The organism is Paenibacillus sp. BT-177 (assembly GCF_025846815.2).
GTDB lineage: Bacteria > Bacillota > Bacilli > Paenibacillales > Paenibacillaceae > Paenibacillus > Paenibacillus polymyxa_C.
Genome location: NZ_JAOYTP010000007.1, coordinates 1 through 115,343, shown reverse-complemented (window position 1 = coordinate 115,343; position 115,343 = coordinate 1). Strand labels below are relative to the sequence as shown.

The 115,343-nt window shown below is 45.8% G+C and carries 93 protein-coding genes and 1 rRNA gene; 60 read left to right on the top strand and 34 right to left on the bottom strand.

What is annotated here, in order from left to right; genetic code table 11:
- Window positions 1-138: 138 nt before the first annotated feature.
- Window positions 139-2,232 carry a family 16 glycoside hydrolase gene (locus OIU26_RS19650; RefSeq protein ID WP_436449175.1) on the top strand — a complete coding sequence of 698 codons (2,094 nt, stop codon included), beginning with the start codon at window positions 139-141 and terminating at the stop codon, window positions 2,230-2,232.
- A 93-nt stretch (window positions 2,233-2,325) separates the two neighbouring features.
- Here the strand turns inward: OIU26_RS19650 and OIU26_RS19645 are convergent, their stop codons facing one another.
- The 9 genes from OIU26_RS19645 to OIU26_RS19605 form a co-directional block, all read right to left on the bottom strand.
- Window positions 2,326-2,670 carry a hypothetical protein gene (locus OIU26_RS19645; RefSeq protein WP_016820169.1) on the bottom strand — a complete coding sequence of 115 codons (345 nt, stop codon included), beginning with the start codon at window positions 2,668-2,670 and terminating at the stop codon, window positions 2,326-2,328.
- A gap of 147 nt (window positions 2,671-2,817) precedes the next feature.
- Window positions 2,818-5,781, bottom strand: coding sequence for a DEAD/DEAH box helicase (locus OIU26_RS19640; protein ID WP_264217750.1), 2,964 nt, complete (start codon window positions 5,779-5,781; stop codon window positions 2,818-2,820).
- Window positions 5,778-7,433, bottom strand: coding sequence for an SWIM zinc finger family protein (locus OIU26_RS19635; RefSeq protein WP_165083287.1), 1,656 nt, complete (start codon window positions 7,431-7,433; stop codon window positions 5,778-5,780). The genes OIU26_RS19640 and OIU26_RS19635 overlap by 4 nt, the downstream gene beginning before the upstream one ends.
- A gap of 190 nt (window positions 7,434-7,623) precedes the next feature.
- Window positions 7,624-8,724 carry a spore germination protein gene (locus tag OIU26_RS19630; RefSeq protein WP_264217749.1) on the bottom strand — a complete coding sequence of 367 codons (1,101 nt, stop codon included), beginning with the start codon at window positions 8,722-8,724 and terminating at the stop codon, window positions 7,624-7,626.
- A 17-nt stretch (window positions 8,725-8,741) separates the two neighbouring features.
- On the bottom strand, window positions 8,742-9,896 hold the full coding sequence (locus OIU26_RS19625) for a Ger(x)C family spore germination protein (protein WP_264217748.1): 1,155 nt from the start codon (window positions 9,894-9,896) through the stop codon (window positions 8,742-8,744).
- A 4-nt stretch (window positions 9,897-9,900) separates the two neighbouring features.
- A complete protein-coding gene (locus OIU26_RS19620; RefSeq protein WP_264217747.1) occupies window positions 9,901-11,379 on the bottom strand; it encodes a spore germination protein in 1,479 nt (492 codons plus the stop codon).
- Between the two features lie 162 nt (window positions 11,380-11,541).
- A complete protein-coding gene (gene pgmB / locus OIU26_RS19615; protein ID WP_264217746.1) occupies window positions 11,542-12,207 on the bottom strand; it encodes a beta-phosphoglucomutase in 666 nt (221 codons plus the stop codon).
- Window positions 12,208-12,231: 24 nt separating this feature from the next.
- Window positions 12,232-14,514 (bottom strand): glycoside hydrolase family 65 protein, encoded by a 2,283-nt coding sequence (locus tag OIU26_RS19610; RefSeq protein ID WP_264217745.1) that lies wholly within the window; start codon window positions 14,512-14,514, stop codon window positions 12,232-12,234.
- 155 nt (window positions 14,515-14,669) lie between these two features.
- Window positions 14,670-15,677 (bottom strand): LacI family DNA-binding transcriptional regulator, encoded by a 1,008-nt coding sequence (locus tag OIU26_RS19605; RefSeq protein ID WP_264217744.1) that lies wholly within the window; start codon window positions 15,675-15,677, stop codon window positions 14,670-14,672.
- Between the two features lie 244 nt (window positions 15,678-15,921).
- On the opposite strand from OIU26_RS19605, the gene OIU26_RS19600 reads away from it, so the two are divergent.
- Together OIU26_RS19600 and OIU26_RS19595 are read left to right on the top strand one after the other, a co-directional pair.
- Window positions 15,922-17,586 carry a PTS transporter subunit IIBC gene (locus OIU26_RS19600; protein WP_165083273.1) on the top strand — a complete coding sequence of 555 codons (1,665 nt, stop codon included), beginning with the start codon at window positions 15,922-15,924 and terminating at the stop codon, window positions 17,584-17,586.
- A 5-nt stretch (window positions 17,587-17,591) separates the two neighbouring features.
- On the top strand, window positions 17,592-18,413 hold the full coding sequence (locus OIU26_RS19595) for an endonuclease/exonuclease/phosphatase family protein (RefSeq protein ID WP_165083271.1): 822 nt from the start codon (window positions 17,592-17,594) through the stop codon (window positions 18,411-18,413).
- A 25-nt stretch (window positions 18,414-18,438) separates the two neighbouring features.
- Here the strand turns inward: OIU26_RS19595 and OIU26_RS19590 are convergent, their stop codons facing one another.
- Together OIU26_RS19590 and OIU26_RS19585 are read right to left on the bottom strand one after the other, a co-directional pair.
- On the bottom strand, window positions 18,439-19,638 hold the full coding sequence (locus OIU26_RS19590) for an MFS transporter (RefSeq protein WP_264217743.1): 1,200 nt from the start codon (window positions 19,636-19,638) through the stop codon (window positions 18,439-18,441).
- A gap of 190 nt (window positions 19,639-19,828) precedes the next feature.
- Complete coding sequence (locus tag OIU26_RS19585) at window positions 19,829-20,326, bottom strand: DinB family protein (protein WP_264217742.1); 498 nt, start codon at window positions 20,324-20,326, stop codon at window positions 19,829-19,831.
- A 309-nt stretch (window positions 20,327-20,635) separates the two neighbouring features.
- Here OIU26_RS19585 and OIU26_RS19580 point away from each other — a divergent pair, with 309 nt between their 5' ends.
- On the top strand, window positions 20,636-22,135 hold the full coding sequence (locus OIU26_RS19580) for a monooxygenase (protein WP_264217741.1): 1,500 nt from the start codon (window positions 20,636-20,638) through the stop codon (window positions 22,133-22,135).
- Between the two features lie 97 nt (window positions 22,136-22,232).
- On the top strand, window positions 22,233-22,715 hold the full coding sequence (locus tag OIU26_RS19575; RefSeq protein ID WP_264217740.1) for a MarR family transcriptional regulator: 483 nt from the start codon (window positions 22,233-22,235) through the stop codon (window positions 22,713-22,715).
- 100 nt (window positions 22,716-22,815) lie between these two features.
- On the opposite strand, the gene OIU26_RS19570 is transcribed toward OIU26_RS19575, so the two are convergent.
- Window positions 22,816-23,745, bottom strand: a complete 930-nt coding sequence (locus OIU26_RS19570) for a response regulator (RefSeq protein WP_264217739.1) — start codon at window positions 23,743-23,745, stop codon at window positions 22,816-22,818.
- A gap of 5 nt (window positions 23,746-23,750) precedes the next feature.
- Window positions 23,751-25,055, bottom strand: a complete 1,305-nt coding sequence (locus tag OIU26_RS19565; RefSeq protein ID WP_165083261.1) for a sensor histidine kinase — start codon at window positions 25,053-25,055, stop codon at window positions 23,751-23,753.
- Window positions 25,056-25,266: 211 nt separating this feature from the next.
- Here OIU26_RS19565 and OIU26_RS19560 point away from each other — a divergent pair, with 211 nt between their 5' ends.
- The 9 genes from OIU26_RS19560 to OIU26_RS19520 all read left to right on the top strand — a co-directional run bounded on the left by OIU26_RS19560 (window position 25,267) and on the right by OIU26_RS19520 (window position 34,716).
- On the top strand, window positions 25,267-26,520 hold the full coding sequence (locus OIU26_RS19560; protein ID WP_040102351.1) for a cation:dicarboxylate symporter family transporter: 1,254 nt from the start codon (window positions 25,267-25,269) through the stop codon (window positions 26,518-26,520).
- Between the two features lie 258 nt (window positions 26,521-26,778).
- Window positions 26,779-28,290 carry a methyl-accepting chemotaxis protein gene (locus OIU26_RS19555; RefSeq protein WP_436449174.1) on the top strand — a complete coding sequence of 504 codons (1,512 nt, stop codon included), beginning with the start codon at window positions 26,779-26,781 and terminating at the stop codon, window positions 28,288-28,290.
- A gap of 137 nt (window positions 28,291-28,427) precedes the next feature.
- Window positions 28,428-28,790, top strand: a complete 363-nt coding sequence (locus OIU26_RS19550) for a DUF1304 domain-containing protein (RefSeq protein WP_264217793.1) — start codon at window positions 28,428-28,430, stop codon at window positions 28,788-28,790.
- Between the two features lie 192 nt (window positions 28,791-28,982).
- Window positions 28,983-29,432 carry a hypothetical protein gene (locus OIU26_RS19545; RefSeq protein WP_264217738.1) on the top strand — a complete coding sequence of 150 codons (450 nt, stop codon included), beginning with the start codon at window positions 28,983-28,985 and terminating at the stop codon, window positions 29,430-29,432.
- A gap of 274 nt (window positions 29,433-29,706) precedes the next feature.
- The gene (locus OIU26_RS19540; RefSeq protein WP_264217737.1) at window positions 29,707-30,735 is read left to right on the top strand and encodes an iron ABC transporter permease; all 1,029 of its coding nucleotides are present in this window, start codon (window positions 29,707-29,709) and stop codon (window positions 30,733-30,735) included.
- Window positions 30,736-30,860: 125 nt separating this feature from the next.
- The gene (locus tag OIU26_RS19535) at window positions 30,861-31,418 is read left to right on the top strand and encodes a GNAT family N-acetyltransferase (protein ID WP_014599394.1); all 558 of its coding nucleotides are present in this window, start codon (window positions 30,861-30,863) and stop codon (window positions 31,416-31,418) included.
- A gap of 268 nt (window positions 31,419-31,686) precedes the next feature.
- Window positions 31,687-32,985, top strand: coding sequence for an ABC transporter substrate-binding protein (locus OIU26_RS19530; protein WP_436449173.1), 1,299 nt, complete (start codon window positions 31,687-31,689; stop codon window positions 32,983-32,985).
- A gap of 38 nt (window positions 32,986-33,023) precedes the next feature.
- Window positions 33,024-33,896 (top strand): carbohydrate ABC transporter permease, encoded by an 873-nt coding sequence (locus OIU26_RS19525; RefSeq protein WP_165083249.1) that lies wholly within the window; start codon window positions 33,024-33,026, stop codon window positions 33,894-33,896.
- Complete coding sequence (locus OIU26_RS19520) at window positions 33,886-34,716, top strand: carbohydrate ABC transporter permease (protein WP_264217735.1); 831 nt, start codon at window positions 33,886-33,888, stop codon at window positions 34,714-34,716. Before OIU26_RS19525 ends, OIU26_RS19520 begins: the two co-directional genes overlap by 11 nt.
- Before the next feature lie 10 nt (window positions 34,717-34,726).
- Here OIU26_RS19520 and OIU26_RS19515 read toward each other — a convergent pair whose 3' ends face one another.
- Window positions 34,727-35,563 carry a helix-turn-helix transcriptional regulator gene (locus OIU26_RS19515; protein WP_013368955.1) on the bottom strand — a complete coding sequence of 279 codons (837 nt, stop codon included), beginning with the start codon at window positions 35,561-35,563 and terminating at the stop codon, window positions 34,727-34,729.
- A gap of 137 nt (window positions 35,564-35,700) precedes the next feature.
- Between OIU26_RS19515 and OIU26_RS19510 the strand changes: the two genes are divergently transcribed.
- Window positions 35,701-36,987, top strand: a complete 1,287-nt coding sequence (locus OIU26_RS19510) for a Gfo/Idh/MocA family protein (RefSeq protein ID WP_264217734.1) — start codon at window positions 35,701-35,703, stop codon at window positions 36,985-36,987.
- Window positions 36,988-37,106: 119 nt separating this feature from the next.
- Here the strand turns inward: OIU26_RS19510 and OIU26_RS19505 are convergent, their stop codons facing one another.
- Window positions 37,107-37,943, bottom strand: a complete 837-nt coding sequence (locus OIU26_RS19505; protein WP_013368957.1) for a carbonic anhydrase — start codon at window positions 37,941-37,943, stop codon at window positions 37,107-37,109.
- Between the two features lie 241 nt (window positions 37,944-38,184).
- On the opposite strand from OIU26_RS19505, the gene adhP reads away from it, so the two are divergent.
- On the top strand, window positions 38,185-39,201 hold the full coding sequence (gene adhP, locus OIU26_RS19500; protein ID WP_013368958.1) for an alcohol dehydrogenase AdhP: 1,017 nt from the start codon (window positions 38,185-38,187) through the stop codon (window positions 39,199-39,201).
- Between the two features lie 80 nt (window positions 39,202-39,281).
- Here adhP and OIU26_RS19495 read toward each other — a convergent pair whose 3' ends face one another.
- Window positions 39,282-39,647, bottom strand: coding sequence for a winged helix-turn-helix transcriptional regulator (locus OIU26_RS19495; RefSeq protein ID WP_013368959.1), 366 nt, complete (start codon window positions 39,645-39,647; stop codon window positions 39,282-39,284).
- A 140-nt stretch (window positions 39,648-39,787) separates the two neighbouring features.
- Between OIU26_RS19495 and OIU26_RS19490 the strand changes: the two genes are divergently transcribed.
- The 5 genes from OIU26_RS19490 (at window position 39,788) to OIU26_RS19470 (ending at window position 46,189) form a co-directional block, all read left to right on the top strand.
- Complete coding sequence (locus OIU26_RS19490; protein ID WP_264217733.1) at window positions 39,788-40,984, top strand: MFS transporter; 1,197 nt, start codon at window positions 39,788-39,790, stop codon at window positions 40,982-40,984.
- Window positions 40,985-41,015: 31 nt separating this feature from the next.
- A complete protein-coding gene (locus tag OIU26_RS19485; protein WP_264217732.1) occupies window positions 41,016-41,858 on the top strand; it encodes an aldo/keto reductase in 843 nt (280 codons plus the stop codon).
- Window positions 41,859-42,023: 165 nt separating this feature from the next.
- Window positions 42,024-43,046 carry a LacI family DNA-binding transcriptional regulator gene (locus tag OIU26_RS19480; RefSeq protein WP_064962725.1) on the top strand — a complete coding sequence of 341 codons (1,023 nt, stop codon included), beginning with the start codon at window positions 42,024-42,026 and terminating at the stop codon, window positions 43,044-43,046.
- 181 nt (window positions 43,047-43,227) lie between these two features.
- Complete coding sequence (locus OIU26_RS19475; RefSeq protein WP_264217731.1) at window positions 43,228-44,703, top strand: sucrose-6-phosphate hydrolase; 1,476 nt, start codon at window positions 43,228-43,230, stop codon at window positions 44,701-44,703.
- Window positions 44,704-44,770: 67 nt separating this feature from the next.
- The gene (locus OIU26_RS19470) at window positions 44,771-46,189 is read left to right on the top strand and encodes a sucrose-specific PTS transporter subunit IIBC (protein ID WP_013368965.1); all 1,419 of its coding nucleotides are present in this window, start codon (window positions 44,771-44,773) and stop codon (window positions 46,187-46,189) included.
- A 127-nt stretch (window positions 46,190-46,316) separates the two neighbouring features.
- On the opposite strand, the gene OIU26_RS19465 is transcribed toward OIU26_RS19470, so the two are convergent.
- Window positions 46,317-47,105, bottom strand: coding sequence for an AraC family transcriptional regulator (locus OIU26_RS19465; RefSeq protein WP_264217730.1), 789 nt, complete (start codon window positions 47,103-47,105; stop codon window positions 46,317-46,319).
- Window positions 47,106-47,283: 178 nt separating this feature from the next.
- On the opposite strand from OIU26_RS19465, the gene pyk reads away from it, so the two are divergent.
- Window positions 47,284-48,699, top strand: a complete 1,416-nt coding sequence (gene pyk / locus OIU26_RS19460; protein WP_016820210.1) for a pyruvate kinase — start codon at window positions 47,284-47,286, stop codon at window positions 48,697-48,699.
- 76 nt (window positions 48,700-48,775) lie between these two features.
- Here the strand turns inward: pyk and OIU26_RS19455 are convergent, their stop codons facing one another.
- Both OIU26_RS19455 and OIU26_RS19450 read right to left on the bottom strand, forming a co-directional pair.
- A complete protein-coding gene (locus tag OIU26_RS19455; RefSeq protein WP_025674361.1) occupies window positions 48,776-49,174 on the bottom strand; it encodes a hypothetical protein in 399 nt (132 codons plus the stop codon).
- A 291-nt stretch (window positions 49,175-49,465) separates the two neighbouring features.
- Window positions 49,466-49,807, bottom strand: a complete 342-nt coding sequence (locus OIU26_RS19450; protein WP_264217729.1) for a DUF805 domain-containing protein — start codon at window positions 49,805-49,807, stop codon at window positions 49,466-49,468.
- A gap of 430 nt (window positions 49,808-50,237) precedes the next feature.
- Here OIU26_RS19450 and OIU26_RS19445 point away from each other — a divergent pair, with 430 nt between their 5' ends.
- The 3 genes from OIU26_RS19445 (at window position 50,238) to OIU26_RS19435 (ending at window position 53,605) form a co-directional block, all read left to right on the top strand.
- A complete protein-coding gene (locus tag OIU26_RS19445) occupies window positions 50,238-52,673 on the top strand; it encodes a LamG-like jellyroll fold domain-containing protein (RefSeq protein WP_264217728.1) in 2,436 nt (811 codons plus the stop codon).
- Between the two features lie 384 nt (window positions 52,674-53,057).
- Entirely contained in the window at window positions 53,058-53,258 is a 201-nt protein-coding gene (locus OIU26_RS19440) for a cold-shock protein (protein ID WP_007428290.1), read from the top strand.
- Window positions 53,259-53,389: 131 nt separating this feature from the next.
- Window positions 53,390-53,605, top strand: coding sequence for a cold-shock protein (locus OIU26_RS19435; protein ID WP_013308357.1), 216 nt, complete (start codon window positions 53,390-53,392; stop codon window positions 53,603-53,605).
- 82 nt (window positions 53,606-53,687) lie between these two features.
- On the opposite strand, the gene OIU26_RS19430 is transcribed toward OIU26_RS19435, so the two are convergent.
- On the bottom strand, window positions 53,688-54,512 hold the full coding sequence (locus OIU26_RS19430) for an alpha/beta fold hydrolase (protein WP_058711935.1): 825 nt from the start codon (window positions 54,510-54,512) through the stop codon (window positions 53,688-53,690).
- 186 nt (window positions 54,513-54,698) lie between these two features.
- Here OIU26_RS19430 and OIU26_RS19425 point away from each other — a divergent pair, with 186 nt between their 5' ends.
- Window positions 54,699-55,031 carry a hypothetical protein gene (locus OIU26_RS19425; RefSeq protein WP_025674377.1) on the top strand — a complete coding sequence of 111 codons (333 nt, stop codon included), beginning with the start codon at window positions 54,699-54,701 and terminating at the stop codon, window positions 55,029-55,031.
- 50 nt (window positions 55,032-55,081) lie between these two features.
- Here OIU26_RS19425 and OIU26_RS19420 read toward each other — a convergent pair whose 3' ends face one another.
- Both OIU26_RS19420 and OIU26_RS19415 read right to left on the bottom strand, forming a co-directional pair.
- Window positions 55,082-55,627: a GNAT family N-acetyltransferase gene (locus OIU26_RS19420; RefSeq protein WP_025674379.1), complete on the bottom strand. Its 546-nt coding sequence runs from the start codon at window positions 55,625-55,627 to the stop codon at window positions 55,082-55,084.
- Between the two features lie 261 nt (window positions 55,628-55,888).
- Window positions 55,889-56,464, bottom strand: a complete 576-nt coding sequence (locus tag OIU26_RS19415) for a hypothetical protein (protein WP_264217727.1) — start codon at window positions 56,462-56,464, stop codon at window positions 55,889-55,891.
- Between the two features lie 218 nt (window positions 56,465-56,682).
- Here OIU26_RS19415 and OIU26_RS19410 point away from each other — a divergent pair, with 218 nt between their 5' ends.
- From OIU26_RS19410 to OIU26_RS19385, 6 genes are all read left to right on the top strand, one after another.
- Window positions 56,683-57,096 (top strand): GntR family transcriptional regulator, encoded by a 414-nt coding sequence (locus OIU26_RS19410; protein ID WP_013368976.1) that lies wholly within the window; start codon window positions 56,683-56,685, stop codon window positions 57,094-57,096.
- Window positions 57,093-57,806, top strand: a complete 714-nt coding sequence (locus OIU26_RS19405) for an ABC transporter ATP-binding protein (protein ID WP_264217726.1) — start codon at window positions 57,093-57,095, stop codon at window positions 57,804-57,806. The genes OIU26_RS19410 and OIU26_RS19405 overlap by 4 nt, the downstream gene beginning before the upstream one ends.
- Window positions 57,803-58,570 carry an ABC-2 transporter permease gene (locus tag OIU26_RS19400; protein ID WP_264217725.1) on the top strand — a complete coding sequence of 256 codons (768 nt, stop codon included), beginning with the start codon at window positions 57,803-57,805 and terminating at the stop codon, window positions 58,568-58,570. The genes OIU26_RS19405 and OIU26_RS19400 overlap by 4 nt, the downstream gene beginning before the upstream one ends.
- A gap of 39 nt (window positions 58,571-58,609) precedes the next feature.
- The gene (locus OIU26_RS19395) at window positions 58,610-59,095 is read left to right on the top strand and encodes a CcdC protein domain-containing protein (protein ID WP_025674386.1); all 486 of its coding nucleotides are present in this window, start codon (window positions 58,610-58,612) and stop codon (window positions 59,093-59,095) included.
- Window positions 59,096-59,449: 354 nt separating this feature from the next.
- The gene (locus OIU26_RS19390) at window positions 59,450-60,667 is read left to right on the top strand and encodes a stalk domain-containing protein (RefSeq protein WP_264217724.1); all 1,218 of its coding nucleotides are present in this window, start codon (window positions 59,450-59,452) and stop codon (window positions 60,665-60,667) included.
- A gap of 89 nt (window positions 60,668-60,756) precedes the next feature.
- Window positions 60,757-61,434 (top strand): hypothetical protein, encoded by a 678-nt coding sequence (locus OIU26_RS19385; protein WP_264217723.1) that lies wholly within the window; start codon window positions 60,757-60,759, stop codon window positions 61,432-61,434.
- Window positions 61,435-61,528: 94 nt separating this feature from the next.
- Here OIU26_RS19385 and OIU26_RS19380 read toward each other — a convergent pair whose 3' ends face one another.
- From OIU26_RS19380 to OIU26_RS19370, 3 genes are all read right to left on the bottom strand, one after another.
- Window positions 61,529-62,533: a LacI family DNA-binding transcriptional regulator gene (locus OIU26_RS19380; RefSeq protein ID WP_264217722.1), complete on the bottom strand. Its 1,005-nt coding sequence runs from the start codon at window positions 62,531-62,533 to the stop codon at window positions 61,529-61,531.
- A gap of 165 nt (window positions 62,534-62,698) precedes the next feature.
- The gene (locus OIU26_RS19375) at window positions 62,699-66,139 is read right to left on the bottom strand and encodes a GH36-type glycosyl hydrolase domain-containing protein (protein WP_264217721.1); all 3,441 of its coding nucleotides are present in this window, start codon (window positions 66,137-66,139) and stop codon (window positions 62,699-62,701) included.
- Window positions 66,140-66,152: 13 nt separating this feature from the next.
- Complete coding sequence (locus tag OIU26_RS19370) at window positions 66,153-68,327, bottom strand: glycoside hydrolase family 3 N-terminal domain-containing protein (protein WP_264217792.1); 2,175 nt, start codon at window positions 68,325-68,327, stop codon at window positions 66,153-66,155.
- Between the two features lie 572 nt (window positions 68,328-68,899).
- Between OIU26_RS19370 and OIU26_RS19365 the strand changes: the two genes are divergently transcribed.
- From OIU26_RS19365 to OIU26_RS19305, 13 genes are all read left to right on the top strand, one after another.
- Window positions 68,900-70,153: a sugar ABC transporter substrate-binding protein gene (locus OIU26_RS19365; RefSeq protein ID WP_045244962.1), complete on the top strand. Its 1,254-nt coding sequence runs from the start codon at window positions 68,900-68,902 to the stop codon at window positions 70,151-70,153.
- 36 nt (window positions 70,154-70,189) lie between these two features.
- Window positions 70,190-71,074 carry a carbohydrate ABC transporter permease gene (locus OIU26_RS19360; protein ID WP_025363776.1) on the top strand — a complete coding sequence of 295 codons (885 nt, stop codon included), beginning with the start codon at window positions 70,190-70,192 and terminating at the stop codon, window positions 71,072-71,074.
- Window positions 71,075-71,092: 18 nt separating this feature from the next.
- On the top strand, window positions 71,093-71,947 hold the full coding sequence (locus OIU26_RS19355; protein ID WP_013368987.1) for a carbohydrate ABC transporter permease: 855 nt from the start codon (window positions 71,093-71,095) through the stop codon (window positions 71,945-71,947).
- A gap of 713 nt (window positions 71,948-72,660) precedes the next feature.
- Window positions 72,661-74,082, top strand: a complete 1,422-nt coding sequence (gene papB, locus OIU26_RS19350) for a PapB family radical SAM/SPASM ranthipeptide maturase (RefSeq protein WP_025674409.1) — start codon at window positions 72,661-72,663, stop codon at window positions 74,080-74,082.
- Complete coding sequence (locus tag OIU26_RS19345; protein ID WP_264217720.1) at window positions 74,072-74,950, top strand: ABC transporter ATP-binding protein; 879 nt, start codon at window positions 74,072-74,074, stop codon at window positions 74,948-74,950. Before papB ends, OIU26_RS19345 begins: the two co-directional genes overlap by 11 nt.
- A 4-nt stretch (window positions 74,951-74,954) precedes the next feature.
- Window positions 74,955-75,644 (top strand): ABC transporter permease, encoded by a 690-nt coding sequence (locus tag OIU26_RS19340; protein ID WP_264217719.1) that lies wholly within the window; start codon window positions 74,955-74,957, stop codon window positions 75,642-75,644.
- The gene (locus OIU26_RS19335; protein ID WP_264217718.1) at window positions 75,641-76,786 is read left to right on the top strand and encodes a hypothetical protein; all 1,146 of its coding nucleotides are present in this window, start codon (window positions 75,641-75,643) and stop codon (window positions 76,784-76,786) included. The genes OIU26_RS19340 and OIU26_RS19335 overlap by 4 nt, the downstream gene beginning before the upstream one ends.
- A gap of 63 nt (window positions 76,787-76,849) precedes the next feature.
- Window positions 76,850-78,697, top strand: coding sequence for an ABC transporter ATP-binding protein (locus OIU26_RS19330; RefSeq protein WP_058831186.1), 1,848 nt, complete (start codon window positions 76,850-76,852; stop codon window positions 78,695-78,697).
- Window positions 78,698-79,434: 737 nt separating this feature from the next.
- Window positions 79,435-79,815, top strand: a complete 381-nt coding sequence (locus OIU26_RS19325; protein ID WP_264217717.1) for a hypothetical protein — start codon at window positions 79,435-79,437, stop codon at window positions 79,813-79,815.
- A gap of 331 nt (window positions 79,816-80,146) precedes the next feature.
- Window positions 80,147-81,661 carry an alpha-N-arabinofuranosidase gene (locus OIU26_RS19320; RefSeq protein ID WP_413987356.1) on the top strand — a complete coding sequence of 505 codons (1,515 nt, stop codon included), beginning with the start codon at window positions 80,147-80,149 and terminating at the stop codon, window positions 81,659-81,661.
- A gap of 424 nt (window positions 81,662-82,085) precedes the next feature.
- The gene (locus OIU26_RS19315) at window positions 82,086-83,981 is read left to right on the top strand and encodes an HSP90 family protein (RefSeq protein WP_264217716.1); all 1,896 of its coding nucleotides are present in this window, start codon (window positions 82,086-82,088) and stop codon (window positions 83,979-83,981) included.
- A gap of 24 nt (window positions 83,982-84,005) precedes the next feature.
- Entirely contained in the window at window positions 84,006-85,067 is a 1,062-nt protein-coding gene (locus OIU26_RS19310) for a hypothetical protein (protein ID WP_264217715.1), read from the top strand.
- 90 nt (window positions 85,068-85,157) lie between these two features.
- Window positions 85,158-85,904 carry a glycerophosphodiester phosphodiesterase gene (locus tag OIU26_RS19305; protein ID WP_264217714.1) on the top strand — a complete coding sequence of 249 codons (747 nt, stop codon included), beginning with the start codon at window positions 85,158-85,160 and terminating at the stop codon, window positions 85,902-85,904.
- A 163-nt stretch (window positions 85,905-86,067) separates the two neighbouring features.
- Here OIU26_RS19305 and OIU26_RS19300 read toward each other — a convergent pair whose 3' ends face one another.
- The 5 genes from OIU26_RS19300 to OIU26_RS19280 form a co-directional block, all read right to left on the bottom strand.
- A complete protein-coding gene (locus OIU26_RS19300; RefSeq protein ID WP_264217713.1) occupies window positions 86,068-86,895 on the bottom strand; it encodes a class I SAM-dependent methyltransferase in 828 nt (275 codons plus the stop codon).
- A gap of 142 nt (window positions 86,896-87,037) precedes the next feature.
- Complete coding sequence (gene galU, locus OIU26_RS19295; RefSeq protein ID WP_040102337.1) at window positions 87,038-87,919, bottom strand: UTP--glucose-1-phosphate uridylyltransferase GalU; 882 nt, start codon at window positions 87,917-87,919, stop codon at window positions 87,038-87,040.
- Window positions 87,916-88,338, bottom strand: coding sequence for a GtrA family protein (locus OIU26_RS19290; RefSeq protein WP_025674426.1), 423 nt, complete (start codon window positions 88,336-88,338; stop codon window positions 87,916-87,918). Before OIU26_RS19290 ends, galU begins: the two co-directional genes overlap by 4 nt.
- Window positions 88,339-88,341: 3 nt before the next feature.
- Window positions 88,342-89,433 carry a glycosyltransferase family 2 protein gene (locus OIU26_RS19285; RefSeq protein WP_264217712.1) on the bottom strand — a complete coding sequence of 364 codons (1,092 nt, stop codon included), beginning with the start codon at window positions 89,431-89,433 and terminating at the stop codon, window positions 88,342-88,344.
- A gap of 17 nt (window positions 89,434-89,450) precedes the next feature.
- Window positions 89,451-91,799, bottom strand: coding sequence for an ArnT family glycosyltransferase (locus OIU26_RS19280; protein ID WP_264217711.1), 2,349 nt, complete (start codon window positions 91,797-91,799; stop codon window positions 89,451-89,453).
- Window positions 91,800-92,040: 241 nt separating this feature from the next.
- Between OIU26_RS19280 and OIU26_RS19275 the strand changes: the two genes are divergently transcribed.
- Together OIU26_RS19275 and OIU26_RS19270 are read left to right on the top strand one after the other, a co-directional pair.
- Window positions 92,041-92,727, top strand: a complete 687-nt coding sequence (locus OIU26_RS19275) for a response regulator transcription factor (RefSeq protein WP_264217710.1) — start codon at window positions 92,041-92,043, stop codon at window positions 92,725-92,727.
- On the top strand, window positions 92,724-94,220 hold the full coding sequence (locus OIU26_RS19270) for a sensor histidine kinase (RefSeq protein WP_264217709.1): 1,497 nt from the start codon (window positions 92,724-92,726) through the stop codon (window positions 94,218-94,220). Before OIU26_RS19275 ends, OIU26_RS19270 begins: the two co-directional genes overlap by 4 nt.
- Window positions 94,221-94,303: 83 nt before the next feature.
- Here the strand turns inward: OIU26_RS19270 and OIU26_RS19265 are convergent, their stop codons facing one another.
- Window positions 94,304-98,593 carry a S8 family serine peptidase gene (locus OIU26_RS19265; RefSeq protein ID WP_264217708.1) on the bottom strand — a complete coding sequence of 1,430 codons (4,290 nt, stop codon included), beginning with the start codon at window positions 98,591-98,593 and terminating at the stop codon, window positions 94,304-94,306.
- 362 nt (window positions 98,594-98,955) lie between these two features.
- Between OIU26_RS19265 and OIU26_RS19260 the strand changes: the two genes are divergently transcribed.
- On the top strand, window positions 98,956-99,891 hold the full coding sequence (locus OIU26_RS19260; RefSeq protein WP_013369007.1) for a manganese-dependent inorganic pyrophosphatase: 936 nt from the start codon (window positions 98,956-98,958) through the stop codon (window positions 99,889-99,891).
- 59 nt (window positions 99,892-99,950) lie between these two features.
- On the opposite strand, the gene OIU26_RS19255 is transcribed toward OIU26_RS19260, so the two are convergent.
- The 3 genes from OIU26_RS19255 to OIU26_RS19245 all read right to left on the bottom strand — a co-directional run bounded on the left by OIU26_RS19255 (window position 99,951) and on the right by OIU26_RS19245 (window position 102,483).
- Window positions 99,951-100,874: an alpha/beta hydrolase gene (locus OIU26_RS19255; RefSeq protein ID WP_436449177.1), complete on the bottom strand. Its 924-nt coding sequence runs from the start codon at window positions 100,872-100,874 to the stop codon at window positions 99,951-99,953.
- Complete coding sequence (locus tag OIU26_RS19250; protein WP_064961837.1) at window positions 100,871-101,410, bottom strand: MarR family winged helix-turn-helix transcriptional regulator; 540 nt, start codon at window positions 101,408-101,410, stop codon at window positions 100,871-100,873. Before OIU26_RS19250 ends, OIU26_RS19255 begins: the two co-directional genes overlap by 4 nt.
- A 110-nt stretch (window positions 101,411-101,520) precedes the next feature.
- On the bottom strand, window positions 101,521-102,483 hold the full coding sequence (locus tag OIU26_RS19245) for an ATP-dependent DNA ligase (protein ID WP_264217706.1): 963 nt from the start codon (window positions 102,481-102,483) through the stop codon (window positions 101,521-101,523).
- A gap of 193 nt (window positions 102,484-102,676) precedes the next feature.
- Between OIU26_RS19245 and OIU26_RS19240 the strand changes: the two genes are divergently transcribed.
- From OIU26_RS19240 to OIU26_RS19185, 12 genes are all read left to right on the top strand, one after another.
- On the top strand, window positions 102,677-102,952 hold the full coding sequence (locus tag OIU26_RS19240) for a GNAT family N-acetyltransferase (RefSeq protein WP_013369011.1): 276 nt from the start codon (window positions 102,677-102,679) through the stop codon (window positions 102,950-102,952).
- Window positions 102,953-103,238: 286 nt separating this feature from the next.
- Window positions 103,239-103,805, top strand: coding sequence for a DUF420 domain-containing protein (locus OIU26_RS19235; RefSeq protein ID WP_013369012.1), 567 nt, complete (start codon window positions 103,239-103,241; stop codon window positions 103,803-103,805).
- 184 nt (window positions 103,806-103,989) lie between these two features.
- A complete protein-coding gene (locus tag OIU26_RS19230) occupies window positions 103,990-105,264 on the top strand; it encodes an ABC transporter substrate-binding protein (protein WP_264217705.1) in 1,275 nt (424 codons plus the stop codon).
- A 64-nt stretch (window positions 105,265-105,328) separates the two neighbouring features.
- Window positions 105,329-106,210: a carbohydrate ABC transporter permease gene (locus tag OIU26_RS19225; RefSeq protein WP_013369014.1), complete on the top strand. Its 882-nt coding sequence runs from the start codon at window positions 105,329-105,331 to the stop codon at window positions 106,208-106,210.
- Window positions 106,210-107,100, top strand: coding sequence for a carbohydrate ABC transporter permease (locus tag OIU26_RS19220; RefSeq protein WP_264217704.1), 891 nt, complete (start codon window positions 106,210-106,212; stop codon window positions 107,098-107,100). The genes OIU26_RS19225 and OIU26_RS19220 overlap by 1 nt, the downstream gene beginning before the upstream one ends.
- Before the next feature lie 48 nt (window positions 107,101-107,148).
- Window positions 107,149-108,975, top strand: coding sequence for a beta-N-acetylhexosaminidase family protein (locus tag OIU26_RS19215; protein WP_264217703.1), 1,827 nt, complete (start codon window positions 107,149-107,151; stop codon window positions 108,973-108,975).
- Window positions 108,976-109,069: 94 nt separating this feature from the next.
- Entirely contained in the window at window positions 109,070-110,611 is a 1,542-nt protein-coding gene (locus OIU26_RS19210) for a DUF4127 family protein (protein ID WP_264217702.1), read from the top strand.
- Between the two features lie 5 nt (window positions 110,612-110,616).
- The gene (locus OIU26_RS19205; RefSeq protein WP_264217701.1) at window positions 110,617-111,336 is read left to right on the top strand and encodes an N-acetylmannosamine-6-phosphate 2-epimerase; all 720 of its coding nucleotides are present in this window, start codon (window positions 110,617-110,619) and stop codon (window positions 111,334-111,336) included.
- Window positions 111,314-112,153 carry a MurR/RpiR family transcriptional regulator gene (locus tag OIU26_RS19200; RefSeq protein WP_013369019.1) on the top strand — a complete coding sequence of 280 codons (840 nt, stop codon included), beginning with the start codon at window positions 111,314-111,316 and terminating at the stop codon, window positions 112,151-112,153. The genes OIU26_RS19205 and OIU26_RS19200 overlap by 23 nt, the downstream gene beginning before the upstream one ends.
- Window positions 112,154-112,269: 116 nt before the next feature.
- Entirely contained in the window at window positions 112,270-113,211 is a 942-nt protein-coding gene (locus OIU26_RS19195) for an ROK family protein (RefSeq protein WP_255305283.1), read from the top strand.
- Between the two features lie 22 nt (window positions 113,212-113,233).
- Window positions 113,234-114,844 (top strand): FAD-dependent oxidoreductase, encoded by a 1,611-nt coding sequence (locus OIU26_RS19190; protein WP_264217700.1) that lies wholly within the window; start codon window positions 113,234-113,236, stop codon window positions 114,842-114,844.
- A gap of 387 nt (window positions 114,845-115,231) precedes the next feature.
- Window positions 115,232-115,343 (top strand): 16S ribosomal RNA (locus tag OIU26_RS19185); the annotation flags it as partial.

The window sequence follows — 115,343 nt, the reverse complement described above, 5'->3', positions numbered from 1 at the left end:
TATTTATTTAAGTGCCTATAATTATTGGAGTATAGCGATTAGGGCCCTCATTGGTGTGTGGATATGATTCCATCCATCAGTACGTTATATACCGTTTGCTTTAGTATTCATGAATCTAATTGAGAAGGGAATTGTGATATGAAATCGAGTTTGTTAAAAAAATGTGCAAGTGTAATGTTAAGCAGTACGTTGGCACTGTCTTTATCACTACCGCTTTTAGGCCATGTACAGGCTGATGAGAATGTACAGGTAAGTGATGATTTTGAACAAGGAGAAGCTCAAGGATGGTCTGCAGGTTCAGGGAACTGGTCTGTGGTCAAGGACGGGAATGGTTCTACATACCAACAATCTAGTCGAAGCGAAAGCCATTCCGTTAAAGGCAATACCTCATGGACGAATTATAGTGTGCAAGCAGATGTATATGTAAATGATTTTAATGGCTCTAATCGAGTATATGTGGCAGGTAGATACACGGATTCAGATAACTTCTATGCAGCATCATTGTACAATAAGAAAGGCGGAGCCCTTGAGATTCGTAAAAAGGTTAATGGCTCTATGAAGACATTGGCTACCAATAAAAAATACAAACTAGACACCAATACATGGTACAGAGTGAAGCTGGAGCTATCCGGTTCGGAAATCAAAATGTATGTTAATGATCAGCTGGAGTTGTCCGCCACAGACACTAGTCTCACTGCTGGAGCTATGGGTCTGGTAACGTCTAAAGCAGTTGCCCAGTTCGACAATGTGATTGTATCGGGTGCTTCTTCAGAAGGGAATGCAAGTACACCACCTGTGAAGCCGACACCGGGTACAGAACAACCAACTCCAGGGATGGACCCCGGTGTAACCTCCAAAAATAATTATAATTTGACTGGCTTTTCGTATGGTAATACAGGTGGTGGGAACATTACCGATACGGATGCTAATTACAAAAAGGTGTACAATGCTGTAGATCTCAACGAAGCACTGAAAAAAGGCAGCAAAGTTAAAGTGATTGAAATTATGAACGATCTGGACCTTGGCTGGAATGAAATCCCTAGCGCTGCGAAGGCAATGCCATTTAGCGCCAACAATCCTGTACAAACACATCCTGTTCTGAAAAAGACAGGGGTGAGCAAAGTCTATATCGAGAATATGAATGGAGTTACGATTTTCTCGGCCAATGGTGCGAAAATCAAGCATGCCGGTTTTGTCATCAAACGAAGCTCTAATTTGATTTTCCGTAACCTTGAATTTGATGAACTGTGGGAATGGGATGAAGCAACCAAAGGAAACTATGACAAGAATGACTGGGATTATATTACCATCGAAGGTGCAAGCTCTAAGGTATGGATCGACCATTGTACATTTAACAAAGCCTATGATGGCCTGGTAGATGTGAAAAAGGGCAGTAACGGAGTTACGATTTCCTGGTCCTTGTTCAAAGGAGATGACCGCAGCTCCAACAGCTGGGTAACCCAACAAGTCAATGCCATGGAAGCAGATAAGTCCTCCTATCCTATGTACGCTTATTTGAGAAGCAGTGCAGTGGGCATGAGTAAAGAAGATATCATTGTTATTGCAGCAGGACAAAAGAAAGCGCATCTGGTGGGTGCCACGGAAATGGCAGGCGACAATGCGGATTTGGAAGTGACGCTGCACCATAATTACTATCTGGATATTCAAGACCGTATGCCACGTTTGCGCGGTGGTAATGCTCATGCATATAACATCGTTATGGATGATGCTGGATTGGCCAGAGCTAAAAAAAGAATTACGTCCGACATGGCCAAAGCGATCGCTGCCAAAGGGTACCATTTTGACGTCGTGGGTAATGGTGCGATTTCAACAGAAAACGGGGCAGTGTTGCTAGAAAAATCGTATTTAATAGATGTGTTTTCTCCAGTGCGTAATAATCAAAAAGACCCTAACAAAGCGGATTATACAGGTAAAATCAAAGCCGAGGATGTTATCTTTTCGGACAACGGTGCCGTGTTCAGAGGAGGCAGTGACGCTGCGAATAGCCCGGTAGCTCCTTATCCAGCGAAGGCAAAGAGCTTCTCTTGGAATGGGTTCACAACGTTGCCATACAGCTATACAGCCGAAGACCCTGCCAACCTGGTTGCTCAATTGCAGGCCAAGGATGGAGCGGGCGCAGGCAAGCTGAACTGGTCGAGTGAGAACTGGCTCAAAACGGTGTACAATACAGCCGCTACGAAAGACGTACAAGTAGAAGAAGATTCTGAGTAGGTAGGTAGTTTGAAAAAAGCAGTCAGGACAGATACGCTCTGTTCCTGACTGCTCTTTTTGTTAACTACAGTCTAGGCTGCGTTCGGTACGAACTTAACCAATAACGACAAATGAGGATACGCCAGCAGGTACGGATCTAACGCGGAATAATACTCCATCATCTCTAAAAGTACGCAGAATATAAGGCTGGTTCGTAGGTGTGCGGACTCTGTTGAATCGGGCAGTACCAAAGCGGTCGAAGCCTGCAGCTTGAACAAAAGTTCCATCTAAACGCCGGAGTGTTGCAAAAAATCCAGACGTGTTAAAAGGTACACCATCATTGTTAGCCCAGATAACTGTAAATCTACGAAGGGTTTGTGTTGGACTCACATTGCGATATCTCGTAACAGGAACCTTTCTGCCCGTAGATTTCAGCGTTTGTGGAGGACGAATGGCCACTTCAAATCAACTCCTTTGTTGTGATGAGATATTAAATGCACACAAAGGAGCTTTGGACCGTGCTATAAACTACGGCTTCCTAAAAATAGGCATGTAGTGAACTCAAACTGGTACTCCATATACATTATAGTTCAATTTGGGACATCATTATGCCCACTCACGCCGTAGTGTAAAGAGGTCTTTTAACGCGTCTGTAGACAGCTCAGTAATCCAGCCTTCGGTACTGGTTATGATTTGGTCGCTAAGCTGCTGCTTGCTCTCCAGCATTTCATCAATGCGTTCCTCGAGCGTGCCCAGCGAGATAAATTTGTGCACCTGTACATCCTTCGTTTGTCCCATCCGATAGGCTCGGTCTGTGGCTTGATTTTCAACAGCCGGATTCCACCAGCGATCAAAGTGAAAGACATGATTGGCAGCTGTCAGGTTGAGACCCACCCCCCCGGCTTTGAGCGATAAAATAAACACAGACGGCTGCTCGTCAGGAGAGAGCGTATGCGATTGGAATTGGTCAATCATTCGGTCACGCGCAGTTTTGGACGTGCTACCGTTCAGATAGAGCACAGGCTCTTGGAGCTCCTGAGCGAGTACCTGCTGGAGCATCTGACCCATACCAATATACTGCGTAAAAATAAGGCAGCGCTCGCCCTCTTCCCGTAGCTCCTTGACCATAGCCAGGATGCGCTCCAGTTTGGATGAACGGCTAATGATCGCCTCAAGATCGGGCTGACTATAACCAGAAGCTGCTGCATCCAGAAGCGCCTCCTTGGTTAAAAGAGCAGGGTGGTCACAAAGCTGCTTCAACTGGGTCAGAGCTGACAAAATAGCTCCTTTGCGCTCGATCCCCTCCAGCTTCTGCATCCGTTCCATCAGTTCTTTAACAATCTGATCATAGAGCGCACCCTGCTCGGAGGTAAGGTGAATGTATGTTTTCATCTCGTTCTTGTCAGGCAAATCAAGTTGTATCGCAGGGTCCTTCTTTTTGCGCCGCAGCATGAAGGGCTGAACCAGCTTCTGCAAATCCATCGTGCGTTGCTCATTATGTTCTTTCTCAATAGCATTCATAAAGCGATTGCTAAAGGCGCGTGAGCTGCCCAGATAACCTGGATTGATAAAATCATAAATGGACCATAGCTCGGACAGCCGATTTTCAATAGGTGTTCCTGTCAACGCGATACGATGACGTGCAGGGAAGCTGCGCACAGCTGTGGATTGCTTGGTTTGCGCATTTTTAATGTTTTGCGCTTCATCCAGACAGATCGAATCCCAAGTCATGCTTTGCAGCAGCTCTTGATCCAGAGTTGCTGTAGCGAAGGAGGTCAGGATGACATCGGCCTGCTCGACTTTTTCGCGGAACAAGTCTCCCTGCTCCCGCTTGCCTCCATAGTGCAGCATGACTCTTAATGAAGGAGCGAAGCGGCTGAGCTCCTTCTGCCAGTTGCCCAGCACCGAAGTCGGGCAAATCAGCAACGAACTGGAGCGTACACCCGTCTCAGCGGCAATTTCCTGTAGGTGCAGTAAATAAGTAATAAATTGCACCGTTTTGCCGAGCCCCATATCATCGGCCAGACAGGCGCCCAATCCAAAGCGCCGTAAAAAGGCCAGCCATGCGTATCCGTCCCGCTGATATGTCCGCAGCTCGGCTTGCAGTCCATCCGGCACGTCCAGAGCGGGCCATTCCGATTGCCGTCCGAGCTGGCTGATCAGCTTCAGCAGATGGGCGTTCAGCTCTACTTCCAGTCGGAAGCGTGCCGGGTCCTCCGGCTGCTCGCCCGAGGCATCGCCTTCAGGCTCGTCGGTGTTGCCAAGCATATGCAGCTGCAGAATGTCCTGAAAGGACAATCCCTGAGCGCTGTCGATTCCGTCCATGGCGCGGCGGATTTGCGCCAGCAGCGCAGGGTCGAGCGCGATCCATTGCCCGCGGAAGCGCACCAAGCGCTCGTTGCGAGCCACGAGCTCGGCGAATTCCGACTCGCTCAGATCGGCATCGCCGATGGCCACACGCCAATCGAACTGGACAATCGAGTCCAGTCCGAACAGCGAGCTGCCCTTCGAGCGCTCTCCCGCTCCCTCGCCGGGGCGAACCTTGGCCCGCAGCTTTGGCTTCTTGCGGGTGGCTGCCTCCCACCAAGCTGGCAGCAGCACCTGCCAACCACTTTCCAGCAGACGTTGGCTGTCGGTCGTCAGGAATTGCCACGCTGCTTCGTCGGAGAGCGGGCGACTCAGTATGTCATCGCGGCTTCCGGCACGCTGCCCTGCGGGCAAAATAGCGGTCAAGCGTTCCAGCCATCCGCCTGAGCGCTCACGCACATGCACCGTCCACGCATCGGGCCATGAGCCGGATGCATATCCATCATCGGCGAGCTGTACAGGCACCAGCAAGGCCGGGTCCTGCTTGTCCTGCAACACAAGCTTGAGCTTCCAAGATGGCTCGTCGTCCTCCAGCTCTGGCTCCAGTAGTTGCAGAAGCGGGCGAAATGGCGCGGTATCTGCCTTCCATCCAATGGCGATCAGCCAGGCTTGGGCATCCAGGCCTGCCGCGACCTGGCGTTGGGGAGCGAAGAGAATCGGATATTCTCTTCGCAAATCAGCGGCTTCCGCTTCAGTGCCGTACCAGCGCTGAAATACAGCGGCCGAGAACGCCGCTACCAGCCCTTCGCGCTCGTTCTCATCCAGGTTGTCCAGCAAAGCAAGCTCTGCTGGTTGGATGTTTTCCAATGCTTCTGCATCCCACTTCCATTGCAGCTTCCCTGCCTGGAACGACGTGAAGTTGGGCACATAGGCTTTTGTTTCAATACAGTGAGCCAATAGAGGGATCAGCCGAAGCCACGGGGCATTGGCCTCGTCCCAGATCCATTCGATATGCTGTAGAAGCTCCTGCTCTGCCAGAAAAGGAATTACTTGCTCCGAGGGCAACACGATAATATCTGTGTCTTGAACATGCTGAATCTCCAGCTCGGTGCCATAAAATGAAGCCTCATGCCAAGCAAACAAACGCTGCTTCAACATTTGACCGGAAATGCTATAGTTCATGGAGGAATCGCCATAGATCAGCGCGTCCCCATAGGTAGTTAATTGAATATGCACCGTAATCGTTTCGGTATATTGGCTCATGATAACAATTTCCCTTTCCGCAATTCCTCCTGCAGCGCCCGCAGGCGGCTGTGACGGCTGGTAAAGGTCGTGAAGAACAGCTCCCAGCGTGTTTCTTGCTTCATTTTCTTGTACAGCTTGAACAATCGCTTTAACAGCTTAACCGCTGCTTTATAGCTAGATCTGTTTTTTTCCAGCACATAACGTTCTACCGCTTGATGGTAAAAGGGCAGCAACAACTCAGGCGCGTTCTTTTCAATAGGTTGCAGCACGCTCACCCGAAAACTTAAAGGTTCACTGCGTATGCTTAGCTGATAGTCGATCCATTGCCGCCATTTTTCATGAGCAAGTAGAGCCTCTTCATACATTCCACCCGCAAATGGAAGCATACCCTTCAGCGTGTCCCACATGTCCTCCTCTGCTTCTGGAAGGTGCTGCAAAACCAGCTCCCAATCATGCATATAATCCTGTAAATGATCATCCCGATGACTGTGAAGGAGGGGGCCGATATGTCGCAGTCCGTTTTTGAGACGTACCCAATCTTCGGCCTGTCGCAACGCATGTAGGAACAACAGCAATTGGCTGGAGGAGATTTTTAGTGGAAAAGCCCGTTCAGCCTCCTGTAGTAGTTCCCAGGCTTTATGATCCTGCGCTTGGTAAACATACATCCAGCTCTGAGCCAGCATCCACGGAAGCCGTGCCAACCTTGCACCATGCTCCTCCTCAGCTGCATGTAAATGCTGCAATTCCTCCGTATATATGTTGGAGTCCTGCCTTGCAGGATGCACCCAGTACAGCCAAAACTGATAATACGCGTCTGAAAAATAGGTACCGTTCCGCGACTCTGTCAGCATTTTTCGGCGCAAATAAGCTAAAGTTTCTGCCATACGAGCTTCATGCATCGGTTCATCAGTCAGCTCCAGTGGACGCTCAAAATCACGCTCGATCGCCTCTTTCAGCTCATCTGCGGCGATTTGGGTGTAGTAACCCATATAGGTATGAGTGGGATAACCCGTCATGGGGGCCTGAGGTACCAGCTTTTCCAGCACACGCAGATGAGCATGCAGTCCATATAGCTGCTGCATGCCAGGTGAGAGCGGCGGCTTCACAGCGTAGATCGAAGATAAAGCACTTTGGACATATTGAGAATTTTGTGTGTGCACATGGTTAAGGGCGATACACTGATCAAACAGATCATGCCATTCGGAAACGGGCATGTCCGGTATGTTGCTTGCTGTTTTACTGAGAGCATCTCGTGTTGTTTCCTTGTGCTCCAGCGAAAGGTTCGACCGGAAAGTAGGTGGGGTACGGGTGTCTGCTTTTGCAGCCAGCCGAGTGAATCCCGCCGAATGAGCGTTCACTAATGCATGGACGGAACGTTCCTGTTCATTCGCGTAGTTCAGCAATACGGCGATCATATGCTTGCAGTTGGTGCGAACAGGACATGTACATCTGCTGGCAGCAAAAGCACTCAAGTGGAGATCCACTTCGTAGAGCTCATTCCCATCCACGACAGCCGCAATATGGTCAGCATCAGGCATTGCGAATTCTTTTACCTTTCCCTGCTTAAAGTACTGAAAACCTCGTTTGATTGTCACATCATTAAAATGGTCAGCCACGTTTTGAATGAGCTGCTGCCACTGTATATCATCCATAAGATAGGTTGGTTTCATATGCAATAGTCTCCTAAGAGAGAATAGTTGATCTGGAAGTAGCTTAACTCTTCCATTATATCAGTTCACGAATGTAATTGAGTGGAGGGAGCAGTTGGAAAATTTCGAGGAATAAACGCTGGTTAAAAAGTAAAACCCCTTACGCTATAGCATAAGGGGGGAGTCATTGGCAAGAGCGAGGAGATACCCTTTACTGTTTTCCATCCGTTTTTTCTGTTCGATGGAAGACCATAGAGATGACAAGAAGCACCGAAGGTACTGCTGCACATACAACAATTCCAACATAACCTATTATTTTATCGAAGTTGCCTATTTCAATAAAATTTTGGGGATACATGCTCAGGCCAAATAACATAAATAACGGGAGATAACAGATATACTTGTTCCACTTCTGGGTGAGCTGGCTGATTCCAGTAACAATATAGAAATAATAATTTGAGGCGGTCATGAAGATTTTGATCGTCCACAAAATGATAAATAATATTTCAAATCGTTCCAGGAACGCACCGGGGAATTCAATTTGCTGTGCAAAAGAAACGACGGGCCACTGCAATCGGGAAACTTCTTCTACTGACATACAGCCAATGACCATCGTTACCATTAAAATATACAAACCCATTGCAATCGAGTAGCCAATCCACCCGGCCTTCCATGCTTTTTGTGGGTGGGTCATCACATTAGTTAATATAAGGATGGATTCAAAACCCATTGTAGAGAAAGGTATAACTTTAAGTGATTCAAAGATCGGACGCCAACCTTTATGGAAAACAGGGCGCAAATTATCAAGATTAAAATGGTTGATATTAAGAATGATCAACAATAAAAAAACAATAAAGGTTAAAGGAAAAAAAAGCTCGATCAATCGCACCATTGCATGGAGACCGCCCCAGGTCAAATACCCAATAAGCAGAAGAAACGGCAAGAGAATCATGCTTATCGGGGTTCTCTCCAGTGCAAGACCTTTGAGGAATTCCGCCATCATTCTACATACAAGAGAGCAGATCATCGTGCAAAATACAATAAATGCGATATTGATCAGAAAGCCGATGAATTTACCTGCAATCACAGGATTGAACTCATAGAACGTCTTCCCTGGAAATCTATGGCACAATTTAACGTGGATAAAAATGACGACGATCCCAAGCAGAGTTGCCAGCAAAAGTCCCTGCCACACGTCGGGTGTTTGCGTCTTCTCCGCAATGGTTCTTGGTAAACTGACAATACCCACAGCATACACGGTCGAAGTGACGGTAAATAAGGCTTGCAGGGTAGATATTTTTTCCTGTTTCATGGAAGGTATGTTAGACATTATTCACCCTCTCCTTTTGTATAAGCGCCAGTTCGCTCTATCTGTACCTTAGCCTTAACATTGATCGGTATTTCACTGAATGTATCTTGCCAATTTTCCTTTACCCGATCCCAGTAAGCGGGATATTTCACTTTTACTTTTGTGCCAAAACCGACCACATCTGCTCTCATTTCTTTCTGGAGTGTGTTTAGCGATTGGGATACGGTCTGTTTGATTTCATCCTGTGCCTCTTGTTTAGCAGTTTGAATGAATGATTCCTTCAGGAAGTCTTCAGAACTAACCGTGCTTTCGTTTAGTTTAATATCTGATTTAATTCGAACTGTGAATGAGAGGTCCTGCCCGTTGAGGTGGGGAATAAGTTTTGTGTGGACATCCTCAACTTCAAACACCACGGATTGATTTGACTTTGAGCTCTCAATTCTAATAATTGAGCCCTTCGTTTTTCCCAGCATCCAGTTGATTCCGATGACATCCTCTTCGTCCAGCCAATAAGCAAATTTCTTCGTTTTGCCGCTGACCAGAGCTGCGCCTGAGAAGTGGTTGCCTCCATTGGTTTCTAGACATTGAATGAGGAAGTCAGCTCCTTGTGAGATATGCGTAGAAATTTCTCCTAAGGTTATTCTATAAGGTATTTTTGAGTTTAAATTGCTGTTTTTAGCCATTGCTTCAAGGTCAATAGAAGGTATCTCTTGATGTTTACCGATCTTATTGAGCGCTTCTTTTGCATTGCCTTTTATGATCATAACAAGTGATTTTCGACTTGGTTTATAGGAGCGAGTAAACGTATCTAACAACTGGTCGATTCTTCTTTTTTGTATAGCTTGATCACTAATCAAAATCAGGCGAATAAAACTATATAAAGGAGCACGAGATACCTGCTTAGCCTGTTCCCTGGAAGCAGACTGGATGGAATCTTTATTGAAGGTTGTTACGTTGCGATACATATTTTTTCTGGATTTCTGCGCGATTAAGTGCTGGTAGGTAAGTTCCAGCATATTCTGCTGATCCGTATCAATGGCGACGCCTTGAATAATACTCAAGTTATCGATCTCTCTGCTATCCCAACAACCGGTGAGTAGAGTACACGCGATCCATGCGGCAAAGCATTTTTGTACCCATAGGGTGCGACGAAACAGAAGGCCGTAAGAAATCATAGTTTTACTTCCTTTTCCTGTTAGAGTGTGTTTCGTCCTGTGTCTTTAGCATCATAGGACGTTTTCTGAGATATTTATAAGGAACCCGAACCAAGGTGTCTTGTTGATCTCTTAGCCGAACAGGGGCTAGGGGTGACATGTAAGGAACTCCAAAGCTTTTGATTTGGACCATGTGTACGCCTAAACAAATAAAGGCTAAAATTACTCCATAAAGCCCAAAAACCCCTGCGATCATCATAATGGGAAAACGAAGAAGCCGAATTCCGATACTGCCGCTGTACTGCGGGCTTGCAAAGGACGCAATGGCAGTAAGACCAACAACAATAATCAGAAAAGCACTTACAACCGCCGCCTCGACAGCTGCTTGTCCAATAACAAGACCGCCTACAATACCGATGACCTGTCCTATCCCTTTGGGTAGCCGCAGACTGGCCTCGCGCAATATTTCCAATGCCAATTCCATAATTAAAGCCTCCACAAAAACGGGAAAAGGGATTCCCTCCCTTGAGGCAACGATAGATATGACCAGCTCAGGCGGGATTAATCCAGGATGGAAAGAAATCAGTGCAACGTACAACGAAGGCAGGAATGTTGCAATGAACAAAGCCATTAAACGAAGCATGCGGAAAAATGTCCCTAAGGGGAAACGCTCATAATAATCTTCTGGCGATTGAGCCAGCATCCAGAAGGTCATGGGAGCAATTAGGACAAAAGGGGTGCCATCTAGCATAATGACAACCCTCCCTGACATTAAGGCCGTTATAGCTTTATCCGAGCGTTCAGAGGCTTGAATCTGGGGAAACGGAGACCATGGATGTTCCTCGATCCATTGCTCAATAACCCCGGTATCGGAAGCATCATCCACATCAATCGTTTCGACTCTTCGCTTAACTTCTTGAACTAGCTCCGGATTTGCGATATCCGATATGTACAAGATTGCTAATTTACGGGAAGATCTCCTTCCTATGGTTATTTTGTCTATTCTGAAACTAATATCTTTGATGTGCCTTCTAACCATTGCCAGGTTGCTTTCCAAATCCTCAATAAAACCTTCCCTTGGTCCTCTAACCAAAGTTTCGGTGCTGGGTTCCTCAACACTTCGCGAAGGAAATTTGCCTGTAGAAGCAAAAAAAACATCATCAGTCCCTTCGATCAGCAGACAAGTATTGCCCGATAACACTTTGCTTACACACGTTTCAAGGTCTGTCCCTTCTTTCATATCGATCGTAAATGCTGTCTGCTGTATCAACTCCTCCTTTATTTTGTCAGGATTAACTGGGGAGTGGTTTTCACGGATTCCAGTTAAAATGAGCGGCTTGACGATTTGTTCGTTAATCATACTTGTATCCGCAATACCGGAGAGATAGATCATAATGACATGAATTCCCGTTTGGCCTACATTCATTTTTTTGAAGACGACATCAGGAAGATGACCCAGAGTCTTTTCAAGATAATCTAATTTTGCCTCGAGTGGTCTTGCCAATGACGTTTCCCCCTTCAAAAAACTTAAGCATGATATGCATGTAATATGTGTAAAATAGTGATAAATATTCATGAATCCTTTTTCGGCAAAAGCAAAAACGAACACCTAATGGTGTTCGTCTTTAGTCATACATAACGCTATATGAACTTAATCAGAATGGGATCATTTTTTGAACTCGTAAAAATGTTCCTCCAGCATGCTCAAGGAAAGCTCGGCTGTAGTGGCTACCACGATATCCGCACCTTGCATTTGCGAAGGTGTTCCTACACCGACCGCGAACATCCCGGCACCCTTGATCGCCTGTATGCCAGCCTGTGCGTCTTCTATGCCGATACAGTCGGCAGGCTGAACGCCTAGATTCGCAGCTCCGGCGAGGAAAATTTCCGGGTCAGGCTTTCCATGCGGAATGGCAGTAACATCCACCACACTGTCAAAATAGTGCGCTAGCTCCAGCCGATCCAGTATAAACGCTGCATTTTTGCTCGCAGAGGCCAGCGCGATGCCAACTCGGGCTTCACGCAGCTCCTTCAAAAGCGCTTGAATGCCCGGAAGAACGTCTGAGGGAGTCAAGGCTGAGATGAGCCGCTGATACTCGGTGTTTTTTTGTATAGCCAGTTCTTGCTTGCCTTCTTCTGATAACGTATCGGACAGGTTACCGCGTGCCAGTATTTTGTCGAGCGATTCCGTACGGCTGATTCCTTTTAACTGTTCATTAAATTCCCGATCAAAAGGGATGCTGAGCGCTGCCGCCAGGCTACCCCATGCCTGAAAATGATATTCGGCGGTATCTGTAATGACTCCGTCCAGATCAAAAATAACTGCTTTCATTTGCTTTCCCCCTGTCTGGTCCATTTATGAAGCACTGCTCGCCATTAACGACTGCCCACTGGTAATATGCGTTGGCTGTCCATACAGCTCCAGCGTGAGCGGTTCTCCGTCCAGCAGGGTAATGACTACTTCACCCTCCTGTACGAGAATACTTAGCAAGCGGCCGCGATAGTTGATTTTAAACGTATATTTGTTCCAGTCCTTTGGCAGAAAAGGGGAGAAGCTTAATGTTTCATTATAGGTTCTCATCCCGGCAAATCCCTGTACAATCGCCAGCCAGCTTCCTGTCATGGAGGTGATATGAAGTCCGTCTTCGGTATCGTTATTATAGTTATCCAGATCCAGACGGGCCGTCCGTTTATACATTTCGACTGCCTTATCCTCCATTTTGAGTTCAGCAGCCAGCACGGCATGAATCGAAGGAGACAGACTGGATTCATGAACGGTCATTGGCTCGTAAAAGGCAAAATTGCGCGCTTTTTCCTCCAGCGTGAACTGGTCTCCAAAGAAATAGAGCCCTTGCAGTACATCCGCTTGCTTAATGAAGCAGGAACGCAAGATTTTATCCCAAGACCATTTCTGATTAAGTGGCAGATTGCTAGGATGCAAAGTGGATACAGGCTGCAAATCCTTATCCATAAAGGTATCGTGCTGTACGAAGACGCCCCGCTCTTCATCATAAGGATAGTACATGTTGTTAATGATATCTTGCCAATGTGCACGCTCATCAGCTGTTACGGCCAGGCGCTGCGATTTCTCAGTCGAAATTTGAGGCAAGACTGACAAAGTATATTTTAGAACCCATGCAGCCAGTGTATTGGTATACCAGTTGTTATTAACGTTATTTTCGTATTCGTTTGGCCCGGTAACCCCGTGGATCATATACTGCTGACGGCTCTTGGAGAAATGAACTCGATCGGCCCAGAAACGGCTAATTTCGACCAGTACATCGATCCCGTAGTCATGCAGATAGGTCAAGTCCCCCGTATAATTGGTGTAATTGTAAATGGCATAGGCAATTGCACCGTTACGATGGATTTCTTCGAAGGTAATTTCCCATTCGTTATGGCATTCCACGCCTGTAAAAGTGACCATAGGATACAATGCCCCGCGAAGCCCTTGCTGGGTTGCGTTATGCTTGGCACCCTCCAGATGTTGATGACGGTACAGCAGCAGATTTCGCGTTACCTCCGGATCGGCAAGCGCCAGATACATAGGTACGGCATATGCCTCTGTATCCCAATAGGTGGCACCGCCATATTTTTCACCCGTAAAGCCCTTCGGTCCGATATTCAGACGGGCATCTTCACCGTAGTACGTAGAGAACAGCTGGAAAATGTTAAAACGTATTCCCTGTTGGGCCTCCGTATCCCCTTCAATTTCAACATCTGCCTTGTCCCAGCGTCTGGCCCAAGCGTCGATATGCTCTTGCTTAAGAGAGGTGTAGCCTTTGTTCACAGCTTCTACAGCGATGCGTTCACCTTGCGGAATCAATGCATCCTTTTCCATATCGCGTGAAGTGGTGACGGCTACAATTTTTTGCAGTTGGATACGGTCACCTGGCGAGACGTTGTATTGATAGTGGCGTGCAGCATACAAAAAGCCCTCTTCCGTCGTCTGCTCATCTTGTCCCTCGGTTACAATACCCATGGTAGCGTTTACGGTAAAGCGCGGAATACCGAAGGGATTATCTATCGTCGTTGTGGACAGGCTGATGAATTGCTCTTGAACCTCACGGGCTTCTTCCAGCCAAAATACCTCGTCATAGTTTGTGTCCTCATTTTTCGTATTGCCATCCAAATAAGGAACAAGCTCAATGCTTAAAGGCTGATCGCTTATATTTTCGACCTGATAATCAATCAGGCATAATTCACGTGTAGTAATGCTCAGAAAACGCTCTGTAGTGATACGAACCTGGTCGTTCACAGTACAAGCGCGCCGCAGGATTCCCTGCTTCATGTCCAGTTCCTGCACAAAATCGCTGATCTGTGCCGTAAATAAGTCCACTTCCTCTTGGTTTACAATCAGACGGATGCCGATGAAATTCATGGCATTGATGACCTTGCCGAAATATTCAGGATAGCCGTTCTTCCACCAGCCTACCTTTGTTTTGTCAGGGAACCATATACCGGAGATATACGTTCCTTGATGATGATCACCTGAATAAGTTTCTTCAAAATTGCCGCGCATGCCCATATAACCGTTGCCTATGGACGTTAAGCTTTCCTGTAATCGCATGTGTGTGCTATGTAGAGTGTGTGTTGTCAGCTTCCAACTATCTACGTCAAATAATCGGTTGTAAACCATGATTGCGTACCCCTCTCGGAAAATGAGATCGTTGTTTTAACGGAACCAATATATGAGCGAGTTCAGTATATAGTGCAACCGTTTGCCCTGTCAACGCAAAAAAAACTGATTTTATGAATATCCACAAAATCAGTTCTTGTTCATTTCTTAGAGATTCATAGTGTCTGGCTTGATTTGCGCTCTACAATTCGGTGGGGAACAATGATGTGCTTGGTCAATTCTTTCGGGTCTTCAATTTTTTCGATCAGACTTTTGGCAGCCTGATAACCAAGGCTGAAGATATCAATATCCACGGAAGTAAGTGGGGGATTCATCAGCTCAGCCAGCATCAAGTTATTGAAGCTCACCATGGACAGCTGCTCTGGCATGGATACGCCTAACTGAGCAAGCATTTTCTGTACGGCCATGGCTACAAGGTCGTCGCTAACGATCATCGCAGTAGGAGGCGGGGTAGCCTGCAATAACGTGCGCATGTCCTCTAGATTAAAGGGCTCCCTGACCACGTATTCCTTCGGTAGAGGCAAGCCGGCTTCTCGTAGTGCGTCTTGGTAGCCTCGGAGTCTTTCAAGATTTACGATGTGTTCCTGATCACCGCCAACATAAGCAATGCGCTCATGGTTCAGCCCCGTCAAATAAGTGACCACATCTTTGGCAGCCTGGTAGTTATCGTTGTCTACATGGGTAGTTTCACTGACAAACTGCTGAGGCTTGCCGATGACGGTATAGGGAATTTTCTCTTTATGAAGATACTCCACGATGCTATCCTTTTGCTTGGAGTACAGGACAATGTAGCCGTCAACGCGTCCGGTCCGGGTCATTAGCCTTACGCGGGATAGCAATTCATCACTCGTTTTGCCTGTGACAATCGACAGTGTATAATTGTGCTCGTTTACCCATTCGCTGATCCCGCGTAGGCTTTCCGGAAAGAAAGGGTTCTGAAAGATCGCCACGTCCGATTCAGGCATAATAATGCCTATTGACTGTGTGACACGGTTAGCCAGGCTTTGAGCGGAATAGTTGGGTTCATAGCCAAGCGCCTTCATTTCTTTGCGAACGCGTGCCTTGGTGGCTTCGCTGATTTTAGGGCTGTCTTGAATGACACGGGATACGGTGGAAGTAGCAACTTTAGCACGTTTTGCGACATCTTTGATGGTTACTGCCATCGTCTTCGTCTCCTTTTGCTATCTCAAGCAGAAAATATTATGTTCTATCATACGATATTGCTCCAATTTCAACAAATTAGCGGCTTTTTCGAGTATTTCTATCAGCATTAACCAAGATATTTATAACTAGGGTATTGCCAATAGAAAGCGATATCATTATAATAATCGTGCAACCGATTGCATAATTTTCTTATTGAGCACTACCCATGCTATACATACTATAAGGGATGGAGACTGAACGAGCATGAAAAAACTTCTATCATTTGATTTTTGGCAAAAGCTTGGGAAGGCACTTCTTGTGGTTGTTGCTGTCATGCCAGCAGCCGGGATTATGATTTCACTTGGTAAAGTAGTGGCGATGTTGGCTGGCGATATTCATTTCTGGGTGACTGTCGGCGGGGTCATGGAGAATCTGGGTTGGGGTATTATCAACAATTTACACATCCTGTTTGCCGTGGCGATTGGTGGTTCCTGGGCTAAGGAACGGGCGGGCGGAGCTTTTGCGGCCTTAATTGCTTTTGTTCTCATCAATATATCAACAGGAACGATTTTGGGCGTATCCTCGAAGATGCTAACCCAGGAAGGAGCAACCACTCATACTCTTTTCGGTGCATCGATTCCGGTCAGTGGTTATTTCACCTCTATTTTGGGGGCTCCTGCACTCAATATGGGTGTGTTTGTCGGTATCATCTCCGGCTTTGTCGGGGCCGTGGTGTTTAATAAATACTATAATTATCGCAAGCTCCCCGATGCTCTAGCTTTTTTTAACGGTAAGCGCTTTGTTCCGTTTGTCGTGATTCTCTGGTCTGTGATCGTGAGTTTGATCATGTCTGCTGTCTGGCCATTTGTCCAAGGCGGGATTAACCAATTTGGCGTCTGGTTGGCGACTTCAGGAGAGTCGGCTCCTTTTATAGCGCCATTTGTCTATGGTACACTAGAAAGACTGTTGATTCCTTTTGGTCTTCATCATATGCTGACCGTTCCTATTAACTATACTCAACTTGGTGGCGTTTACACGGTGCTCACGGGTTCTGGAGCAGGAAGCGTTGTTGCTGGGCAAGACCCGCTGTGGCTGGCTTGGGCTAGTGATCTCAGTGCGCTTCGTGGTACGGATCCGGCAGCCTACAACAGCTTGCTGGGAGACGTAACGCCTGCCCGCTTCAAGGTAGGACAAATGATCGGCGGAGCTGGCATCCTTATGGGGCTGGCAGTAGCTATGTATCGCCGTGTAGACAAAGATAAACGCGGCAAGTACAAGTCGATGATTTTCTCTGCAGCAGCAGCCGTCTTTTTAACAGGGGTGACGGAGCCGCTGGAATTCATGTTTATGTTCGTGGCGCCTGTATTGTATGTGGTTTATGCTATTCTTACCGGTATTGCTTTCGGAATGGCTGATATTATACATTTGCGTTTACATTCGTTTGGTATGATTGAGCTGCTGACTCGCTTGCCATTGTCTATAAATGCAGGGTTGGTGCAGGATATCATTAACTTTGTGCTGACTTGTGTAGTGTTTGCGGTAGCAACCTACTTTATCGCTTATTTTATGATCGGCAAATTCAAAATGGCTACGCCAGGAAGACTGGGGAATTATACAGATGAAGAGCCTCAAGCGACTTCCGAGGGAGAGAGTACAAAAGCCGATGGTTTGGCAGCGGTTTCAACTAAAAATCAATTGGCTGCGGATATCATCAAGACACTTGGGGGTGAGCAGAACATTGTCGAGGTGGATGCTTGCATGACCCGACTGCGTGTAACGGTGAAGGATACAGAAGCCGTCGGGGATGAAAAGACGTGGAAAGCGTTAGGCGCCTTGGGCTTAATTAAAGTAGATAATGGGGTACAGGCGGTTTACGGACCAAAGGCCGATGTGCTTAAATCAGATATACAAGACATACTCAATAGGTGATTAGCTTGAAATTATTAACCTTAAATGCACATGCTTGGATGGAAGAAAACCAACAGGATAAGCTGAAACAATTGGCTGCTTTTATTGATGAACAGCAGTTTGATGTCATTGCTTTGCAGGAAGTCAACCAGTCCCTAGAAGAGACTCCGTTGACACCGGACGATTTGGGCGCGTACTATAGTGCAGATCCTGAAGTTGTCATTAAACGCGATAACTATGCTTATGTGCTGAACGGTCTATTGTCCGATACTTATCACTGGACGTGGGCTCCCGCGCATATTGGTTTTGCCAAATATGACGAGGGTTTGGCGATTCTGTCCAAAACACCGATTACAGCGACGGTGAACGAATATATTTCCTCAATGCAGGATTATGACAACTACCGCTCGCGTAAAATTGTAGGCATTCAGACTGTGGTGGACGGAGTACAGGCCTGGTTTGTTAGTGGGCATTATAACTGGTGGAATGATGAGGAATCCTTCCGCGGACTATGGGATCGTACAACCGAAGTGCTCGATCCTTTAGCTCCGGCTCCTGTATTTGTGATGGGGGATTTCAACAACGCGGCTGAAGTGCGCGGAGAGGGATACGACTATGTAATGCAATCCGGTTGGTCAGACACCTATTCGAGCGCAGTAGTACGTGATGCAGGGCACACGGTTATCAAAGCTATTGCTGGCTGGGAAAGTAATGCGGAGCCGCTCCGTATTGACTATATTTTCTCCAGTAAGGCAGCACAGGTTCAATCCTCAGCAGTTGTACTGAATGGGAAAACAGGACCGGTTGTATCCGATCATTTCGGCGTTGCAGTCGAGTTGGAACTGTGATGAACACACAAAGGAGGCCATTTGCTTATGCAATTGGCCTTTTTCTTACGGATTTCGATTTTAATCGAATGGTATATTGAATAACAATCGCAATCAATACCAAAATCATATTGTAATAAAAGGGAGTATTGATGCTAAAACAGTCCATGAGCGCGCCTGCAATGATTGGAGACACAATGGCCCCCAATTCGGACAAAGATACGACGTTGCCGATAAATGAGCTTCTATTTTCTTCAGGAATAGCATCCCCTAGCTGTGAGTAAAAGGAATCCAGATAGCTGGCTCCTCCTATACCTCCGATGAACATCCCCAAGTATACGATCCACGGTTCTGTGAACCATAAAAATAAGATAATTTCCATCATGATTAATAATAGACCGATGATACATAGCAGCAAGCGATCCTTGAGCATATCAGATATTTTACCAATAAAGGGTGCTGATACAAAGGTAGATATGCCGATGATTGTAAAAGCTAAGCTGATTTCTGCTGGACTCCAATGGAGCTTGTAGGTTGCATACACAGAGAAGTATGTTAAAAATATAGAAAATGCACTCATTTCAAGGAAATGAACGGTGGAATAAAGCAGCAACTGTTTTGTTAATATGATTCTTCTTTGCGGTTTTTGAAGGGGGAGATGCTGTTGCTGTAGCTTTAAGGGAGAATTAGCGAAAGTCATTCTTGAAACGGCAATAAAGGATATACATGCAAAAATAGCAACGAAGTAAAACGGTTCGGATAAAGAAAAATGGGAAACAATGACTCCACTTATAAGAGGGCCTAAAATCATACCGGCACCTTCACTGCTGCTAATATATCCATTTAGCGTGCCTCGATTCTCTGCGGTGCTCATGTGATTGACCGTGACTCTTACAAAGACGGTTAGCCCTATAGCCACCAAGCCTTGAAGAAGTCTCAGTATGGATAGAATGATGAAGCTTGTTGCAATCGGAAACAGGAGCATACAAGCGATTTCAGCGATGAGTAAGCCTAACCCCAAGCGTTTTGCGCCTATCTTTTCATAGATTCGTCCTGCCATGCCTCCGCCAAGAAATCTTCCCACATAAAACAAAGAAAATAAAATGCTCATGCCAAGTGTAGATATCCCGAATTGCTCTACATAAATAGCAAAGAGTGGAAGGATCATACTTCCACTCATGTTAGCAATAAGGCTGATCACGATCATACAGGCAATATTACGATTTAAATATAAGTTTCTTACCATATCCTCGAAACCTCTCTTTGAGCTTGCATCATGGGGACCGTTTTTTTCGATGACTCTTTATTATGAATGAACGGCTTCCATTCGAGCTAGTGGGTTCCTTCATAGGATACGCAGGTGTACTCCACGCTGTGCCTAAATCCCAGTGCAATTTTGGAGGTGTGACACGTATGACAAGGGAGTGGCGTAGCCTTTAAGCAGGGAAGCCGCCTCCTGGGGGTGGCCAAGCTCCATAAATCCGGCGCAGTAGTACGATTTCACCCAAATGATAGGAATTGTGGGAAGCGATATTCCGCAGCAATCCCGCTTTTGTTTCCCCTGGGAAATGAGCCAGTGATTCATCCAGTTGCGTGGTTTCAGCAATTTGTACAGCCCGATCTACGCCCTGTAAAAATTCAGTAATGACAGCCTGCCATGCCTCTTCACTTTGCGGTCCAGTTTCTTCGGGCCAGCTTTCCATGACATTGCCTGGAAGCTGGGGCTTCCGTCCTTCCAAATGCTCCAGCATAAATTGCTGCCAGTAAATCATATGCTTCAGCAGTTGATAAATGCTGTGGGGCACTTCCGCGTTTTTCTTCCCTGCCAGCTCAACGTCAATGTCTGGCAAAGCCCGAGCCACGCGAATATGCCCACGTTCCCCGACCAGTGATTTAACCAGTGCTTGAGCGAATAATTGGTTGGCATCCGACATGTATAATCATCCCTTCTATGGAGAGCTTGTTTCTTGCTTGGTCTTATTTAGCAATTATACAATTATATTTTTCGAAATGGAAATAAATGCGTGGTCTAAAGTAAAGGGCAGAAATCATTTTAATAAAGTAGTTGATAATTGTTATCAATTAAATTACAATAATATTGTTTCAAGAGAAACAATAAAATACATTTGTATATGTTGTTTAATATATACGGAAATGTTAAGGGGAGCTTTCCGTATATGTATATTGTTTCTTTAGAAACAATTAGGTGGTGGGAATAAAGTTTTTAAATAAGGGGTGTGAACATGGATTACGAAGTGATTGTAGTAGGCGGCGGACCTGTTGGGATGTGGTTAGCTGCTGAGTTGGCATTGGCAAGGGTAAGCGTATGTGTAATTGAACGTTTAGAGGAGCCTATTCGCCAGTCGCGTGCGCTTACGCTACATCCACGGACGCTTGAGATGTTTGATATGCGTGGATTAAAGGAGCGGTTTATGAAGCGCGGCAGACCTATACGTACAGGTCACTTTTCAATGCTGAATACCCGCTTGGACTTTTCTGTGCTTGATAGTTCCTCCAATTATACGTTGTTTATTCCACAGGTGATTACAGAGCAAGTGATCGAGGAGCATGCGCTCAAGCTGGGAGTTATCGTTCACCGTGGTATGGAAGTGGTATCTGTGCGAGAGCAAGAGCAGGGCGTAGAGGTGGTTAGTGTATGTGCATCTGGAGCACAAGCCAATGTATCGGTAATGACTGCTGCCTATGTCGTAGGAGCGGATGGGGCCGGGAGTATCGTGCGCAAACAAGCCGGGATTGCTTTTCCGGGCACGGATACGACTCTGACCGCTGTATTAGCGGATGTAGAGTTAGCCAATCCGCCTGAAAATGGCGTACATTCCGAATATAGTGAACGAGGTGGGGTGATGATTGCCCCTGTGTCTCCAGATATTTATCGGGTTATTTTGACTACACCTCGACTGATAAATGTCCCCAAAGACGTACCTGTGACGCTGGAAGAAGTGCGGACAGAACTGCGCGATCTGCTTGGTACAGATCTTGGCGTCACCAATCCTCGCTGGTTATCCCGATTCGGGAATGCAACGCGGCAAGCGCAGACATATCAAAAAGGGAGAATCCTGCTAGCAGGTGATGCTGCGCATATTCACTTCCCGGCAGGTGGACAGGGAATGAATGTTGGCTTGCAAGAGGCGGCGAATCTGGGATGGAAACTGGCAGGAGTGATTCGTGGCTGGGCTCCAGACACGCTGCTGAATAGTTATCATGACGAACGTTATCCGGTTAATACGCAGTTTTTACGGAATACCGAGGTTCAGACTCGCTTATTGGATTTTACGCCTGCTGTATTGGCACACCGCCAATTACACGAGGAATGGTTCCGCCATCCGGAAATTAATCGGTCTATGGCAGAGCAGATTAGTGCACTGGATGTATGTTATCCAGCGGCTGGCAATATACCGCAGCATCCGCTGAACGGAAAACGGTTTGCGGATTTTGAATTGCAGTTGCCTGACGGAGTGACATCGTATGCTTACGATCTTCTTCATGAAGGCCGCTTTGTACTTCTCCATCTTGCACAGGATTCTAAGGTATCGAATGAGTTTCGCCATATCTCCCTTTCACATATTTCATATGTGGAGGCCATAGCCGAAGAATTGCCCGTTGGATGGAGAGGTGTGCATACGGTTTTCATCCGTCCCGATGGGTATATCGCCTGGGCCATTTCGGTGGAACAAACGGATATAGCGAGTGTTATTAAGGATGGCATTGTCACGTTAATATAAAGGAAAAAGGTATGATCATGACCATATTGTTTCCTGTGAAACAAATGTGGGCTATAATGAAAGGAGGAGTATGCCAAAGGAGTGACTACTTGTTCGTATGGAGAAGGCGACATCGGTTCAGCATGTCTATGATTTGCTTATTAAGATGAATCACCAGCTGGAGCAGCATCAGCAGAGAGAGAGCATGACCTTTCTCGAAGAAATCCGCGAGCACTTTGACGGAATGACTTCGCTCAATATGACGGATGTGCACGTTATGGATTGTATTGGGAAGCATGAGCCGATCAATGTTACGACATTAGCGGAACGAATGGAGCTGAGCAAAGGTACCATTTCGAAAGTTAGCACCAAGCTGCTCAAGGAAGGCTGGATTCGTAGAACCCAGCTGAACGACAACAAGAAAGAAATTTATTTTCGGCTAACCCCGTTAGGGAAAAAGCTCTTTCTTGTACATGAGCGGCTGCATGCTAAGGTACAGCATCAGTTATTTCAATTTTTAGATCGTTATAGCTCGGAAGAACTACATGTCTTGAAGCGTCTGCTGTCCGATGGCGTAGGTTTCTTGGAAGCTATGGAGTAGCAGAGCAGATCTTAATACAAGGGACATTTAAATCATCGACAATGTGCACCTGTTTCATCTCTGTGTGATAGCCACATGGGGAGATGCAGGTGCTTTTCTTTTAATGCAATAGTCGTTTTGCTTCCATATAGAGCACCTGCACGAACTTTTTCGTATTAATGCGGGCTTGGGACAGTGAAGGCTCCACATTGTTTTGCAGCTCCAGCATTTTTTTACGGATTTCTGTAAAATCAAAAAATTTGGATGCATAATTTTCAAACTTAGGATGAGTATAGTCGGTCAATCCGAGCGATACTATATGGCTTAATGTCTGGAAAATGGCGCGGCGGACACGCTGCTCCGATGCCTTGATTTCCTTGCTCAGCTCTATTGCTGAGGCCGAGTCTCCTAGTCGTTTGGACGCTATATTCGCAAATATATCCTTTAGCGAGGGAAACAGATAGGGCGATAGATTGCCGGTTTCTTCCTCATATTGCTCCAAATATTCCAGCATATCCAGTAAATCCACACTTCCGGCTTCGCCGATCATTCCCATCTCGGAGAGCAGAAACTGCCCTGAATTGACAATGTTTCGGGTCGGTTCCAGTGTCGCTGATGGGCTATTCGATGTGAACATCGACAGTCCTTGCAGTGTGCGCTGGATATCTGTAATGGATTGTTGCATGCGCAGGCGTTCGGTCACCTTTTGGATAACTGCAATAATTTCCAGTCGATTCAAGGGCTTGGCAATATAATATTCAATACCTAGCGAGTATGCCTCACCGATCATGTTTTTGGATTCAATCCGAGAAATCATAATGATTTTTCCGCTAAATTGATCACCGAGTGCACGCACGGTCTGAATGCCGTCACGAAGCGGCATTAGCAGGTCAATCAGCAACACATCAATTCGGTTCAGCTCCAGCAGGCCGCTATTCACGTAGGAACCATCCTCCGTTTCTCCAACGACCTCCCCTAAACCCTCGTCTTCAATAATGTCTGCCAGCATAGAACGAATCCCCTGATCGTCATCTACTATATAAAAACGCATCCGGGCTATCTTCCTTTCTCCGTCAGTTTCCGTAAAGGCAATATGACTCTAAAAGTGGTCTGTGATCTATCTGTGTGCTCATCTTCATTTTGTAGTAGTTCAATCGTTCCATCAAGGCTCTCCGCGACTTCACGCACATAAAATAAACCCATGCCGGTCGAAGGCTGTCCTCCCTCATCATACTTGGTCGTGTATCCCGGTGTGAAGATCATTTCACGTTTACGCTGAGGAATACCTGGACCGTTATCGGTGACACTAAAGGATATTATATCCTCTTGTCCCGGTAGAAAATGAATGGAAACGTCAATCCTTCCGCTGTCCTTCATTGCTTCCACTGAATTGGATGTCAGGTTGTTAATCAGAGTGAGAACTGTATAAACATGCAGTTTAGGCAACAAAGGATCGAAATTCAGCGTGAAACGGATAGACTTGCCTAGCGATTGGGCGTATTTGCTGTTCGTTCGGACGATCAGCTCACCAAGTTCCTGTGAAGTCATATAATGCACGTCGCTTTCCGAATCAATGAGCTTGGACAAACCGGCAAAAATCCGCTGGCTGTCTTTTTTAATCTCATGGACTTGTCCGGAAATACGAAGTGCCTGTCTGGCGTAATGCTCTCTATCTTTCAGAGATTCATCCTGCTGCAACTCACGGTACAGTTCATAGCTTTCACGGGTAATTTGCTCTGCATGCGACAGGGTTTTGCCTAACTGGACTGACTCCTCATACAAGTCCGACACCAGAAGTAAAATTCGCTCTGTCTGCTGTCTTTGTGCCTCTTCATGCTGAACAGATTGATTTAATCGAATCATATTATAGAACCCAAGCACGAAGAAGCTGCGGATCATGGCCATAAAAGCCACTTTGCTGATCTTCATGATGTCCCAGAAATCGCCGTCAATGCTTCGCCGGACACTAAGTTCCGCCACACTTGCGGCAACCTCAATCCCCACCGAGAGGAGGCCTACGCGCAGTGCGCGGTAAGGCTCGGCATTAATGTTAAGGACCTGAAAGAGCAGGCCATAAACCATGTAATAAAAAAAGGTAGGTCCATGCAAGGTCACCAACGCTTCAAAGGAAGACCCGGGATGGAGATAATGATTGAGTGAAATGCGAAAAGCGACTACTGCGATCCCGACAAGCACACCCGATAGTGCAGGCGGAATTTGACGTATGGATAACAGAAAGAAAAAAAACACAGGCGTACCGAAGCTGAGACGAAATGTATTATCGAACGGGTGAATATTCAACTCACCTGCCAGTGGTACAAAGATAAGCATCAGCAGGAAAAGAAGGGTATTTAGCTTCATCCAAATTCACCTCCGGATATTTGTTTCAGAAAGGCAATGTAAGATAAATTCACAGGCTCAACATTAATGTTTGTGAATTTATAGAAAAAAACAAATACATGTGTAGATAACTGTCGGTTTTTATAGTTCGGATTGTAGTATAAATAACATCATTTGAATATTAAGAGCTGCATACTGCAAAAATATACAAACCAGCCAGGGGGGACATGAAGTGAAAAAGATTAATTTAACAATGCAAATCTTTATCGGTCTGGCTTTAGGTATTATTGTTGGTGCCTTATTTTACGGCAATTCAGGGGTGGAAGTCTACTTAAAGCCGATCGGTGATATTTTCATCCGCTTAATTAAGATGATTGTCGTACCTATTGTGATCTCAACGCTCATTATCGGTGTAGCCGGCGTCGGAGATATGAAGAAACTGGGGAAACTCGGCGGGAAGTCGATTCTGTACTTTGAAATTGTAACAACCATTGCGATCCTGTTTGGTCTGCTTGTTGCCAATCTGGTTCGACCCGGTGAGGGCGTGGACATGTCCCACCTGGCCAAAAGCGATATCCATTCCTATGTGGAGACTGCAGAAAAGTCTGGCCATAACTTTATAGATACAATTGTGCATATTGTACCTACCAATGTTATTCAAGCTCTGGGCGAAGGAGATATGCTGGCTATTATATTCTTCTCCGTGTTGTTTGGACTAGGAGTAGCTGCGATTGGTAACAAGGGCAAACCTGTGCTGAACTTCTTTGAAGGTGTAGCCGACGCCATGTTCTGGGTAACCAATCAGGTTATGCGCTTGGCTCCGTTTGGTGTATTTGCACTGATTGGAACGACAGTGGCCAAGTTTGGATTAGCCTCGTTATGGCCGTTATTGAAGCTTGTCCTGTCAGTGTACGGCTCCATGTTACTGTTCATTGTGATTGTTTTTGGAATTATCGCCAAGCTTTGCGGTACCCGTCTCTGGACCATGGTTAAAATTTTGAAAAGTGAGCTGTTGCTTGCGTATTCGACGGCCAGCTCGGAAAGTGTCCTGCCTAAGATCATGGAGAAGATGGAGAAATTCGGATGTCCGAAGGGAATCACGTCCTTTGTCATTCCGATCGGATATTCTTTTAATCTGGACGGCTCCACTCTGTATCAGGCACTAGCTGCCATTTTTATTGCCCAAATGTATGGCATTGATATGCCGATCACGACCCAAATCACGCTTGTACTCGTACTGATTATTTCCTCCAAAGGGATTGCTGGTGTGCCGGGTGCTTCCTTTGTCGTGTTGCTCGCTACGTTGGGAGCAGTGAATCTCCCGCTGGAAGGTCTGGCCTTTATCGCTGGTATTGATCGTATTCTGGATATGGCGCGTACGGTAGTCAATGTTTTAGGGAACTCACTTGCGGCTGTAGTCATGTCCAAATGGGAAGGCCAATATGATAAAGAAAAAGGCGAGGAATACGTTGCTTCAATTAAATAAGATACATTGACCGGTATAGTGGATAACAAGAGCACCTTTGCGAAGTAATGCAGAGGTGTTCTTTTTGTTTCCAGACTTGTTAACACACTTCCTTTTTCGACATTTTTCGATGTTTTTTGTATGGATATATAGGTATATGGACACGAAAAATAAGCCTTAGTACCTAGGTGATTATAGATTTATTTATAATGATTCTTAATAAAATACCGATATTAAATTATACCGTTTTATATATTGGCTTAGAAGGGAAGATCATGTATGTTTCTCAAGAGAAATGAGTCTCAATCACTTGCTCCTTTAGTAGAAGAAAGCCGCAAACTTTCACAGAGAATACAGCATAAGGATTATGCTGCTGCAATACAAGTCTCCTCAGCATCTCCTGAGGTTCAAGAAATCGCAAACAATGTTAACCAAGCGATAGAGTCCATGAAAAATGATGCTCAGCATGTTGATATCCGTTTGAAGCTTGTTACCAAGGCGATAGAGATTGGATTATGGGACATGGAGGTCATTGCGGGTGATCCTGTCAATCCCAATAATACGTTCACATGGTCGGAAGAATTCCGTTCTATGCTGGGATATCAGAGCGAAAAGGAATTCCCCAATGTATTGGACAGCTGGTCATCTCGACTGCATCCCGAAGATTATGACAGGTCTTTGGCAGAATTGTCTGATCATTTGCTGGATTTTACGGGAAAGACGCCATATGACGTACAGTATCGTTTGAAGCTGAAGCATGGAGAATACCGCTGGTTCCGGGCTACCGGAACGACGATCCGCGACGAGAAGGGAGTGCCGCTTCGGATTGCGGGCGCTCTGCTGGATGTGCACGATCAGAAGATTAAGTCGGAGGAGCTTCAGGCGCTAGTTACAAGATACGACCTCATTAACCTCGTGTTGGTTGAAGCTCCTTACGATGTAAATATTATCGGAGGGGACATAGAGAATCCGGATAATACATTTTGGTGGTCACCGCAATTCCGCGAAACGCTGGGTTTTAAGGACGAGCAGGATTTTCCAAGCAAGCTTAGCAGCTGGGCTTCAATCCTGTATCCTGAGGATGCTGAAATGGCGATTAAAGTTTTGAATGATCATTTAAATGATTATACGGGGCGCACACCGTACGAAATGGAATGCCGTTTAGTGCGTAAGAATGGTGAACATCGCTGGTACTATTGCAGTGGGAAAACATTGCGCGATAGTAAGGGAGTACCTATTCGCATTGCCGGAACTATCCGTGATATCACAGTAGAAAAGGAAAAGCAGGCTGTGGCGGATGAGCTTACGCTCAAAATTCAGCATCTCTCTGATTCCATTACAGAAATGGTGAACGGTGTTAACTCGGTTAGTAACCAGGCACAGGAATTGGCTACGGCTCAAGAGCAATCGACAGAGGCAGCGAATCAAGCCAAAGTCAGTGCAGAAGAGACGCAAAACATTTCGAACTTCATTAAAGAGATTGCAAATCAAACGAATCTGCTGGGTCTGAATGCTGCAATCGAGGCATCGCGAGCAGGCGAGCAGGGACGTGGTTTTGCAGTAGTTGCAGATGAAGTGAGAAAACTTGCCATCCATAGTGCTGATGCGACCGGGAATATCGAGACCAGCCTGGACGAAATGAAAACACTCATTGAGCGAATTCTGCACAACATCGGGAACATGTCTACGCTGACACAAACACAAGCCGCGCTAACGCAGCAAGTGAATGCATCTACGGACGAGATCAACAGTATGTCCAAAGCTTTGTTGGATTTTGCGAGAACGATGTAAGGCTTTAGACTTCATGCGAATAGTAGACCGGGCCATAGGTTCGGTCTCTTTACTGTTTTTGGTAGATGAACTATACTTTTTGAGGATCGATCTAATAATGACCTCATTGTAATTTCATGTGGAAAAGAGGAAACGATTTGAGCCTACTTAGTTCAATATTGGTTGGAATTGTAGCGCTGGAGCACGTGTACATTTTAGTGTTGGAAATGTTTCTGTGGACGACTCCACGCGCGATTCGTACGTTCGGTACCTCGAAGGAACTGGCAGGAGTGACCAAATCCCTGGCAGCCAATCAGGGGCTGTATAACGGATTTCTGGCTGCTGGATTGGTGTGGGGCTTGTTCTATTCCGATCCTGTGATCGGGCGGCAAATCCAATTATTTTTTGTCATTTGCGTGGTAGTGGCTGCGGTGTATGGTGCATTAACGGCCAATAAGTCTATTTTATTAAAGCAAGGCCTGCCTGCCATTCTGGCATTAATCAGTTTGCTGGTCTTCTAAATGACACTCTTAACGGGTGTCTTTTTTGCTCATTCGATCACATTTCGTTCACTAAAATGGGCATGGGACAAGGAGAGCAACGATGCCGCCGAACTGAGAGAAATTAGTCCCGGCCATTATGTGGCGTACCCGGTTGGCCGTTAGGTTAAGATCGATGGTACGGTGCACATAACCCATAGGAGGTAAAAAACGATGACTGAATCAACGAAAAGAGTACGTATTTCCCAGTGGGATGCGCTCATGCTGGAATCTTTACGTTCATTAGGCTGGTCCCCTGAGGAACTCATCCGTCGGGTGCAGCAAAATGAGCTACCAACGGATGGACAGTTTGATTATGCGGAGCTTGCCATCGGGCTGGCGGCCAAAGAGCCAGAGGTGTTTGTCAGCGCGGTAACAGACGGGTATCAGATCAAATACAATACGATCCGTGGCATTCGTTCGTGGATTGCCGTGGCGCTCGGGCGTGAGCCTGAGCTGTCTCTGGAAGAAGGAAGCGAAGCTGTAACATCCGAACTGACGCAGGCTGAGTATGATCGGCTGGAGCAGGTACTGTCGTTAGGCTGGGTCATTCAGGAAGCACGTCCCGCGACTGGCGATACTGCAGGAATGTACCGAATTGTGCCTGCTGTACAGACGAATTAAATCGTGGGGAGGGAGTAACCCTCTTTACCATAAATTGGAACGGGCTGGCCAGGGAGGCCAGCTCGTTTTTAATGCGATTCTTCTTCATCATTTTCATACTTGAGAAGATACGGTTACGGCTTGGCGCCTCATTCACAACCTTTCCATCTTTTCTCATACGGATATCATCGATTGAAATGATTAGAAAGGTTACATTTTTCACCATATATGGCCATGAAAGTATAGTAGTATTTATATTTTATGGAAAATGAGGAAAGGGGATATTTTAAAACTGATGAGTGAACAAGAAATACATAGGAGTGAATGTGGAGGTGGGACGATCGTCACTGAACCGAACGCAGTTTCACCACGTCCACAAAGAATTGTTTTGACCCTGGTTGCAGGATTGGCTTTCTTGATCTTTAGTTTCTTCCTTTCTCTAATCACAGGTACATTCCCTATCAGCTATGCGGAGTTATGGGAAGTTTTGTTTTCTTCCAATCCCGATCCCATATTAAAGGAAGTTGTATACCAAACTCGTATGCCATTTGCCTTGGATATGTTGTTGCTCGGAGGATGTCTGGCCGTATCAGGAACTCTCTTACAATTACGAACAGCTAATCGGTTTGCATCACCCACCTTAACCGGACTTATGCCTGGGGCAATGACGGGGCTAGGTGTTGTCCTTTTACTTGGAATGAACATAGATTCCTTTGGTAGTATGGCCCTTTGTATTGCAGGAGCGGTATTTGGGGGATTCATTGTATTTAAATTAAATAGAATCCGTTTCATTCGAGGACGGTCTGCGGGAATTCATTTATTCATGATTGGTTTCATTATGGATGTAGCCCTTCGTTCAATCTCTGGGTTTATTGTGCTACTTGGAGAAAATCAGCAAGAGTGGGCAATTTCTGTGGGAGGCTGGGGAATAAGGGAAGGATCATTCACGTTTTGGCTTGCCTTGGTTACACTTCTCGTTGCAGGATCTGTCTTCGCATTCCCCAAGCAGCTTAGACCACTGTACATTCCCTTTGCAATGGTGTTGACCGCCGCTACGGTGTGGGCATGTGGTACCGTCGGATATATAGGGCTTATTGTACCTTATTTCATGCGTTGTATGATAGGAAACCGTCCACGGCTTCTCATTTTAGGCTCCGTCCTTTGGGGAGGCGGGTTGTTGATGCTGGCCAAAGTCATTTCCGCTAGAATCCATGAGCCGGTTGGGTTGCCCTTAACCCCGGTGCTGGCCTGCGTTGGCATACCCTTTTTGGTCTTTATGGTGTGGGGAGAATGGAAAAGAAGCTCTCTGCTTGAGAAGTACTAGATTATCAAACGTAATATTTACCGGACAGCTAGACTGTTATCATACTGCTCTGCCAGCTCATCATACTCTCTTTTTTATGCTATATTTTATACATTAATAAAATAATCAGAGGGTTGAGGTGCAGCATGACATCAATGACTATTGTCGATCCATCCGTCAAACCAGGATTAACAGCTTTTCAGGCAAGTGCTGAAGATCAGGCTGAGGTTCACGAATTAATTTTAAAGACGGCTAGATGGCTGCACAGCAAGGGTTCCACGCAATGGGGCAAATTACTAAAAGGAGAAGATGATCACAATCTGGGCGGTGCTATTGCACGCGGAGAAGTGGTTATTTTCCGAACGTCAGAGGATCATCGCTTGGCAGGTGCAGTAATTTTGCAGCAGCAGCCCAGTGCTTGGGATAGTAGATTGTGGGGATTAGAGGAGACAGATTCTGAGGAAGGAACTTCCGTATATCTGCATCGTTTGGTTGTAGATCGAGATAATAGTGGGAAGGGACTGGGCCGTGAGCTCATGCAGTGGATTGAGCAAGGCATCCGTTTTGCAGGCAAGGATCGAATCCGTCTAGATTGTATTGCGGGCAATGACAAGCTTAGCGGGTTTTACAAACAATGCGGCTATACTTATATGGGCGAAACGAATGGCTATAACACTTTTGAAAAGATGCTAATAAAGTCATAGAAAAATGAATCCTAATTGAAGGAATACAAAAGAAGGAAGCAGGTGATCTGCATTCTTCTTTTTTTGTTGTGCAGACCTTTACGTCCTCGTGATGTCTTTCTTCTGGGTTGCTGTCATGTCAGAGCCACTCAAAAGAAAAAAAATTATATAAAAATGAAAATGGGGATATCGCGCTTTCTCCTTCTACATATGATGATAGGGAAAGTTTTGTAAGCGCTTCAAATGAAGGGTGATATACAACCATGCGAAGCTACAGGAGGCGGTTAAGGTGGACAATTACATGAGCTGGATAAAGATTGGATTTTTCCTCAGCGTTCTGTTTTTACTTGCAGCGGCATGCAGCACTTCTCCCAAGATAGAGAACACAGCTGGGCAAAAAGTGCGGCTTACGATGCAGGTTTGGGGTAATCCTGCGGAGGTGAAGGTGTATCAGCGGGCACTGGATGCATTTGAAAAAGAGAATCCGAATATCGAGGTTAAGCTGGTACCTGTACCAGGAGACCAATATGAGCAAAAGCTGTTGACACAGCTACAGGGAAGTCGCGGACCGGATGTCTTTTATTCCTATGAATCGACGATTGCGCGTTTGATCGGAGCAAAACAGGTGCAGCCTTTGGGTGAATTTTTAAAAAGTGACGCAAGTGACGTGAAGGCCGAGGATTTTCCGGAAGGATTATGGGGGCCGGCCAAGCGTGATGGGGAAATCTATGGGGTTACTCCCGATTCGAACCCGATGGTTATGTACTACAACAAAAAAGTATTCAAGGAAGCAGGCGTGAAGACACCGCAGGAATACTATGATGAGGGCAAGTGGAACTGGGACGCCTTTGAGGAGGTTACATCCAAGCTGAAGGCCGCTGGAAAGCAGGGCTATATTGCGGAAAACTGGTGGGCTCACTGGTATTCATGGGTGTGGTCGAATGGTGGCCGGATCTTTGATGAACAAGGCAAATATGTGCTGGACCACAATGAAAAGGGTAAGGAAGCCTTCGCTTTCATGCACGATATGGTGAAAAAGGGAAATGCGGTATACCTTGGTTCGCTTCCGAAAGGGCAGGGGGCAGATGCCATGTTCATGTCCAACCAGGTCGGCATGCTGGCGGCGGGAAGATGGCTGGAGCCCTTGTTTAGCCAAAATAAAAGCCTTGACTTTGATTATATCTACTGGCCCTCTAACACCGGTAAAAATGAACCTGTTGCCATTCCGGTTGCATATGTAGCTGTAAACAAAAATAGTCCGCATGTGCAAGAGGCCATGAAACTGGCAGCATTCTACGTCTCTGTGAAAGGGCAGGAGGAGAGGCTGGTTGAAGGTGGCAATGCCATGGGTACGCTTGCTGCCGCAGACGAGAGCATCATGAAAAAGGCGACGATTGAGCACTCAGGCTATCTGACTGAGGGACGAGATAAAGGGCATGCTTATGGTTCTGCATTAGCGTATGATGCACAGGTGCCGGGGTTGAACTCCGATATCACGGAAACCATTGACCTGATGTTCCTGGGCAAGCAGGATGCTGCGACAACCATTGAAAAGTTGAATCAGATCATATCCAAGGCGGTCAAGTAAACACGGGATGGGCCGTGACCAGGGAGGAAGGTGACAAGATGCAGAAAAAGTATCAAGCGCTGTGGGGCTATCTGTTCATTGGCCCCCAGTTTCTTGGTCTGTTATGTTTTTCGCTGCTGCCCTTGCTGTATGCGTTTTACTTAAGTTTTGTAAATTGGGATGGTTTCGGGGTACCTTTGTTTGTCGGCTTGGACAATTTTAAAGGTCAATTATCTGATCCTGACTTTTGGAAGGCACTCATCAATACGGTCTACTATATGGTGCTGGTCATCCCCGTGGGGATTGTGTTGGCTCTGCTCGTAGCCATCGTGCTCAATAAAGTAAAGGGCAGGGAAATCTATCGTTTGTTTTTTTTCATGCCTGTCGTAACCAGCTCGGTATCGGTTGGGGTCATCTGGATGTGGATACTGAACGGCGAATTCGGCATTTTAAACCACTTGCTGCGAGCGATTGGGGTTACAGGCCCAATGTGGCTTACCGATACGCATTGGGTGATCCCGTCGATAGCTCTACTTAGCATATGGCTGGGACTGGGATACAACATGGTCATTTTTTTGGCAGGACTCCAGGGCATCTCCAAAAGCTATTACGAGGCAGCCGAAATTGACGGGGCCAGCAAGTTCCAGCAGCTAAGGTATATTACATTGCCGCTATTGTCACCAACGACCTTTTTTGTCACCATCATGATGGTTATTAGCTCTTTTCAGGTGTTCGATCAGGCGTTCGTCATGACAAACGGCGGGCCGGCCAAAGCCAGCTATACGCTTGTATATCACATTTACGATCAGGCATTCATAGATTTCACGATGGGAGAAAGTGCGGCAGCGGCAATGATTTTGTTCGTGATCATTCTCATATTTACACTGCTGCAATTTAAAATGCAAAAGAGGTGGGTGCACTATGGAGATTAGTTGCAGAGGCAGGATGTTCCTGCGCCATGTGCTGCTCGCTGTCGGCTCTTTAATCATGTTTTTTCCATTTCTGTGGACCATCCTCAGTTCTTTAAAGGATATCTCTCAAATTTTTGTCGTTCCGCCACAATGGATTCCCGATCCGTTTGTATGGAGCAACTATCCGGCTTCGCTGGAGGCCATGCCCTTCGTGCAGGCGTACATGAACAGCTTTTACATTACGTTTGTTATCGTGACAGCGACCCTGATTAGTGCATCTATGGCAGCGTATGCCTTTGCTAAAATCCGTTTTCCGGGTTCGGATATATTGTTTATTTTGTTCCTCGCTACGATGATGGTGCCTAAGCAGGTAACGATGATTCCGTTATACTTGGTGATGGATCGTATCGGTTGGCTCGATACGCATTGGTCGCTGATCGTACCTGGAGCCTTGTTTAATGCATTCGCGGTCTTTTTGCTCCGTCAATTCGTCATGGGTATTCCACGCGATCTGGAGGAAGCAGCAGTCATGGACGGGGCGGGATACATTCGCATTTACTGGAGTGTCATTCTGCCACTCATTCGTCCAGCATTGGCGGCGATCGGAATTTTCACCTTTTTGGGTGCCTGGAATAGCTTTCTTGATCCGCTGATCTATCTCAATACACCGGAGAAATTTACGGTTCCGCTTTTGCTCAACAATTTCAAAGGACTATATACCGCCGACTGGTCACTGATGATGGCAGGTACCACCATCTCCGTCGTCCCGGTGCTCATCGTCTACATCATTGCCCAAAAGCAAATTATTGAAGGCATTACCTTAACAGGCATCAAGGGGTAGGGGCGTTTCCCTACTCCTTTTTGTGCGATTTCCGATACTGTAACGGAGTACGCCCGGTGAAATGCTTGAATACACGGCCAAAGTGAGCGATGCTGTCAAAGCCCGTTTTTTCAGCAATGGCGGTCACTTTCCAGTTCGTTTCCTTCAAATACGCCCGAGCCTGCTGGACCCGTACATCCTGAAGATACTCGACCAGGGTAAAGCCTGTGGTCTGCTTGAAAATGCGGCACAGATATGTGCTGCTAATATAAAAATGTCCTGCCAGTTGCTCCAACGACAGCTTCTCGGCATAGTGGGCATGCAGGTACTCAATCACCGAGTACACACGTTGCTGCTGCTCGCTGCGTTCCGGCGCTATGGTGTCAGGAGCCGCTGATTGTATGCGGCGGATTCGGATCAGTAGCTGTAGCAACAGGCTTTGAAGATACATATGTCGGTATGCATGCTCTTGATGGTATTCATCCAGCATTTGCTGGAACAGATGCTCCAGCTCGCGTTGTTCTTCCGCGGAGGGGCGAAGCAAAAAGCTTTTTTCAGGCAAAAGCAGGTGGCTCTGATCGCTGGATGGAGTAACAGACGTGGACGAGGCTACAAACGCTTCATCAAAGTTGATTAAAATTCGCTCATGGCTGCCGCTCCCCTTGTTACTCGTACGGTGAAAATCATGTTTGCTAATCCAGATCAGATCCCCCTTTTGTAGCGCGTATACACGCTGATTAATGTAGTAGTAGCGCTCTCCTGCCAGCAGATAATAGATTTCATGCGCTTGATGGACATGGTCGGCAGACATGCTAAAAGGCACCATCCGAAGCGCTTGCTCGATGGCAAAAAGGGGTGTAGCGATCATAGCAGCGTTCTCCTTTATGAAAGCATTCATGAGAATAATATATGCATACTTTTTGGATGAATTCACAATAAAAGCGAAGATTTTGCTCTTTCTTATACTATAAAATATAAGTAATTCATGTAAAGGGTGTGAACCAATTGGCTAAAATCAAATATGCGCTTGTGGGCACCGGAGGAAGAGCTGAATTTTTTTACGGTGAAGTTGTTACCGTTTTCAAAGATACATCAGAGCTGGTCGCGTTCTGTGACGTCAATCAGACGAGAATGGATTATGCCAATCGGCTGTTGCAGGAGAAATACGAACACCATCCGATTCCAACCTATAAAGCCCACGAATTTGACCGAATGATCGCGGAGACGAAGCCGGATATCGTCATCGTCACCACCATTGACCGGGTGCATCATCGGTATATTATCCGGGCGATGGAGTTGGGCTGTGATGTCATTTCCGAGAAGCCGATGACGGTCGACGAAGACAAATGCCAAGACATTCTGGATGCCATAGACCGCACGGGACGGAAGCTGCGCGTCACCTTTAACTATCGCTATGCCCCGCATAATACGAAAATCCGTGAGGTTATCATGGACGGGACGCTGGGTGACATCTTGTCCGTCAATTTTGAATGGCTGCTGAATACCCAGCATGGCGCAGATTATTTCCGCCGCTGGCACCGGGACAAGCGCAATAGCGGCGGTCTGCTGGTGCATAAATCGACGCATCATTTTGATCTGATGAACTTCTGGCTTGGCTCAAAGCCGGAGACGGTATATGCGATGGGCGACTTGAAATTTTACGGCCGGGAAAATGCGGAGCAGCGTGGCGTGACGGAGTTCTATCAACGCGCTTACGGCAGCAAGGCGGCGGAAAATGACCCATTTGCCTTACACTTGGATCGTAACCAACATCTAAAAAACATGTATCTGGATGCGGAGCATGAGGATGGGTACGTGCGGGACCAAAGCGTATTTGGCGACAATATCAGTATCGAGGATACGCTGAGTGTCATGGTGAAGTATCAGAATAAAACGGTAATGAACTACTCACTGAACGCTTATATGCCTTGGGAGGGCTTTATCATCGTATTTAACGGCACCAAGGGACGGATGGAAGTTCGGGTATCCGAGCAATCCTATGTCAATTCCGGTGGCAGCAAGGCAGATGAGGGGGCGTTAAAAGAGAAAACCATCACGATCTATCCTCACTTTGCAGCACCTTACGAGGTCGAAGTAGAGGAAGGCGTGGGGGGACATGGCGGAGGAGATCCAGTCATGCTACGGGATATTTTCGATAAGCCGGCAGAGGATCGGTTTCATCGTGCGGCCTCTCATATCGACGGCGCGTGGTCCATTTTAACAGGCATCGCCGCCAACCGCTCTATGCGTACAGGCCAGCCGGTGAAGGTGGAGCAACTGGTGCGATTATAACGATTGTAAGCTAGGAAGCACCTTTAATAACAAGAAGCCCCTCTATTCAGATGAACAGAGGAGGCTTCTTGTTTGTATTAGATATAAATGCACCTTACATCTTAGGGCACTATATTTTATTATTTATCGGCCTTCAGCTCACGGGTTCCCAGTTGTTGTACAGGACGATGGTTATCGGGAAAAATGGCAGCAAACTGTTTAATTTGGTCTGCCGACATTTCAATAGGCTGTTCCAATACCGTCCAATTCACATGTTCTGTGCATGGCGGGGTAGTCAGCGACCCGTTGTAGCGAACGGAGTGAAGGTCTTTTGGCAGCAGCGCAGCGAGATTTACATCCTCATCCAGAACCGCTTCTTGGGAAATATCTTTCGGCAGTTTGGACCAGATGCGATTAAAAGCCTTGTTTTCTTTGCCGCTTTGAATAAGAACGCCTAAGACGGCTGTGCTTCCGGTGTCGCTTTGATGAACAAAATGAAGCTCCATTTCAGCATTTTTACCATCTATTTGGTGTTCACTTGGATGATGAAAATGAAACTGCTTTAGAGTGAATTTTGTGCCATCCACGACAATATCATTGCTGGGACTAGCTGCATTGACTTGGACGGTGTGTCCATTATTTAGTATGGATACTTTAGTGGTTGAATAATGAACCTGTAGCGGTTGCTGCGTATGCGAAGCTTCCAGATGGGAATGCTCTATGTTGATGGGAGACTGTTCCTGACCATTACCACAAGCGACAAAATCCTTTTCCAGCTCCCCCCAATGCTCGGGTCCTTCATCCCCTTCGTAGGACCAGTGCGGGCTTTTCTGAACAACTGCATGTACGTTGTTAGCGGATGATGATGATGTTGCGCTAGTAGTACTAGAAGTGGCGGATGGTGTACATCCTGTTACCGACAATGCCAAGATTATGGAAAATATGCTGAACAAGCAACCTCTCCAGTGTTTTTTCATGTTTCTTTATCCTTCTTCCAAATAGATTATGTGAAACTTTTTACATTGTAAATTATTGTACAAAGTTCCTGCAAGGGTACAAGGACTTAGGAAAAAGGTAGAACTGGTTGCTTATTATTACCGGGTGTAGAGAGAATAATGGAGTGGTGAAATATTTGTTTGTCCTCTTTGGGGGAAGTAACTATAATAGTGGGGTGTGCATTACAAAATAATTCCATATCCACTCAAAGGAGAGATCTACATGAAAGCAGCGATTGTTACAAAAGACAAGAAAGTTAGTGTAGAAGAGAAACCTTTGCGCTCCCTGAAACATGGGGAAGCGTTAGTCCAAGTTGAATATTGCGGGGTTTGCCACACAGATTTACACGTAAAAAATGCAGATTTCGGTGATGTCACAGGCAGAGTTCTGGGACATGAAGGTATTGGGAAAGTCATTGAATTAGGTGAAGGAGTAACCAGCCTTAAAGTTGGCGATCGCGTAAGTATTGCCTGGATGTTCGAAAGCTGCGGTCACTGCGAATATTGTTTAACCGGAAGAGAAACTTTGTGTCGTGAAGTTAAAAATGCCGGATACACGGTAGATGGTGCAATGGCAGAACAATGTATTGTCACAGCTGACTATGCGGTCAAAGTACCAGATAATCTTGATCCTGCTGCTGCAAGCAGTGTAACTTGCGCAGGGGTTACAACCTATAAAGCTGTTAAAGTGAGTGATATCAGACCAGGACAATGGATCGGTATCTTTGGTATTGGCGGTTTGGGTAACCTGGCTGTACAATACGCAAAAAATGTGTTCAATGCTAAAGTTGTAGCCTTTGACATCAGTGATGAAAAACTCGAACTGGCCAAAAAAATTGGTGCTGACTATATTGTTAACAGCATGAAAGAAGATCCAGTCGCCCGAGCTAAGGAATTAACCAACGGTGCTGGTCTGGATGCAACCGTAGTTACTGCTGTTGCCAAAACACCTTTCAACCAAGCCATTGACGTTGTAAAGGCTGGCGCGCGTGTCGTAGCTGTAGGTCTTCCAACTGATAAGATGGATCTCGACATTCCGCGTCTGGTTCTGGACGGCATTCAAGTAATCGGCTCCTTGGTCGGTACTCGTGAAGACCTTAAAGAAGCATTCCAGTTCGCTGCAGAAGGTAAAGTTGTACCTCTTGTACAAAAACGTCCGCTTGAAGACATCAATGAGATCTTCGAAGAGATGGAGCATGGCAAAATCCAAGGGCGTATGGTCATTGATTTCACAAAATAACATGATGTCCAATTCGTAACTCTTGGAATTCTAAGAGAGAGAAAGCGCCTGCTGATCTATTGCAGACGCTTTTTTTTACTTTACAGCTTATTCAGAATATTATCCTCCAAAACCGCGGATTTATCCCCGTATTCTTTAATAATATGTCTTTCTCCCCAGGCACAAAGTGAATCCAAAATGCTTTTCAAACTACATCCATATTCACTAAGCTCGTACTCCACTTTGGGTGGAACCTGATTATAGCTAATTCGATTGACAATGCCGTCTTCCTCTAATTCACGAAGCTGTTGAGTCAGCATTTTTTGTGTTATAGAAGGCATCATTCGCTTTAATTCACTTGTCCGCATTTTTCCATGGGTCAAATGACACAGAATCACACACTTCCATTTTCCCCCGATTACCTCTAATGTCGCCTCAACAGAGATATTGTATTTTTTCTTTCCCAATGCCGATCCCTCCGTGTATGTCACCAGTAGGGTACTTTTTGGTACCTATATCACTAAAAAGTACGTACTGTTCATAATTGATTGAATAACTCATAATAACATCTGCTGGTCGAAGATTACTATAGATAGGAGTGAAAAACATGTCGCCAGAATCCAAGCGAAGTATCTGGCCATTACTGGCTTTAGCCGTAAGCGCCTTTGCCATTGGGACAACTGAGTTCATCAGTGTAGGACTGCTTCCCCTGATCGCTGAAGACTTGCACATATCCGTAACGATGTCCGCACTAACCGTAACGCTGTATGCATTAGGGGTTACCATTGGGGCACCTGTGTTGACCTCATTAACATCGAGTGTTCCTCGTAAAACGCTGCTGCTGTGGATCATGATTGTATTTATAGCAGGCAACAGCCTTGCAGCGGTTTCTAGCGGAATCACCCTGCTGCTGATTGCACGTGTAATCTCGGCGTTCTCCCATGGGGTGTTCATGTCCATCGGGTCCACCATCGCGGCTGACCTTGTTCCCGATGATCGGCGGGCGAGTGCTATTTCTATTATGTTCTCTGGCTTGACCGTTGCCACCGTCACAGGGGTACCGTTGGGCACCTACGTTGGGCAGCAATGGGGTTGGCGGGCTGCATTTATGGCCATTGTGGTCGTCGGTGTTGTGGCCCTCATTGCCAATCTGATTCTGCTGCCTTCTACGCTTCGAAAAGGAAATAAGACTCCTTTCAGCGAGCAGGTCAAACTGGTTACGAATGGTCGCTTGCTACTTGCATTTATCATTACTGCCTTGGGATACGGAGGCACATTCGTCGTGTTTACTTATTTATCTCCATTACTTCACGACATAACCGGTTTTGGACAAAATACGGTAACGCTCATTCTCTTATTGTATGGAATCGCCATTGCTATCGGGAATGTTATCGGTGGAAAAGCTGCGAATCGCAGACCGCTTTCAGCTTTATTTTATATGTTTCTCATTCAAGCCGTGATCCTGTTTCTGTTATGGTTTACCGTGCCATTTCAAACGGCAGGCCTGATAACTATTTTCTTTATGGGATTGCTTGCGTTTATGAATGTGCCTGGTCTACAGGTATACGTAGTCATGTTAGCCGAACGTTTTGCACCCAAAGCTGTCGATGTCGCCTCTGCTGTTAATATTGCGGCCTTCAACGCAGGGATCGCAATTGGAGCATATGTGGGAGGAATGGTGACGGATTCACTGGGTCTCATGCATACGACTTGGGTCGGTGGGGTAATGGTTTTTGTTGCGGTTCTACTGACAGCCTGGAGTCGTATGCTCGGAAAAAGGGATACAACCGCCTTGGTAGGCTAAAACTTTTAAAAAATAGAGAGGAAGTTACAAAATGACACAAAACCTACAAAGCACAACAACATTGCACAACGGAGTTCGTATGCCTTGGTTTGGCATCGGAGTATTTAAAGTGGAGGAAGGTTCAGAGCTCGTCAATGCTGTAAAGGCTGCTGTAAAGCATGGCTACCGCAGTATAGATACAGCGGCAATCTATGCAAATGAAAACAGTGTAGGACAGGCTATTGAGGAAGCCCTCTCGGAGAATAATCTATCCAGAAAAGATCTGTTCGTCACGTCCAAAGTGTGGAATGCAGATTTAGGCTATGAAGAGACACGAGCCGCCTATGAAGCAAGCCTAGACAAGTTGGGACTGGACTATCTGGATCTATATCTGATTCATTGGCCGGTTCAAGGGAAGTACAAAGAAGCATGGAGAGCTTTGGAGTCCTTGTATAAAGAAGGACGGATTAAGGCAATTGGAGTCAGCAACTTCCAAATTCATCATTTGGAAGATCTCATGAAGGATGCAGAAATCAAGCCAATGGTCAATCAGGTGGAATTCCACCCGCAATTAACTCAAGCCGAGCTGCTGCAATTCTGTCAAAAGAACAACATCCAAATGGAAGCCTGGTCCCCGCTCATGCAAGGCCAATTGCTCGATCATCCGGTACTGCAAGACATAGCAAACAAGTACGGTAAATCGGTGGCTCAAGTGATTTTACGCTGGGATGTACAGCAAGGAGTCGTCACTATTCCCAAGTCCACCAAGGCACATCGAATCGTCGAAAATGCCGATATTTTTGACTTTGAATTGACGCGTGAGGATATGGATCAAATTCAGGCGTTAAATGCCAATCTTCGGGTAGGTCCTGATCCGGATAACTTCGATTTTTAAATTCAGTTCATCATGAAACGCCGTTTCCTTCTTCATGGAAGGGACGGCTTTTTTGTATGATGAATCTGGGGCTACAGCAATCCAATCCCGCCATATGGTATTATAGAATTATATGAAATGAGAAGTTTTGAACGCTTATGAAAATGAAAATCTCCGGGGGACCTCATGAATAAGACGATTGCAGATATAGCCCAAATGGCTGGTGTATCCAAAAGCACCGTATCCCGCTTTTTGAACGGCGGATCTGTCAGCCTGGATACAAAGCGTAAAATTGAAAAGGTGGTCAAAGCCACGGGGTATGTGCCCAATACCTTTGCCCAGAGTCTAAAGGCAAAACGAACCAACATTATCGGAACCGTCGTGCCACGGCTGGATTCTTTTGCCACATCTCATACGTTAATGGGGATTGATGAGGAGCTGCGTTCCCAGCATTACCAGATGCTGATCTCTAATACGAGTCAGGATGTAAAACGTGAAATCGAAGCGATCTATGAGTTCGCACGGCAAAAAATTTCAGGTATCATTCTGCTGGCTGCTCAAATTACAGACGACCATCTGACCGCGATTCGAGACATCAGTATTCCGGTATTGCTGGTGGGCCAACAACATGAGCAGATCCATAGTCTTATCCATGATGATTATCGTGCCGGATATGATATCGGTGCATATGTTCTGTCACAGGGCCACCGTGAAATTGCCTATGTCGGTGTGACTGAAAGGGATGTTGCTGTCGGTGTACAACGCAAAGAGGGCTTTAGGCAGGCTGTTCGCGATGCATTACCTGCTGCGTGTTATACGGACGAGGCGATGCGAGCCGCAGGATATGATATCAGATACTATGAAACCGGGTTTAAAATGTCCGATGCACGGATTGCTGCATCCGCCATTTTGGACCAATTCAAACCATCGTTAATGGTGTGTGCTACAGATAATATCGCGCTTGGGGTAATCAACGCGGCTTATTCCAGAGGAATTACCATTCCGTCGGATTTATCGGTAACTGGCTTTGGGGGGTACGATATTACGGAGGTCATTCACCCTGCGCTAACAACTGTTCAATATCCGTATATGGAGGCTGGACGTGTAGCAGCACAAAATATTGTACGGCTGGTAGAACATAAAACGGTAGAGCAAGTGACAGTCATGGATTATTCCCTTATTGAAAGAGAAAGCGTTGACAAACGTTAAACAAGTGGATTATAATTTCTTCGAAACCGGTTCCATTTTACTCTTGCACAATTGGAATCGGTTGCAACTCCATGGATGAGTATTTTTTTTAATCGTATAGGAACCGGTTCCGTTATAATATTTTTTCGTTAATTTGGAACCGGTTCCCTAAATCTAAGTTTTTAAAAAATGAGGTACACCTATGAAAATGACAAAAGAACAAAAGTATCGATTGATCGAGCAGGCAGAGCCCGGTGAAATAGCGAGCTTGCAGAAAAAGGTGGAGCAATGTCAGTGGCGACAGTCGTTTCATATCCAGCCACCGACAGGTTTACTCAATGATCCGAATGGATTTTCATATTATCAAGGTGAATACCATTTATTTTATCAGTGGTTCCCGCTCGGAACCGATCATGGGATGAAATATTGGTATCATTTGAAATCCAAAGATTTGGTCACATGGCATAGTGCAGGCATTGGCATCACACCTGGGGACGATTTCGACTCGCATGGGGCTTATTCCGGCAGCGCGCTAGAGCATGAGGACAAGTTATACATGATGTATACAGGAAATACAAGAGACGAAAACTGGATTAGACATCCTTATCAATGCATGGCTGTGATGGATGAGAGCGGTCGCATTACCAAGTGGGAGCATCCTGTTATTGACCATGTACCAGAAGGCTATACAGATAATTTTCGAGATCCCAAGCTGTGGAAGGACGGCGATAGTTTCTACTGTGTGATTGGTGCCCAGAGAACGAATTCAACAGGCTGCGCTGTCCTTTATCGTTCAACCGATCTTCATACTTGGCAGTTCGAGGGGGAACTGAACACCGGGCTGGAATCGTTTGGATATATGTGGGAATGTCCGGATTATTTTGAACTGAACGGAGCAGGGGTCTTGGTCTTTTCTCCACAGGGCTTGGAGCCTTCAGGGGACGAAAACCACAACATTTATCAATCGGGCTACGTCATCGGCAAACTGCTGAATACAGAGACAAGAACACTGGAGCATGGCGCATTCCACGAGCTCGATAGAGGCTTTGATTTCTATGCACCACAGACGATGATTGACCCGCAGGGGCGGCGTATTATGGTGGCCTGGATGGGGCTGCCGGATATCGAATACCCGACAGATCCGAACGGATGGGCCCATTGTCTGACGTTACCGAGAGAACTTACGCTTCATGAGGGGAAACTCTTGCAGCGGCCAATCCCAGAACTAACCACATTGCGTAGAAATAGTGAGGATCGGGTAGCTGATACGTTGTCTTCAGAGAGCAAAACCTATGAAGGATTTAAAGGTACAGCGTATGAGCTGATCTGTGAAGTAGATCTTTTGGATGCGAAGGCATTTGGTATCGAATTCCGTGCGAGTGAGACGGAGAAAACGGTGATAAAATATAACGCCGTCAGCCGCAAACTTGTATTGGACCGTTCGCAATCAGGTGAGCCTGTAGCCGCTGAGTATGGTGAAGTGCGGCAGTGTGCATGGGATAAAGATCATATCAAACTTCATCTGTTTGTAGATACATCTTCGGTTGAGATTTTCGTCAATGATGGGGAAGAAGTGTTCACCAGTCGTATTTTTCCGCACCGAGAGAGTGACGAAATACGCTTTTTTGCCGACAAGGGAGAGGCTCTCTTCCAAGCGGTAAAATGGAATTTTACATGAGTAGGCTAATTCATCAAGTGGATCGTTAATCATCAAACATAACGGAATGAACGAGGGGATGAACATCATGGCGGAAAACAGAGAGATAGCTAAAGAAGTGATCGAGGCGATCGGTGGAAAGGAGAATATCGCTTCGTTTGCTCACTGTGCAACGCGCTTACGGATTATGGTGCATGATAAGGAGAAGATTGATCAGAAAAAAGTTGAAGAGATCGACAAGGTTAAGGGTGCTTTCTTCAATTCAGGTCAATATCAGATTATTTTTGGTACAGGAACGGTAAATCGGATTTTTGAAGAGGTTGAAAAGCTTGGCGTGACGGGTTCATCTAAAGAAGAGGTGAAGAGTCAGGCGAAAAAGGAGGGCAACGTCTTCCAGCGGTCCATTCGCACCTTTGGCGATGTGTTTGTACCGATTATTCCAGTGCTGGTCGCTACGGGGTTGTTTATGGGACTGCGCGGTTTGCTCACTCAGCCGCAAATTCTCGCTCTGCTCGGTATGACGCCGCAGGATATTTCACCTAACTTTTTATTATATACACAGGTATTAACGGATACGGCTTTTGCCTTTCTGCCTGCGTTAGTCGCATGGTCAGCCTTTAGAGTATTCGGCGGTAGTCCGGTGCTGGGTATCGTTCTCGGTCTGATGCTGGTAAACCCGGCTTTGCCTAACGCGTATAGTGTTGCGGACGGCTCAGCTCATCCGTTGACGATGTTCGGATTCATTCCAGTGGTGGGCTATCAGGGCTCAGTATTGCCAGCCTTCTTCGTGGGTTTGATCGGAGCCAAACTGGAGCGGGCGCTGCGTAAACGGGTGCCTGAAGCGCTGGATCTGATTTTGACACCGTTTTTAACACTGTTGATTATGATCACTTTGGGACTGTTTGCTATCGGTCCAGTATTCCATTCACTTGAAGAATGGGTGCTGCACGGAACAATATTTGTACTTGATTTGCCTTTCGGTATTGCAGGGATCGTCATCGGCTTTTTGCATCAGATTATCGTCGTTACAGGTGTGCATCATATATTTAATTTTCTGGAGATCCAACTGCTTGAAAAGAACGGCGTAAATGCCTTCAATGCTATTATTACCTGCGCAATGGCTGCACAGGGAGCTGCCTGCCTGGCGGTTGGTCTGAAAACGAAGGACAGCAAGCTGAAAGCGTTGGCGCTTCCTTCTTCGTTCTCTGCTTTCCTGGGGATTACAGAGCCGGCTATCTTCGGAGTCAATCTGAGATATATGAAGCCTTTTGTCATGGGTCTCATCGGCGGAGCGGTTGGTGGTTTTATTGCTTCAGTCTTCCATTTGGCGGCTACAGGGATGGCGGTTACAGTTATTCCGGGTACGTTGCTCTACATGAACCATCAGCTTCCGCTTTACATTTTGGCGAACTTGGCTGCTATGGCTGTATCTTTTGTCCTGACTTGGATGTTTGGCTTTAGTGATAAAATGCTGGATAAAGTGAAAACAGCGGGCTCCTCCAAATAATATCATCCAGTCAGCCCAAATACACGCAGATTCATGCGCGTAAGTATATGATAATGGTCGCTTTTACATGAATTCCATGTAGGGCGACCATTTTTTTAATCTATGAAATTCCGCTTCAGGCTATAGATTAGACGATGGAGGAACGTTCATCCAGAAATTCGGACGGGGAACAGCCTGTTAAGCGTTTGAAGATCCGATGAAAATAGGAAACATCGCTATAGCCCACATACTCCGAAATTTCACGAATCGTTAGCCGCGACTCCGTCAACATGTAGATGGCGGTTTTAATACGTTGCGTATGTACATGCTCGCTAATCGTTTGGCGTGTGACCTCACGCAGCAGTGTCGCCGCATAGTTTGGGGTTTTGTGGATGGCGTCGCCAAGCTCTTCTTTGGTTACCTTTTCCCTGTAGTGATTCTGTATATACTGTTTCATATGTTCCACATGCCGCTCTTTATCGCAAGAAATGGCGCCTTTGTCCCATTCCTGGTTCATATAAATCATGGCCTCGGTCAGCAGACAGTCAGCCATCAGAGTATAGTAGCTTGGGTGTTCTGTCCATTGATAATACATCGATTTGATCCGTTCATGCAGCATATCGTAGCATCCTGGTTTGATCAATAACGGCTGGTCTGTATTCAGTATGGGAAGTGCGCTGTTCGTACATGTTTTGCGGCAATGTATCACATACTTGGTATGGAAAAGCGTAGGAATACTCTTACCATAGTAGTTCAGATGGGCGGGTAAAAGCAGTGCTTCACCCTTGCCAAGAATGAACTTGCAATCGTTCACCCAATATACACATTTGCCAAAGGTGACCAAAATGAACAGTAAGTCATCGTGGTCGCTATTTGCGCCAGTCTTTTCATACCAGTCCACACCGTTGTCCTGCCGTATATCCACCAATGTAATCATGAAACTCACTCCCCGATGTCTTCAACATTCACTATACTGTAGTACATTCATCATACTATAGTTCATAGTCTTGGTGCACGGGTACAGGTAGAATAGAAGCATATAAGTTTAATGTAGATAGAGAAGCAAAGTGGAATAGAAACCATACAGTAAAGACATTCAGGAGGATGACATTACTATGCTTAAAACGAAAATTATTTGTACTATGGGACCTGCCTGCGACTCCATTGATTTGTTAAAAGAAATGATCCAGGCTGGTATGACGGTAGCTCGCTTAAACATGGCTCATGGGGAGCTGGAGGATCATGTTAAACGTATTGAAAATGTAAGACAGGCAGCGAAGGAAATGAATACCTGTATCCCTGTCATGATGGATATTAAAGGACCGGAAATACGGATTGGCAAGCTGAAAGAGGCATCTGTTCTACTGAAGCCAGGCAGCCAGCTCATTCTGACCACGGAAGAGATTTTGGGGGACGAGCATCGTATTTCGGTGAATTACCCAGATATGCCGAAGGATATCAAAGCAGGTGACCGCATTCTCATCGACGACGGTTTGGTTGATCTGACTGTAACCTCCATCGAAGGAACCGAGATGATTTGTAATATCGTAAGCGGCGGTATTTTGAAGCCGAGAAAAGGTGTGAATCTGCCAGGGATTCATACAACTCTTCCAGGCGTAACAGAGCGCGACGTGAAGCACATTCAATTTGGGGTGGAGCAGCGTATCGAGCTTATTGCGGCTTCTTTTGTGCGTAAAGGCGACGACATCCGTGAAATCCGTGAGATTTTGAAGGGACATCATGCCGAGCACGTACAGATTTATTCCAAAATTGAAAATGCCGAAGGCATGGAAAACCTGGATGATATCATCGAAGCTTCGGACGGTATTATGGTAGCTCGTGGCGACCTGGGCGTGGAAGTGCCGATTCAAGACGTGCCTGTGATGCAAAAAGAAATGATCGACAAGTGTAATCTGGTCGGTAAGCCCGTTATTGTCGCTACTCACATGTTGGAGTCCATGCAGGTGAACCCGCGTCCGACGAGAGCTGAAGTTAGTGACGTGTTCAATGCCGTTATGCAGGGAGCTGACGTAGTGATGCTGTCGGGCGAATCTGCTGCAGGTAAATATCCTGTTGAATCCGTACGGACCATGGCTGCGGTAGCTGCCAGTGCAGAATCCCAATTGGATTACCAGGAGCAGTTCGATAAGCGCAGAGCACGCCAAAGCACCAACATTACTGAAGTCATTAGTCAGGGTGCGGTGAGTTCATCTCTGGAGCTGGATGCCAAAGCGATTATTACCTCGACTGCCAGTGGATTCACGGCTCGTATGGTGTCCAAATATCGTCCGAAGGCACCGATCATTGCGGTTACTCCGAATAACACGGTATTCGCTAAAATTTGCCTGTTGTCCGGTGTATTCCCGATTAAAGGGGATAAGGTAGCCACAACGGATGAAATGTTCGAATCTTCCATCCGTAACGCGCTGAATGCAGGTTATATCCATAAAGGAGATACTGTAGTCCTGTCAGCAGGTGTTCCTGTCGCTGAGGCGGGCACTACCAATCTGATTCGGGTATATCAAGCGTAAGTTACATCAAATACAAAAAAAGGCGCTGATCCTCTATGGGTTCAGCGCCTTTTTGATGTTCGGTCGTGTCCTAGGCTTAAAGGCCGAACACACTTTTGGCAACGACTTGTGTCAGTTCTGCCTTATGGGCTTGGTATTGCTCAAGGGTAATGCTCTTATTGGCCAGTCGTTGATCCAACTGCTCCGTCAACTGAGCTACCTGTAAATCAACGATAGCCTGAGCATCCTGATTATTGGTTTGTGCAATATCAGCCAAGGTTTGACCGTTATATAATGCATCATATAATTGCTCATCGGAGGATATACCCAGTGTTTTCAACAAGTCATCATCCTTGGAAGCTTCATTGTCTTGTACATGAAGGGCTCTCTCTGGAGCCAGTGCAGCAGCATTAGCCCGACTTCCCCAAGTGGATGACTGCCCAATAGATAACGCCAGCAACAGTGTGCAGATGACCAACATTCGTTTTCGATTCATAAGTGTAAATCTCCTTTTGTGTTTCATTAAATTTCTGACGGGGTGGAACGGTATATGGATATCCAACGGGAGTGATGTTTATGCCTTTAGCCCATCCGGCCTATGTAGTTACCAGATTCTTAAATACATCATACACGCCCAATCTTAGCGCCAGCTTAATACTCGTTTAAAATAAACTAAAAGAGAAGATTGTAAACAGGTAGCGCTAAAAAAATTCGCAGATGACAAAAAGAGGATATGAAAAAAACCTCCTTCACAAAAGTGAAAGAGGTTTTAGACAACTACATCAAATTACAATTTAGGGTTTTTCCCATACTTATTGTCGCCAGGCTGACTGTCTAGACATGTGAATACAAGCAGCACAATGCTCCCAAAAGGAACCAAAGCGATCAGAATCCACCACCCGGTTTTGCCCGTGTCGTGTAGTCTGCGGAAAAGAACTGCCAGAGACGGTAACAAAACAGCCAAGCCATAGATAAATGACAATACGAAAGGAAGTCCCAAGAGGAAATCCAACAAGTATAATACCAGGCCAGCTATCGCATTGAACAAAGTAAACATCCAGTATTCTGTACGTCTTGCTCTACCTTGAAATCCTACATAGTTTTGCAGCACTTTTAAATACCATTGCATAAATTTTCACCTCCTCATAAAATGTAAATATTTGTATTACAATCATCATAAAACAGTTATTTTTAAATATATCGGCAGGTAACATATAGAATTTTACTTGTCAAATTATAACTTTAAACTAGGAATTAAAGCAACACATTTATTAATGTTAATAATTAAACGAATAATTTATAAAAATATAAAATTACATATTGAATTTTTCATATCCATTGAATAATATAGAGATACGATTAACCATCTGGTTTGAATCGTCCTTCTTAATAGAAGGAGGTTTTATTTTTCGAATTATTTGAAAGCGCTTTAATACAAAAGAGGAGATGATCAACATTTAATTCGAGAGTGAGGAAGTTAATACAAACATAATCCTGACCGTCTTATTCATTATTGTTTTATGTTATCAGGAATGTTCAAAACGAGAGGAGATTGATTTATGAAGCAATTATTTGTTCGTAAAGTAACGGCTGCTTCTCTGGCAGGTGCGCTGTTGTTGCCTGCTTCTCTGGTGGGCGCCGAGTCAACACTCAATTCAGATACAGCTGGGATTCAAAGTGTGGAGCAAACTTCCCTTCAAGCTCAAGGTCTGGAAAATGTTTTAAGCCAAAGTAAAAAGGCCGTCTCCTTCAAGGAGACTTCCGTACATGATCCATCCATCCTGAAAGTGAAAGACACATTTTACATTTTTGGCTCACATCTGGCGGCTGCCAAGTCCAAGGACCTTATGAATTGGGATACAATTGCGACAGGTGTGGCAAATGGTAATGCATTGATTCCCAACGTCAAAGAGGAATTAAAGGAAGCGCTGGATTGGGCGCAGACAGACACGCTGTGGGCAGCTGATGTCATTCAACTGGCGGATGGCAAGTTCTATATGTACTATAACGCTTGCAAAGGTGACTCCCCGCGTTCAGCTATGGGCCTAGCAGTTGCTGATAAAATTGAAGGACCTTATAAGAATAAAGGGATTTTTCTGAAATCCGGCATGTGGGGTCAACCGAGTGAAGATGGGACGATCTATGACGCAACCAAGCATCCCAATGCCGTAGACCCTGACACTTTCTATGATAAGAACGGCAAGCTGTGGATGGTATATGGCTCCTACTCCGGAGGCATTTTCATTTTGCAGATGGATGAAAAAACAGGGAAGCCTCTGCCAGGCCAAGGCTACGGGAAAAAGCTGACGGGCGGTAACCATGCTCGTATGGAGGGGCCGTACATACAATACAGTCCGCAAACGGACTATTACTACTTGTTCCTGTCCTATGGTGGATTGTCAGCGGATGGCGGATACAACCTGCGTGTGGCTCGGTCCAAAACACCAGATGGCCCTTTCTACGATGCTGAGGGCAACGACATGATCAAGGTTAAAGCGAATCCTGATAAACCTCTTTTTGATGACGCTTCCATTGAGCCATATGGTGTCAAGTTAATAGGTAATTACTTGATTCCAAGAGAAATTGGCGATCCGGGAACAGGGCTGGGTACGGGCTATGTGTCGCCTGGACACAACTCGGCTTATTATGATCCCAAGACGAAAAAGCATTTTGTCATTTTTCACTCCCGTTTTCCGGGGAGAGGCGAGCAGTTTGAAGTGCGTGTACATGAAATGTTCATGAACGCCGACGGTTGGCCTGTAGTTGCTCCTTATCGCTATACAGGAGAAGAGGATTCATTGAAAAAGCTGTCAGAGAAGGATGTCATCGGTCAATACTCGTATGTAAATCACGGGAAGGAAATTTCGGCCAATATTAAGCAAGCCGTTACCGTCAGTCTGGATCGCGGTGGCAAACTGTCTGGCGGAGTGAACGGTACATGGAAGCTGGGGGCAGACAATCAGCTGGAAATTACAGCAGATGGTGCGAAATACAAAGGGGTATTCCTGCGGCACCGTGATCCAGACACGGGAGCCAAGACGCTTGCTTTTACCGCATTGTCCTCCAAGGGTGTTGCGGTATGGGGTTCGCTAAAGCCTGACCTGAAGGCCAGCAAGATTGTAGCTGCGGTGCAGAAGGATTTGAGCCTAGGCGATACGAGCAACGTTTTTTATGATCTCACGTTACCTACTCAAGCTGCACAAGATACCACTATTTCTTGGGAATCTTCCCGTCCCGAGATTATTTCTGTCACTGGTGAAGTGTACCGTCCAGAAGCCGGTTCCCAGCCTGCAGCAGTTACATTGACAGCGACTATTAAAAAGGACAAAGCGACTGCGAAGAAAAGCTTTACAGCTATTGTTCCTGAGCAGGCTCAGGGTCCTCAGCTCGCACGTTACTCGTGGAGTGAGGATCAAGGCACCTCGGTTGTTGACAGCACATACAACCAACTCGACGGTAAGACCTATGGCGGTGCCACATGGGACAAAGACGGGAAGCTTGGCGGTGGTCTTGCCCTGAACGGCAAGGATGGTTACGTGCAGCTGCCCAATACGGTAACGGATGCGAAGGACTTTACCTTTTCCGCTTGGGTGAACTGGAAGGGTGGAGCAGCTTGGCAACGGATTTTTGACTTCGGCAACGGCCAGGCTCGCCATATGTTCCTCACCCCTTCCCAAGGAAGCGGTGTACTCCAGTTTACAATCCATGAAGGTACGGATCAGAGCTTGCTTTCCAAATCATCATTACCTCTAAACCAGTGGACCCATGTGGCGGTTACACTGGAGGGGAATACAGGGAAGCTGTATGTAAATGGTGAAGAAGTAGCTGTAAATGACGGTATTACCTTTAACCCCAATGAGTTGCTGACGAACGAGGCGTATCTCGGTAAAAGCCGCTTTGTTGCCGATGCTTACTTTAACGGTAGCCTGGATGAGGTACAGTTATATAACAAAGCGCTGACAGCAGAGGAAATTAAAGCACTGGCGGATTTGTAACTAAAATGAGCAAATAAAGCAGGAGATGAACTTTTTCTCAAGAAGTTCATCTCCTGCGCAACGTTGTGTATATTTATTTCTTGATTACTGGTATAATAGGAGGTAATTGCGGATATAATGTTTTAAGTAGGCGTTGATGATTCACTCTTGTCTGATGAAGACAGGTTGAAGCAGCAATAGATGACATGAGCACTCTGCATAAATTAAATTCTCCAGTGCTTGCGTTTTCAATACACTTATGGTAATATGAGTATATTGAAATTGTGACCTGAGATTCACATATTGTAGAGGGTTATTGTTTTAGGTTGAAATAACCTTGTGCAATATGTGAATTTTTATTTGTAAAAAATAAAGGTCATATAAATATATTTTGGAGGTAATTCCATGCAAACAGGTACAGTTAAATGGTTTAACGCAGAAAAAGGTTTCGGTTTCATCGAAGTTGAAGGTGGAAGCGATGTATTCGTACACTTCTCCGCAATCCAAGGCGAAGGTTTCAAATCTTTGGACGAAGGCCAACGCGTAGAATTCAACGTAGTTGAAGGAAACCGTGGACCACAAGCTGAGAACGTTGTAAAACTGTAATTTTAAATTACAGCCTACTTCAGATGCCCCGAACATAGCGTTTGGGGCATTTGTTTTTATCTGTTCACAAGACCGTTTTTGAACTGATTACATCTTATCGCTTTATAAATCATGAAGAAAGAGGGATGTTTATGTACAATTCACGGAAAAAGCCAATGGATGAGATTCCTGAGGAAATAACAACAGTTTGGAATTGCGCCAGTGATACATGCAACGGCTGGATGCGGGATAACTTCGCTTTTTCTGTCGAGCCGACATGCCCCATTTGCGGTTCTGCCATGGTGAAGGGCGAGAAAAAGCTGGCTGTTTTAAACAATACGAGCTTTAATCATACCAAACAATCCTAAGCGGATACATGTTTGTAGTGAAAGATGCCCCATAGCCATAACGGCGCTGAGGCGTCTTTTTTGTTTTTCTGAGAACAGGCTTTCAATTAGGGTGTAAAGAGGATGGGGATAGTATGCTCAGTAAGGTGGAATTAAATTCAGGTAGTGCTTCATAAAATACACCGTGACCACTTCGTTCGAAAGGAATAAGCCTGGAACCGGCAATTCCTTTTTGAGTTTGGATCGCTAGGGGGAAGGGGCAGACTCGATCCAGCTTGCCGTGCAGAATCCACGTAGGCACGTGTATACATGGCAAATCGGGCCGTAAATCAGAGTCACGCAGTGAATACAAAGTACAAGCCATGCTATGAACCGACGCTGCGAAGCCCTGATCACGTAACCAGTCACGTAAACTCTGGCTGACGGGATTGGCGAATAACATTTCGCCAAATGATGTTACCAGTTGTGGGCGATCTGTATAGGCTTGTTTGATGAGTTTATCTACCTCAGCGACAGGAGTACCGTAAGGAAAGTCGCTGGTTGGGGTGAATCGAGGCGTGGCAGCTCCGATCAAAATCAGCTGGTCAACACCCCATCCCCGGTGCCTACTCATGTAGCGCGTAACAATAGCTCCCCCCATGGAAAAGCCGATCAGTCGTATATGGCTTAATTGAAGGGCCTGTATAACAGCCAGGAGATCGTCTGCCAGTCGATCATAATGGTAGCCATGCCATGGTCGATCAGACTTCCCGAACCCCCTAAGATCTACTTGAATACAGCGGTATCCGTAAGCAGGCAACAGGGCAACCTGGTATTCGTACATTCGATGGTCCAGCGGCCAGCCGTGCACCATCAGAACAGGGATGCCTTCTCCTATATCTTCTACATACAGCTTAACGCCACGTTCCACTTCAATATAATATCCCATGATGCTCCCCCCTTTAAAAATCACGAAATTTCGTTCTCTCTCACATATATGTAGCCAGGGCTTAGCTCATTCGAAAAAGGGGTGAGATCGTCGCTATGCAGGTATGAAATTAGTAATATATGTATGTTATCCTGCATGGGGATAGGATATACTTATGGAATGAAACAGCATTGGGAGAGTGAAACAATGACACCATCAAAAACATTAAAATGGATCACAGGCGGATTGGAGCTATTTTTTGCTATTCCTGTTTTGGGCGGGCTGCTCGTCATAAATTCTGCGTATACTGTATTGTTCTTTATGTTGATTTTCCACATTGTTACGTTGGTGCTATCGGTGACTAATAAAGAGGCTTATTATGGATCTATTTTAGGGATCGTGACCTCAGTTGTTGGGTGGATTCCATTTGTGGGCTGGTTAATGCACTTGCTCTCAGGCATATTTTTGATGATTACCGCAGCCCAACAGCCGCGAGATCACTATCGTAATCGCAATCCCTACGATGATTATCGCTACTAGGGTCAATATCGCGCCGAAATGATGAAAGATCCTGTGGAACAGGATCTTTTTTAGTTATGAAATCTTCCCATGATTATGGTGTTGTAGTATTGACCATCTGAGAGAATTTTGTCGTTTTTTAATAACCCTTCGATTTCAAATCCATGCTTTTTATAAAGCTCAATAGCTTTATTATTGGTTTCCAAAACTTGTAGAGTCATTTTCTGGATACCGTTGGAGTCTGCCCAGGAAATAGATTTTTTCAAAAGATTCGTACCGATTCCATAACCCCAGAAATCCTTTAGTACACACACACCGAATTCAACTTTATGAGCGAATCGACGCAGAAGATGACCTTCACATCTTGAAAATCCAACGACTTTATCATGAACGACCGCAACTAAAAATAGATTTTTGGCATGCTCTGTATCAGCTTTAATAAGCTGTTCAAAACCGGATGTACTTATGAATGCTTCTCCCTTCTCTCTGTCTAAATTTTCAGTCTCTCCATCAATTAGTACGCGGATTTCCGACAAGTTCATCGCATCCTGAATCATAGCTGATCTGATGGTATAGCTTACTCCTTGTACATTAAATTCCTGTTTATTTATTTTCATTACATACTCCCTTTACCTGAATCAGGATAAAAAATGTGATCTCTGGTTTATGTTAGTTTACCACATATTGTATGTAATGCATGAAAAATAAGCCTGTCCTCTTCTGTTGTATCGCAGTAGAGGACAGGCTTATTCATTCTCGATCCGTACAGGGAAGCCGGATGGAGATTTTATTATTATGGAGTGGCTGTATCAGATTAACAAATGGTTTTTACGAATATGACTTATCGAGCTACAGCTTTTGGAAAACAGAAGCTGTAGCTATTTTTGCTTAGCAGAGGCTTTAGCTGTATTTGTTTTGGCGGGAGCCTTGGCCGCCGCATCTGTTTTAGCAGGAGCTTTACCTGTTTCTCCTTTAGCCCCGTCTACTGGTGGCTTAGAGGGCTTAACGCCATTCACCATATCGGTAATCATTTGCTTCAGGTTGGAAACACGTTGATTATATTCGCTTGTGGTAATCTTGCCGTTTTGTTTTTCCGTAGCGAGTTTTGACTTCATATCCGAAACCATCACATCAATCACGGAGTTTACGCTCACGCCTTGTGCTGTGGCGATCGTAGCAAGGGATTTACCGGCTTTCAGCTGTGTATTCAACTGACTGGAGGACAATTTTAATAGTTTCAGGAGAGCCTTGTTCTCAGCATAGTTTCCTCCTGCGATTTGTGGACCGTTAGCATCGCCGGGGTTTCCCTTAGGTGCCTGTGCTTTGTTTGCAGTGGAAGCCTTATCAGGTGTAGTTGAAGCAGCATGGGCTGCGCTTGTGGAGTACAGCGCTCCGCCTCCTAAAAATGCCAACGCCAACGTTCCGGCCAAAATTGCTTTCTTGGTGCTCTTCATCTTCATTTTCCACCTTTCGGTTATGGTTTGTTTGGTACGTGATACATCATAAGGGATTAACTTGAATGCTATCTGAGCGCAAGCTGAGCATTTACTGAATGAAATTTGGATGGCAGGACTAACTAACATTTTAACGAATTGCACTTGTATTAAGTGTATTAAGTGATATAATACACTATAGGCACGATAGATACAGCTGAATTAGGGGGAAAACACCCATGGAAGAACAACGGGTTGGCTCGTTCCGATTTTTAATTGACTTTAGCCAGCCATTATATGAACAAATATTAAATCAAGTACGAAGCTCCATTGCTAAAGGGGAGATCGAAATGGGAAGCAAAATGCCATCTGTTCGTGATCTGGCGCAGGAATTGCGTATGAATCCGAATACCGTGATGCGGGCGTATCAGGAGTTGGAGCGGGACGGATTGACTGAGAAGCGGCGCGGCCTGGGTACGTATGTAACTTCGTCCAGTGAGCGGATTGCCAGCTTTCGGGAACAACTGGCTATGACGTATATAGATCAGTTTCTCGGACAGATGAGCAGCCTGGGATTATCCTGGGAAGATGTACAGCAATATATAAGAAACCGACAGGACGGAGATCACGAGGAAGGAGGCGAAAAGGCATGACAGAGTCTGTGGTAACCGCAAAGAAGCTGATAAAGCAATATGGAAATAAAAAAGCATTAGACCAACTGAATGTCGTCATTCCGACAGGACGTATTGTAGGTGTGCTTGGGCCCAATGGCTGCGGGAAGTCCAGCTTCTTTCGAGCCATCACGGGGTTGATTCAGCCGGACGGGGGCGAGCTTCAGGTGCTGGGCCAACAGCCAGGCTGGGAAACCAACCGGAATATATCCTATCTTCCTGACCGGGCACGCTGGTATCCCAATCATACAGTTCAGCAGACGCTGGAATGGGGGAAGTCCTTTTTGCCTGGCTTCAATATAAAGGATGCCTATAAACTTGCTGACCATATGGATGTGGAATTGGAGCTAAAGATGGCCGGGTTGAGTCGCGGACAGGAGGCACGTGTGCTGCTGATTCTGTGCCTGGCACGAGAAGTACCGCTTATGATCCTGGATGAACCTTTTGTAGGCATAGATGTTCTCTCTAGAGAAACGATCGTAGCTGGGATTATTGATTATTTGGAGGATCGGCAACAATCCATACTCATTAGCACACATGATATTCAGGAAGTGGAAGGCTTGTTTGATTACACGGTCATGATGGACCGCGGGCGAGTGATATGGTCTGGTGAATCGGATGATCTGCGTGCAGAGCATGGCTCGCTGAATCAGGTGTTCCGCAATTTGTACAAAAGGGAGTGGAAGGTGTGAATTCATCCGAGCTGTTCAAAGATTTAATACGCCATGAATTTCGGAATAAAGGAAGTTGGAGAAAGCAAAGCCGTAATCGACTGCCCAGATCGTGGAGACTTGTATATTTCTCACTATTTCTAATTGCGGCGTTCGCGATTTCCTTGTACTTCGCTCTTCACAACCAACTCGAATTGACAAGGCTGTGGTATGTCACCCTGGGCCTGCCGTACATGATCGTTTTTATGGGTGTGGGAACACTCAGAAGAGAATGGGAAAATGATACCTACGGCTGGTGGCTGACCCTTCCTTATCCGCGTATGTGGTTGATTAGCGCCAAATGGATTGCTGCTATTTTACAAACCATTGTCGTGATATTGCTCTTGTTTGTGGTAGGTTCTCTATACGCGCTGTTTATCTCATCGACCATACAGGCTTATACATTTGCGGATGCAGCGTCTTTTATGATAGCCGGCTTGAACTGGTTTGTGATGATTATTGGTTTTACTCCGTTGGTTATTGCGGTGGGTCTGCTGACGGCTAGTACCAAATACAGCACTTTGCGGCCACTTAGCCCGATTCTGTGGATTCTTTTGATGGGTGGAGGGAGTATCTTTTATTGGTCAGGCGATCAGCGGATTTATGAGCAGTTTGATCGTGTCCAAAACGGACATTGGTTTCCTTTTACCTGGCATTTCCCGGTTGCGGTGTTGATTAGTTGGGTTGCTGCATATGCATTGATCCGCTTGAACGCTTATTTGCTGGAGAAAAAGCTGTCGATTTAACTTAGGATAAATGACTATATATTAGAAAGGAATTTCACCATGACGACAATCTTTATTTATGCGTTGATGGCTGTTCTGGTGGGGCTAATGATCTGGTTGAGAACCAAGAGACGAAGGGGCCCGGTAAAAGGAAATGGATTCCGGATTTTGCTTCCCATGTTTATTGCTTTCCCAGCTATGATGATATCGGTATATCAATTGATGCATATTCCTGGTCAAACGTACGCGCTCCCCGCCTTTTGGGAACTGTTGGTTGCTGGGTTATTAGGGGCTCTGTTTGGCTACGTTATTTTGCTGCATACGGCCTATGAAAGACGGGATGACGGTCTCATCTATCCCAAGCCGAACCAATATTTTAAATATATTATTATCGCTATTATTTTGATTCGCGTTGTTCTGACCCAATACCTCAGTAGTCTGGGTACGACCGAAATTAGCATGCTGGCCATTACGATGGCGCTGGTGTATATCTCAATCTGGCGAATTGGGAGCTTTATCAAGTTCCGGAGAACGTTGTCCGTATAACAATATTAATGAGGTTAACAGCGGCTTTCTATTCAAAAAGCGTCTAATCGCTTGGTGATAGGAGCCGCTTTTTTGAGCTAACTTTATTAGTGCATGTTATTCATAATAAAATTATGGAGAGTATCATACATTGTTATTGCTTTCCATATCCTTTATTCTAAGGTTTGTGGTTTGCGTGGCAACAGTCATAAGTATAAAAATTCAAAGGAGGGTTATTAAGGTTTCAAATGATTTAAATGGGGTTTAAAGTTAGATAGGGGGGAATGTTTATACTTCCGCGGTTAACTGCAACTATATTGGTTACATAAATTTCATTTCATACTCTATTTTACAGGTTGAGAGGGGCTTACATTCATGAAAAAACATACGGTTACTGCTGCGCTTGCTGGCTTGCTTGTTCTGTCTTCTGCTGTACCGGCTTTAGCAGCCGACGTAAAACCTGCTACAGGTATTCAGGTTTGGGTAGATGGCAAGAAGGAGGCTTACAAAATTGCGCCTATCGTGAGAAACAAGCAGGTGTTGATCCCCCTGAGACAGTTGGCCACCAGTTTAGGAATTCCACTGGACGCCAAGCATATTACATTCAATACGGCGCGTCAAAGTACGACGATTCGTTATGATCAAGCGACGGTTGTACTAGTATCCGGCAGCCCGGAAGCACAAATTAACGGGATTAAGGTACCACTGTCCACCTCGACCATCTTGACCAAGCAAGGGGTAACCTATGTGCCGGTCGATGTCGTCAAAGAAGCGTGGGGCAAGCAAGTGATTTGGGATCCGGCCAGCCAAACCTTGCAAATCGGGGTGAGTAATAAGGATAAGGTTGTAGAGATTCTGAAAAGTTTTGAAACGGGTAATACGAAAGCAGCTGAGGCTTGGATCAGCAAAGATCAGTACATTCAGCATAATCCGAGCTTTGCTAGCGGGAGAAATGCCTTTTTGCAAGGGATTAGCCAATCGAAGGGAGCCAACGTGCTGGTTGAAGTCCAGCGGGTTATTCAGGACGGCAATGATGTAGCAGTACATTATAAAAAGTCTATTGCAGGGAAAACGAGTATTGGTTTTGATATTTTCCGCTTCGATAGCAATGGTAAAATTGTTGAGCATTGGGACAACATGCAGGACTTAGCTCCAACCAATCCAAGTGGACATACCATGATTGACGGAACAACACAAGTCACGGATCTCAACCAAACCGAGACAAACAAAACGCTGATTCGCAAGTTTGTAGATGATGTGCTGGTTGGCAAAAATCGTGCAGCATTGGAAAGCTATTATAATGGGGATCAGTATATTCAGCATAATCCTCTTTTTGGTGATGGTGTATCCAGTCTGAAGCAAGCATTATCGGCATCAGGTCAGGGAGCTTCTATTGGATATGATCAGGTGCATATGGTTCTTGGAGAAGGCAACTTCGTGCTGGTTGTAAGTGAATTGAAATCTCCTAAGGGGACTTCAGCCGCTGTCTATGATCTGTTCCGTGTGGAGAACGGCAAAATAGCCGAGCATTGGGATGTAGTTCAGGAGATTCCAGCTAAAACAGAGTGGAAAAATACGAACGGTAAATTTTAAAAAATGCACATATAGTGTGAGCTGATTGGCACTTTCCAGACCGTCCGGTTCTTGTTAAAATGATGCAAACATAGATCAGGGGGATGACGATGGAAGGTTTGAAGGAACGTGTGGGTTGCCTGCATGCGCATCACTCGAATATAGCTTATGTGGAACGGGCTTTTGCTTCTTATGAAGTGGAACTGGTACATTTTGTGGAACCAGGACTTATGCGCCGGGTCTCATCGGACCCTCATTTTTCTGCGGATGATGCCAGTCGCAAGGTAGAAGAGCAACTGAGTTGGATGTCTCAAAGCGATCTAGACGTTATTTTGATAACGTGCACGAATTATATTGCTTTGGCGGAGAAGGCTCAAGGGGCCGTGTCTACACCAATAGTCGCACTGGATGAGCCTCTATTTCATGAGATGTGCGATGATTTGCTGCCACGAACCTTGGTATTCACGAATCCGGCTACCGTAGAGGGCACGATGAAGCGTCTTTATCATACGGCCACTCTATTAGGCAAGCCGGAACTCTCTTCACTGATAGAGGTCAAGGTGGTGGAGAGCGCTTTTGAACTGATTATGCAGGGACGTAAAGATGAGTATGAGGAATTGCTGGTTCGCTCATTGCATGAGCTGAGGAAGGCTGATCCAAGCAGAGGGCTGGCTGTAGCACAGCTATCCATGGTTGATGCTGCATTGCAAGTAGAGCTGGAGACAGGGCGGACGATTGCCAATCCCTTACGGTCGTTGGCGAATTTAATTAAGGTCTTGTTAGGTTAAATAAGTATAGCTAAAAGAACTTCCAACCCATTTTTGGGACAGTGGAAGTTCTTTTTTTGGAGGTTGGCGGGTGGGGCGCCTCTTTTGCTGTTCATCAGAGATTCTGTTGGTCCTGGAAGATGAATGCTGCGCCTGCCGATTCTCTTTGAACAAGCGTAACGTATAACCGTTCATGTTCCACGTCTTCCCCGGCAATGATTTTGAGAACCTGCTCAGCGGCCACAGCGCCCCATTTGCGTTTGGAGTAGTCTATCGTTGTCAGCCGGGGCTGAATATATTGCGCCAGCTCGATATTATCAAAGCCGACGATATGAACATCCTTGCCAATGGTAAGCTCTGACTGAGCCATTCGATTGTAAAAGCCTACGGCCATTTCATCATTGAGACAAAATACGGCTACAGGTTCTGAATCCGGGCCAACCTGCTGTTGTAAAATGATTTCAGCTGCCTGTTCACCGCCCGATTTCTCGAAATTGCCGTCAATTTCAATCATCTCGGCGACGCCGCTACGCTCAATGGTCTGCTTGACCGCCTGCATCCGCTGCCAGGAATCATAAGAACCTTCTGGTCCGGTCACAACATATAACTTGCGGTGTCCCAATTCCAATAGATGCTCTATTGCAAGCGCGGCACCTGCTTTGTTATCCAGCAGCACCTGGTTAATGTTAGGATGATTCAGTTCACGGTCCAATACGACAATTTTATGTCCCCGCTCGGCGTAGTTCAGCAGCTCCTGACTATCAAACGTCTGATCCAGTACAATAGCTCCGTCAATCATGCGTTCTGGCAGCATTCGATGTGATTGCTTTCCGCTGCATACAATGAGGTCATAGCCCTTGCGGTTCAAGATTTCCTTGATGCCGTACAGCAAATCTCCATAAACATCTCCGCGAAAATCAGTCAGGAATACGCCAATAATTTTGGTTTGCCTTTTCTTGAGATTCCGTGCGGCGGCATTGGGCACATAGTTAAGCTCTTTGGCAATGGCCAAAATACGTGCGCAAGTCTCTTCTGTTACCTTATCGCTACCGTTCAAAGCATATGAAACGGTAGATATGGAAACGCCCGCCTGTTTGGCGATATCTTTAATGCTGACCACAACGTCACCTCCTTGTGTTCGTCTTATATGTGCTATTGTATATGCATTATTAACCACATATCTATTCAAAATGTCGTAGTTCTACATGCAAGCAGCAAAGGGCGATCCCGCAAGATCGCCATTCCTTTGTTGCCTATACCTGATTTTGCTTATGAATCATTCGATTTATAAAATAATCTCCAGACGGTGTACACCATCATGTTCTGCTAACGCCTGCTCGAAAGTCTCACGTTTGATGCGCAAGGCACCGGAACGATAGCGATTGTCATCGGCTGGCTCACTTTCCAGAGGGGCACCGTTCAATACTGCACGGCCTTGCTCACCGCTCGTATGCTCTTGCAGCATGCGGTAGACGAAGGTGATTGGCTTTCCTGCAAAGGAAAATTTAAATTCCAATCCGTTGAGATCGTCCGGCAGCACAGGGTCCAGGATCAGGTCCTCGCCTGACTGACGAATACCAAGGACATTCGATATGAGCTGATTCATGTAGATTCCCGGACCGCTGGAATAGATTCTCCAGCCACCCTTGACGGGTACGGCTCCTTCCCGCAGTTCACCAAACCGTTCCTGTGCTTCATAGCGGGTGTTAAATTTACCGTCCGAGCTGCTGAAATACGCGTTGCTTTGGCGCCATTCGGCATTCGGTACGGTTGCACGGATGCCGACCGGATTGATGAGCTTCAGGCTGTGCCAAGCGTCATCCTTGCGTCCTAACTTGGCCATGGCTTCCACAAAGCGGATATGAGCGTGCACATATTGCAGCCCCACCTCACGTCCAAAGTTGGCCGCTTGCTCTGCGCGCTTGAAGTGCGAACTCACACCGCCATCATATTGAGCAGGGCGGTTCATCAGACGCACACCATCCGGGCAGAGGAACTGCTCGCGGATGAGCTGCTCATGAGCCAATGCTTGCTCAGGCGTGAGCAACTGGCTGATCATGCTGCGTGTCATCGGCAGCAAACGGTAGTGGATTCCCGTCTCGGTGTCGGACGGATGGAGCATGAGCTTGGGTTGACCAGGCTCTTCCATATATACAAAGCCTGGAATAACTTCGCTCTCCAGCATGTAGCGATTGAAGTCTTTACGGATGCCGTTCGCCATCTGATGTAAATCTTGTGCGATCTTATCAGCATCGCTTGCTACATCTGCTGGAGCTTGCTCCAACGCAGCAGCAAAGTTACGAATCACTTGGTAGGTGAGTGCAACCGTCCAACTGCTCGCCATGTATTGCTTCAGCTGCGCATTGGCTGGCTGGAGAGTGTCATCCCAATCGCCATCGCCATAAGCCGATAAGTACGTATCATGCAGGAAATTCTCTCGAATATATTCGATTTCCTTCAGGGCATGTTCCATAAGGGTCGCAGTCTGCTTGGTATAATCGAAAGTATGCCGATGGGTGTAAGGCACATTTTCTCCCAGAATACTGTAATCACGGGTAGCGGTCAAATAATCGCCCAGTACCTTGAGCGGCCAAACGATAATATCCCCATGGCTTTCTTCTTGCTGCACGTGAGTATAGTTGTCAAACATAAACCATTGCGGCCAGTTTCCGCTGTCTTCATACTGATGGCTGAATATAGTTAGCAAAATGGAACGAACCTCATCAAAATTTTGCACTGCCGAAAAATATTCGACAGGCCCCTGACATACATCACGTGTTCCCCAGGCTGCTCCGCCGTATTGCTCCAGACCGTGAGGCACAGAGTAGTGGACGAGCATGTTGTGGGTGTACCACCAGGCCACTGCGTTTACACGGAATAGCTCGCTGGTTTCCTGTTGGCCAAGCGTCAGATGGAAGCCATTCATAAGCTCGTCAAAATACTCCCGGTAGCGCTCGCGCTCATCTTCAAAGGAGGCGTGTAGCTCCTTGTGTGCTCGGTCCTTCCCGGTCGAACGGCCATGCAGCCAACCTTGTACAGTGCAGGTCCATTCGCTGCTGTCGCCCAGTTCCAAAACGACCAAGGATGCATCAGGAGAGGCTCCACCCTGTAGCAGTGCTTGAGCGTCGCTCACTTGCTGTAACGAAGCGCCTGTTATGTGCATTCGGTACAAAAGATCCGGGTAAGCCTCGGCGCTTAGGGAAGCGGAATCCGCTCTAAAGAGCAGGTCGTCACCTTCGCGTTCCATATGAAACGGAAGCTCATATTCGTTCACATGCATAGACATTTGCTGAGTGATCAGGAATGGGTAGGCTTTACCGCTTGCCGAGCGCATGTGAAGCCGCACTTCTGGGCGATCGGCATTCGTATGGTTTGTAATAATGAATGTATCGTCAGCCGTTTTATAATACCAGCGCACATAATTAAAGCCAATCTCGAACAGGGAAGGCATGGTGAGCAGGCGGTATTTTCCTTGAATTCCGACGTAGATACGTTGACCGGATGTCTTGGGAATGTTGAGCGCATTACGCACGTTGGTGATCATTTTGTTGAAATTCGTATTACCGATCACGAGTTGGGAATTGAATACCCCGTACATATAGGAGGTGGTTGTAATGGTTTCTTCCTTACCTCCAGAGTAATGCCCACCCATTAAAATGTGCCCGTGAGGACGCTCTACACGAAGCTCTTTGGATTTGAGTACAACATGCTCATAGCTATCCGTAAAAAAGGAAAGTAGTTCATCGCCATCCCGTTCTTCTTCCTGGCGTTTCGGGAAAAGCTGATCCACTTCGGCATCGGTCAAGTTCAGCGTGCGCAGCGGTTCACCGATGGTTTGCGCTGTAGCTATACGTTCTGCCTGGAAGTCACTTGCGATGCGCGCTGGTATGATGGTCGCGGAAGCGTCCGCTAGAACGCCAACTACTTCATCGCGTGCTTTGGTTACCAGGTCCTGATACTCCAGCTTCGTCACTGCAGCCGGATGGCTCGGCTGGTACAGACCGTAAAACGTAAAGCGAGCTTCCCCGGCGAGTTTTATCCGCTCAGATTGCAGCGCTGTATAAGCGAATTCGTATTGATACACTTCATTGGCGAGCGAGTCGCGGCGCAGTGCTTCCGGCTCATTCGTTTCCTTGTAAGAAAGTCCAAAGAACTGAAATCCGTCAGTCGAGTATCCGACAGTACGGGTTAACGAGCCTTGTTGAATGTAAGGGAATGCCTGGCTTTGCGGCTGATTCTGACGTGAGCAAACGGTATAGCCTCTTTGTTCATCATGATAGACAGTATGGTCAATATATTGAGACAAATAAGCTTCATTACTGCGCACAGCAGCGGTATCGGCAATACCGATATCCTGACCGTACACAATATCTGCTTCAACGTCATCGCCCTGTAGGGTTACATCCCAGAACCATACTCCCAGGCGGCTTAGTGTGAAGGTCACCTGATAGCCTACACCGGCGGTGAAGCCTTCCCAAATAATCTGCTGATCCGTTTGTCTGATTACGCCGGGCGAACGAACTCCAAGCAGTGGAGTGATGCTTACGCCGGAAGGACGATACAGTCTCAGGTACAGATTATTCAAGGAACCATCGACTGAATTGGTCAACAGTTGGTTGATCATCGTTGAGCCGTGAGCGATCTTGTACACATCACCGCTGCTTAAAAAGGTAAAGGACAGGTCTCCGGCTCGCAGCAAAATATTTTGGTCTAAACTTGTATTCATCAAGGGGAACGCCTCACTTTCCTGTTTCTTTTACTAACCGAAAACGGCCTTCTGTAGTATCTCGGCTGTTAGGTCCTGTAAAGACGGCAAATTCACCGCTGTCACTGTCGAAGCTCAAATCTGCATGATGATAGCGCAGCTGAGGCTCGGTCACTGTAAATTCCACTTCCCGGCTTTCGCCTGGGGCAAGCAGGACTTTGCAGAAATCTTTCAGTTCTTTCATCGGACGAACCGTATCACCGCTGATATCACGGACATAGAACTGAACCGTTTCCTCGACTGGACGTGTTCCTGTGTTCGTTACTTGTACTCTAACGGTCAGTTCTTGACTGGGAATAAGGGTATCGCCGGAAAGCTGTAAGCTGTCATAGGCTACATCGGTGTAGCTCAGGCCATAGCCGAACGGGAATAAAGGTTCGTTCGGTATATCTAGATACTGGGACACATAGCGTTCTGTCGTGTTCGGATCTAACTGTGGACGTCCTGTATTAAAATGATTGTAATACACAGGCACCTGCCCGACCGATTGCGGGAAGGACATCGTCAGACGACCCGTAGGTTCGGCATCACCGTATAACAGATCGGCAATTGCTGCGCCGCCTTCGCCACCAGGGAACCAGGCTTCCAGTACAGCGTCTGCTTCTTCAATGACGCCGTGCAGATCCAATGGACGACCATTAAACAGTACGGCTACCATTGGCTTATTCAGTGTCTTCAGGCGCTTCACCAATTCCAATTGGGCCTGTGGCAGGCGAATATTCGAACGGCTGCCTGCTTCACCACTCATATCTGAGCGCTCGCCAAGCGCTAAAACGATGACCTCTGCTTGACTGGCAGCATGCAGAGCTTCTGCATATTGCTCCTCTGTTATGTCGTCTACAGAGCATCCTGCCGCTACGGTGAGCAGCGAGGAGGATATTTTCGAATGAAACCCGTCGACAACACGAATGGCTTCCTCTTGTGAACCGCTCCACGACCAAGAACCCAAAATATCGCCGCTCTCTGCAAAAGGTCCGATCAATGCAATACGTTGATTGCGATTCAATGGAAGCACGGAATCATTTTTGAGCAGCACGCATGATTTAATGGCTAGTTCTTTGGCAACCGCACGATGGGCTTCGCAGAACACAACTTCACGTTCACGCTCAGGGTCTGCGCCACGTAGCGGATTCTCGAACAAGCCCAGCTTTTGTTTGAGCTTCAATATACGCATCACCGCTTCATCAACGAGCGCTTCATCCAGCTGTCCGCTGCGAATTAGCTCAGGCAGGTGTCCATTATAGCAGGAGGTCATCATTTCAATATCTACGCCTGCCAGCAATGCTTTCTTTGCTGCCTCCCGCTCATCTTCGGCGATGCCATGAGGAATAAGCTCTTTGATCGCGGCCCAATCCGAAATGAGTACACCGTCAAATCCCCATTCATCACGAAGCAGATCACGCATCAGGCGCTTATTGCCCGTTGCCGCTACGCCTTCTACGGTATTGAAGGACGTCATCACCATTTCGCAGCCTTCATCTAAAGCAGCTTTGTAGGAGGGGAGATAATACTCTCGCAGCTGCCATGCGGATATATCTACGGTATTGTAATCTCGTCCGCCTTCACCGGCACCATAGGCAGCAAAGTGCTTCACGCATGCGGCTACCCGCTCGGTATCATTCGTCAGATCTTTACCCTGAAATCCGCGCACAAACGCACGGGCAAATTGACTGTTGAGATAAGGGTCTTCCCCAGTGGATTCCATTACACGACCCCAGCGGGGGTCACGTACCAGATCGACCATAGGAGCGAATGTGACGTGAACACCAGATACGGCTGCTTCCCGGGAAGCGATAGTAGCGCTCTCTTCTGCAAGTTCCATATCCCATGAGCAACCCATAGCCAGTGGTATAGGGAAAATCGTTTTGAAGCCGTGTACAATATCTGCCATAATTAAAAGCGGAATACCCAGACGGTTTTTACTCAAATGAGCCTGCTGAACACGAATCGCTTCCTGAGCTCCTGCAAGGCCGAGCACGGAACCAACATTGTGAACCGTTTGCTCGGTAATGCCGAGAGAAGCCATAGGACCAGTAATTTGGCCCTCTATACCCGCTTCTTCAAAAAAGCCACCCACAAGCTGTAGCAGTTGGTCGACTTTTTCTTCAAGCGTCATGTTTTGTAGATAGGAATTCAGGTGTTGTTCCATCATAATCCTCCGTAAGCTGTTTGGTTGGTAAAACAGCTCTCTTTTTCAGATTCATGAGATTTTTTGGACAAAGTTGATTCAAAAAAGTGCTGAACAGGCTAATAGCTAGTATAGAAGCATAATCTTCTGTTGTATTATTAATCGAAACGTTTCTATTGTTGGACTCAGTTGGATTATATACGCTTCCAAATGGAGAGTCAAATGCAAAACGGGGGTTTTTTATAGGACAAATAGCGTAATAAAGATTGAAATAAATGAAAAAGTGATGCGATTCCAAGTAAATAAAATATAATATCCCTATTGAATACGGTTTCAATTTGTTCTATAATGACTATCGAAACGTTTCTATTGATGAGTATGGTCCTTAGGCTTTAAACATAATTGTTATAACGGTATGCTTTAACTGCTATGTATTTGCATGTATCAGGATTTTGCAAAATTCGATTTCAGTCGCTCCAAATTGCAATATTTGGACATTGGAAGTCGCTTATTGAATTTTTGCAAAATTCATGTGCTTGAATCCGTTATCATATTGCATGATCGGTAAACTGATCATCTCGGGAGGAATTCGTATGATGAAAAGAACATTGGGGATCATTTTGGCAAGCACCTTATTACTGGGGGGTGCGCTGGTTGGTTGTTCATCCAAGGATGATTCGTCGGGCAAAGATGCAAATGGCAAGACGACCATTACCATGTGGGGAATGGGAGCGGAAGGGAAGTTGCTGCCTGAAATTGTAAAAGATTTTGAAAAAGAAAATCCAAATATTCACGTTGATGTACAGGCGTTGCCTTGGGATAACGCTCACGACAAATTGCTCACGGCGGTTGCCTCAAAATCAGGTCCAGATGTTGTCCAGCTCGGTACATCATGGGTGCCGGAATTAGCATCTGCGGGTGCACTAACAGACATCACGCCTTACATCAGCAAATACCCTGAGCTTGAAGCGAAAAATTTCTTCAAGGGCGCTGTGAGTACGGCTCAATTTGAAGCTAAACCGGTCGCCGTACCTTGGTACACTGAAACGCGAGTTTTATTCTATCGTTCGGACCTACTGAAACAGGTTGGATACAATGAAGCACCTAAAACGTGGGAGGAACTGTCCGATGCTGCTCAAAAGCTAGCGGCTCGGGGTAAAGGCAAATATGGTATCTCCTTTAGTGCAAAGGAGCAGTCCATGGGCTTTATGTTTGCTCTCCAGAACGGTTCCAAGCTGGTTGACGAGCAGGGCAATCCGCTATTCAACCAAGCACCGTTTGTAGATGCTGTGAAGTATGTAAATACCTTTTTCCAAAATGGCTCTAACGCAGTGGATATTGGAATTGATTCCGTTCAAGGTTTGCAAGGCGAGGGGATCGTTCCAATGTTTATCAGCGGTCCTTTCATGATTAAAGAAATCAAGAGCAAGGCACCAGAACTGGAAGGCAAGTGGAATATTGCGGAGCTTCCTGGCAAAGTAAACAACCTATCCGTTTTGGGTGGAGCCAACCTTTCAATAATGAAATTCAGCAAGCACCCAGAGGAGTCAGCCAAATTCCTGGCTTACATGAGCAAACCAGAAACACAACTGAAATGGATGGAGCTGTCCAGTAACTTGCCTGCGACTACTAAATCGTGGGAAGATGCCAAACTGAAGAGTGATCCGATGCTTCTGACGATTCGCAAACAGCTGGATCATTCCGCAGCATTGCCGCAACTGGCTGCATGGGAAGAAGTTTCTCAACAATTCATCAAGAGCTTTGAGCGTATTTACCGCGGTCATGCCGATGTACAGAAGGAAATGGATGACTTTAATCAGCAGGCTGCAAGTATAATGAAAAAATAATGATCCATATCCGTCATTGTCAAAGGGAGTGAAGGCATGAAAGGAAGCTCGCAGAAGCTTGCGCCATACTTGTTTATCGGTCCCTCCATCATCCTGTTAACGCTGTTTTCGTTATTGCCGATACTACTGGCGCTCGTGATCAGCTTCACGGATATGGATCTGTCCGGACTCGTTAATTATGAAAGTATTCGCTTTATAGGATTGGAAAATTACACGAACGTGCTTTTGGACCCTTCCTTTTTGAAGTCCATTGGGAATACGTTGTTCTTTGTTATCATTGGCGTTCCGCTGGTGCTGATATTTTCACTCAGCATCGCGATTCTGATTAACATGGGTAAATCACGTGCTTTCAAAGTATTCCGCGTCGTGTTCTATCTGCCGTCCGTAACGAATGTGGTTGCGGTCGCAGTGGTTTGGAGCTATCTGTATAATCCGACGCTTGGGTTATTCAACTACGTACTTGGTCTGGCGAATTTGGGTCCCGTCCCATGGCTGACCGATCCAACAGTAGCGAAAATTTCGCTGATTGTGTTAGCGGTTTGGCGGGGCATCGGTTTAAACATGATTATTTTTATTGCGGCTATTAAAGGCATTCCAGGCTCTTATTATGAAGCGGCCCAGCTTGACGGGGCCAATACATGGCAGCAAATTCGTTATATTACGCTGCCGCAGCTTCGTTACGCTATTTTCTTCGTATCCATTACGACGATGATTGGCTGGCTGCAATTTTTCGAGGAACCTTTTGTCATGACCAAAGGGAAACCGCTGGACGGTACGCTGACGGCATCCTTGTTCATTTACAATAACGGCTTCCAATTTAGTAAATTCGGGTATGCCGCGGCGGGATCGTTCATTCTGTTCTTCGCGATCATCGCGGTGACGCTGATTCAGTTCCGTTTGCAAAATAAAGCGGAGTCCTGATAGAGAGAGGTGATGAACGTGAAAACAGCTGTTCAGCAAGCCCGCGCCAATACGCGCAGTGGTGAAAAAACATTTCAATGGTTCGTGGCGATTCTCCTGACTGTGGGAGGTCTGTTAATGGTGCTGCCTTTTGCGTGGATGATTTTATCCTCCTTTAAGACAGAGGGCGAGGTAACCAAAATTCCTCCAACCATCTGGCCGGAGCATTTTACACTGGATAATTTTAAGATCCTATTCGATAGCATGGCGTTTGGAACCTATCTGACGAATACGCTGATCATTGTCCTAGCTTCCTTCTTCGGATTATTCCTTAACGCCATGGCGGGTTATGGTTTTGCCAAATTCCAGTTTAAGGGCAAGGGCTTCCTGTTCTATTTGGTGCTGGCAACCATGATGATTCCAGGTCAAGTGACGATGATTCCCGTCTATTTGATTCTGAACCAGATGGGGTTGACCAATTCTATGCTGGGGATTGTCCTTCCTGGATTGGTGGGCGCATTTGCGATCTTCCTCTTCCGGCAGTTCATGTCCGATATCCCAGAAGAACTGCTGGAGGCGACCCGTCTTGATGGAGCAGGTGAGTTCCGCACTTTTTTACAAATCGTGCTACCCATTTCGACGCCGATTATCGCGGTACAGGCCATTCTGACCTTCATCGGTGGCTGGAACAGCTTCTTATGGCCGCTCATTATTGCGAACGATGAAAAGCTGTACACCTTGTCCGTCGGTCTGTCACTGCTCAAGGGACAGAACGAAAGTCAATTTGCCCTGCAAATGGCGGGCTCGACCTTCATGGTCGTTCCGATCATGATTATTTTCATTATTTTCCAAAAGTATATTATTGAGAATTATACGATTTCGGGGATTAAGTAGGTGGATAATACGTGAATTGATAAAAACACAAAAACGGAGGACTTCCTAGTTTGAGCAAAAGAAGCCCTCCGTTTTGTGTATAAAAAAACGAAAATTCCTGGTCAGCTCATGTTCATTCTTAGAGAAGCTGCATCAGGATTTTGTTTATATATGGGGAACGGAAAAATGAAAAAGTTAGAATTCAGATTGAGTGTTACGAAGGTGAATAAAAGTTTCGGTCTCCAGAATCATTAGGGTATGCATTACATTAACAACGACCGGCTTTTTTCAGCAAAGTGAACTATACTTTTATTATATTTATTTGAAAATATTTCAAAAATAATATGTTAACAAATTTTACATAATTACTTCAAAAAAAGTATAGAGGCCAACTAAAAAAATGATTATATTGGAAAAGAAATAAAAAAATACAAAAAAATGAGGTGAATCAAATTGTTTGATCCTATTAACCAAGCAGCTGAAGGCAGTGTTTCTCCTATGACGTGTGTTTTTTGTGATACACGTGATCGTTGTGTAGGTTGTGATGCTACCGATTGGTTTTGTAGCAAAGAAAGTGGTCATTGGTGTACTAATAATGATAGCGATTAATTCGATTAATTGAAGTAAAACTCGCAACGATAGAGCTTTCAAACACAGGTAGTCAACTTAGGAGGTCTGGGAACTAATCTTCTTGGACTTCCTCCTATTTTGTAACTTTGAGAGGATGATTAATAGTGATTAGTGCTCCATTTGAAAAAAATCCCGTCAAAATCATAGAACAAAATGAAAAGTTATACTTATACAATATAAAAACAAATGGGCTTTTTCAGATTGATGATGTCGTAGTAGATATATGCAATAGCGAAGGTAAGGAAATTGAAGAAATATATGAATTACTTAAGCATCGTTCTAGTAGAGAAGAGGTAGATAGGTTATTAGCCAGTCTGAAGGAAGCATCGGTTATATATAATAAAGATTTGTCTGTTCAAAAGGAATGTAAAAGTTGCAATGATGAGCAAGTGAGTCTATCATCTATAATCCTTATGCTGGTTCAAGAGTGTAATCTAAGATGCTCTTACTGTTATGGAGGAGACGGAGAATATAATGATCGAGGACGCATGGACACAGAGACCGCATTAAAAGCAGTTGATTATCTGTTTAATCATTCTGGCGAGGAAGAAGAACTGAATATTTGCTTTTTTGGAGGGGAGCCACTTCTGAACATTGAAGTGATTAAAGAAGTTGTAGCCTACACTAAGCTAAAACAAGAAAAATCAAATAAACGTGTTACATATAGTATGACAACGAACGGCACCTTGATTTCCAAAGAAATTGAAAATTTCTTATTAGATCATCATGTTTCTATTCAGATAAGTCTAGATGGTGATCAAATGACGCACGATTTCAATCGATATTATCAGAACAGAAAAGGTACCTATGAAATCATTTTAAATAGAACAGAAAGTTTAAGAAAAAAAGGTGCCATAACAGCAAGAGCTACGATTTCACCAGTACAATTGGATATAACACATACACTTACACATTTATTGGGGATTGGTATCCGCCATGTTGCGATGTATCCTGCAGTCGAGATGCTTAGTGAGGATGACTTTGAGAAGTATGCACAAGAATTCACCAAATTGGTTGTTCATTTTGAATCTTTGCTTCAGGTCAAAAAATATGGGGAAGCACGTCAAATATCGAACATTCTAAAATACTTGAAGATGATTCATTCTTCTTCTAAGCGAGATTATTTTTGTGGAGCGGTCTCGCATATGCTTGCCGTTGATGTGCATGGTAATCTTTATCCTTGTCAACGATTTGTTAATGAAAAGGATTACTCTTTAGGAAATGTAAGGGAAGGGATGGATGTAAGAAAGAAGAGTGGCATGCTTAGTGAGATGCGTTTAGAGAAGAGAACTGTATGCGGAGAATGTTGGGCTAAGAATCTATGTGGTGGAGGTTGTCCTCAAGAAAATATGGTGCTTAGTGGTTCAATTAATGAGCCAGTGGATAAATACTGTAACTTTACTCGTAGTGCAATAATGGATTGTATGAAATTGTATTTACGATTAACTAAAGAAGATAAGAAAAACCTGTTCTCTGCTAAGCGGCAGCGAGAGCAACTATTGGAGGATGCCTCATTTGACAATTGATATTCAAGCTTTAAGTAAGTCATATGGTTCTCACCAAGTACTTAACGAGCTTCATTTTCATATTGATAATGGTATATTCGGACTGCTCGGAGACAATGGAGCGGGTAAGACCACTTTAATGAAAATTCTTGCCACTTTACTTAGATTCGACCGAGGGGAAGTTGAAATATTCGGACATTCTTTGAAAAAAGAACCTGATGCTATTCGTTCTTTACTAGGTTACTTGCCGCAGTATTTTGATTTTTTTCCAAATGTGACTATTTTGGAATCCATGAACTATTTTGCGGCTTTAAAAGGTATTCAAGGTAAACATCATATTCAAGAGGAGACATCACAGCGATTAATTGAGGTGGGACTTATCGATCAAGTTGATAAAAAAATAAAACAGCTGTCTGGGGGAATGAAGCAGCGCTTAGGAATTGCTCAAGCTATGTTAGGACAGCCTAAGTTGTTAATTGTTGATGAGCCTACGGTTGGACTGGACCCCAAAGAACGAATTGCTTTTCGAAACTTGCTTCAAAATTATGGAGAAGACAGGATTATATTGTTATCTACTCATATTGTTCCTGACGTTTCAAGCACTTGTGACAAACTACTCGTTTTAAAAGAAGGCCGTTGTCTGTACCAAGGGGCTATAGACGATATGATTCGAACTGTCGAGGGTAAAGTGTGGTTGGTTGATGTTGGCAAGCGTCAATTGGAACAATTAAGCCAACAAGCTCGAATCACTTCCATTGTACGGAAGGAAGGAAGAATTCAGGCTCGATTATTGTGTAACTACCCTCCAGATTGTTGTACAGAAGTCACACCCGAAACGGCTAATCTTGAGGATGCGTATCTGTACATTTCCGATCCGGAGGAGAGTTAGCAGAATGGGACAAGTAATCAGAGCCCTAGTTCAATTTGAAGTTTTGCTTATGAAAAAAAGTGTAGTGTTTTTTATAGCACTAATGTTCTCTTGTTTTTTGATTCCTTTATCTTTATATCTAGGAGCAGGGAATAAGAATAACGCGTTATGGATATTTTTGCATCATGGACAAATGTTCTTTACCATATTACTTATGCCGTTAATGTATTCTGTTCTTTATGATGGCGAGAAGCAAAAAATGATCTCTTCTGTTATTATGCCTAAATTGCCTAAAGGAGCCCAATATTTTTATTGTAAGAGTTGTGTATTATGGGGAGTGGTTTGCTTATTTCAATTTGTCGCTTTAGCTATATTTTGTGTGGTTCAATGGACGACTCATGGTAAGGCTCCATTCTTGATACTGCTTCATCTAACAGTAGCAGGTGTAGCAACTATGGGATATTCTGTTCAAATTACCGTCATATTGAACTTGCTCTTACGTAAACAACTGTATGTGAACATTGTAATGCTCGTTTACCTTTTAATCAGTATTACTATCAACTTGCCTTACATTTCAATCTGGTTTAATCCAGATTGGATTATTTCCAATTTCTTCACACAGTCGTTTGCTTTTGGGCGAGTATTCCTATTTTTGCTTATGTGGGTATTGATGAAAGTCAGTAATCATCTATGGATGGCGAGGGTACAAGAATGAATGGAAGTATAGTTCGTTTCTGGCTACAGCTTTTACTTCGAAGAGAACAAGCAGTAACCTTGCTCGTTTCCTTTAGTGTGGTTCTTTTATTCAATTTAATAATGAATGAAGGTATTGCAATAACTTATAGTGTTAACTTGTTATTTGTAGCTTTTTTTTCTTTACAGATTGCGAGTATACACAATCGTAATCATACAGAACCGTATATATATATTTCTGTCTTTCCTAATTATCGTCTAATCGCTTACCAGCTTTATGTTTCTTTAATTCTTTCGTTTCCTCTCTTGCTCATGATGGTAGGACTTTTATGGAAATCATTCGCTGATGTATCATTATGGAATTTGGTTATCATTGTATTTTTTTCTAGTGTTTTTTCATCGATGTTGGGTCTCTTCCTGGGGCAGGTAGTAAAGCATTATGGGTTGGCCTTCACTTTTCTCATTGCTTTTTACCTTCCTATAGGTTTAGTTTCCTGGTCATTTAATGAAAAGTTACGTTACATATCTCCTGTAGTGAATATATTCAACCCCTATATGATCAACTGGCGAAATCTCTTTGGACTCTTAGGCTGTAGTTTATTATTTTACGGATTAGGCTCATTGTTATCCAGTCGGCGCGGAGGCGGCAAAAAGTCTATAATCCCTTGGATTAGTACGGTCCTTGCTTGTAGTATACTGATGGGCGTATGGGGATATGAGAGGCTATTTAATGAGAATGTACAGACATCGTCGTTTCAAAAAATAACTGTGGGACAAACACAAGTAGAGTATAAGGGGATTAGTTCGTATCAGGCTAGGCAATTTGCCACCCTTTTTGAAACGCTGTATCAAGTGGCTAAGAAAAAGGAGACACACCCGATTCACTATACCTTGGAAATCACCCGAATACACTCCATGTCATCGTTCGAGCCGAAAATAATAGTGCAAAATCATAATAAACTTCAAATCAATATTTATTCAAATAAGCTTTTAGAGTTTAATTTTGGAATGGATTGGGCGAGTAAGTGGATTGATTACATTTTGCCACAATTGACCCACTTGTCCAATGAGCAAGTTGACGCTTTTAAACGCCTCAAAAATGAAATTATTTTGGAAGTTAGAGAAAAAAAACCCGAAAATATCTATACAATTCAGGGTGACTGAGAGCTAAAATAGTGAGATTTCATGAAGAACGAATAATAGTAGATAAAGAAAGGGATGGAATGCATGGAACGTGAGGCAGACCATTTGAATATAAGAGCTATATTTCATTCATTCCAATATTGGCCGAAGTTAACTAAGTTACTATGGAGTACAGAACCTATCTACTTTATTATCATTATTTTTGGCTATCTACTAAAAGGAACACTCCCGATTGCTAACCTTCTTTCCATACAGTATTTGGTTTCTGAATTTGAGACTAACACGGTATGGCATAAGCTTCAAATCAGCGCAGTTTTCCCTGTAATTATCGTGATGTTTTCTAGTTTGCTTATTTCAAGTTTAATTGAATACTCTGATAAATTGTTCCAAATTTCACTGATAAATAAATTACAAACATTAATAGTATCACAAGCATCAACATTTAATCTTGCGGATTTTGAGAGTCCGCAAGTACACAATCAGCTCAAAAGAGTACAGAACGACTCAATAGATAGACCTATTCAGATCTATAAAGAACTCATTAATTTGTTAAGTTCCATGGTTACGTTATGCTCTAGTATTGCCATTTTAATAGCATTCAGATGGTGGATATTACTCATTCTTGTTGTCTCCCCCCTGGCATCTTTTTATTCTTTATTGAGATTCACACAAATTCAATATGTAGCCAAGAAAAAACGGGCTCCTTTACAACGTAAATCCAGGTATATTAATTACTTATTGACTAATGAGAAGTCTTTTAAAGAAATCCTATTGTATCAACTTAGTGACTACTTTACAGCAAAATATAAGGACATTTTTGATGTTTTCTACAAAGAGGATAAGTATTTAGCCAAAAAACGTATTGCGTTATATTTGTCTTTTCAAGTAATAAGTACATTATTTATAGCCATTGCTTTGATTATGATTATACAAATATCATGGAAAGAAGAATTTCTCGTTGGCAGTATTTATGCATTAGTTCAAGCAGTATTATTAGCTAATCAAAATATTAACACAGTATCTCAAGGATTGATTTCATTGTGTGATCATAATCTGTATCTAGATGAATTATTCGCTTTTTTTAACATAAAACCTAAACAAGACAGTTCTAGAATGTTGCTAAGAGAGTCAGGTATACAAGCTGATTCAACGATAGAATGCATAGAATTTAAGAATGTTTCATTTGCTTACCCAGATCAAAAAGAATTGGCTCTCAAAGATATAAGTTTTAAAATGAAACGTGGTGAATCTCTTGCTCTAGTGGGCAGGAATGGATCAGGGAAAACAACAGTGATAAAACTTTTAACGGGGTTATATGAAGACTTTGAAGGAGATATTTTAATCAATTCTATCTCGGTTCGAAATTACAATAAAGAAATGCTTTACAAGAAAGTAGGTGTTATATTTCAAGATTTTGTCCAATTTGATTTTTCAGTAAGAGAAAATATAGGTTTTGGCAGTATAGGGGATCTTGAACTTGATACCAGGATATGGGAATCGGCGCAACATACAGGAGTAGATTCGGTAATACGAGATTTGCCTAATCAATTAGAACAACAGCTAGGAAGAAACTTCGAAGGGGGGATACAGCTTTCAGGAGGGCAGTGGCAAAAGATTGCTATATCGAGAGCGCTCTTCAAAGATGCTGACGTTTATGTATTAGATGAGCCTAGTTCATTTCTTGATCCAGAATCGGAAAAACAAGTATTTAAACAATTTCAAAAATTCGTTGATAATAGACTATGCCTCTACATATCTCATCGCTATACCTCTGTTTTATATGCAGATAAAATTTTAGTTATGGAAAAGGGTCAGATAGTAGAAGGAGGAACCCACCAAGAACTAATTGAAAATAGAGGGTTTTACTATAATTTATTTTCTGACGAAATTCATACATTCCAGAAAGCGCTAGTTATTAATGATGTACGCTAACTGTGTATTGAGATTCTGGCAAATAGTGGGACTGCGAACAGAATTGTTTTTTACCTTATGAGAAGTAGACTATAACAAAAAAAGCGGAGCTTTCCTTCGAGAGGCCCTGCTTTTGGGCTTCACATTGGACATTTTCTATATGAGTTAGCCAATATTGATGGGATAGTGCACGAATCTTTCTTTTCAGTCTGTAGATGCGGGTCGTTATCGCCGTAACTGAAATATTATATTTGTCAGCGAGGAAGGACATAGACAGCGGAGGTTGCTTACATATAACAAATTGATAGACGATAAAGGACTGCTTAACAGTGAAAAGGGAATGAAGAATTTGTGAAAAGTAATGATAAAATATACAAAAACATACAAAAAATCCGATATACCTCTAGGATTACTATTTAGAAGAGAAATGGAGGTTTTAAGATGAATGTATCTTTTACATCATCTCACCAATCGCCGTTCCACACCATAGATAACAACCGACTTGAACTACGGCATCCCCTCTCCCCTCAGGCTGAAAGGAAGAGTATAGGCAAGCCGCAAAACAAGATTATTCAGCAATTGATTGAGCAGAAGCAAAATCTGATGGAGAGGCGTTCGGACTATATAAGTAATGCTCTAAAACGTGGCCTCGGTTCGGAAGCTGTAAAAGCCGAAATGGAAAAGATAGATAAGCAGATTCAACAAATTGACGAGAATATTCAGAAGCAATCAATAGAAGAACAAAAAAAGCATTTGGAATGGATGAGGAAAGTAAAAAAGAAGCCCAGGAAGATAAAAAGGAACAATATACGCACAAGACTGCAGAGGAGCAGAAGCAAAGTCTCATGACTTATACGATGCATAGTATTGTATCAGCAAACAACCAGCTGAAGAATTCCAAAATCACTAAAAGGGCACAAATTACATTAGAAAGCGAAGCTAAAGGTTGGGAAAACACTAACCCTTCAAGATCAACTACTTTGCGTGAGAAGGCAGAAGGCCTTAATGAGAAAATTATGGAGATTGTCTCAAATATCAATGAGTGCATTAGAAAAGCAGTGAATGAGGAAGCGACGATAATAGATCGAGATGAACCAAAGGATGAGAAAGAATCAAGTATAGAGGTTGGTAGGGTGTAGACTGAACAAGAGATCAATGCCTATGTGGATTCGGCTAAAGACGAAGCTAAGAATGCAGGTGTAAAGATTAATATTGCAGTTTAATTGGACTATTATTGCTATTTAGTAAAGAGGCTATTTGCTCAATAGGTTTGTTTATAAAATGAAGTGTTCAAAAATACGTAACCAAATGCTTATCGTTTATTATTAAATACTTAATATATATATTAAGTATTTAATAATAATATTGACTATGCTAATTACGGTGTGTTATATTGGAAGCGTTAATAAAATGGCTTGTTGATTTTAGGTACAACAAATTTTATTTTCGCATTCAGAGAGGATGGTTTAGGTGGCAGCAGCTGTAAAAGCAAAGATGATTGTAGACAAATCTTTTCGTATTGCTGAAGTCGATAAACGCATTTATGGTTCTTTTGTAGAGCATCTCGGGCGTGCTGTATATGGTGGTATTTATGAACCTACTCATTCGACTAGTGATGAAAGCGGTTTCCGCAATGATGTTAAAGAACTGGTAAAAGAGCTGGATGTTCCTATTATACGCTATCCGGGCGGCAATTTTGTATCCGGTTACAATTGGGAGGATGGTGTCGGCCCTGTTGCATCCAGACCTAGACAGTTGGAGCTGGCGTGGAGAACAGTGGAGCCGAATGAAGTAGGAACGAATGAATTTTTTAAATGGGCCAAGGATGTTGGCTCTGAAGTAATGATGGCGGTAAATCTGGGTACGCGTGGAATTGATGCGGCGCGTAATCTGGTGGAATATTGCAATCATCCAGGAGGCTCCTATTGGAGTGATTTACGTCGTAGTCACGGTATAGAGCAGCCACATAAGATTAAAACCTGGTGTCTTGGCAATGAGATGGACGGACCGTGGCAGATTGGGCACAAGACAGCGGAGGAATATGGTCGTCTGGCTGTAGAATCTGCAAAAGCCATGAGGCTGATTGATCCTGACATTGAACTTGTATCCTGTGGAAGCTCCAGCTCCACGATGCCGACGTTCCCGGAATGGGAGGCAACTACACTGGATCATACGTACGAGGTAGCCGACTATATTTCCCTGCACCAATACTACGGCAACCATGACAATGATACGGCTAATTATCTGGCACGTTCCATGGACATGGATCATTTTATTCATACTGTCATTTCGACTTGTGATTATATCAAAGCGAAGAAACGTAGCAAGAAAAAAATGATGCTCAGCTTTGACGAATGGAACGTATGGTACCACTCCAATGATGCAGACAAAAAAATCGATCCATGGTCTGTGGCACCACCGCAGCTTGAGGATATTTACAACTTTGAGGATGCATTGTTGGTGGGCAGCATGTTGATTACGTTCTTGCGTCACGCGGACCGTGTAAAAATGGCTTGCCTGGCTCAACTGGTCAACGTTATTGCGCCAATCATGACCGAGAATAACGGAAAAGCGTGGAAGCAAACGATCTTCTATCCGTATCTGCATGCTTCCCGTTATGGTCGTGGGGTATCACTGATGCCTGTAGTGGATTCCGAAAAATACGATTCCAAGGACTTTACAGACATTCCATATCTGGATAGCGCTGTGGTTTATGATGAAGAGGGAGACGCGCTGACTGTCTTTGCAGTGAACCGTCACTTGTCTGAATCGCTGGAGCTGACGGTAGATGTACGCAGTTTCGAAGGCTACCATATTGTCGAGCATACCGTGCTGGAGCATGATGATCTCAAAGCGACCAATAGCCCAGCTGGAGAAAAGGTTACGCCTCATAACGGTGGCAATGCCAAGCTTGAAGACGGAATTGTAAAAGCTCATTTGGGCAAAGCCTCGTGGAACGTTATTCGTCTTGCTAAATCTCATTAAATCTCATTAATTCTCTTTCTAAAAGGAACGGACTGAGTTATACCTAATAAGTCCGCATTCTCTCTTGTAAGGCTACTACAAGAGCAGGAATGCGGGCTTTTTGTATAAAATGAGCCATTTGTCCCTCCATCAACATAGTGCTCGAAAGGAAGAGGTAATTCCAATAAATATTATATTTATTCCTAAATTTAACTAGGTAAAGATGATCCTTAATCACTAAGTGTTCGTGCCTCGTACATTTTTATGAAGTTAATTAGACCCAGTGCCCACACTCCTGGGTGAAAAAAGGCCCTGTTGTACCGTTGTCAATGAATTGATATCTGAAATGAAGGTGTGTAATCCGTCTTAAATCCACGTTATACTTTAAAAGATAGCTATTTTAAATGAAAGATGGCTGTAGCATTTCGTGAAAGGAATGATCTCTATGAGTCAAACAGACGAATATCGTTTTCAAGTAAATTTGGGCGGCATGATTGATATTTTGGCCAATCATTTATATAGCAGTCCACGGGTGTTTATACGTGAAATACTACAAAATGCAACAGATGCGATCACGGCTCGCAAGGAGCTACGAAAGACTGAAGCTGAAAGTAGATCATTGAAAGAAGACAATATCCTTGAAGATACAGCTTCTGAAAGTAACGACTATGAAGGCAAAGTCATCGTGGAGCTATCCGGTGCCGGGGATCAGCAGGTATTGATGATTCAGGATAACGGTATTGGATTGTCTGAAGAAGACATTCACCGGTTTCTGTCGATCATCGGGCAGTCTTCCAAGAAGGGGGCTGATTTGCTAACCTCGGAGACTTCATTTATCGGGCGTTTTGGGATTGGCTTGCTGTCTTGTTTTATGGTGAGCGATGAAATTGTAGTACTGACCCGTTCGGTGAAGGAAGGCATCTCTATGGAATGGAGAGGGAAGCCAGATGGGACGTATACGATTCGTCGATTAGAGACTGAGCTGCCTATAGGGACGCAAATTTATTTGCGCTGTAAGCCGGGGAGCGAGTTTTATTATGAGCCAGCGCAGGTGAAAGACTCCTTATTTTATTATGGAGCCTTGCTGCCATATCCTGTCCTGCTGTCTGTAGACGGGGAGACCAAGCAGGTCAATCTTCCATCGACAAGCTGGATGCAGGACCCGGAACAATTACGGAGTCGACGCGGTGAGGTGCTGGATTTAGGCTATCGCCTAATGGGTGAGCGCTTCAGTGATTTTATACCGCTGCGAACGGCATCGGGCAGAACCGGCGGGATTGCATTCATTTTGCCTCGCAGTGTTAATCTGAACAGCAAGCGGCTGCATCGGGTGTATCTGAAGCATATGCTCGTGTCCGACAAAGCGGAAAATGTATTGCCAGAATGGGCATTTTTCATTAAAAGCCTGATTTGGACAGACGAATTGCAACCAACGGCATCTCGTGAATACTTTTATGAAAATGAGCAGCTTGATGCGGTTCGTTCCGAATTGGGAACCTGTATTCGGGAAGAACTGCTACGCATGGCGGAATATGAGCCAGACCGCTTGCAGCACTGGATTCGTTTGCACGAGCTATCCATGAAGGCGCTCGCGGTTGAGGATGATGAATTTCTGCGGATTATGCATCGCTGGTTTTCCTTCGAAAGTACTTTTGGGCGGCGCGAGCTGAGTGAACTGATCCGAGAGGCGGGCGGGTGTCCGCTCCATTACACGGCGACTGTGGATGAGTATCGCCAGATTACGCATGTGGCGGCAGCGCAATCGATGCTGGTGATCAACGGCGGATATATCTATGATTCAGAAATTTTGGATAAGCTGCACTGGATCGACGCTACCCTGCAAACAGAGCGACTCAGCCCTGAGGATGTATCTTTATCATTTACCGGGCTGACGCAGGAAGAGCACACCAAGTATTACGGTGTGCTACGTGTGATGGATGCTGCTTTGCAGCCGATGCGTTGCCGTGCTGAGTTGAAGCGTTTTGAGCCTGCGAGCTTGCCTGTGCTGTACACCATTTCACAGGATGCACTAACCTTGCGCTCCATGGAACACACAGTTGAAGAGACCACTTCGCTTTTTTCCAATGTGCTCGATAGTCTAAAAGCGGGAGTCCAGCAGAACGCGGGCTATTCGACCTTGTATTTTAATTTAAGCAACCCGGTAGTGGCGCGGATTTTTGAAGCTACCGATACACAGATGATTACGGCTGCAACAGAAATGATGTATGTGAATGCGCTTATGATGGGTCACTATCCGATGAACCGCAGTGAGCTAGGGCTGATGAACCGGAGTGTGCTGCATTTTATCAATTGGGGATTAGGGAACGGACAGAACACGTAATTGCGTAATTAAAGGAGGATTCAAATGGAAGAGACGATATATGAAATGATGGAGCAGGCGCAGGATATGCCCGGAGGGGCGGCAAAGCTGGCGATTCTGGAAGAGGCTGTTCGCCTGGCGGATACTTCAGGTTTGAAGGAGCTCGCTTATGAAATTCGGGGAGAGATTGTAGACTGTGCTATTTTTAACGGATATCCATTGAAGTCGCTGATTGCTTTTTCATGGCAGCTGGGTCAATTTGACCAAAATCCAGAGGAATACGACCCCGTTGAGCTGTTGTGGAACTATAAATGGATACTTGGAAAGGTGTGCAGTTTTCCGAATATATCAAAAACTCAAATCGAGGATCTGGTAGAGGATATGCGCAGACGTTATGCTGAATACGGGTATAATGAGCGACCATATTACTATTATAAGTTCCGCATCGCGATGGACATGGGTGAACTGGATGAAGCACGGCGGTATCTGGATATGTTCCGCGTAATTGAGCCAGACAGTATGAGTGATTGTGAAGCCTGTGAGCAGAGCCAGATGGTGCGATTCTATTACTTGACCGGAGAAGACGAGCAGGCGCTTACCGTGGCAAAACCGATTTTATCGGGACGGATGAGATGTGCAGAAGTGCCGCATGTGACGCTCTCGCAGGTGCTATTGCCGCTGTATCGTCAAGGCGAGGTTGATCAGGCGAAGGAGCAGTATCGCAAAGGCTATCGCCTGGTTCGTGATGACCGTGACTTCCTGAAAACGATAGCAGAGCATATTGAGTATTTGACGGTTGCAAATCCGATTGAAGGAATCGGAGTGGTGGAACGTCATTTGCACATCGCATTGGACTATGAGAGCGGATTGGAGCAAATGTATTTTTACGCAGCGATGGTAGGGCTGCTGCAAAAGCTGGATACTTCGAGAAAACTTCGTTTGATTCGGATGCCTGCATCTTTTGAATGGGGCAAACAGGAACGTACGTTAGAAGAGATCATTGCGTACTTCAGACCACTGGCAGAGTCTGCGGCAGCTGAATTTGATCGACGGAATGGGAATGCATTTTATTCGGAATGGATTGGGAAGATTGTTCAACCGGCGTAGAAGAACAGGCGACTGTGGCGAATATTTTATACAGCCCAAACAATGAACGAGTACAATATTCTTGTTTGAAATGACAGGAGGGATTATATCGTGACTATGACCCAGAAGGTGATTAATTTTGCACATCGCGGAGCTTCCAGGGTATGTCCTGAAAATACGATAGCGGCTTTCCGCCACGCGTTGGAACTAGGAGCAACAGGCATTGAAACGGATGTGCAGCGTACCCAAGATGGGCATTTGGTGCTGATTCACGATGAGTCGCTGGAGCGCACGACAGGTTGCCCGCTGGATGTAAGAGATATCACGCTGGAAGAATTAAATAAACTGGATGCAGGCAGTTGGTTTGATGAGAAATTTCGAGGCGAGCGGGTACCGATGCTGGATGAGTTACTGGAACTGGCCCAGTCCTCGGATACCATTATTAATCTGGAACTGAAAAATAGCATTCATCTCTATCCGGGGATGGAGGAAGAGGTCATTGCCGCTGTGAAGCGCTTTGGATTGGAAGAGCGGGTGATCTTATCCAGCTTCAATCATGAATCGCTCGCGCTCTGTGCGCAGATTGCCCCCGAGATCAAGACGGGAGCGCTGTATATTGAGATTATGGTTCGCCCATCGGAGTATGCAACCCAATTCGGGGCTACAGCACTTCATGCCTACAAGCAAGTGGTTACACCGGAAGCGGTGTCCGAGGCTTTGGCATTAGGCGTCGTCTACCACCCATGGACGGTGAATGAGCCGGAGGAAATGGAGCGTCTGCTGGAGGCCGGAGTGAACGGCATCATCACAGACTATCCTGATCGGTTGGCGCACATTCTAGCTGTCCACTCTTCCTAAGAGGAAGACGCAGTAAACCTACAGATAAGGATCGTAGGGAAGTAGATGTAGCTATGTATTAAAAGAAAAAAGACTCTCCTACGTACTCGCTTTCACGAGACAAGGAGAGTCTTTTTTTGGCTTGAGCCGAAGTGAATATCATCACGACGATTTTGATTCCGTTCTACTTGATGCCGAGTCTCATACGATAGCTGAACAGGATATCCAGTGTTCTGCCTTCAAAATGATTCTCAACCAGCTTCACGAAGCGGGCTATATCGTCGTCAAGCGTTCGATTGCCAAGTTTGAACAGGCTCTGAATTCCTCCCTGGCTAAGAGCGAGCCCAGTATAACGAGCAGCGTTACATTGCTCACGATTGTGGAAGACAATCTCCCGAATATAGCGGAATTGTCCGCTATGATGCAGATTAGCTAGATGCTGATCCTTGCTCCATTTATGAGCCTGTTGCTCTACAGGAGCTTCCTGTTCCAAAACGGTATCAGCTTTGGTGATAAGCTCTGTATAAGCTTGCTCTATCTGCCATTGCAGCACAGGAGGCCAGTCACAGTCAAAGGCTGCGAACACGCCGCCTTGTGCCAAGACCCTGCCTGCTTCCTGGAGTGTGCTCTCGGGGTCCATCCAGTGAAAGGACTGAGAACAGGTGATGACATCTACAGTGCCGTCCTCAAAGGGCAGGTTGTTGGAGAACCCGCTTTCGAAGGAAATGGTACCTGTCATTGTCGTTCCTGCTCTCTCCAGCTTGCGCTGCGCTATTCCTCTCATGTCCGGGTTAGGCTCGATGCCGACGATTCGACGAGCGGTGTCTTTCCGTATGAAAGTAGAGAGCCCAGTACCGCAGCCAATATCGGCAACTAGAGCTACGTTCCGATCCAGATAGCGGCTGATGATTTCCACGACGGGTGATGGCGCTTCTGGACGGTGTTGATCGTAGTTGTCGGCAAAGCCATTGAAACGATCCACATTACTTTGCAGATTTCCCTCAGGTATCATCGGGGCTTTTTCTCCTTAGTTTCGGCCGGGCGACCGCGTAAATTCCGATGCTCTGTACTTTTACATTGTACAAGTTTATGTGCTTAACCAGCTACTTTCGTGATTTCACAACATCATCGGATTTCGGTAGGAGGAAATCTTCCTATTTTATCATTGAAGCAAGTGCCCACTCACGCATCATGGAGTCAAGCATTGGACGCAAATCTTCGCGCTGCATGCCCATGTGGAGCACTGCTTCCAGATAGCCAGCTTTATCACCAATATCGTAGCGTGTGCCCTCCAGTTCCAATGCAAGCAGCTGGTTTTGCAATGCTACTTGATGCAGAGCATCTGTCAATTGGTATTCACCGCCCGCTCCAGTGGACATGTTCTCCAATATGGAGAAAATAGAAGGCTCCAATACATAGCGACCAATGACAGCCTGCCGCGAAGGAGCATCTGCCGGGGATGGTTTTTCAACAAGTCCGCCGACTTCATGAATAAGGCCATTTTGGTGAGTGGAGTCAATAATGCCGTATTTACTTACATCCTGTTCTTCTACCGTGCGCACGCCGACCACTTGCTTGCCAGTGGCTTCGTATACATCCATCATCTGGCGAATCGCCGGAGTGGAGGAATTCATAATATCATCGCCCAATAACACGGCGAAGGGCTCATCGCCAATGAACTGACGGGCGCAGCGTACCGCATGTCCCAAGCCGAGCGGTTCTTTTTGACGGATATAGTGAATGACGGCTTTGCCCCCGATGCTTTGAACTTCACGCAGAAGATCATATTTTCCCTTGCTCTCCAGTACTTGCTCCAGCTCTACAGACTTGTCAAAATGGTCTTCGATGGCTTTTTTATTACGCCCCGTAACGATAATGATGCTCTCAATTCCAGACTTGATGGCTTCTTCAACGATATATTGAATGGCTGGTTTATCTACGATTGGAAGCATCTCTTTTGGTAAAGCCTTCGTAGCTGGCAAAAAACGGGTTCCCAAACCGGCGGCAGGGATAACGGCTTTTGTAATTTTTCTCATAGAGATTCACTTTCCTTTCGGGATGGGGAACCGAACACCCAGTATCGGCTCCCGATATAATTGATGATCATTCCGGCTGCGGTGGCGATCAGCTTGCCTAAAGCAAGCGGCAGCTCGGTTTCAGTGTGAAGCACTTGCAGCAATAAGGAGGTTATCCCCAATACGATGAGGTTGATGACGATAAATTTGAGTAACTGACCTTTACTTGTGTTGTTTGCTTGTTGTTTGCTGAATGTCCATTTGCTGTTCAAAATATAACTGTTGGCTGTGCCGCAGCTGTACGAAATGATCTGCGCCACCACGACCGGCACTCCGGTCCAAGCCAGTAGCATAAAAATGATATAATCTACTCCTGTATTCACCAGACCTACGATGCCAAATCGGATCATAGGAAGCAGCTGGGCCATGCGACTTTTCATAGATTAGGCCCCACGACCGGATTTGGGTCCAGTATATACCGCGCTGTTGTCGCGTACTGTACGTTCACCCGAAATCAGACTATCACGGGCTCCTTTCATGTACAGGGACTCGCGTTGTTCAGGAACCTTCATAGCATGTGTCGGACCGTTATCGTATTGTCCACCCAGACGCTCACGGACAATGTAGAGTGGACGTGCTTTGGTTTCGTCATAAATCCGTCCAATATATTCACCCATAATACCGAGAATAATCAGAATCACTCCGTCGAAGATCAGGCTGATGCTAATCATGGATGACCAGCCTTTCATCACATAGGAATCGGTGAAAAAGTTAAGAAACAATACATACATCAGATACAGGAAGCCGGACATGGACAAAAGTGCGCCGATATAACCTGCCAGCTTGAGTGGCTTAATCGAAAAGGATGTGATCCCGTCGAGACTGAGCTTGATCATGCGTTTTAGCGGATACTTGGTTTCGCCTGCGAGCCGCTCATCGCGCTCATATTCAACAGCAGTTTGTTTAAAACCGATCCAACTGACCAGACCGCGTACGAATCGGTTATTTTCCGGCAGACGTTTCAATTCATCTATGACCTTGCGATCCATTAGGCGGAAGTCCCCGGTGTCGACCGGGATATTAATATCCGTTGATGCTTTAAGTACGCGGTAAAAGAGGCTGGCAGACCATTTCTTGAAGCGAGTTTCGCCATTGCGTTTGAGTCGTTTGGCGTAGACGACTTCATAGCCTTCCTTCCACTTGTTAGCCATCTCAATAATCAGTTCCGGCGGGTCCTGGAGGTCAGCGTCAATGACGACGACCGCCTCTCCCACCGCATAATCCATCCCGGCGGTAATTGCTAGCTGATGACCAAAGTTGCGAGAGAAATCAATCAATACAATCGTGTCATCTCTGAGACTGAATTCCTTGATGAGTTGGACGCTGCGGTCCGAACTTCCATCATTGACGAAGATCAGCTCGTAGGGCTCGCCCATTGAGCCCATGACTTGTTTCAGCCTCCGGTAGGTTTCCGTAATAACGGCTTCCTCGTTGTACATCGGGATAACTATGGAATAACGGATAGGTTCACTCATTCGTAGTTCCTCCTCATTTATAATGTGATTTCGTATAAAGTACCGCTTCCTCCACGCTCGTCTCCGCCAAATCCACCTTGACCATCCTGAGCGCTTGCGTTGGTGTTCGTGGTGTCGTTTCCGCTGTTCGTTGCTTTCACTGCTGTACTTGTTTCTGCTGTGGTTGTTGTTTTCCATTCATCTGTAGGGATTACTTTGCCGTGTTCTTTAATCCATGCAGTGACTTCGGAGTTGCCGCCGTCCGGTCCACCGCCGCCACCAGAAATCATAAAGTATTTCACTTGCCCACTTTCGACCAGCGCCTTGATTTTATCGACGGTATAGACCGGATCGGAAGACACAAAACCGTTCATAATAATTACTTTTTGTCCGGCGTCGACCAGGTAAGGAGCGGCTGTTGAATAATTACTTGCTGCGAAAAGATAGGTTTCACCTGTGTTATTTTTTTGCAAGTAGTTCAATGTTTTTTGATCTAAACTTTGGCTACCGTTCGGGCCTCCCATTCCTCTGGAACGGGTAGAAGCTTTTTGTTCCGTGTCTGTACTTGTTTGTGTGCTTGAAGTATTTCCAACAGAGTTGGAATTCTCTGCATTTTGAGTCTGGTTATTCATTTGAGTCCCTTCGGCTTGTTGACCATTGAAGCTTGCACCTCTATTGCCATCATTGCGGCCTGGCATTCCGCCACCGCCGTCGCCAAATTGAGTCGGTCCAGCTTGTGGAATCATGCTGTTCCCCCCGTAGACGATTGGTGTCATTGCCCAGTACACAGGGCCGATAAACATAGCGAGTACACTTGCGATAATGGCATATCTTGTGAACTTCTCGGATTTCATTCGTGCTACCACCAGGAGTGCTGTGCCGATGATCCCTAGGATCAATACCGCGATGGACCAGCCACTGCCGATGGTATCGTTGTAATTTTGTAGAATGAACCAGCTAAATACCGATGTTGCTAATACTGCCACGGGTAACAGCCAGGAGAGCCAGTTGGAATGCTCACGATACTGCTGCCACAATTCTACGAATCCTGCTCCGAAGAGCGCTGCAATCGGTGGTGCGAGCATAATTAGGTAATAATGATGGAAGAAACCTGCTACGCTGAAAAATGCAGCTACGGGAATCAACCAGGCGAGCCAGAAGATAACTTCTTTATGTTTCTGTGTGATATTACGGCGTCGAATACTGGCAAGCAGGCCGATGGAAGCAATGATTGCGAACGGAAGCAGCCAGCTGGCTTGGCCTGACAGGGAAGATTGGAACAACCGCAAAGGTCCCTTTTCACCAGTACCGAACATGCCGCCACCGGAATTTCCACCCGGGCCACCGCCTGGACCACCCGGGCCGTCTCCACCAGGAGCGCCTTGCCCGTTACCCCCAAATCCGCCCGGTGGCATTTGACCACCTGCACCGGGTCCGCCTGCTGCCATGTTGTTGGCACCAGAGTCATCCGTAGTGGTAGTGCTGCCAGATGATGTAGTCGTCTGGATCTGATCCGTGTTCGTAATGTTGCTATTCGTTGCAGCGTTATTGTTTTGCTCTGAGCGTTGACCGCCACGATTGCCACCTGTTCCCTGATCTCCTGTCAGGCGTGACAGGCCGTTATAACCGAAGGCCAAATTCAGTACAGAGTTGGTTCCGCTACTCCCCATATAAGGACGTTCATCGGCCGGAGTGGAATCCACTACGACTGCCCAAGAGAGCGATACAATCAGGAGAACCACTGCCGATCCTGCCAACGTTATTGCTTTTCGTTTCCAGTTATACTTGGAAGCCAGCAGATAGAATAGGCCCAACGCAGGAACGATCATATAGGCTTGCAACATTTTTTCGTTAAAGGCAATGCCGACGACTGCGAAAGCAGCCAGGATCAGCCCGGTTTTGCTATTTTTAAGGCCTCTGAACAATAGCCAAGTTGCGAGCAATAATGTGAAGACCAACATAGCGTCAATGTTATTCGTGCGGCTAACCGCTACGGCTATCGGTGTTGTTGCCATGGCGAAGGCAGCCAAACGTGCGGCCAGTGTACCAAAGCTCGGTTTGATGAGTAAGTAAACGAGCAAGACCGATCCGACCTGAGCCAGTGCCTGTGGCAGGATCACGCTCCATCCGTGAAGTCCGAATATATAGGCGCTCAACGTCTGAATCCAGAACACCACAGGCGGTTTGTCTACCGTTACCGATCCTGCAGAATCAAGTGAGGCGAAAAAGAAATTGTGAAAGCTTTGCAGCATGCTTGCTACTGCCGTCGTGTAGTAGGTGTTTACGTACTTGTCTTGCCAGATGTTGTATCCGTTCAAAAATGCGGATATCAGCATAATGATGATCAGGGGGATGTCTGCCCTTGTCTTAAACCATTTCTTAATCATGTTCATTCCACTCCCTGTGAAAGTTTCTTTGTATTTATTCCGATCTTGGCCCGGTCAACTACCGGCTTGCTATTATCATGCCAGACGTACCTTAATGGGTTCTGAGCGCTCCCTGAACGTTAGCTGAAAGCTGGGGCGAGGTGCTTTTTTTACGGCAGGATTCAGGTATATTAGATACAGGTAAAAATGAATCGACTTTTAATATGGTAAAAATGAAGCAATATGAAAGGGAAGATTAATAATGAATCCAATACACGGAGTTAAGATTATGCTGGCGGATGACGAGCCTCATATTTTGCAATTTTTAGAGCTTGGACTGATTAATGAAGGATATGAAGTCAGAACCGCCGAGAACGGGAGTGATGCACTCGAGCTGGCTAGAGAGTTTCGTCCGCATGTAGCAGTGCTGGATGTAATGATGCCTGAAATGAACGGTTTTGAGGTATGCCAAAGTCTCAAAGAGACAGAGGATAACATCGCAGTTATTATGCTGACCGCCAAGGATGATGTGGACGATCGGGTAAAAGGGCTCAAGCTCGGCGCGGATGATTATATCGTTAAGCCCTTCAGTTTTAATGAGCTGCTGGCTCGTATTGAAGCGCGTTTGCGAAATCAGTTCCCTGACCTGTTGGGGGAAGTGGTTCACGGACCCTTTCAAGTGGATGACCGACGAAAGGAGATTCGCTATCAGAGTCAGGTGCTGGAGCTATCGCCTACCGAATACGAACTATTGAAGTTTTTGGTGTTAAACCACGGAATCGTACTGAGTAAAAGTCGTATTCTGGACCGAGTCTGGGGGTATGACTTTGGGGGCGAGGATAATATTGTGGAAGTGTATATTCGCTCCTTGCGAGAAAAACTCAAAGATAAGGAGCATCGGGTCATTCGGACGCTGCGTGGTGTTGGGTACCGAGTGGATCTGTTATGAAGGCGGGGAGGAAAAAACGGAGAAAATATGCGCTTCGTTCTCTCCGGTCCCAGCTTTTGGCCAGAACCTTACTCATTTTGGCATTGCTGCTCGTGTTGATCGGTTTTCTCCAATACTTTCTAATGAAAGATTTTCTGTATCGCAGTCGAGCAGACGCTATGAATACACAGCTGAATTCAATTCCTGTCGACTTATTGATTAAGGATTCACAGGAAAATAGTGGGAATGGGATCGCCGCTCCCCAAGATGATACCAATCGGAGAGGTAATCGACCGGGGCCGTTTCTGTTTTGGCCGGATATGTCGCTTGCTTCTATAGGTATAGACGGCACCTTTCAGAGCTTGTCCAACGAAAATGGGCTTAAACCGCCGCGCCTCACCACTCAGCAGTATCAAGCAATGCAGCAGAGCAAGCGCATGCGTCACGGCTATCAATTAATTACGGATGCACAGGGAAAAGAGCAGCTGGTTGTATTTCGCCCGCTCGGTCCACCAGACCGTTCGTCAGGGTTACTGCAAATGGGCGTATCCACGAATTCCATGCAAGAGCAGCTGATTAATCAACTCCGCACCTTTATTTTATTGTCTCTGATTGCACTTGCGATTGGTTTGGCGCTTATGCTTCCTGTGCTTCGCCGTACATTGGTGCCCCTTTCCAGAATGGTCGAGGCAGTCAAACGTATTGATGCGGGCAATTTGGACGAGCGCTTTGACGCAGAGCAGGGTCAGTATGAGGTAGATCGCCTGGCAGTTTCATTTAATGGAATGCTGGAGCGGCTGGAGCATTCTTTTGCTGCCGAGCGGGAATTGCAGATGCAAATGCGACGATTTATTGCGGATGCTTCTCATGAACTGCGTACCCCGCTCACATCCATCCACGGGTTTTTGGAAGTGCTGCTTCGTGGAGCAGTATCCAATCCGAAGCAGCTCCAATCAGCACTAGAAAGTATGTATGGTGAATCCAAGCGCATGAACAAGCTTGTCTCTGATTTGCTATTGTTGGCTAAGCTGGACCGAACACTGGAGTTGAAGCTGGAAGATATATCGCTAGATGCATTGCTGCTGGGAATGAAGCCACAGCTCCTTATGCTGGCAGGCACACGTAAGGTATTTTTTGATATGACGGCAGGTGTTCGGGTATTGGCAGAAGGCGATAAGATCAAACAGGTCGTACTTAACCTGTTTCACAATGCTGTTCAACATACCGATATGGAGCAGGGCGTGATCCATGTCAACTTATCGGCTGGTAAGAAGCTGGCAGATATTCAAATTCGTGATAATGGACCCGGCATGGGGAAGGAACAGCTGGAGCGGATATTTGAGCGATTTTATCGTGGAGATGAATCACGTACACGCAGCTCAGGCGGAGCGGGCCTTGGTCTGGCTATTACGCAATCAATCGTGGAAGCACACAGCGGGAGCATTACAGCTGAAAGTACACTGGGAACGGGAAGTATATTTAAAGTAACGCTGCCTTTAGCAGGAACAGTATAGTATCGCAGATTATGGTCTAACATAAGAATAGCCCCCCGAACCGCGACTTTGGTTAAATAACGGCTCGGGGGGCTTTGTAATTGTTAGTTAATGAGTGCAGCTTTTTGTAAGAGCACATGCAGCACTTTGGCAGATGCCTCACGTGTTGTAGGTGCATTCGGTTGGAAGTAGGAAGAGCCTTTAATCGTGGCTCCGTTAATAATACCTGCCGCACTTACTTTTTCAATACTGTCCTTGGCATAGCCTGCAAAGGATGAAGTATCATGGTATGGTGTGCGTGCAGGACCATCGGCTGCTATTTTGATTTGAAGCAGGTCTACTGCTTTGCCCAGCACAACAGCAATTTCTTGACGACTGATATTTGCTTGCGGATCAAACTTGTCGTTGTTGCGACCTGTAATCAATCCGGCCTCATAAGCGGCCGCCACATCCCCGGCATACCAGCTACCTGCCGGAATATCACTAAATGGTGCAGCAGTACCTGGTGTCAGGCCAAGTGCCCGGGTGACCAAGGCTGCAAATTCTGCACGCGTCACGTTTTGCTTCGGTGAGAATTTCGTGTCGGTTGTACCGTTAATGAGCAATTTATTTGCAAGCGATTGAATTTCGGATTGGGCATACGACGATGAAATATCTTCAAAGCTAACAGGTCGTGTCGCCGCTGCATACGTCGAGAAGCCCGGACGGCTTACCTTAACGACGGTAGATCCATCAACTTGCTTGGTGAAGACGGATGGGACGGGATAGACATTTCCGTTCGCTGTATAGAGCACACCGGCTGTATTAGGATCAATTTGACCAGGTACGGTAAAGGATCGGCTAATAAATTGTCCTGGCGCAACTTTGAGCGGTTGGCTCTTACCGCCAGTGATTACGTTGGCCTCAAACCCTACCGGGGTGCCGATCACATTCGAGCCTTTAAGCTTGCCTGTAAATGTGCCGCTCGCCTCTGCTTGGCTGCTGATACTCACTTCAATGCCTGCACCTTGAGGTGCATTTTTTAGAGCTGATACTGGCAATGCTAGGGAAGAACCTGTATTGCCCACAATCAGGCTGCTTCCTGCTGCGGCTTTGCCCAGCGTTGCCAGCTGTGACGAAGTGAGTGATGCTTTAGTCGTTTGGCCTGCTTGGCTAGTAGCCGACAATACGATAGCTGTCGGGCTGGAGCCAGCTGTTGTCACAGCAGCCTGCAGGTCTGCATCAGCTACTGTCAGTGACTGTATATTATTGTTTAACGCAACGGCTGTAGGCACAGCTTTTACAGCTTGTCCTTGCTTCACTACGCTTTGCAGTGAAGGTGCAGATGTAGCGACAGGGGTGGATGTATTAGTTGCAGCAGAAGGTGTAGTATTGCTTCTGCCGCCACCTCCACCCCCGCCGCCACTACTACCACCGGATGGGGCACTATTATCCACACGGATCGATTTAGTGGCAGTGAACAGTTTAGGACCATCGGTATTGCGTTCGACTTCTCCCTTTTCATTCAGTTCTGGAGAGCTGACTTCCAGCTTGTACACGCCATCCTTCAAGTGCTGAATAACAGGCTGACCGTTAGCATCCAGAACAGGCTTGCCATTGTCATCAAATTCAACGTAACTTCCGCCAATCCCCTTGAAGGAATATGCGCCTTGTTTGAGGCGAGCGTTAGTACCTTGCTCCTTGGTAGTGGCAATCCCATCAATCAGACCGATCAGCTTATCATCTAATCCATATACATAGAGCGCGATCTGATTGGTTTTATCTGTGGTCAGACGGAAAGCCAAATCTGTTGTGCGCTGCGCACCTGTACGATTTGGGTAAATAATCGGGTTCGTGAAACTCAGGTCCTGCAAGCCGAAGCCTGTCGTTGGATTTTCTTTGCCGACATGCACAACGAACGGAAGATGAAGTGTTGGCTGTCCAGCGCTTTTTAGAATAACCTCTCCTTCATATACACCAGTAGCTGCATTCGCACTTGGTTGTACAGACAGGAAGAACGGTTGCGATTTGCCCGGTTCTGCCGAGATGGCTCCATTCGCGCCAATACCCTGCAACTGAACGCTAATATTGCTCACATCGGGGGTAGCAATAGGCTTAGTCGGATCAGAGGTGACATTATCATGTAAAACGTAGCTGGCTTCATACTGCACAGGGTTTGCGGACAAGTTTTTGAGTTGAAGCTGGATCTGCTTCGCATCACTACCAGGTCGTAACAGCCCGAAGCTGGCGGAAGGATTATAATTCACAACCTCCTGCCGATTAAAGTTCTTGTCAAGAATCGTAATCTTTTCAACGGTTTCCAGCAGGGCTGGAGTCTGAATCGCATTCGCAATGTTTACAAGACCTGCACCTTGGGAATACACATCATATTGGATTTTATCCTCATCAAAGAGTGTAATCGAAGTGTTTGCCAGAGCAGCGCGGATATCAAACGGTGTCCAGTTCGGATGCTGCTGCTTCAGCAGCACGGCAAGTCCAGCCACATGCGGAGATGCCATACTCGTTCCGTTGCTGCGTTTGTAAGCTTGCTCATAGGATGCATCCGGATAGAACTTGGCGAAGGCAGGGTACGTCGACAAAATGCCAACACCCGGTGCGCTTACGTCTGGCTTGATGCTCAGCAGTTCATCTCCATTGGGTCCACGGGAGCTAAAATCGGCCATGGTATTACCTGAATGATCTGTGCGAATATAGTCTGCACCAAAGGAAACGGAGAATTTTTCTCCAGTGTTGTCTACGATTTGTTTAGCCAGCGCGCGACCTTCCTTACCTTTCATGTCAAAGGTCGGAATAAAGTCAAAGCTGTCACCCAAATTGGAATTTACGTAGTCATCGCGACCTGAAATGCTTTCCCCTAAATCAGCCTTGGTGATGTCACCAGGTTTCGTATTTCCATTGAAAACAATGACGGCTTTCGCGCCGTTTTCTTTCGCATTTGCGATTTTATCCACGAACGCTAGGTTGCCCCGTGAAACGAGGACAATTTTGCCGGCTACGTCTTTTCCTTCAAAATCATCAGCTTGTCCCAAATTAGCATATACAAGCTCATAAGGGGCAGTTCCCATAACGGAGGCAAAGTCCTCTCTGCCTGTCTCCCAGCCCATCAAATTAAAGTCGTAATGTGCATAGGTATCAGTAGTTACGGTTTTCTTTAGTTCACCGTTGTCCTCCCAATAGGAGTCGCGTGTCACTGAGGCTGTGCCTGAGAAGCTCTTGCTTGGTGAAGTGGCTGCACCAACGGAAATCGCTAGCTGGGATGTTGCGGGAGAACCCATGGAGTAAAAATAGGGCCCTTGTTGTGCAGCGTTACCGTTCGCGATGACAGCGACTACCCCGGAAAGTACCGCATTATTGATGGCAATGGCATCCGGGGAGTTAGGATCTTTTTCAGAATCTGAGCCTAGCGACAGGTTGATGACATTCATGCCATCCTTAACAGCACGTTCAATACCGTCAATGACCTGTGCCGAGGAACCGGAGGAACGACCGGTCTTGGTATTGCGTCCAAGCACCTTATATACGTATAAGTCCGATTTATAGGCAATCCCTTTTTGTACAATATCTGAGGATTTATTCGCGGCTTTCCCGGCAATTGTACCGGAGACGTGAGTACCATGTGTCGTTCCACTAAAACCTGTGCCGTATGGATCATTCTCTTTTTCAAGGAACGGTTCCTCGTAAGGGTCGTTGTCCTGTTCAAAAGAGTCATAACCGCCTTTGTAGGCTTCTTTCAAATCCGGATGCTCATAATCGATACCGGTATCAATAACCCCGACCTTGATTCCCTCGCCATTCAATCCTTTGGCCCAGGCTTCAGGAACACCAATTTGGTCCAGTGGCGCATTGTCATAAGTGGCTTCATTGGCTGTAAGTGTTGGCGGGTCCTGCACGGGGATGGAATAATACGTTTTGTTTTCGTGAATGGATTTAACGCCTGGCAGTTTAGCCAACTCTGGAATTTTATTGGCTGGCACCGTAACCTCCAGTCCGTTAAGCACCGTGTTGTACTGGTAATTTACTTGAAGAGAAATACCGTGCTCAGCGGCTTGGTCTACGAACGTGGTTTGCTCGGTGGCGATCGCAGATTCGGCTTTTTGCTCGGATTGAGCGGTGAAAGCTTTGGCGCTTGAACGTGCTGCATATTTGTCCACTGCTAGGGGCTCACCATCAAGCTGCACGATGACTCTAACCTGACGGGAGGAGTCTGTACTCAGCTCAGGTGAGATAAAGGCCGGAGCCGCCTCAATAGTTAATGCTTCCTGAGCTTTTAAAAATGAATTGATTTGTAGATCTGCAGTAGCGGCAGAACTGAAAGACGGCAGAGATAAGCTTACCGTCAAGGCAAGAGCGAGTGATACGACAGGTATTTTTTGCAAAATGATCGGCTTTTTCAAAGATTTCCCTCTTTTCAATCAAAATATGATATCTCTACATACTAGGATTTGAAGCCACTGCCGTTGTTCTCACGCCTCCCTTAATATCTAAAATAATAGAATTGACCACTGGTGACTAACTTGCCAGTTTTGAGGCATATCTTACCATATTGGTGGGATATATTACTATATGTTTTTTATATTTTTAGAAAAAATAAGGTTAACTTCACATATAGATTCCATGGAAATGTTATGAATTTACTAGATTATTTTTGAAATCAATCGAAGGGGAATGGGAGAATGCAAGATTTAATGATATAATCTGCATTGGAATTGTTGAGGTTACACAATCACGTAAAATGCTTAAGGTGAAGGAGTCGATTATGTTGGCAAAAACATTGATTTTCGGGCATAAAAATCCGGACACGGATACCATTTGCTCAGCTATTGCTTATGCAGACTTGAAAACCAAACTGGGCGCAGACGTAGAGCCGGTTCGTCTGGGAGAGGTTAACGGGGAAACGCAGTATGCGCTGGATTATTTCAAAGTGAGCGCGCCGCGTCTGGTTGAGCAGGTTGCTACTGAAACAGACAGCGTCATTCTGGTCGATCATAATGAACGCCAGCAAAGCGCAACGGACATTGACAAGGTGCGCGTAACTGAAGTCATCGATCACCACCGGATCGCTAACTTTGAAACAAGCCAGCCGCTGTACTTCCGCGCTGAGCCAGTAGGTTGCACAGCCACCATTTTGAACAAGCTCTACAAGGAAAACGGTGTAGCCATTCCCAAAGAAATCGCAGGTCTGATGTTGTCCGCGATTATTTCTGATTCCCTGTTGTTCAAGTCTCCGACCTGCACAGATCAGGACGTAGCCGCTGCTCGCGAACTGGCTGAAATTGCTGGTGTGGATGCAGATCGTTACGGTTTTGACTTGCTTAAAGCGGGTGCTGATTTGAGTGGTCACACGATTGAGCAGTTAGTAAGCTTGGACGCAAAAGAATTCCAGATGAATGGACGCAAAGTGGAAATTGCACAAGTGAACGCAGTAGACGTAAACGATGTGCTGTCCCGTCAAGCTGATTTGGAGGCTGCATTGGCCCAAACCATTGCAGCTAAAAATCTTGATCTGTTCTTGTTCGTCGTAACAGACATTGTGAACAGTGATTCCATTGGTATTGCGCTGGGAAGCCAAGCCCAAGCAGTTGAAAAAGCCTACAATGTACAGTTGGATGACAACAAAGCTGTTCTGAAAGGCGTCGTATCGCGCAAATCGCAAATTGTGCCTGTATTGACAGAAGCTTTTAACAGTTTGTAATGATATAAAATAAGCCTCCTGAACCCGACATGAAGGCAGTGGTAGCAGGAGGCTTATTTTTATTTCCTCAGATCTTCCAGAACGTCCTCGATACGAAATTCAAATGCCAATTTCAACTGGTCGCTCATCAGGTGCCAGGCACTTTCAGCTACAGCGAGATCCCCGCTATGAGTAAAAGCATGTGCGGCACCCATGTATTTCTTATACATTACGGGTACATCCGCTTCAATCAGCCGCTTGGCATACAACTCAGCTTCATCAGCCAAGGAGTCCAGCTCGGCCGTTATGATCAGCGCAGGAGGGAGATCACGTAGCGATTCTGCATAAATAGGAGAAGCCAACGGATTTTGCGCCTCATCTGGCGAGCGCAAATAGCTTTCATTGAAGATTTTTGCCACGCGAGGCGGAATCGCCTTCTCAAATTGGGGCTTCAGCTTGGGATCTGTAGCGATATCCAGTGATGGGTAATCCAGCACCTGATACACAATCGGGAATTCCTTGCGGTCTCGGGCCATAAGACACAGTGCTGCTGCAAGATTACCTCCTGCGCTATGTCCGCCGACCGCAATGCGTTGGGGATCGATGTTCAGCACGTTAGGATGCTTGTACACCCATTGGGTCACATCATAGCTTTCCTGTAGCGGAATAGGGAATTTGTGCTCCGGGGCCAAGCGATAATCGACATTAACGACGACACAATTCGCACGTTCGGCAATGACCGGGCACCAGGGGTCATCCATTTCAGCGCTACCCATAATGAATCCGCTACCATGAAAATTGACGAATACGGGGAGTGGATCAGCAGACCTGAGGGAAGGCTCATATACAATTACCCTGGAATCACCTACAGAGGTGGGAATCATCCTCTCTGTCCGATGTACTTTGGGAGAATGCGAAGGTTTAAAATCGGATGCTGTTATCATCCGGCCAGCCGATCTGCGGGCAAGTTTGACGAACAGATTTTGTCTCAGTCTTCGCACTATTTGTCTTTCTCCTCTCTGAGGGCACTGGGGGTGGTTAGACGCGAACCTTTAACATCTTCAAAAGCATCTCGTACGCGTGACAAATAGGTCTGAAACTGGCAGAGTTCCGATTCAGTAAAGTCTGACATCAGACGTGAAGCCAGCCCTATGAAAAAAGGGTCCATCTGCTGAATTTTACTTCTTCCTTTATCATTCAGGGAAACAAACACTCCCCGCTTGTCATTGGGATCGTCGTATTTATTAATGAATCCTTCTTGTTCAAGAGAAATGACCATAGAACTGATTGCTGCTCGGCTGACACCCATCTTTTCAGCTAAAGCAGAAGGAGAGGACATTTCATCTCTTTGCGCAGAAAGTACACAAAGTGCAATATATTGCCCGTAGGAGAGACCAAATTCACGCGAACGTTTTTCCATATTTTTTCTTATTTCGTACGTTATAGAAAATAAATCTACCAAAACACCAATCGGCTTATTGCCACCTGGAAATAGATTATAGGCCAGTTGACGAATTTCGGAGTCCAAAAAAAAGAACATGCGATCCACCTCGATGTAGTTAATTAGTTAACTGTAATTTAATTAACCACTGGTTGCAATGATTTATACAAACTTTGTTCTGCATTTTTTGAAAAAGTATCGGCAAAACGTCACTTCCAAGGTCCGATGCACTGTTCAATACCTTGATCCACAAGAGCTTGGATGGAGGGCTGACGCAAGGTACGTCCTTCTTGCCATCGCCATTCACTATATTGAATCTTGGCGGTAAACATGGGTTTTACCCAAAATGCGTCTTGATGCCGATCCGGTTTATTAATAAAAGGTCGCTCCGATATGGTATGTGGCAAGAGGCGCTCGGTTAGCTGACGCCAATCTCCACGAGTCAGCTTACCTGTACCCACATGCCCGATATAGCGCAGCATTCCTTGTCTATCATACTGGCCCAGCAATACAGCGTTGATAACGCCTCCGTTTAGGGTATAGCCACCGATAACGGCAATGATATCACCATAATTTTTGACCTTGACCCATCGTCTGTCCTGTCCGCCCAATGTGTACGGACTATCCAGTTTTTTGCACACAATACCTTCCATTCCTTGGCTGCACATAACCTGAAATAGAGCTTGTCCATCAGGATGAGCAGGAGCCAGTTGGATCCGTTCATTCGGTATGATGATCTGATGCAGCAGTTCAAGCCTTTCTCGTAGCGGTTTGCGATGAACCCATTCCCCATCTAGATAAACAATATCGAACAACATGTAAGTAGCAGGTACGGCTGTATAGGCTGCCTGAATTCGCTCCGTCCGGCGAATCAGATCCCGGCGCATAATTTCATGGAACGACGGTTTACCGTCGGCACCAAGTGCGATCATCTCCCCGTCCAGTATGACTGAATCTGCCCTGCAGTAGGAGGAGAAGCGAGCAAGCTCCGGGTACAATAGCGTTCGTTCATGCTGCTTGCGATTGAACAGACGCGTGCTGCCCTGATCGTGATACGTTAAAATTCTTGTACCGTCCCATTTTATTTCGTAACGCCAAAGGCCTGCATCTACAGGGACCTTTTCGCTCAGTTCTGGTTCAAACGGGATGACAGGCTTCATTTCCGTACCCAACACAGCACCTCCCTTTACCTTATTTGGAATAAATATAGTGTCGACGATAGTTCCTTTTTTATGTATGTGATGTTTCGCTGTCCCCTAAATAGGGGAATGATAAGGATATCTAGCGTGGGCATCAAGTGATTGCAGTACTCGTTCGCATGGAGTTGTACCCGCATTTTCTTCAGTCAGAAAGGGGATTGGTCTCATGAGACAAATTCGCGAGGAAGACCATGCAGTAGTCATGGTGGATGATGGACAGGTAGTTGCAGAAGTAGGTTATAAATCCGTAGATGACCACTCTTTGGTCATTGACCATACATTTGTATCCGAGCAGTTACGGGGTCAAAAAATTGGCAAGGAGCTTATCGACAAAGTTGTTGCTATGGCAAGGGAACAGCATAAAAAGGTGATCCCTGCTTGCTCGTACGCGCTGGCTCTGTTCAAGCGTCATCAGGAATACAGTGACGTCTGGCAGCAATAGATATGATATCATGGCAGCGTATTGCATAGCCGACACAACACCGGAGTGGGGAACGATCCCTTTTCGGTGTTTTTTGTGTGCATAAAGCTTGTAAAATGAATGCATTCTACCGTTGATATGAGGAGATAAGAGCGATTCCCAAATGATGAAGCATATTTTCAGGAGAATGGCTGTGAAATTGTTCATACTGTTGTCACTTCACAGGCTATCTATGAGTTCTATATAATATATTATGGTTATGACCGCAAAAATAACGAAAACCTGAATTTAAACGAAGGAGACGCTCATGATGAATAAAGCGAGTGAGGACAAGCAGTACGTTCCAACGAGCAATCGTAATTTTACAGCCTTGATTATCACCGTTTCCATTATAGCCAATGTGATTATTTTGCTACTGTTCTTTTCGCCGATCGGATACCAGGGGAGTGTTAGTTTTGATCTCACTATTTTCCCAAGGTTGAATGCGATTTTTAACAGCTTCACATTTATTTTCCTGGTGGCTGCATTGGTTGCGATTTTCAAGAAAAACATTAAGGTGCATAAAACCTTTATTCTGCTGGCCTTTGCCAGTACCGTTTTGTTTTTATTTTCCTACCTAACCTTCCATTACATTTCGCCGGAAACTGCAAAATATGGTGGTGTAGGTATCCTGCGGCCGATTTACTTTACGCTGTTGATTTCGCACAGTATACTGGCTGCGATTATCGTACCGCTGGCGCTATTCACAGTTGTATGGGGATGGACGATGCAGGTAGCAAAACATCGTAAAATTGCCCGTTGGACGATGCCTATTTGGCTATATGTGAGCTTGACTGGGGTTTTGGTGTACGTTTTCATGGCTCCATATTATTAATAGATGTCAATCCTCTGTAGGTTGATTTGGAAAACATGGCGTCTCTATTGAAGAGGCGTCTTTTTTGTATCCAATAAAAGAAAAATTATTCCTTCTAAATTTATTTTATTGAAAAAATGTTCCTTCTATAACGGTATTTCTGTTATAATTTACCTTAATCAACTAAGAACAAGGGGGTCACCATGTGACAAAGAAAGCGAAAGGCAGGTTACGGTTGCTTGTATCTATGCTGGCACTGGTTGTACTGCTGAGCGGCTGCGGTGGTGGAGGCTCAAAGCCGGAAAAGGTAGACGGAGGGAAAGTGACACTGCAGTTTTGGACCATTGCGCTACAACCTACATTTACCCCGTATTTTAATCGGGTCATTGCCGATTATGAGCAGAAGAACCCTAATGTCAAAATTGATTGGAAGGATTACCCATATGATGCAGTGACCAATAAGTTATTGACGAGTATTGCTAGCAACAGCAGCCCGGATGTAGTGAATCTCAATACGGAATTTGCTAGCCAAATGGGCTCTAAGGGTGCTGTTGTTGATATGAATGAACACTTGTCGCCCGAGGAAAAGGCTGCTTATTTCGAGGGTATTTATAATTCTACGGTTATTAACGGTAAAGCTTATGCACTACCCTGGTATACCGGCACGGAAGTACTTTACATGAATACAAAGCTGGTTAAAGCTGCTGGATTGGACCCTGCTCATCCGCCCAAAACGCGGGAGGAATTGTCAGAATGGGGCCGCCAAATCAATAGAAAAATCGGTAAGGCCGGCTATGCCCAGCAGCTCGTATCCAAGCTTTTTGCGGTTGACGGTATTCCCATTCTAAATAAAGAGAAGACAGCAGCTGCATTCAACACTCCAGACGCAGTCACCATGGTTGATAATCTAAAAAAACAGATGGAAGATGGTGTCGTGCTCAGGGAAGATGCTGATTTTTCACAGCAAGTGAAATATTATGCAGGCGAGCAGGTTGCCTTTGAGCTGGCAGGTCCGACGTTCATCAATTTTATCAAAACGGCGGCGCCGGACGTATATAAGAATACGATTGCTGTTCCCGTCCCAACTGGCAAAGCTGATGTGCGGCTCTCCAACTCTATGGACCTGGTCGTACCTACCAAGTCTGCACATATAGACGAGGCGGTGAAATTTGCTGTTTTCTTAACAAATGCTGAGAGTCAAACGGCTTTTTCTAAAGAGGCCAATACCCTACCTTCCACGAAAGAATCCATTAAAGACCCGTATTTTACTCAGTCTGACCAATCATTAGAAGCACAAGCCAAGGTAGTATCTGCACAAAGCTTGGATAAGGCGACAGATTATATGGTCGGTGTGCCTAATGCCAAGGATGTGAACAGTGCAATCGCGCGAGCCTTGCAAAATATTTTATTGAACGGAAGAGATACGAAGGAGACGCTTACTGCCCTGGAGCAGGAAGTAAACGATATTTTAAAGCAATAGGTATGACAGGGGAGTAATGCGAATACTCCCCTGTTCATTTATCAAAATCAGGTGGTGATGCAGCATGATCAAATGGTTGAGGTCGGAGTCCTTTACGGCCTGGGCCTTTATGACGCCGGGACTGTTATTGCTTGCCGTCTTTGTATTTTGGCCTATTATTTACAGCATTCCGCTGGCATTGACGGACTACTCTGTCATATCAGATACCCATTTTGTCGGCTTGGATAATTTTGAAGCAGCGTTTAAGGACCGTAACTTTCTTATTTCGATTTGGAACTCATTGTTGTACGTGCTCATTGTCCCCTTTCTTCAACTTTTCTCTATCCTGATGGCTGTGCTGGTGAACAGCCGTATCCCTGGAATTAAAATATTTCGTACGACCTACTACATCCCTGTTGTGACTTCGATGGTAGCTGTGGCCTTAATTTGGAGTTGGCTGTTGGGCAATAACAGCGTAGTGAACTATTTGCTTATACAGGCAGGTTTGATTAGCAAAGACATACACTGGCTATCGGACAGTAATTTAGCCTTGTATGTACTGATGTTCATCACGATGTGGAAGGGACTCGGGTATTATATGATGCTCTATCTGGCAGGATTACAAAACATTCCTCATGATCTGTACGAAGCCGCTAGGGTGGACGGAGCAAGTCGATGGCGTTTGATTATTCATATTACGCTTCCGCTGCTAAAACCTTACGTTTTATTCTGTACCCTCATATCGCTTATGGCAGCTATTCGTGTTTTTGATGAGGTATATGTGTTAACCAAGGGTGGACCGGGAACGGCCACATTAACATCCAGCTTGTATATTTTTCAAAAGGGGATGGAGCAGTTTAATTTTGGGTACGCTTCGGCACTTGGCTTAATTGTCGGTGCAATGATTGCGGTACTTAGTATTATCGTATTCCGATTCAATAGGAAAGGCGGTGTCAATCCCTATTGATGAATCTACAGAATGATAAAATGCTGCGCTCGTCTCTTCCTAAAAAAGAAACCAGTCGCATCAAGCTTAGTCTTGGTCGAGTGCTCAGAATGACGATAATGTATTTGCTTTTAGTGCTGCTAGCCCTCTTTTTAATGGGACCGTTTCTATGGCTACTTAGTGTATCCCTCATGCCAGGCCGTAATATTTTTTCAACGCCGCCTGCGATCTTCCCGACCTTTATTAATTTCGACAACTATGTTCAGGTGTGGCAGTTCATGGATTTTCCTAAATATATGCTGAATACAGTCATCATTACGGTGTTGGGCGTTGTGCTCAATGTGGTACTGGCCAGTTTGACGGGGTATCCCTTGGCTGTATTTCGTTTTAAGGGTAAAAATGTGGTGTTTACGCTGCTGATTGCTACAATGATTATTCCTTCTTATACGGCATTTATTGTGCATTATCTGACCATTCAAGGACTTCATCTGGGCAATACATATATGGGTGTAGTGTTGCCTGGGGCAGTCTCTGTGTTCAACATTTTTCTAATGCGGCAGACGTTTATTCATATCCCCGCCGACGTGCGTGATTCGGGTAAAATGGACGGCGCTTCGGAGTTTCGAATCTGGTGGCAGTTGGTGCTTCCGCTGGTCAAACCGGCGCTTGCTGTGATTTCTCTGTTGGAGGCCATGTCGTTCTGGAACAGCTTCCTGTGGCCTATCGTTATTCTGAACGATACAGAGCTATACCCGCTGGCAGCTGCACTTACGTATCTCAATGGTCAGTTTGCTTATAATTTTGGCTGGATTGCTGCAGGTACAATGATTTCGGTATTGCCGATCATTATATTGTTCCTGTTCACACAGCGCTATTATATGGAAGGCTTGGCGGGAGCGGTAAAGGGATAATTCAAGTCTTGGCTACGGAGAGTCTGTAAATGGAAGGAGACGATTGCGATGGAACTGTCCAAAGGAATGCGGCCTAATTCGGGTGTAGGGCTAACACCGCAGGAGATTCAATATTATTTTCGTGATGTGTATGACAGTGGGGACCAACTGGTTATCTCTGAACCGAACCTGATCTGTGAACTGTCCTCTCGCTTCGCAATGAACCAGGAATATGAAGGTGCACTGGACCCCGAGGGACCGATCAGGCTCATTGCACCTCCGGGACCCGGTGTTCCGACTGAAACAAGGGGAAGCGTGCAGTTGGTACTTGAGTATGACGGAACGCTTACTGCAGATGGATATCGTTTGGACATTCAGAAGGAAGGTAGAATTGAAATCCATGCGTCCAATAAAAGAGGGCTCAAGTACGGCATGGATGCCCTGCATCTCCTGCTTCAAGTAGAACAGGAACGATGTACGCTGCCGGTGATATCTATTCGAGATGAGCCTTCCTTTCCGGTCAGAGGAATTATTGAAGGCTTCTACGGGAAACCATGGAGTTTCACGGATCGGTTGGATGCCGTCCATTTTATGGCTGCGCATCGGATGAACACGTTCATGTACGCTCCCAAGGACGATCCATATCATCGTGAGCTATGGAGGGAACCGTACCCTGAGGAGACGTTTGCCCAAATCCGCGAATTAAAGGAAGCCTGTGAACGGCACGAGGTTGATTTTCATTATTGTATCAGTCCAGGGAATGACCTGAGTTTTGGCAGCGATGAAGATTTCCTCAAATTAACGGAAAAGCTGGCGGCCATGATGGCGATTGGCGTGCGCCATTTTTCTATATTAATGGATGACATTGATTATGTCCTTAAAGGAGAAAATCGGCATTTGCTGGGCCGCTCGGGCCACGCCCATGTCTTTTTGACGAATAAGGTTCATACATGGTTGGCTGAACGGCTGCCTGAATTTACGCTGACAGTCTGTCCTTCGGAATATTGGTCCTATTGGGATACCGAATACAAAAAGGATTTCCGGGAGCGATTGCATCCGGAGATTAAGGTGTTCTGGACGGGATACTTTGTTTTTGCTCCACAGATTAGTCGCCAGCATGCTGCCGATAATCATGCGTTCTATGGGCATGAGCTGTGGTTGTGGGATAACATCCCGGTGAATGATTGTGACCATGATCGGTTATTCCTCGATCCACTGCGCGGACGGTATTCCGGTCTTCCAGATTGCGGACATACCGGCATGGTAGCCAACCCGATGAACCAGTGGGAGTGCTCCAAAGTGACGCTCATTACGATGTCCCACTATATGTGGAACAGTGAGCGGTATATGCCAGAGCTGTCCTGGGAATGGGCTGTGCGGGAGTTGGCGGGGGAGCATACAGATGAACTGATGTTTTTCTGTCGCCAAAACAAGAACAGCCGACTGGGCGGCAGCACGTATGAGGATGTGGACCTTGCCTTGCAAATGCGCGATATCCCTGCGCTGGATATATACTTCGAGCGGCTGCTTTACGTCGTGAGCGTCCTACAGAATATATCTGCCGATGATCCGGTGGCAGGCTTCGTGGCACAGGCTGCGCCTTGGCTGGAACGTGCCAAGTTGGACGTGAGCCTGTGGCAAGTGCTGCGCCAAGCTGCGCTCGGTAGCGAGCGCCAGAACGATGTGCAGTCGCTAGGAAACCTCATGCAGAGCGAAGCAACTGGCGGACAAAAGCCGCCGCCTCTGACGGACGAGGACGTGGACGAACTACGACGCGGTATCACGGCTTGCCTAGAAGCAGAGACTCGACTGGGGAGCAATCCGGCGATCCGTGCCGCCGTGCAGTGGGGCTATGTCGATCAGGATGAACAAGGCAAATATCGACTGATCTTGTGAGAATTGGTGATGGTTAAGAAACAAGACAGCATAGCTGCTTGAAAATTACCATTTTCCGTTAGAATAACGGTAATTTCCAGGAGAGGTGGAGCGTATGGTGAAGCCAAATACCCGATTACTTTTTGTACCGCTGGATGAGCGGCCCTGCAATTATCAATTTCCTTACTTACTAGCACAGGGCACAGACCTTGAAATGGAGCGCCCTCCATTGGAATGGATGGGACAAAAGAAAACCCCTGGCGATACGACCAGGCTATGGACGTGGCTCGAAGAACGTGCGACGACTGCTGATGGGGCGATTATTGCGATGGATACGCTGCTGTACGGGGGAATCGTACCCTCCCGGCTACACAGAATGTCGAGTGAGCAGGTCAGGGACAGGGCTAATCGTCTTCGCAGGTTGAAGCAGCTATACCCGCAACTGACTTTGTATGCCTTTCAATTGATTATGCGTTGTCCGCAATACTCTTTGGCTGATGAGGAACCAGACTACTATGCTGATTGGGGTCGTGAGATATTCAGAAAGGGCTTCATTGAGCATCGTCAGGAGCTAGCGATTGCTACCGCAGAAGAGTTGCTGGAATTAGCGGACATCGACGAGCGTTTGCCTACAGAGATTTTGAACGATTATCTAGGGCGTCGCCGTGTGAATTTGGAAGCCAATCAGGTAACACTGGAACTGGTAGCAGAAGGCGTGATTGATTTTATGATCATTCCACAGGATGATTCGGCTCCCTACGGCTATACCGCCAAGGATCAACAGCGACTAAGAAGTCGTATTTCCGAGCTTGGGCTAGATTTGAAAGTATACATGTATCCGGGGGCAGACGAAGTGGGTTGTACGTTGCTAGCTCGTTGGGTGAATCGGACGAATCATGTAGTTCCACTGGTATATCCTCGATTGTCTGCTTTGCAGGGGGCGTTCGTGGTCCCGCTTTTTGAGGATCGTTATTTTTACGAAACGTTAAAGTATCAGATTATAGCGGCAGGTGGGCTGATTGCTTCCTCAGCAGCGGAGGCTGATTTGATTTTGCTGGCCAACACACCTGGTGACACGATGGCAGAAGCTTCATCCCAGCAGCATGCGATGGCCGGATATGATGTACATCGGAATCTGGTAGAACTGGTGGAGTACGGTGCTCATATGCAGCATGATGCCAATAAATATATTGCAATTGCTGATGTAGCTTACGCCAACGGCGCCGATCTCAAGCTGCTTAGACTATTGAAGCAAAAAGGACTGCTTTTTAAACTGGCAGGCTATGCAGGCTGGAATACCAGTTCTAATACGCTCGGTACCGTCATTGCCCAGTCCATGCTTTATGTCCGCTATGGTCCTACGGAGGAACACCTGGAATTTCTGGGGCTACGCTACGCTGAGGATGCCTGTTATTGCGCTGTGGTACGTACAGCTATGAATAATGGAATTGTGGAGCAGATGGGTTTTAACAAGTTTATGCTCGATGGCTCTAGAGGATCGGTAGCTGAGGTCATTCGCGGACGGCTGCAACAGGCGCTCGATGAATATGTGAACGGACCAGAAGGTCGCGTGGAAATTACAGATTGCTACATGCCGTGGAACCGTACCTTTGAAGTTGGATTGACTGTACGGCATTATGCCGAGGGGAGGGAGTGATTCCTATGGGAATGGAAGGTGTATTATCCAAGGTTCGTCATGGACTGATCGTTTCCTGTCAGGCGCTACCTGGCGAACCGTTGCATGGAGCAGATTTTATGGTCAAAATGGCACGTGCTGCACAGGAGGGTGGAGCTGTAGCGATTCGTGCCAATGGCGCATCGGATGTACGTGCGATTAAACAGGCGGTCCCTTTACCAGTCATTGGTTTGATTAAGCGGGATTATGATGATTCTGATATATACATTACGCCTACCCTCCGTGAAATGGAGGAACTGGTGGGGGCTGGCGCGGATATCATTGCGCTGGATGCCACATTGAGACCGCGCCCAGCGGGGTGCAAGCTGAAGCGCCTCATAGATTACGCCCATGAGCACGGAGTCGCTTCCATGGCGGATATATCGACACTGGAGGAGGCACTTCATGCGGCTTCCCTTGGTATAGGCTGCGTATCCACGACGTTATCCGGTTATACGCCATATTCTACTCAGATAGAGGGTCCCGATCTGGAATTGGTTCGGAGAGCATCAGAGCTGGTTCCTGTTCCTGTCATTGCAGAGGGCAGAATCCATGATCCGGCACAAGTAGAGGAAGCGTTTCGGCTGGGTGCACATGCAGTGGTTGTAGGCTCGGCGATTACTAGACCCCAATTGATTACGCAGCGGTTTGCCGATGCCGCAAGGAAGGCAGTGAAATGCATCTATGGAGATGAACGACCGAATTAACACGTATTATCCTTCATTAACGAAATCGGAGCAAAAGGTCGCTTTGTGCGTACTGGAGTGCCCCGCTGACATCATATATTTCTCCGTGACGGAGCTGGCTGACTTTGCAGGTACAGGCGAAACGACTGTTATGCGTTTTTGCCGGAAAATTGGTTTTAAAGGGTATCAGGATTTCCGATTGTCGTTGGCACAAAACCAGACTTATCGCAAAACTGATATGAGCGAGGAGAACATCGACCCAGATAACGAACATGATATTACCCGCACGGTGTATCACAATATGCTCGATATATTGCATTCCAGTATGGGGCTCTTGGATCGTTCGGAGCTTAGTCGTGCGATAGCGTGTCTCGATCAAGCGGGTTATGTTCAATTTTTCGGTGTAGGTGCATCGGGCATTTCCGCACAGGATGCTAAAAACCGCTTCTTGCGGATTGGGCGGCGCGCCGAGGCTGTGGCAGACGGACATATTCAGTCGATGATGGCGGTGTCCATGAGTCCTGGTGATGTCGCTATTGGTATCAGTGTATCAGGAAGTACGCTGGATACGAACGACATGCTGCACAAGGCCAAGCAGAACGGTGCAACAGTTATCGCAATTACGAATTATGCAAAATCACCTATTACCTCCATTGCAGATATTGTTTTACTGACCGCAGGGAAGGAAGCTCCGATAGAAGGCGGTTCAATCGGCGCCAAAATCTCACAGCTATTCGTGATTGACCTCATCTGCGAAGGACTTGCTCGCAAGCACACGAGTCACACCAAACAAATGAAGGAAAAAACAGCGAGGGCGGTGATTGAACGAAGTTATTGAAATTCTGCGATTGTGGATTGGAATACGGCACGCTTCGACAGTTCATCATGTTTTTCTATCTATAGAAGGTTTGTGCTAAGAGCTCGTAAGCTTTTATGTGGGGGAACAAGGAGGATATGGTGGTGGCAGTTGCATTGAACAAAGTCATTGGGATCGACATTGGAGGAACTTCCGTAAAGGCCGCCATAGTGGCACGGGATGGATCGGTACTTGATGAAATTCGAATGGATACAGATGCTTCCCGTGGGCGTGACTGGGTGTTGTCGCGTGTATCTGAGTCTGTATTCGGACTGATGCGTTCTTTTGGGGATACCAGTGTGAGTACCCCTGTAGGTATAGGCGCTTTAGGTATTGCTACTGCTGGCAGAGTGAATGTGGAGAGCGGTGAAGTTGTGTACGCTACAGATAACCTACCTGGCTGGCAGGGTACATCCTTGGTGAGGTGGGCTAGAGAAAAGCTGGCTTTACGTGCGGTTGCTGATAATGATGCGAACGCTGCGTTACTTGGAGAAGCTTGGCAGGGGGCCGGGAAGGGTAAGCAGCGCCTAGCCATGCTCACCTTGGGAACAGGGGTCGGAGGCGCGTATATGGAAAATGGCCTCTTGTGTAGAGGTGCTCATTGGAGCGGCGGCGATTGGGGGCACAGTATTTTGTTTCCTGGAGGTCACCCCTGCAATTGCGGGAAAAAGGGATGTGCTGAGCAATACGTATCAGGTAGCGCCCTGTTACGTCGAGGTAGTGAATGCACCGGAAAACTGTATTGTTCTGGGAACGAGATTGTGGAAGAGGCCGCTCACGGCAACCTGAAGACAATTCAGGCGCTAGATGACTACACAGCAGATTTAGCTGTTCTTCTGGCTAATATATCGGTGACTCTTGATCCTGAGTTGATCATTGTTGGGGGAGGAGTAGCAGACGCGGGAGATGTCTGGTGGCCCTTGCTGGAAAAGCATCTGGACCGACTGGGAGTTCAAACAGAAGTAAGTCGGGCAATGTTGGGAAACCGCGCTGGATTCATTGGCGCTGCCAGGCTTGCTTTTGAGATGACGGAATCTTAGTAAAAATGAAAGGGGAACGAACATGACGCAAAAACGGCTTGATGCCGATATTGTTGTGATTGGCGGAGGTCTGGGTGGGACATCGGCAGCCCTTGCAGCGGCGAAAGCTGGTATGAGAGTCATCATGACAGAGGAGACGGACTGGCTGGGAGGGCAATTAACTTCACAGGCTGTTCCTCCGGATGAGCACCGCTGGATCGAACAGTTTGGTTGCACAGCAACGTATCGTGAGTTCCGCAATCGTGTACGCGACTACTACCGTCAGAACTATCCATTAACTGAAGAAGCCTACAATGATCCGATTCTTAATCCTGGGAACGGCTGGGTAAGTCGTCTGGCTCATGAACCACGGGTAGCTCTACAGGTGCTTGAGGATATGCTTGCTCCTTATTTAAATACGGGACGTGTTCGTGTATATTATCACACCGTGCCTATTGCTGCTCAGACAGATGGAGATTCTATCACTTCTGTTACCGTCCGCACCTCGTATAATCCTGATCATAAGAGTGGCCTCAGAGTGCTGCATGGAACGTTTTATCTGGATGCCACAGAGTGTGGTGATCTCCTTCCCATGGCGGGTGTGGAGCATACGAGTGGAGCGGAGTCCCGAGCTGCAACGGGGGAGCCTCATGCACTGGAGTATGCTAATCCTCTTGATATGCAATCTATCACGCATGTGGCTGCTGTAGACTACATTCCTCAGGAAAGCTTCATTATAGAGCGACCGCAACAATACGATTTCTGGAGAAATTATATCCCGTCCTTTTCCCGTTTTCCGATTTTGAGCTGGTTTGCAACAGATGCAGATGATACCAGTAAGCTAAAACAGTTCACATTATTCCCTAACGATCAGGGTATTGTATCCTTATGGGATTATCGTCGTATCGTAGATCCTTCCATATGGAGCGAACCGCTAAACGATGGTGAGGTTACTCTTTTAAACTGGGCTCAAAATGATTATTACCTGGGACCATTGATTGGTGTCACCGCTCAGGAGCAGGCAAGGCATCGAGAAGGAGCGCGTGAGTTGACTCGTTCATTAATATATTGGCTTCAAACTGAGGCTCCCCGATTAGATGGAGGTTTCGGCTATCCAGGAATTCGACCACGGGGTGATTTTCTTGGCACTTCTGACGGTCTGGCTAAAACGGCTTATATTCGCGAGTCGCGCCGGATTAAGGCCAAGTATACGATTTCGGAGTTTGATGTAAGTCGTGAGCTTCGGGGGAAGGAGGGACCCAAACGGTATTCAGACAGTGTAGGTGTGGGCAGCTATCATTTAGATCTTCATCCGACTACGGTATCTCAGCGAACCTTTTACATCCCTAACTATCCTTATGAAATTCCATTGGGTTCACTGATTCCTGTCAGAGTTCGTAATTTGCTTCCTGCATGCAAAAATATAGGGATGACTCAAATAGCCAATGGTTGCTATCGGCTACATCCTACAGAATGGAATATAGGAGAGTCATCGGGAAGCTTGGCGGCTTACTGTGTCTCCAACGGAGTATATCCTATTGAAGTGAGCCGATCAGAAGAACATCTTGAACGTTTTCAAAATGTTCTCCTTCGTCAAGGTGTGGAGCTGCATTGGCCGGTAGAGGTGTTCGAACCAGAAGGAGTGACCAGTTAATGAAGGGGCACTAGCCCCTTGACTTATTTATCGGAACAGAAAATGAGTAGATGTATTCAAAAAATAAAAATAATAAAAAAATACTTGCTAAGTTGCTTAGGTATATGATATATTATTTGAGCTGACAACAAAACAGCCGGTTCGAAAAAGAATAACTAGGGCGAAACAACCTTCGAAAAGAAGAAAAAAATAACCCTTGCATTTTTGAAACGAACATGATATGATCTTATAGCTGCTGAAAAACGCAGCGAAAAGAATTTGATCTTTGAAAACTGAACAACGAGTGAGTAAATGATTTTGTTCGCAAAATCAAACAATGAGATATTTTATCTCGTCAGTTTCAACATGAGCTAATCGCTCTTTCTATAAACCAACTTCGATTGGTCTTTAATGGAGAGTTTGATCCTGGCTCAGGACGAACGCTGGCGGCGTGCCTAATACATGCAAGTCGAGCGGGGTTATTTAGAAGCTTGCTTCTAAATAACCTAGCGGCGGACGG

Excerpts from the sequence above, each read along its gene's own strand:
- OIU26_RS19650 (WP_436449175.1), top strand. The coding sequence starts at position 139 with ATGAAATCGAGTTTGTTAAAAAAATGTGCAAGTGTAATGTTAAGCAGT.
- OIU26_RS19640 (WP_264217750.1), bottom strand. The coding sequence starts at position 5,781 with ATGAGCCAATATACCGAAACGATTACGGTGCATATTCAATTAACTACC.
- OIU26_RS19635 (WP_165083287.1), bottom strand. The coding sequence starts at position 7,433 with ATGAAACCAACCTATCTTATGGATGATATACAGTGGCAGCAGCTCATT.
- OIU26_RS19630 (WP_264217749.1), bottom strand. The coding sequence starts at position 8,724 with ATGAAACAGGAAAAAATATCTACCCTGCAAGCCTTATTTACCGTCACT.
- OIU26_RS19625 (WP_264217748.1), bottom strand. The coding sequence starts at position 9,896 with ATGATTTCTTACGGCCTTCTGTTTCGTCGCACCCTATGGGTACAAAAA.
- pgmB (WP_264217746.1), bottom strand. The coding sequence starts at position 12,207 with ATGAAAGCAGTTATTTTTGATCTGGACGGAGTCATTACAGATACCGCC.
- OIU26_RS19610 (WP_264217745.1), bottom strand. The coding sequence starts at position 14,514 with ATGGTTTACAACCGATTATTTGACGTAGATAGTTGGAAGCTGACAACA.
- OIU26_RS19605 (WP_264217744.1), bottom strand. The coding sequence starts at position 15,677 with ATGGCAGTAACCATCAAAGATGTCGCAAAACGTGCTAAAGTTGCTACT.
- OIU26_RS19600 (WP_165083273.1), top strand. The coding sequence starts at position 15,922 with ATGAAAAAACTTCTATCATTTGATTTTTGGCAAAAGCTTGGGAAGGCA.
- OIU26_RS19590 (WP_264217743.1), bottom strand. The coding sequence starts at position 19,638 with ATGGTAAGAAACTTATATTTAAATCGTAATATTGCCTGTATGATCGTG.
- OIU26_RS19585 (WP_264217742.1), bottom strand. The coding sequence starts at position 20,326 with ATGTCGGATGCCAACCAATTATTCGCTCAAGCACTGGTTAAATCACTG.
- OIU26_RS19580 (WP_264217741.1), top strand. The coding sequence starts at position 20,636 with ATGGATTACGAAGTGATTGTAGTAGGCGGCGGACCTGTTGGGATGTGG.
- OIU26_RS19575 (WP_264217740.1), top strand. The coding sequence starts at position 22,233 with ATGGAGAAGGCGACATCGGTTCAGCATGTCTATGATTTGCTTATTAAG.
- OIU26_RS19570 (WP_264217739.1), bottom strand. The coding sequence starts at position 23,745 with ATGCGTTTTTATATAGTAGATGACGATCAGGGGATTCGTTCTATGCTG.
- OIU26_RS19565 (WP_165083261.1), bottom strand. The coding sequence starts at position 25,055 with ATGAAGCTAAATACCCTTCTTTTCCTGCTGATGCTTATCTTTGTACCA.
- OIU26_RS19555 (WP_436449174.1), top strand. The coding sequence starts at position 26,779 with ATGTTTCTCAAGAGAAATGAGTCTCAATCACTTGCTCCTTTAGTAGAA.
- OIU26_RS19545 (WP_264217738.1), top strand. The coding sequence starts at position 28,983 with ATGACTGAATCAACGAAAAGAGTACGTATTTCCCAGTGGGATGCGCTC.
- OIU26_RS19540 (WP_264217737.1), top strand. The coding sequence starts at position 29,707 with ATGAGTGAACAAGAAATACATAGGAGTGAATGTGGAGGTGGGACGATC.
- OIU26_RS19535 (WP_014599394.1), top strand. The coding sequence starts at position 30,861 with ATGACATCAATGACTATTGTCGATCCATCCGTCAAACCAGGATTAACA.
- OIU26_RS19525 (WP_165083249.1), top strand. The coding sequence starts at position 33,024 with ATGCAGAAAAAGTATCAAGCGCTGTGGGGCTATCTGTTCATTGGCCCC.
- OIU26_RS19520 (WP_264217735.1), top strand. The coding sequence starts at position 33,886 with ATGGAGATTAGTTGCAGAGGCAGGATGTTCCTGCGCCATGTGCTGCTC.
- OIU26_RS19515 (WP_013368955.1), bottom strand. The coding sequence starts at position 35,563 with ATGATCGCTACACCCCTTTTTGCCATCGAGCAAGCGCTTCGGATGGTG.
- OIU26_RS19505 (WP_013368957.1), bottom strand. The coding sequence starts at position 37,943 with ATGAAAAAACACTGGAGAGGTTGCTTGTTCAGCATATTTTCCATAATC.
- adhP (WP_013368958.1), top strand. The coding sequence starts at position 38,185 with ATGAAAGCAGCGATTGTTACAAAAGACAAGAAAGTTAGTGTAGAAGAG.
- OIU26_RS19490 (WP_264217733.1), top strand. The coding sequence starts at position 39,788 with ATGTCGCCAGAATCCAAGCGAAGTATCTGGCCATTACTGGCTTTAGCC.
- OIU26_RS19485 (WP_264217732.1), top strand. The coding sequence starts at position 41,016 with ATGACACAAAACCTACAAAGCACAACAACATTGCACAACGGAGTTCGT.
- OIU26_RS19480 (WP_064962725.1), top strand. The coding sequence starts at position 42,024 with ATGAATAAGACGATTGCAGATATAGCCCAAATGGCTGGTGTATCCAAA.
- OIU26_RS19475 (WP_264217731.1), top strand. The coding sequence starts at position 43,228 with ATGAAAATGACAAAAGAACAAAAGTATCGATTGATCGAGCAGGCAGAG.
- OIU26_RS19470 (WP_013368965.1), top strand. The coding sequence starts at position 44,771 with ATGGCGGAAAACAGAGAGATAGCTAAAGAAGTGATCGAGGCGATCGGT.
- OIU26_RS19465 (WP_264217730.1), bottom strand. The coding sequence starts at position 47,105 with ATGATTACATTGGTGGATATACGGCAGGACAACGGTGTGGACTGGTAT.
- pyk (WP_016820210.1), top strand. The coding sequence starts at position 47,284 with ATGCTTAAAACGAAAATTATTTGTACTATGGGACCTGCCTGCGACTCC.
- OIU26_RS19455 (WP_025674361.1), bottom strand. The coding sequence starts at position 49,174 with ATGAATCGAAAACGAATGTTGGTCATCTGCACACTGTTGCTGGCGTTA.
- OIU26_RS19450 (WP_264217729.1), bottom strand. The coding sequence starts at position 49,807 with ATGCAATGGTATTTAAAAGTGCTGCAAAACTATGTAGGATTTCAAGGT.
- OIU26_RS19445 (WP_264217728.1), top strand. The coding sequence starts at position 50,238 with ATGAAGCAATTATTTGTTCGTAAAGTAACGGCTGCTTCTCTGGCAGGT.
- OIU26_RS19440 (WP_007428290.1), top strand. The coding sequence starts at position 53,058 with ATGCAAACAGGTACAGTTAAATGGTTTAACGCAGAAAAAGGTTTCGGT.
- OIU26_RS19435 (WP_013308357.1), top strand. The coding sequence starts at position 53,390 with ATGTACAATTCACGGAAAAAGCCAATGGATGAGATTCCTGAGGAAATA.
- OIU26_RS19430 (WP_058711935.1), bottom strand. The coding sequence starts at position 54,512 with ATGGGATATTATATTGAAGTGGAACGTGGCGTTAAGCTGTATGTAGAA.
- OIU26_RS19425 (WP_025674377.1), top strand. The coding sequence starts at position 54,699 with ATGACACCATCAAAAACATTAAAATGGATCACAGGCGGATTGGAGCTA.
- OIU26_RS19420 (WP_025674379.1), bottom strand. The coding sequence starts at position 55,627 with ATGAAAATAAATAAACAGGAATTTAATGTACAAGGAGTAAGCTATACC.
- OIU26_RS19415 (WP_264217727.1), bottom strand. The coding sequence starts at position 56,464 with ATGAAGAGCACCAAGAAAGCAATTTTGGCCGGAACGTTGGCGTTGGCA.
- OIU26_RS19410 (WP_013368976.1), top strand. The coding sequence starts at position 56,683 with ATGGAAGAACAACGGGTTGGCTCGTTCCGATTTTTAATTGACTTTAGC.
- OIU26_RS19405 (WP_264217726.1), top strand. The coding sequence starts at position 57,093 with ATGACAGAGTCTGTGGTAACCGCAAAGAAGCTGATAAAGCAATATGGA.
- OIU26_RS19395 (WP_025674386.1), top strand. The coding sequence starts at position 58,610 with ATGACGACAATCTTTATTTATGCGTTGATGGCTGTTCTGGTGGGGCTA.
- OIU26_RS19390 (WP_264217724.1), top strand. The coding sequence starts at position 59,450 with ATGAAAAAACATACGGTTACTGCTGCGCTTGCTGGCTTGCTTGTTCTG.
- OIU26_RS19385 (WP_264217723.1), top strand. The coding sequence starts at position 60,757 with ATGGAAGGTTTGAAGGAACGTGTGGGTTGCCTGCATGCGCATCACTCG.
- OIU26_RS19375 (WP_264217721.1), bottom strand. The coding sequence starts at position 66,139 with ATGAATACAAGTTTAGACCAAAATATTTTGCTGCGAGCCGGAGACCTG.
- OIU26_RS19370 (WP_264217792.1), bottom strand. The coding sequence starts at position 68,327 with ATGGAACAACACCTGAATTCCTATCTACAAAACATGACGCTTGAAGAA.
- OIU26_RS19365 (WP_045244962.1), top strand. The coding sequence starts at position 68,900 with ATGATGAAAAGAACATTGGGGATCATTTTGGCAAGCACCTTATTACTG.
- OIU26_RS19360 (WP_025363776.1), top strand. The coding sequence starts at position 70,190 with ATGAAAGGAAGCTCGCAGAAGCTTGCGCCATACTTGTTTATCGGTCCC.
- OIU26_RS19340 (WP_264217719.1), top strand. The coding sequence starts at position 74,955 with ATGGGACAAGTAATCAGAGCCCTAGTTCAATTTGAAGTTTTGCTTATG.
- OIU26_RS19335 (WP_264217718.1), top strand. The coding sequence starts at position 75,641 with ATGAATGGAAGTATAGTTCGTTTCTGGCTACAGCTTTTACTTCGAAGA.
- OIU26_RS19330 (WP_058831186.1), top strand. The coding sequence starts at position 76,850 with ATGGAACGTGAGGCAGACCATTTGAATATAAGAGCTATATTTCATTCA.
- OIU26_RS19325 (WP_264217717.1), top strand. The coding sequence starts at position 79,435 with ATGGATGAGGAAAGTAAAAAAGAAGCCCAGGAAGATAAAAAGGAACAA.
- OIU26_RS19315 (WP_264217716.1), top strand. The coding sequence starts at position 82,086 with ATGAGTCAAACAGACGAATATCGTTTTCAAGTAAATTTGGGCGGCATG.
- OIU26_RS19310 (WP_264217715.1), top strand. The coding sequence starts at position 84,006 with ATGGAAGAGACGATATATGAAATGATGGAGCAGGCGCAGGATATGCCC.
- OIU26_RS19300 (WP_264217713.1), bottom strand. The coding sequence starts at position 86,895 with ATGATACCTGAGGGAAATCTGCAAAGTAATGTGGATCGTTTCAATGGC.
- galU (WP_040102337.1), bottom strand. The coding sequence starts at position 87,919 with ATGAGAAAAATTACAAAAGCCGTTATCCCTGCCGCCGGTTTGGGAACC.
- OIU26_RS19290 (WP_025674426.1), bottom strand. The coding sequence starts at position 88,338 with ATGAAAAGTCGCATGGCCCAGCTGCTTCCTATGATCCGATTTGGCATC.
- OIU26_RS19285 (WP_264217712.1), bottom strand. The coding sequence starts at position 89,433 with ATGAGTGAACCTATCCGTTATTCCATAGTTATCCCGATGTACAACGAG.
- OIU26_RS19280 (WP_264217711.1), bottom strand. The coding sequence starts at position 91,799 with ATGATTAAGAAATGGTTTAAGACAAGGGCAGACATCCCCCTGATCATC.
- OIU26_RS19275 (WP_264217710.1), top strand. The coding sequence starts at position 92,041 with ATGAATCCAATACACGGAGTTAAGATTATGCTGGCGGATGACGAGCCT.
- OIU26_RS19270 (WP_264217709.1), top strand. The coding sequence starts at position 92,724 with ATGAAGGCGGGGAGGAAAAAACGGAGAAAATATGCGCTTCGTTCTCTC.
- OIU26_RS19260 (WP_013369007.1), top strand. The coding sequence starts at position 98,956 with ATGTTGGCAAAAACATTGATTTTCGGGCATAAAAATCCGGACACGGAT.
- OIU26_RS19250 (WP_064961837.1), bottom strand. The coding sequence starts at position 101,410 with ATGTTCTTTTTTTTGGACTCCGAAATTCGTCAACTGGCCTATAATCTA.
- OIU26_RS19240 (WP_013369011.1), top strand. The coding sequence starts at position 102,677 with ATGAGACAAATTCGCGAGGAAGACCATGCAGTAGTCATGGTGGATGAT.
- OIU26_RS19235 (WP_013369012.1), top strand. The coding sequence starts at position 103,239 with ATGATGAATAAAGCGAGTGAGGACAAGCAGTACGTTCCAACGAGCAAT.
- OIU26_RS19225 (WP_013369014.1), top strand. The coding sequence starts at position 105,329 with ATGATCAAATGGTTGAGGTCGGAGTCCTTTACGGCCTGGGCCTTTATG.
- OIU26_RS19220 (WP_264217704.1), top strand. The coding sequence starts at position 106,210 with ATGAATCTACAGAATGATAAAATGCTGCGCTCGTCTCTTCCTAAAAAA.
- OIU26_RS19215 (WP_264217703.1), top strand. The coding sequence starts at position 107,149 with ATGGAACTGTCCAAAGGAATGCGGCCTAATTCGGGTGTAGGGCTAACA.
- OIU26_RS19210 (WP_264217702.1), top strand. The coding sequence starts at position 109,070 with ATGGTGAAGCCAAATACCCGATTACTTTTTGTACCGCTGGATGAGCGG.
- OIU26_RS19205 (WP_264217701.1), top strand. The coding sequence starts at position 110,617 with ATGGGAATGGAAGGTGTATTATCCAAGGTTCGTCATGGACTGATCGTT.
- OIU26_RS19200 (WP_013369019.1), top strand. The coding sequence starts at position 111,314 with ATGGAGATGAACGACCGAATTAACACGTATTATCCTTCATTAACGAAA.
- OIU26_RS19195 (WP_255305283.1), top strand. The coding sequence starts at position 112,270 with ATGGTGGTGGCAGTTGCATTGAACAAAGTCATTGGGATCGACATTGGA.
- OIU26_RS19190 (WP_264217700.1), top strand. The coding sequence starts at position 113,234 with ATGACGCAAAAACGGCTTGATGCCGATATTGTTGTGATTGGCGGAGGT.